This is a genomic window from Microbacterium sp. SORGH_AS_0969, assembly GCF_030818255.1.
Classification (GTDB): domain Bacteria; phylum Actinomycetota; class Actinomycetes; order Actinomycetales; family Microbacteriaceae; genus Microbacterium.
On sequence record NZ_JAUTAG010000001.1, the window covers coordinates 1,714,815 to 1,829,056 of the forward strand.

The window sequence follows — 114,242 nt, forward strand, 5'->3', positions numbered from 1 at the left end:
CGCGATCGCCCGCCTCATGCGCGGCAGCGTCATCGACACGCTCCAGTCCGACTTCGTGCGGACGCTGCGGGCCAAGGGGGTGCCGCGTCGGACGATCGTCGGCACGCATGTGATGCGCAACTCCGTGGCTCCCGTGCTCACCTTCGTCGCCATCGACCTCGGGTACCTCCTGGGCGGCGCGGTGGTGGTGGAGGGGGTGTTCAACCTGCCCGGTATCGGACAGCTGCTCTTCACCGCCATCCGTACGCACGAGGGTCCGACCGTGGTGGGGGTCGGCACGACGCTGATCCTCATCTTCCTGGCCCTCAGCCTGCTGGTCGACCTCGTCAACTCCGCCCTCGACCCGAGGATCCGCCATGTCTGAGATGATCGCCGCCACCGCGCCCGACGCGCCGACCCTCGTCGACCGCGGCCTGTGGTCTGTCCTGCGCCGTCGCGTGACCTTCTGGGCGCCGGTCATCGTGCTGGCCCTCCTGGGGCTGATCGCCCTGCTGCCCGGCCCGATCGCGATGCTCTTCGGCAGCGGTGACCCCCGCGCGTGCGATCTCGTCGACAGTGCTCTGCCACCGGGCCCGGGGCATCCCTTCGGCACCGACCTGCAGGGCTGCGACATCTACGCGAACGTCGTCTTCGGCACGCGCACCTCGCTGTCGATCGGACTGCTGACCACCGCGCTGTGCCTCGTCGTCGCGATCGTGCTCGGCACCATCGCCGGCTACGCCGGAGGCATCGTCGACACGGTCATCTCGCGACTGACCGACGTGTTCCTCGGGTTCCCGTTCATCCTGGGCGCGATCATCGTGCTCAACAGTCTCGGCAAGCCCGACCCCGTGCTCGTCTCTCTCGTGCTCGCCTTCTTCTCATGGCCCACGATGGCGCGTCTCGTTCGAGGCGCCGTGCGCAGCGTGCGCGGCACCGACTACGTGCGCGCCGCGTCGGTCATCGGGCTCTCGCACGTGCAGATCGTCGTCCGCCACGTGCTCCCCAACGCCATCGGGCCCGTGCTGGCGATCGCCGCGACGTTCGTGGGCAGCGTCATCGTCGCCGAGTCGACACTGACCTTCCTGGGTGTGGGGCTGCGCGCCCCCACAATCTCGTGGGGTCTGCAGTTGGCGAACGCGCAGTCGTACGTCGGCACGGCCCCGCATATGCTCCTGTTCCCCGCGCTCTTCCTCAGCATCACCGTGCTCGCGCTCATCACCCTGGGCGACACCGTGCGCGACGCCCTCGACCCGAAAGGACGCTGACCGTGTCGACCCCTCCCGAAGCCCCCGCCGCCACGTTGACCGACGCCACCGCCCCGGACGCCCCCGCCACCGCCCTCGCCTCCGGTGCGACGACGGGTGACGTGGCGGCGGCCGGTGACGCCCGGCGCGACGCGCTCCTGCGTGCCGGTGCCGCCTACGTCGCCCAGTGGATCGGCTTCCAGCACGAGCTGCGGGGGGTTCCCGGCATCCAGGTCGCGATCCGCCACCGCGGCGAGCTGCTGCTCGACGAGGCCTGGGGCGTCGCGAACGCCGCGACGTCGGAGCCGCTGACGACGGGACACCTCTTCCGCATCGCGTCCCACTCCAAGACCTTCACCGCGACCGCCGTCCTGCAGCTCGTCGAGAGCGGCGCGCTCCGCCTCGACGACCCGCTGTCGCGGTGGCTCCCCGAACTCGCGGATGCCGAGGTGGGCGACGTCAGCGTGCGCGAGCTCCTCGGCCACCAGGGCGGCGTCATCCGCGACGGCGTCGTCGCCGACTTCTGGCAGCGCGGGCTGCCCTTCCCCGACCGCGCCGAGATCCTTCGCATGGCGGCGGAGGAGGGACGCGTGTTCGCCCCGAACGAGCACTTCAAGTACTCCAACGTCGGCTACTCGCTGCTGGGCCTCGTGATCGAGGCCGCGGCGGGCGTCTCGTACGCGCAGTACGTCGTCGACCACATCGTGCGCCCGCTCGGTCTCGACGACCTCGGTCCCGAATGGGATGCCGATCGGGCCGACGACTTCGCCGCCGGCCACAACGCGGCTCTGCGAGCCGGGGCTCCGCGGCGCGTGATCCCGCACGTCGACACGCGCGCCATGGCCGCGGCGACGGGATGGTTCGGCACCGCGCGCGACCTGTCGGCGTACTTCGCCGCTCACACTCCCGGCGACGACACCCTCGTGTCGGACGCGGCGAAGAGGCTGCTGCAGCGGCGGGAGTCCGACATCGAGTACGCCGGGGTCCTTCGCCACTACGGGCTCGGCTTCGACGTGCGCGATCTCGACGGGGTGCATCTGGTCGGACACAGTGGCGGATACCCCGGCCACATCACGCGCACGTGGCTCGACCTCGACGACGACATCGTGGTGAGCGTGCTGACCAACGCCATCGACGGTCCGGCCGACGTCCTTGCGACGGGGGCCATCGGCATCCTGCGTCTGGCCCTCGCCCAGGCCGACCGCGAGCCGGCCGAGGCTGCGGTCACCGGACGGTTCGCGAGCATGTGGAGTGTGGCTGACCTCGTGGATCTCGGCGGTGCCGTGGCGGTGCTGCACCCCGCCGATCCCGACCCCGCTCGTTCCGCCGAGGTGCTCGACGTCGACGACGACGGGACGCTGCGCCTCCCGTCGCGCGCGAGCTTCGGCGCGAGTGGAGAACCGGTGAGCGTGGAGAGGGATGCCGCGGGCGAGGTCGTGTCGATCCGCTTGAGCGGCATGTCCATGTGGCCGTTCGAGCGCTATCGCTACGCTCTGTCGACGGAGCAGCCGTCGGAGTTGCTGAAGGGGATGGCCCTGTGACGGACGAAGAACGCATCACGCCAGACGGCGCGCCCGCCGACGTGCTCGACGAGGCCGTGAGCGCCTTCGTCGAGGACTTCGCATACGCGTGGGGCGCGGCGGGCAACCCGCGGATGGAAGGGCGTGTTCTCGCGTTGCTCCTGATCGTCGACGAGCCCTACCTGTCGTCGGCCCGCATCGCCGATCTGCTTCAGGCGAGCGCGGGTGCCGTGTCGATGTCGACCCGGGCGCTGGTCAACCTCGGTTTCCTGAAGCGGCACGCGATCCCCGGGGACCGCAGCCACTACTTCCGCACCGAGGACGACGTGTGGGGAGGATTCCTCGCGGGTGAGCGCGACTACGTCCGCCGCATCAACTCGACCCTCGAGTTCGGCCTCGATGTGCTCCCCGAGGACGCATCGCGACCTCGGACGCGCCTGACCAACGCCCTGCGCTACATGACCTGGCTCGTCGGGCACCACCGCAAGATGCTGGCCGAGTGGCAGGAGTACCGCGACAGCACCCTCGCCGCCGACGCGGCCGCGGCGGTCCCCGAGGCGGCCGCGACGCCCGCCGACGCCGCCGACACGCCCGAGCGGGAGCCGGGCTCGTGACCGCGCCCGTGCTCGAGGTCACCGGTCTCGAGGTCGTCTTCGACCTCGGCGAAGAAGAGGTGGTGGCCGTCGCGGGCCTCGACCTGACCGTCGGACGCGGCGAGATCGTGGCCCTCGTGGGGGAGTCGGGCTCGGGCAAGAGCGTGAGCGCCCTCGCCCTCGTCGGTCTGCTCCCCGAGCGGGCGCGCGTGCGCGGCACCGCGGTATTCGACGGCGTCGACCTGCTCGCGCTCGACGAGAACCGCCTGAACGCCATCCGCGGCTCGCGGATCGCCTTCGTCTTCCAGGACCCGATGAACGCCCTCGACCCCGTCTTCCCGATCGGTCATCAGATCGACGAGGTGCTGCGCGTGCACCGTCCCGACATGGACCGCGCCGCCCGCCGCGCCCGCGTGGTGGAGCTGCTGACGATGGTGGAGATTCCGGATGCCGCCGCGCGCGTGCGCTCGTATCCGCACCAGATGTCGGGTGGTCAGGCCCAGCGCGTCATGATCGCGATGGCCCTCGCGTGCGATCCCGAGCTGATCATCGCCGACGAGCCGACGACCGCCTTGGACGTGACGGTGCAGCGCGAGGTGCTCGACGTGATGCGTCGGCTGCGCGAGCGCACCGGCACGGCGATGCTGCTCATCACGCACGACATGGGCGTGGTCGCCGACATGGCCGACAGCGTCGTGGTGCTGCGACGCGGCGAGGTGCAGGAGCGCGCCGAGGTGCAGCGCATCTTCGACGCGCCGTCGGCGCCCTACACGCGCGAGCTGCTGTCCGCCGTTCCGCGCCTGGGCGCGTCGGAACGCGTCGCGGTCGACGCGGAGGGAGAGCCCGTGCTCGAGGTCGACGGCCTCACGGTCGTTTACGGCCGCGGGGCGCGCGCGCTCACCGCCGTTGACGACGTGAGCCTTCGCATCCCCCGCGGGCAGACCACGGCACTCGTGGGGGAGTCGGGGTCGGGCAAGAGCACCATCGGCATGTGCGCCCTGGGCCTCGCCCCGATCACCTCGGGGCGGGTGCTCATCGACGGCGTCGACCTCCGCACCGCCCGTCGGGCCGCGTCGCTCGCGGTCAAGCGGTCGGTCGGGGTCGTGTTCCAGAACTCCACCGCGGCACTCGACCCCCGCATGAGCATCGGGGCCTCGATCGCGGAGCCGCTGCGGGCGCACGCCGCCCTTTCTCCGCGCGAGCGCGAGGCACGGGTCGCGGCCCTGCTCTCGGACGTCGAGCTCCCGGCATCCTGGGCGGGCCGTTTCCCGCACGAGCTGTCGGGCGGTCAGCGTCAGCGCGTCGCGATCGCCCGCGCCATCGCGCTCGAGCCCCGACTTCTCGTGGCGGACGAGCCCACCTCGGCGCTGGACGTGTCGGTGCAGGCGACCGTGCTCGACCTGGTGCGACGGCTCCAGCAGGAGCTGCGGTTCGCGTGCCTGTTCATCAGCCACGACCTCGCGGTCGTCGACCAGCTGAGCGACCGGGTGGTCGTGCTGCAGCGCGGGCGCATCGTCGAGGAGGGGACTCGCCGCGAGGTGCTCGCCTCCCCGCGCGAGGAATACACGCGGGCGCTCATCGCCGCCGTCCCGGTTCCCGATCCGCGCGTGCAGGCGAGGCGTCGCTCCGCCGCCGCCTGAGCTCCGCGGCACCCGTTCAGTGGTGGAACCCCGGGCCCGTGCCCTCGGTCGGCATCGGCGACTGCAGCTTGTCGAGGTAGGCGACCTCGGTGCGGATGTCATCGAGCAGGTCGTCGGCGAGGTCGAGGCTGAGTCCCGCGCGCACGACGATCCGCTGCACGGTGCGGTCGGACATGTCGTCGGGCAGGGGATACGCGGGCACGAGCCAGCCGTGCATACGCAGCCGGTCGGACAGGTGATACAGGTTCCAGTTCTCCGTGTAGCCCGGGCGCATGCGCCACGCGAACACCGGCAGGTCGCTCCCGTCGCTCACCAGTTCGAACGGTTTCATCGCGCCGATCCCGTGCGACAGGTGCAGGGCGACCTTCTGCAGCCCCCGTTGCACGGTGGCGTATCCCTCGAAGCCGAGACGCAGGAACAGGTAGAACTGCAGCAGCACCTGGGCTCCGGGGCGTGAGAAGTTCAGCGCGAAGGTCGGCATGTCGCCGCCGAGGTAGCTCACGCGGAACACCAGGTCTTCGGGGAGCCACTTCTCCTCGCGCCAGACGATCCACCCCACGCCCGGGTACACGCCGCCGTACTTGTGTCCCGAGGTCGAGATCGAGTGCACGCGCTCGAGCCGGAAGTCCCACACGAGCTCGGGCCGGAGGAACGGCGCGACCATCGCCCCCGAGGCGCCGTCGACGTGAATGGCGATGTCGAGACCGGTCGCCTGCTCGATGGCATCCAGAGCTTCGGAGATGGATGCCACGGGCTCGTACGCCCCGGTGTACGTCACGCCCAGGATGGCCACGACGCCGATCGTGTTCTCATCGACGTAGTCGGCGAGGTCGTGGCCGTCGAAGACCGGGTGTTCATCGGTGACGGGGACGTAGCGGGCCTCGACGTCCCAGTAGTTGCAGAACTTCTCCCAGCACACCTGCACCGCGCTGCTCATGACGAGGTTGGGCTTCTCGGTCGACTTCCCGGCGGCGCGGCGGGCGTGCTGCCAGCGGCGCTTGAGCGCGAGCCCGCCCAGCATGCACGCCTCGGACGAGCCGATCGTCGAGGTCCCCGCGGCACCCTCGACCGAGGGGGCGTGCCAGAGGTCGGCGAGCATCCGCCAGCACGTGCGCTCGATCTCGGCGGTGCGCGGGTACTCGTCCTTGTCGATCATGTTCTTGTCGTACGCGTCGGCGTACAGGCGGTCGGCGTGCTCGTCCATCCACGTGCCGACGAAGGTCGCGAGATTCATGCGCGCGTTGCCGTCGAGCATCATCTCGTCGTGCACGATCTGATACGCCGTCTCGGGCAGCTCCGGCGTGCGCGGGAAGCGGTCGCGGCGACGGCGGGTGGCTTCGCCGGCGCGGTCGAAGACGGGCGTCAACGCATCGTCGGGTCGGTGGGTCATGGGGGTGTCCTCCGTCGTTGCGACGCCGACCGGCGCGCTCGCCCCGAGCCTGGCAGAACCCGCTTCCGGATGCCACGACCCCGATGTCTGAGGGGAGGACTAGCGTTGAACAATGGTCGGTTATCGCTACCTCGGAAACAGTGGATTCAAGATCTCGGAGATCACCCTCGGCAACTGGGTGACCCACGGCTCGCAGGTCGGTGACGACGCCGCGATCAAGACGGTGCACGCCGCGCTCGACGCGGGCATCACGACGTTCGACACCGCCGACACGTACGCCAACACGGCGGCCGAGACGGTGCTCGGCAAGGCCCTCGAGGGGCAGCGTCGCGAGTCGCTCGAGATCTTCACGAAGGTGTACTTCCCCACCGGTCCCATGGGGCCGAACGACACCGGGCTGAGCCGCAAGCACATCCTGGACTCGATCAACGGGTCGCTGAAGCGCCTCGGCACCGACTACGTCGACCTCTACCAGGCGCACCGTTTCGACTACGAGACCCCGCTCGAAGAGACCTTCCAGGCCTTCGCCGACATCGTCCGTCAGGGCAAGGCGCTCTACATCGGTGTGTCCGAGTGGACCGCCGAGCAGCTGCGCGAAGGTCACGCGCTCGCGAAGCAGCTCGGCATCCAGCTCATCTCCAACCAGCCGCAGTACTCGATGCTGTGGCGCGTGATCGAGGGCAAGGTCGTTCCCACGAGCGAGGAACTCGGGATCTCGCAGATCGTCTGGTCGCCGATGGCGCAGGGCGTGCTGAGCGGCAAGTACCTGCCGGGCCAGCCTGTTCCCGAGGGATCGCGCGCGACCGACGAGAAGAGCGGCGCGAACTTCATCAAGCGGTTCCTGAACGACGACACGCTCGAGGCCGTCCAGCGCCTCAAGCCCATCGCCGAAGGGGCGGGTCTCACCATGCCGCAGCTCGCGATCGCGTGGGTGCTGCAGAACCCCAACATCGCCGCGGCGCTCGTGGGCGCCTCGCGTCCCGAGCAGCTCGCCGACACCGTGAAGGCCTCGGGCGTGACTCTGGATGCCGACACCCTCGCCGCGATCGACGAGGCCCTCGGCGACGCGGTGTTCTCCGACCCCGAGAACACCTACGACGTGTCGCCGAAGAAGCGCCTGGTCTGAGACACAGGGCGAAGCGGGCCGGGCGTCGTGCGTCCGGCCCGCTTTCGCGTGTGCGTCTCCGCAGGGCGTAGGTGGCTGAGCCTGTCGAAGCCCCGGGACGCGGCGCGCGGGGCGTCGTGCGTCCGGCCCGCTTTCGCGTCGCCGTCTCCGCAGGGCGTAGGTGGCTGAGCCTGTCGAAGCCCCGGGACGCGGCGCGCGGGGAGTCGCACCCCGGGATCGTGCCCTTGAGCGTCCAAAACACCCGGACATCTCGAAAATCCGTCCGGGTGTTCTGGACACTCACGCCCGTGAGGCGCGCTGGGCTGCGCCTCAGGCGCCGCTCAGGAGAGCGCAGGAATCGCGTCGTAGCCTGTGCGAATGCCTTTTTCCGCTGACCGGCCCGGTCGTCCCGAAGCACCCGGCCGCCTCGACCGCATGACGGACGAGGAGCGCGCGCAGTACGTCGACGACATCCTCGCCGCGCAGAACCCGGCGCCCCGTGACAGCGCCCTTCACGACAACGTCACCGCCGACCTCGCGGAGTGGGGCGCCCCGTCCGGCCATCCCGACGGCGCGCAACCTCCGACGGGCGCCACCGCTCTTCTCGCCCACTTCGACGACCCCGCCACCGACCCCGCCGAGCACCCCTCCTCCGGCGACGACTCCGCGAACCGGACGGAAGTGCTCGACGGCGATCGTCGGGTGTCGCTCGTCGAGACGGAGCTCGGCCGGTCCGATGCCGCGGGTTCTGGCGGCACCACCGAGCCCGTGGCATCCGGCCCCCGTCCGCCCCGCCTCCGGCGCGACGATCCGCGGCGCCCGCGACTCTCGCTCATCCGGCGCATGGCCGTGCTCGGCGGTGCCGACAACGATGTGCTCAACGAGGTTCCCGAAGAGGTCCCGCGCTTCGTTCAGATGTTCTTCGTCCTCGCGGGGACCGCTCTGGTCTCGTCGCTCTCGATGATGTTCGCGTTGCTCACGGGCGTGCGCGTCAGCCTCTTCCTGGCGATCCCCCTGGCCCTGGTCTGGGGCCTCATCATCTTCAACCTCGACCGCTTCCTCACGTCGACGATGCGCTCGACCCGGAACGTGTTCCGCCTGCTGGGTCTGGCTTTCCCCCGCATCGTCCTGGCCGCGCTGATCGGCGTCGTCGTCGCGGAGCCGCTCGTGCTGCAGGTGTTCCAGAACGACATCGCCCGCGAGGTGAATTCCACCAACGTGACCCAGGCTCTGAGCGACCAGGATGCCGTCACCAACGGCCCCGAGAAGCAGGCGCTCGACGCCGCGTCCGCCCAGGTCGCCGCCCTCGAGAACCAGGCGGCGACGGGCATCGTCGCGGGAACCTCCTCGACCTCGGCCGAATCGGCTGCCGCCCAGCAGACGGTGGACCAGCTCACGCAGCAGCTCGCCGCCCAGCAGACGGTGATCGATCAGGCGCGCGCGGTGTACCAGTGCGAGCTGACCGGTCAGGGTGCGGGCACCGTGCCGGGCTGTACGGGAGTCGCGGGCAACGGCGCGAGTTCCGACGCCGCGCAGGCCCAGCTGGCCCAGGCGCAGTCGGCGTACGACGCCCTCTCGACCCAGCTGCAGCAGGCGCAGACCGCACTGGCTGCCGCCAACGCCGCGGGCACCGAGGCAGCGGCATCCTCTGCCGAGCAGAACAAGCAGCAGGCCGAGGACCAGCTCCCCGCCGCCCGCACGCAATACGAGGCGGCGCTGGCCGCGTACAACCAGCGCGCGGCGTCCGTCGCCGACGGCAACGCCGGCGCGGTCGGCCTGCTCAGCCAGATCACGGCCCTCGAACGCCTCTCGGATCGCGAACCGGTCCTCAGATGGGCGCACTACCTCATCGCCGCGCTCTTCTTCATGATCGAGCTGCTGCCGGTGCTGGTGAAGGTGCTCACCGGATTCGGTGGACCCTCGCTCTACGAGAAAGCCGAGAAGATGCGCGGCCAGATCGCCCTCGACCGCGTGACGGCCCGCACCTACCGCAAGCGCGCCGACGTGATCGTCGACGAAGCCGCGCGCGTCCCCGTGGCGACCGCCTGATGGTCGCCTGGAGCGCGGGGCTTCTGCTCTACCGCCTCACGCCCGCGCCCGAGGTGCTCATCGCGCACATGGGAGGGCCGTTCTGGGCCAAGAAAGACGCCGGCGCCTGGTCGATTCCGAAGGGCGAGTACGACCCCGAGACGGAGGGGGCTCTGGATGCCGCCCGCCGCGAGTTCCGCGAAGAGCTCGGCGTCGAGCCGCCCGAGGTCGACTGGGCCGAGCTCGGGACGTTCGCGTACTCCAGCGGGAAGAAAGTGGTTGTGTTCGCCGGCGACGGCGCCGGGTTCTCGGCATCCGGCTTCACCTTCGGGGAGTTCGAGATGGAGTGGCCGCCCCGCTCCGGCAAGCGGGCGTCGTTCCCCGAGGTCGACCGCGCCGAGTGGATGGGTCTGGATGCCGCCCGCGAGGCCCTCGTGAAGGGGCAGCGCCCCGCGCTCGACGCTCTCGCGTCTGCGCTCGAGGCCCTGCCCGGCGCCTGACGCGGCGCCGTCGCCCTCGAAGCTCTTTCCGGGCGCCGACGCCACGCCCTCCGCGCCCGCGCGTGCCCTGCCGCGGCTCGACCCGGGGCGCGGGCGAAACTCCTGAGAAACGGCGAGCGCCCACCCCGCCTCCCGCGTGATCACGCGGGGAGGAGGGTGGGCGCGGACGATTCCTCAGGAGTTTCGCACGGAGGGGTGCCGCAGCGGCGGCGCGGCCGACCTCACGGGCGCAGCAGCACCTTGCCGACGCGGGGCGAATCGCTCGCCGTCACGGCCTCCACGATGTCGTCGAGGCCGAAGGTCGCCGCGACCGGGAGGGTCAGGGTGCCGTCGGCGAGGTAGCGCGACAGCTCGCCGAACAGGGCGCCGCGGGTCTCGGCATCCATCGTCTTGCTCACGACGCTGCCCCAGAAGCCCTTCACGGTGGCCTGGCGGAAGATGAGGTCGCCGGCGCCGATCTCGAGTTTGCCTGCCCCCATCGACCCGAAGATCACGAGGGTGCCGTTCTCGCTCAGCAGCGAGAGGACCTGGCCGGCGGCGGGGCCACCGACCGAGTCGACACCCGCGACGACGGTGCCGTCGCCGATGATCGCGAGAGCCTGGTCGCGCCAGTCGTCGGCGTCCGTCGACACGACGTTGTCGATGCCCTGCGCGGCGAGTTCCTCGACGGCGCTCTGTCGGCGGACGAGACCGAGGACATGGATGCCACGGGCCTTGGCGATCTGCGCGACCATGCGACCGACCGCGCCGTTGGCGGTGTTCTGCACGATCCAGTCGCCGGGCTTCAGATCGAGCGAGTGCAGCAGGCTGATCGCGCTGAACGGCATGGACACGAGCTGTGCGGCCATCTCGTCGGGGAGTCCGTCGACCACGGGGATGAGGCCGGCCGCCTTCGTGACGACCTGCTCGGCCCAGACGCCGAAGGTGCCGCCCGTGGCGACGCGCTGGCCGACGCTCAGGCCCTCGACGCCCTCGCCGAGTTCTTCGATGACCCCGACGGCCTCGGTGCCGGCGCGCGCGGGGAGCTCGGGCTTGAAGCCGTAGGTGCCGCGGATCGTCCACAGGTCGTGGTTGTGGATGGGCGACAGGATCACGCGCAGGCGCACCTCGCCGGGGCCGGGGGTCGGGGTCTCGACCTCTTCGACGCCGAGGACGTCGGCCGGTTCGCCGAACTCGTGGTGGATGACTGCGCGCATGGATTCCTCCTGTGGTTATTTTGTAACGACTGGTCTAATATAGACCTCGGGCGCGCAAAAGCAACCGTGAGGACTCTGAGCCGGTCGAGGGGTCCGGTGGCTTCGACAAGCTCAGCCACCTGCGCCGGAGGACCCTGAGCCTGTCGAAGGGTCCGGCACCAGCAAGGGGTACGGGGAGAGAACATGGGCAGGATGCCGAGCTTCGAACGCTCCGCCGTCATCGACGCCGCGCGCGACGTGTTCTGGCGGCGCGGCTACGCCGAGACCGGTATCGCCGAGCTCGAAGAGGCCACCGGCCTCACACGCTCCAGCATCTACAACGCCTTCGGAAGCAAGCGCGGACTCTTCGACGCGGTGCTCGCCGCCTACCTCGACGACGTCGTCCGCACGCGTCTGCGCCCCCTGGGCGGGGGAGACCCGGGCGCGCTCGAAGCGTACGTCGCCGAGATGGCCGCCGGGATCGCCGCCGACACCCCGCGGGCCCGCCTCGGCTGCCTGCTCTTGAACGCAGGATCCTCGCCGCTCGCGTCCGACGACGCCGACGTCCGCACCCTCGTGTCGGATTACGCGGCCGAGATGCGCGCCGCGATCCGCGCCGCCGTCGCCGACCGTCGCCCCGATCTGACTCCGGATGCCGTCGACGCCCTCGCCGCGGTCTGCGCCTCGCTCGTGGTGGCCGGTCTCACCCTCGCGCGCGCCGACCGTGACGGGGCGATCGCGACCCTGGCATCCATCCCCACGACCCTGGAGTCGTGGGGTCGGAGACTTGAGGCGCGGCCGGCGGTCTGACGCGCTCTAGTGGCTCGTCAATGAGTTGAAGAGCAGGCTCGTGCGCGTGTCGGTGACGCCCGGAACGGCGCGGATGCGTTCGAGGGCGGTATCGAAATCGGACAGGGTCGACGAGCGGAGATGAACGACGAGATCCCACTCGCCGATCGTTGAATGAAGCTCATCGACGTCGGGGAAACCGCGGATCGATCGGATGACCGCCTTGCCCTGATTGGGGGAGATGGACACCATCGACACCCCTCGGATGGCGTTGCGGTCCACGTCATTGCCCAACCGCACGGTGAACGCTTCGATTACGCCGTCCGAGACCATTCTGTCGATCCGTGAGGTGACCGTCGAGCGGTTCACTCCGACCTGTCTTGCCAACTCCGCGACGGGGGTTCGCGCATCTGCGCGTAGCAGTGAGATCAACTTGTGGTCGATTGCATCCGGCATGACGATCAGCTTAATACGACTCCGCATTCCGTTCAGAGACTATGCACAATGTCGTACATCTGTCCGTTGAGTAACCACAGTGCTTACTTCTACCGTTAGACCTGCCTCGCGATCGGTACCCGATCGGTCAGCGTCGCGGCCGAGCCCATCCGGCCTCAAGCCCCTCCCGGAGAGTTGAATGATGAACCCTGTCCTGTGGGCGCTCGTATCGAGCGGTGCATTCGGTCTGAGCGATTTCGTGGGCGGCGCGGCCTCGCGTCGCGCTCCCGCACTGCGGCGCGCCTCTGCGTACGGGAGGTCAGGCCAGCTTCACCGCGGTGCCGTAGGCGACGACCTCCTGGAAGTTCTGCGCCACCTCGCTCGTGTCGAAGCGCATCGCGATCACCGCGTCGGCGCCGAGCGCCTGCGCTTCTTCGATGAGGCGCTGCTTGGCCTCGTCGCGGCTTTCCTGGAGCTGCTTGGTGAGGCCCTGCAGCTCACCTCCGAAGATCGACTTGAGGCCGGCGCCGAACTGCACGCCGAGGTTGCGGGCGCGCACGGTGAGGCCGGTCACCTCCCCGAAGACCTCGGTGATTTGACGGCCAGGGACATCGTTCATCGTCGTGACGAGCATGGGGTCAGTGTGGCAGCGAGGGTGCGGGATGCACCAGACCCGATCAGGCGACCCCTGGATCGGCGCGCGGCACTCCCGTACTGTGCACACGTGTCAGAATCGCGCATCGTCATCGTCTCGGGCGCACGAACGCCCATCGGCTCGTTCGCCGGATCGCTCTCCGGTATCGACGCATACGAGCTCGGGGCCATCGCGGTGACCGAGGCTCTCCGCCGCGCGGGCGTCGAGAAGGACGCGGTCGACGAGGTCGTGATGGGCTGCATCGCGCAGAACGGTCCCGACGCTTACAACGCCCGTCGCGTCGCGCTCGCCGCGGGGTTTCCCACCCGGGTCCCCGCTTTCACGGTCAACCGTCTCTGCGGCTCGGGTCTTCAGGCGATCTGGTCCGCGGCCCAGGAGCTCCGTTGGGGTGGCATCGACGTCGCCGTCGCCGGCGGTGACGAGAGCATGTCGCGCACGCCGTTCCTCGAGTACGGCGCCCGCGGCAACGCGCGTCTCGGCGACCGCGTGCTCCTCGACGGAACCCTCGCGATCCTCACCGACCCTTTCAGTGGCCGGCACATGGGCACGACGGCCGAGGTCGTGGCATCCCGGTACTCCGTTTCGCGTGAGGAGCAGGACGCCTTCGCGGTCGAGAGCCAGCGACGGGCGTCGACGGATGCCGCGCGCGCGGCGTTCGCGGAGGAGATCGTGCCCGTGACGACCGGCGGAAAGCGCCCGGTCGAGGTCTCGGTCGACGAGCACCCGCGGCCCGGAACGACCATGGAGGCACTGGCCGGCCTGCGCCCCGCATTCGAGAAGGACGGCTCGGTCACCGCGGGCAACTCCTCCGGCATCAACGACGGTGCCGCCGCGACCGTGCTCATGCGCGAGGACGACGTGCGCGACCGCGGGCTGAAGGGACTCGCGACCCTCGAGGCCGTGACCACCGCGGGCGTCGACCCCGAGATCATGGGGTACGCGCCCGTTCTGGCGCTTCAGCGCCTCTGGGACCAGACCGGACTCAGCCCCGCCGATGTCGACGTGATCGAATTGAATGAGGCGTTCGCCGCACAAGCGGTCGCGGTGATCCGCGATGCGGGCCTCGACCCGTCGAAGGTCAACCCGTACGGCGGCGCAATCGCCCTCGGTCACCCGGTCGGAGCGACGGGCGCGATCCTGACGGTCCGCGCCGCCCTCGACCTGCAGCGCCGCGACCTCGAGTACGCGGTCGTGACGATGTGCATCGGCGGCGGTCAGGCGCTCGCGGCGCTGCTGCGGCGGTACTGACGCGGGCGATCTCTCGCGGAGGTGTGAGGCATACTTCGCAGTTCGAGGGCGAGGCGCGGGTTCGCGGCTGCCCGTGCCGGAGTTTGTGGGTCGACTCCGGCAGGACGATCCGGCTCGCGGAACGGGCCCTCATCAGGGGACGAAGACGTCTGCGGCGCCTGCGCCCATGAGGAAGAGTCGACCGCCGAAGAGCACCTGCGCGGCGACCATGCCGATGAGCGAGGCGACGGCGACACTCACCATCGCGTACCGCCAGCCGCGGCCGGTGCGCGGTTGCCGCGGGAACACCGTGAGCCCGAGCGTGAGGACGCCGATGGCGTGCGCCACGAGCAGGGGGACGGTGCCGAACTGAAACCCGAAGCCTGCCATCGTCGTGCCCGCGGAGAGAGCCTTCGGCTGGTCGCTCATTTCCTCCTCGAACGCCATGCCGAACCACAGCCATGACGCGACGGCCATGACCACCCCGAGTGCGCTGAGCACCCAGAACGTCGCCCCCGGCGAGCTGCGTCGCGAGGTGGCCGGGCGTTGTGTGGTCCGTGTCGAGCTCATGGGGTTCAGGGTAGGGCGCGTGACCGCGATACTGAGCGGATGAGTGTTCATCTTCTCGGTGGCGGGCGCGACGTCGCGCGCTGCGGTGCCCTGCTGGAGCCCTTCGTTGCGGAAGCGCGGGAGCGGGCGGGCGATCGCGACCCGGTCATCGCCATGCTGCTCGTACTCGAGGCCGATGACGACAGCTCGGTCGCGCGTTTCCGCAGCGCCCTCGAGGCCGGAGGCGCGGGAAGCATCCGAGTGGAGGCCATCGTCGAGGGAGAGAGCTTCACGGATGCCGCGATCGAGGCCGACGGCGTCTTCGTCGGCGGCGGCCTGACCCCGGCATACCACGATGCGTTCCGCGTCATCCGGGAAGAGCTGCGCGAACGGGTGGCCGGGGGAATGCCGTACGCCGGCTTCTCGGCGGGAGCGGCGATCGCGGCCGAGCGTGCGCTCGTCGGCGGATGGCTGCGCGGCGGCGTCGAGGTCTGCGTGGAGGACGCGGCCGAGGAGCTCGGCGAGCTCGAGGTGCGCCCGGGCCTCGGACTCCTCGGCTTCGCCGTCGACGTCCACGCCGCCCAGTGGGGCACCCTTTCGCGTCTCGTCGCCGCGGTCGACGCGGGCCTCGTCACCGACGGCGTGGCGATCGACGAGAACACGGCCCTGGTGGTCTCGGCGCAGGCGGCCCCGGCCGTGCGTGGCAGCGGGCAGGTCTGGCGCGTCGAGTCCGCGGCATCCGGGGTTCTGGTTCAGCTGCTCCGCGCCTGACGGCGGCCCCCGGGACAGAAACGGCCCCCACCCGCGAGGGTGAGGGCCGCTCCGGTTCGGCGTGTCAGACCGTGCGTCGCCGCCGCAGCGCGAAGGCGAGGCCGCCCGCGACCACGAGGAACCCGCCCGCGAGGGCCACGCCCCACGGAGCCTCCGCGCCCGTGTTCGCGAGCTTGCCGCCGGGGTTCGTGGGCTGCCCCGGAGCGGCGGGAGCGGGCGTCGGCTGGGCGCCGGGGTCCTCGCCCGGGGTCTCACCCGAGGCGAGCACGGCCCGCCCGAGTGGCGCCGGGTCGACCACGGGGGTCGCCTCGAAGTACGCGAGCGTCGCGTCGAGGTCGATCTGTCCGGTGTCGGTGCGGCCGGTTCCCGCCGCGAAGGTCGGGAAGCCGTCGCCGCCGTTCGCGAGGAACGAGTTCGTCACGACCGTGAACGTGTCGGTGTCGGCGATCGGCTTGCCCTGGTACGCCATCGACACGACCGAGCCGACGCGCGGGTTCGTCGCGTCCTGCTCGTATTCGTACGTGAAGCCGTCGGAGACCCCGAGGTGCAGCTTCGGTCGGTCGCCCTCGGCCTTCCACTGCTCGTTCAGGATGCCGCGCAGCTGCTCGCCCGTGAGCGTCACCGTCACGAGGGTGTTGGCGAAGGGCTGAACGAGAGCGGCCTCCTTGTAGGTGACCACCCCGTCGTCGCCCTTCAGCAGGTCGGCGCGCAGACCACCGGGGTTCATGAGCGCGATTCGCGCCTTCGTCCCGGCGTAGGCGGCGTTCTTCGAGGTCGCCCACAGGTAGACGTCGGCGACCCAGTTGCCCATCGACGACTCGACGCCGCGGTCGGCTCCCGAGGGGGTTCCGCCGCGCAGGATGTCGCCGCTGATCTCGCCGACCGGCTTCGCGCCGATGACGTCGGCCTGCGCGACGTAGCCGGCGACCTTCGCCTCGATCTCGGCATCCGGAGCGAAAGCGCCCGCGAGCGGGAACGTCGTTCCGGTGAGGGATGCCAGCGAGTCAGTGCGCGTGTCCCACGTGAGCGACAGCTGGCCCATGGCCTTGCCGTACTCGTACGCCTGGATCACCGGGCGGGTGCGGTCGGTGCCCGCCACCGGCAGGTCGCACGCGTACGTCTGGTGCGTGTGCGCCGAGACGATCGCGTCGATCTCGGGCGAGGCGTTGACGGCGAGGTTGCCGAAGCCCGACTGGTCGGCGGCGATCGCGGCGCAGTCGTCGGAGACGGCGGCGCCCGAGTGCGTCAGCAGCACGATCACGTCGGCGAGGTCGCCCCGCGTGATCTCGTCGGCGACGCGGTTCGCCGCTTCGAGCTGGTCGCCGAACTCCAGGTCGGCGATACCGGCCGGGTCGACCATGGTCGCGGTGTCGGGGGTGACGGTGCCGATGAAGGCCACGCGCACGCCGTCGACGTCCTTGATCGCGTACTCGTCGAGCGCGGGCTCTTTCGTGCCCTTCTTGTACACGTTCGCGCCGAGACCGTACTCCCCGCCGCCGTACTCGGGCAGCACCCGGTCGGTGAGGTCGGCGAAGCCGCGGTCGAACTCGTGGTTGCCCACGGCCGATACGTCGAGACCGGACGCCCTCAGCGTGTCGATCGTCGGCGAATCGTTCTGGATGAGCGAGGTGAAGGTCGACGCGCCGATGTTGTCACCCGCCGAGACGAAGAGCGTGTTCGGGTTGGCGGCTTCCTTGGCCTTCACGGCGCCCGCGATGACGGCCGCGCCGGCCTCGCCCTGCGAGCCCGCTTCGAGGCGGCCGTGGAAGTCGTTGACCGTCAGGATGTCGATGTTCTTCACCGTCGGGTTCGAGACCTCGAACAGCGTCGTGGTGCCCGACACCTCGTTGCCGACGGCGACCAGCGGTCGCCCCGTGGGAGACGCGTCGGCGGGGATGAAGTCGACTCCCTCGGGGCCGAGGTCGCCGGCCTTCGCCAGCAGCTCGCGGTCGGCGGTCTCGTCGCCGGTGAGCTGGTCTTCCATCGACACCGAGAAGTCGCGGTTGTTCACATATCCCGCGTAGGCGGCCTTCGTCGGGTCGGTGATGTCGTACGTCATCACGCCGCCGACGCGCTCGAGACCGATGAACGCGTACGTGCGCCCGTCGACCTCGCCGATCGCGAGGTTCTCGGGCTCGGGACCCTTGTCGTCGCTGCGTCCCTCGAGGTTCGAGGCCGAGTGGTTCGAGTTGAAGAAGCCCGGGTTCGCGTCGTGCGTGATGCGCTCGAAGTCCGCGCCGGAATCGAACATCTGCGCGCCGTCGGCGTTCCACACCGAGAAACCGCGGCCGCCGAACGTGTAGAGCTCGGCGTAGCAGCTGCCGTCGGCGTTCAGTCCCATGTCGGTCGCGACGTTGAGGCGGCCGAGGTCGGCGTCGTCGAGCGAGCCGGCCAGCGGGCTGTCGGCGCAGACGGGCGCGAGACCATCCTCACCGAGATCCTTCACGCGGGCCGTGTCGTTGAAGTCGCCCCACTCGCGGCCGTCGCCCTCGTTGGCGGTGACGAGGTAGGTCTCGCCGTTCGTCTCGTACGCCTGGATGCCGTCGGGCATGTACATGCCGTACAGGCCCGGGTAGCTCTTCTCGTTGGAGGTCGGAGCGTCCTCGGGGTCGCGGTCGCTCGCGTCGAGCGTCTCGACGCCGTAGTCCTTGTACCCGAGGGGACGGATGCCACTGACCTCCGCCGACGCCAGGTCGACGATCGCGATCGCGTTGGCTTCCTGCAGCGCGACGTACGCGGTCCCCCCGGCGATCGCGACGTACTCGGGCTCGAGGTTGCGGCTGACGCGGTTCGCGGCGAGCGGGGTGTCGCCCTGGTCGGGGGCGGCGACGTCGGGACCGAAGACGCGGACGGCGGGGTCGAGGGTCTTCGATCCGCCCTTCTCGAACGCTCCGAACCCGGCCGTGCGCACGGCATCCTGGCTCGGGGCCGCTTTCTCGGCGGGGAGGGTGACGATCCCGACCGAGCCCTCGGGGTCGACCGAGAAGTCGTCGGCGGGCTCGCCCTCGTTCGCGACGACGGCGACCGTGCCGTCGGCCGAGATCGTGACCATGTCGGGGAGGGCTCCGACGGTGACCTCTCCGAGAACGGTCGGCTCGGCGGCATCCGCGTCGAAGAACACGAGGCGGCCGGGCGCGGTCTTGTCGGTGTCCTCGAGGGCGATGACGCCCAGGCCGTCTTCGCGCACCGCGAGCGAGTTCGCCACGCCCGTCCCCGTGATCGAGTACAGCTTCGTGGGGGCCGCGGGGCTGCTCATATCGAGCACGTCGACGGCGCCGGCCTGCGCGTTCACGACGAACAGGCGGTTCTTGTAGGCGTGGACGATCTCGGCGGCCGACTGGTCGAACACGCCCGTCTCGTAGGTGCCGATCGGGCGGAGGCTCACCGCACTGTCGGCGGGAGCGTCGCGAATCGGGTCGGGAACGATCGCGGCGGACGCCGCGGTGGCGCTCGAGAGCGCGAGCGCGCAGACGGCCGCGGTCGTCGCGGTCAGCGCGACGGTACGGCGAAGGAAGGGCGAAGGCATGGCTGTGTCCTCGGGGCAGGGGATCGACGCACCGCGGGGGCGGCACACCGGACGCCGCGGGGGGCGGCGGACGCGCCGAGTCTGGCCGCGGTCCGTGACGCTCGGATGAACGAGAGGCGAACGCTCGCACGCGCGCCCGCTCCCGTGCGAGGCGGTCTAGCCTGGGCGCATGACGGAGCCTTCCGGTGCCCACGCCGACGAACCGCATCGCCAGGGCCTCGCCCAACGACTGAACGGCCTTCGTGCCGGAGTGCTCGGTGCGAACGACGGCATCGTGTCGACCGCCGCGGTCGTCGTCGGCGTCGCGGGAGCGACGAGCGAGGTGGGGCCCGTGCTCGTCGCCGGGCTCGCCGCCCTCGTGGGCGGTGCCGTGTCGATGGCGCTCGGCGAGTACGTCTCGGTCTCGAGCCAGCGCGACAGCGAGCGGGCGCTCATCCAGAAGGAACGCCGCGAGCTCGCGGAGGATCCGGATGCCGAGTTCGCCGAGCTCGTCGGGTTGTACGAGGCCCAGGGGCTCACGCGCGACACGGCGACCCGCGTGGCGACCGAGCTGACGGCATCCGATGCCCTGAAAGCGCATCTGTCGATCGAGCTGAACATCGATGCCGACGACGTCGTGAGCCCGTGGACCGCCGCGCTGGCGTCCGCGGTGGCTTTCACGATCGGCGCGCTGCTGCCTCTCGCGACGATCCTGCTCGCGCCGGTGGAGGTGCGGGTTCCCCTGACGTTCGCGGCGGTGCTTGTCGCGCTGGCCGTCACGGGGTACGTGGCCGCGTGGATCGGCGGCGCTCGACGTGGTCGCTCGATCCTGCGCACGGTGATCGGCGGCGCGCTCGCGCTCGGGGCGACGTATCTCGTGGGGTCGTTGTTCGGCGTGGCGGCGGGGTAGCGCTCAGGATCTCAGCCGGCGATCGAGGCGTTGGCCAGGCGGTTGTCGCTCTGCACGTCGATGAGGATCACGTGGCCGAAGAACAGGTCGCCGTCGTCGAAGTACGCAGTGGCCGAGCCGTCGGCGGCGATGCTCAGCTCGCTCAGGCGGATCCGCTCCGCGAACGTCTCCCGGGTGATCGGTTCCGGAGCCGGCGCGTCGTCGTCCTCGTCCTCCTCCTGCCAGTCGTTCGCGAGGTCGGTGAGCTCCTCCGCGGCGAAGGCGCGCCAGCGGGCGTCGACGTCCGGCATCTCGGCGAGCAGCGCCCGCAAGCGGGCGAGGGACCCCTCGCAGGTCTCGGCGCCCTCGGCAGCGTCATCGTCGATGCTCAGGGTGACCGATATCTGTTCCCCCGCCCACTCGATCCCGCCCGAGAACCACCCGTAGGAACGATCGAGGGTGAATTCGCCGAGCTCGGTGGAAAGGACGATCGGGCGGAGCCACCGGTCGCGCCGGCCGTCGAGCGCGGGGATGCGCAGGTCGCGCTCGATCACCTCGTCGAGCGCGAAATGGTGCGAGAGGTCGGGCACGGGGAGGTTGTACTTCGCGTATTCCGCAGAGTCCGGAGTGGCGCGACGGACCCGCACGCGGTATTGCGTCAGGGCCTCGAGGTCGTGGATCCACCCGTCGCGTTCCGCGTCGGTGGCGAGCCACGACAACCGCCCCTCTTCGGTGACCACGGCGCCGGATCCGTCGACGTACGCGAGGACGTCCGCGGACGGTGTCCACAGCTCCGCGCCGCCCGCTTTCCCCGCCCCTCCGACGCTCTGGCCGGTCAAGACGACGATCTCGATGGGCTCCGGGGCGTGACGGCGGTCGAATTCGGCTCGCTCTTGCTGTGCAGGCATGCCGTCGAGGGTACCGACTCGGGAATCATCGCAAGCCCTCCCATTTAGTAGGACGTCCATGTAATCTGTGAGGGCGACGACGCCGTCGCCCCACGAAGGAGAGCCGCATGGACACCACCCCTGCCCCCGCGCTCGATGCCCCGCCCGCCGGTACCCTCTCGGCGGACGAGCGCGAAGCCATCCTCGAAGCCGTCCGTGACTTCGCCGCGACCGAGCTCGCCCCCCACAGCCTGGAATGGGATGCCGAGAAGCACTTCCCCCGCGACGTCCTCCGCCGCGCGGGCGAGCTGGGCCTCGGCGGTGTGTACGTGAGGGACGACGTCGGGGGCGCGGGCCTCTCGCGCGCCGACGCGGTGGCCATCTTCGAGGAGCTCGCCTACGGCGACCCCACCGTGACGGCCTACATCACGATCCACAACATGGTCGCGTGGATGATCGACGCCTACGGCACCGACGCCCAGCGTCAGCGCTGGCTGCCCGGACTCGTCGCGATGGACGACCTCGGTGCCTACTGCCTCACCGAGCCCGGCGCGGGATCCGACGCGGCGGCGATCACCACCTCGGCGATCCGCCACGGTGACACCTACGTGCTCACGGGCGTGAAGCAGTTCATCTCGGGTGCGGGCGAGGCATCCGTCTATGTCGTCATGGCCCGCACGGGCGAGCCGGGCGCGCGGGGGATCAGCGCATTCCTCGTTCCTGCCGACGCCGAGGGGCTGTCGTTCGGCCCCCTCGAGAAGAAGATGGGCTGGAACGCCCAACCGACCCGCCAGGTCGTCCTCGACGAGGTGCGGATACCCGCCGAGAACCTCCTCGGCGGCGAGGGCCGCGGCTTCTCGATCGCGATGACGGCGCTCAACGGCGGCCGATTGAACATCGCCACCTGCTCGATCGGCGGGGCGCGCTGGGCCCTCGACCGCGCGATCGCCTACGTCCACGAGCGTTTCACCTTCGGCGAGGCGCTCGCCGAGAAGCAGTCCGTCGTCTTCGCGGTGGCCGACATGGCCACCGAGCTCGAGGCGGCGCGCCTGCTCGTGCGCGATGCGGCGACGGCGCTGGACGCGAAGAACCCCGACACCGCGACCCGCTGCGCCATGGCGAAGCGTTTCGCGACCGACGTCGGCTTCCGCGTCGCGAACGAGGCCCTGCAGTTGCACGGCGGCTACGGCTACCTGCAGGACTACGGCATCGAGAAGGTCGTGCGCGATCTGCGCGTGCACCAGATTCTCGAGGGCACGAACGAGATCATGCGTCTCATCGTCGGTCGGAGCGTTCTGGCCGCGTGACGTCGAGTCCCTCGGCGATGTCGGGGGAGCGTGGGAGCATGCCAGAGCGGGCCGTCCGCGCCGACAGAACGGGAGTGACATGACGGATCAGGATGCCGGTTACGAGACGATCCGCGTCGAGCAGCGGGGTCGCGTCGGGTGGATCACCCTCGACCGCCCCGAGGCGCTGAACGCGTTGAACACACGCACCATGCACGAGGTGGTCGCCGCGGCCGAGGCGTTCGACGCCGACGAGGGCGTCGGTGCGATCGTCGTGACCGGGAGCGAGAAGGCGTTCGCCGCGGGAGCCGACATCAAAGAGATGGAGGGCAAGTCCAGCGTCGAGATGATCCTGACCGACCACTTCGGCGGCTGGTCGCGGTTCGCGGCCGTTCGCACACCCGTGATCGCCGCCGTCTCGGGCTACGCCCTCGGCGGCGGCTGCGAGCTCGCGCTGATGTGCGACGTCATCCTGGCCTCCGACCGCGCGAGGTTCGGCCAGCCCGAGGTGCAGTTGGGCGTGATCCCGGGCATGGGCGGGACGCAGCGGCTCGTGCGTGCCCTGGGGTACTACAAGGCGGCCGAACTCGTCTTGACCGGCCGGATGATCGACGCGGCCGAGGCCGAGCGGGTGGGGCTGGTCTCGCGCGTCGTGCCCGGGGCCGACCTGCTCGAGGAGGCGCAGGCGGTCGCCGAGACGATCGCCGCGAAACCGCTGCCCGCCCTCTACGCGGCGAAGGCCGCGCTCGACGCGGCGCTCGAGACCTCTCTCGCCGAGGGCCTGCGTTTCGAGCGGCAGGCGTTCGCCGGCCTCTTCGACACGGCCGACCAGAAGGAGGGGATGGCGGCGTTCCGCGAGAAGCGGGCACCGTCGTTCACCCACCGATGATCGAGACGACGCGACGGAACCCCGCTCGATCGGCCGCGCCGCGCGCGGCTACGGGCCCACGTCAGAGCGGGTCGGGCACCGGAGCGGGATCGGCGAAGTCGCCGGCACCCTTGCGGAAGCGCGCGATGATCCGCACGAGCGCCGTCGCGTCGTCGTCGTCGAGTCCGAGGTCCGCGAACACGGTGTTGAGCGCCGCGGTCGCTTCGTCCACCCGTCGTCGCCCCTCGTCGGTCAGGGCGAGCAGCGCCGCGCGTCCGTCGGTGGGGTGCGGTTCACGAGAGACGAGCCCGTCGCGGGTCAGCCGCTCGACCGTGTTCGTGACGCTCGTCGGATGCACCTGCAGCCGGGCGATCGCGCTGGCCATCGGCATCCGTCCCTCCCGTGTGAAGGCGAGCAGCCGCAGCATCTCGAAGCGCGAGAACGACAGGTCGAAGGGCTTCAGCGCCCGGTCGATGGATGCCATGAGCAACTGGTGCGCCCGGATCACCGAGGTCACGACCGTCATGCCGTCGGCGGCGTCGTCCCACCCGTGCGCGAGCCACTGGCGTTTGGCCTCGGCGATGGGGTCGACCGGCAGTCGTCGCGTCATGGGTCCTCCTCGTGCTTCACGGTACCGCGCGGGCGGTATCCGCGGCGCGGGGTGGGTACCGCGCGGTGAACGGTGGCCGGGAGCCAGGGTGTGGCTGGGCGTGCAGCGGTGGCCGGGCGGCGAGCGGTGGTCGGGCGGCGAGCGGTGGCTGAGCCGGTCGAAGCTTCCGCGGGCGTCGAACGGGTGTCCGGTCCCTTCGACGGGCTCAGGGACCTGCGTTGTGCGGTGGTGGCTGAGCGTGTCGAAGCCTCCGCGGGCGTCGCGCGGGGGCCCGGTCCCTTCGACGGGCTCAGGGACCTGTGTTGTGCGGTGGTGGCTGAGCGTGTCGAAGCCTCCGCGGGCGTCGCGCGGGCGGCGGGGCGTGCAGCGGTGGCTGAGCCTGTCGAAGCCTCCGCGCCCCGAACGTGGCCGTGGCCATGAGGCCGTGGCATCCATCCCCCGAACGAAGGAGCCGCGTCGATGAAGATCGTGGTGCTGATCAAAGAAGTGCCCGACACGTGGGGCGAGCGCCGGCTCGACCTCGAGACCGGGCTGACCGACCGGGCGGCCGCGACGCCCGTGCTCGACGAGATCGACGAGCGAGCGGTCGAGGCCGCGCTCGCCTTCGCCGACGCGCACCCCGGTACCGAGGTGGTCGCGCTGACGATGGCGCCGGCGTCGGCCGCAGCCACCGTGCGCAAGGCGCTGGCCATGGGAGCGACGTCCGCCGTGCACGTCGTCGACGATGCGCTGCACGGGGCCGACCTCCTGCTGACCGCCGAGGTGCTCGCCGCGGCGATCCGGCGCACGGGATTCGACCTCGTGATCGCGGGTAACCTCTCGACCGACGGGGGTGGCGGCGTGCTGCCCGCGATGATCGCCGAGATGCTCGGTGTGCCTCACCTGACCGCGCTGTCGAGCCTCGAGCTGACGGACGACTCCGCTACCGGCGACCGCGTGAGCGACGCGGGCACCATGCGGGTGTCGGCCGCTCTCCCGGCGGTCGTCTCGATCACCGAGGCGATGCCCGAGGGGCGGTTCACGACCTTCAAGGGCATCATGGCGGCGAAGAAGAAGCCGTACGAGACCGTCGATGCCACGGCCCTCGGGGTCGAGCCCGACGATCCGGCAGTGCCCCGGTACATCATGCTGTCGGTCGCCGAGCGTCCTCCCCGCGAGGCGGGGATCAAGATCACCGACGAGGGGGATGCCGCCGAGAAGCTCGCCGCGTTCCTCGCCGACGAGGGGGTGCTGCGATGACCGTCGCGCTCGTGCTGCTCGAGGTACTCCCCAATGGGGCGCTCGCCGCGTCGTCCGCGGGGCTGCTGGCCGCGGCCGGCCGGGTGGGGGAGCCGGTCGCCGTCATCGTGGGACCGTCGCGCGCCGCGGAGGAGGCCGCCGGCCTCGGCGCGGTGCGCGTGCTCACCGCCGACGCCGATTCCGACGCCCTGACCCTTCCCGTGGTCGACGCGCTCGCCGCGGCGGTCGCGCGCGAGCGCCCCGACCTCGTGCTCGCGTCGAACTCCATCGAATCGCGCGACGCCGTGGCCCGCTTGGCCGCACGTCTGCGGTTGCCGCTCGCTGCCGACGTGGTGGGTCTCGACCGCGACGAGCTCGGGATCGTGGCGCGGCATTCCGCCTTCGGCGGGGCATTCACGGTGGAGGGTGCCCCGACCTTCGGGCCGCTTGTCGCCACCCTGCGGCCGGGCGCGGTCACCGAGCGCCTCGACACGCAGCCTCTTGTCGTCGAGCGGCTGGAGGTCGTGGCATCCGGAGTCCCGGCGGGTCGAGTCGAGAGTTTCTCCGAGACCGCCGCGCCGTCGTCGCGCCCCGAGCTGCGCGGCGCGGACATCGTGGTGGCCGGAGGGCGCGGCGTGGGCTCGCGCGAGAACTTCGCGCTCGTCGAGCAGCTCGCCGACGTGCTCGGCGCCGCGGTCGGCGCATCGCGCGCGGCGGTCGACGCCGGATACGTGCCGGCCGCCGCGCAGGTCGGACAGACGGGCGTTACCGTGTCGCCGCGGCTTTACATCGCGCTCGGGATCTCGGGGGCGATCCAACACCGCGCCGGCATGCAGACCGCTACCACCATCGTCGCGGTCGACAAAGACGCCGAGGCGCCGATCTTCGCGATCGCCGACTTCGGTATCGTCGGAGATCTGTTCACCGTCGTCCCGCACCTGATCAGCGCGCTCGAGGCTCCGAAGAAATAGATGGCGTCCACACCACGCAACCCGCGTCGCGGGCTGCCGCGCGTCCCCGGCGGGGAGCCCTGGCCGCCCGCGGTCTCCGGCGCGCCCGAGGCGGGGGACGACATCTCCGTGGTGGGCGCCGCGCCGGTGCAGGGTGCGCGGGGCGACGGCGAGCCGTGGCCGCCAGGTTCCGTTGTTGCGGATTCGGAGAACGGCGGCGGATCCGGACGTAGCGGCGAGATCGATCCGAATCCGGTGACGCTTTCCGAATCCGCGGCCGTGTCGGTCGCGCAGGATGCGGCCGGTCTCGCGGATTCCGCGAGTTCCGGGCGTGAGCCTCTTTCGGATCCGGATGCCGCGGACTCCGCGCCCACGTCGGAGGTGCGGCGGGGGCTGCCTCGCGTTTCGGGTGGCGAGCCGTGGCCGCCGGCTTCCGCGCGCGCAGATTCGGAGAACGGCGGCAGATCCGGACGCATCGGCGAGATCGATCCGAATCCGGTGACGCTTTCCGAATCCGCGACCCCGTCGGCCGCCCCTCGCCCGCCCCTCGCGGTGCGGAGGACGGTGTGGCCGGGCGTCGCGGCATCCGCACCTCGCCCCGCGAAGGCCGAACCGCACCGCATCGGCCCCTACACGCCGCTGCAGTGGCTCGGCTCGATGATCGTGCTCGGAGTCTTCGCGTTCGCGCTGGCCGGGATCGCGGTGCTGCTCGCGCGGTTCGTCCTGGCTCTCGAGCCGGGGCGCGACTTCCTGGCCGCCTTCCCGGGCGAGTACCCGCTCCCCGAGGGGGCGCCGGTGGGGCTCCCCGTCTGGCTGAACTGGTCGCACTTCCTCAACAGCTTCTTCCTACTCTTCATCATCCGCACGGGATGGCAGGTGCGGCGTGAGAAGCGGCCGAGCGCCTTCTGGTCCCCGCGGAAGAACAAGAAGCGCCGCATCAGCCTGACGCTGTGGTTCCACCAGGCTGTCGACATCCTATGGATCGCGAACGGTGTCGTCTTCGTCGTGCTGCTGTTCGCGACCGGGCAGTGGATGCGCATCGTCCCGACGTCGTGGGAGGTCTTCCCGAACGCACTGTCGGCCGCGCTGGAGTACGTCTCGCTCGACTGGCCCACCGAGAACGGCTGGGTGAATTACAACAGCCTCCAGCAGCTGTCGTACTTCGCGATCACGTTCGTCGCCGCGCCGCTCGCGATCCTCAGCGGCGTGCGGCTGTCGGGGGTGTGGCCGAAGAACGCCGAGAAGCTCAACAGGATGTACCCCCTCGAGTGGGCGCGCAGAATCCACTTCCCCGTGATGCTGTTCTTCGTGGCGTTCATCGTCGTGCACGTCGGGCTGGTGCTGGCGACGGGCGCCCTGCGCAACCTGAATCACATGTACGCCGCGCGCGGCGCGGTCGACCCCGACTCCTTCACGAGCGACCCGACCGGGTTGCTGATCTTCGCGGCATCCCTGCTCGTGATGGCCGCGGGATGGGTGGCCGCGCGACCGCGCGTCCTGGCGCCGATCGCTCGGCTCTTCGGCGACGTGAAGATGCGCTGAGCGGGCGGGGCCTTGCGGCTACTGCTCGGGCGAAACGATGTGCGGCACGCTGCGCGCTCATCGCGTGCGCGCGGGCGTCCGCGCGGCTCCGCGCCAGCCGCGCATAAACGCTGTTTGCACGCATAAACGCGTGCAGAGCGTGTTTCTGTGAGCGGATGGCGTTTATGGATGCCGAATGCCGGCCGCGGCCTCGCGCCCACCCAACCGCGGCTCCGTGCCACGCCTCCCGCGGCTCCGCGCCGCGCCTCCCGCGGCTCCGCGCCGCGCCTCCCGCGGCTCCGCGCCGCGCCATGCCCTCGCCCCCGCTCTGGTCCCGCGCTCCGGCCCCGCGCTCCGCGCTCCGCGCCAGCGCGCATAAACGCTGTTTGCGCGCATAAACGCGTGCAGAGCGTGTTTCTGTGAGCGGATGGCGTTTATGGATGCCGAATGCCGACCGCGGCCCGGCGTCTGCCCGACCGCTACCTCGCGCGGTCCCCGCGCGCCCCGCGGCTCTGCCCTCTGGTGGCCTCGCGCCAGTACGCATAAACGCTGTTTGCGCGCATAAACGCGTGCAGAGCGTGTTTCTGTGAGCGGATGGCGTTTATGGATGCCGAATGCGGCGCCGCAGCGCTCCCGCCCTCAGCCGCGGCGCCGCCCCGCCCGCAGCCCCGCCGCGCCGCCCGCAGCCCCGCCCGCAACCCACCCCCTACGCGAGCGGCCCCGCGCCCGCACGCGCCCGCAGCCCGCCGGCGATGAGGTCGAGTCCGAAGGCGAAGTCGTCGCTCTCGAGGCCCGAGGTGCCCTCGCGCGCGCCGAGGCTGTCGTACTGCAGGCGCTGCTGCTCGTGCCAGACGAAGCCCAGCACGTAGTGCAGCACCGTGGTGGCGCCGCGGCGCGCGGTGTCGGCGTCGAACCCGGCGGCGGCGACCGCGGCGGTCAGCCGATCGTGCGCCAGCGTCGACCCGAGGCCGAGCGCGAGGGTGCTCGAGACGACCTCGGCGCCGTCGCGGTACGCGAGCAGAGCGTCCCGCAGGGCGAGAGCTTCGGTGCGGAGGTCGACGGGGATTCCGGATGCCATCCGGCCGACGATCCTGTCCGAGAGCTCCGCGAGCAGGGTCTGCTTGTTCGGGAAGTGCCAGTACAGAGCGCTGGGCTGCACCTCCAGGGCTGCTGCGAGTCGGCGCATGGTGAGGTCGGGGAGTCCGTGATCATCGAGGATCCGCAGGGCGGTCTGGGCGACGTCGTCGGCGGAGTGTCCTCGGGGTGCCATGCGTCTGAGTATAGTGAACGCTGTTCAGGTGAACACCGTTCAGGAAAGGCGTGCTCATGACCCGCACTCTCGATGCCACCGACCTCGCCCGCGTCGCCGTCTTCGCCGCGCTCATCGCGGTCCTGGGGCTGCCTGGCAGCTTCCCCCTCTTCGGCGGCGTGCCGATCACGGCGCAGACGCTCGGAGTGATGCTGGCCGGCGCGGTTCTCGGACCGTGGCTCGGTGCGCTCTCGGTGTCGATCCTCCTCGCGCTCGCCGCAGTGGGACTCCCCGTCCTCGCGGGCGGGCGGGGAGGATTCGGCGTCTTCCTGGGACCGACTGCGGGGTACGCCCTCGGGTGGATCCTCGGGGCGATCGTTATCGGACTGATCGTGCACGCGGGCGGACGTCGTCCCGTGGCGTGGCGCACCGCCGCGGCGATGATCGTCGGGGGGATCGGCGCCATCTACGCCCTCGGCATCCCGGTGCAGAGCCTGGTGACGCGTCTGCCGCTCGCCGAGACGGCGCTGACGAGCCTGGTGTTCGTGCCGGGGGATCTCCTCAAAGCGGCGATTGCGACGATCGTGGTGTCGGTGCTGGTGCGTGCCTATCCGCGAGGTTTCCGGCGCGCGTGGCGCGGGGCTGCCGGTGAAAGGACGCCGGCCGACGTGCACGCGTGATCCGCTGCCGGCGCCTGACCGCCCGCCTCGGCGACACGGAGGTGCTCCACGACGTGACCCTGGACCTCGAAGCCCGGACCATCGCGATCATCGGCGACAACGGCTCGGGCAAGTCCACCTTCGCCCGACTCGCGGCCGGGCTCTTGCGGCGGGCGGCGGGAGAGCTGGAGGTCCTCGATCTCGATCCGGACAGGGATGCCACCGACCTGCGCCGTCGCGTCGCCCTCGTGCTCAGCAACCCCGACGCGCAGATCATCATGCCCACCGTCGCCGAGGATGTCGCGCTCTCGCTCCGTCCGCTCCGCCTCGCGCGCGAGGAACGGAACCGCCGCGTCGCCGCGGCACTCCAACGCTTCGGCCTGGACGCTCTCGCCGACCGCCCCGCCCACGACCTTTCCGGGGGTCAGAAGCAGCTCCTCGCGCTGTGCGGTGCGTTCGTGCGCGAGCCCGACCTGGTCGTCGCCGATGAGCCCACGGCGTTCCTCGACGCGCGCAACGCCCGCGCCGTCGCCGACCACCTCTTCGCCGACACCGGGCACGCGCTCATTGTCGTCACGCACGACCTCGCCCTGGCACGCCGGTGCGAGCAGGCCGTGCTGTTCGCGGACGGCGGGGTCGTGGCATCCGGTGCATCCGACATGGTCGTCGATGCCTACGAGAGCGCCCTGGCGTGCTGACGATGTACCGCCCCGGCGCGGGATGGATGCACCGGATGCCGGCCGGCCCGAAGCTCGCGGTTTTCGCGGTCGTGGCGGTCATTGTCGCGGCGCTGCCGCCGGTGTGGATCACGGTCCCGATCGCGGTCGCCGTTCCGATCGCGGTGTATGCCGCGGCGGGAATGGGCGTCGGACGGGGGCTTCGCGCGCTCGGCGGCCAGGCCTGGGCACTCCGCTGGATGATCGCCATCACGGCGGCGGGGCAGCTGATCTTCCTCGGGCTCGAGCCGGCCGCGGCGAACACCGCCCGGGTGGCGGCGGCCGTCCTCATCGCGGGGGTGGTGCCGCTCACGACCCCCGTCTCCGCGATGCTCGACGCGCTCGAGAGAGGGCTGCGGCCGCTGCGTCTCGTCGGCATCGACCCAGCGCGCGTCGCCCTGCTGTGGATGGTGACGCTCACGACGATCCCCGTCCTCGCCCGCCACGCCGCGGAGGTGCGCGATGCCCAGCGCGCGCGGGGGCTCCGTCCGTCGCTCGTGCGCGGAACCTTGCCGTTCCTGGTGGTCGCCCTGCGCCACGCGGATGACCTGGGCGACGCGCTCGCCGCTCGCGGCATCCGCTGACTGAGCCCCCTCGTCCCACTTCTGGTCGGTGCGGGCCTCTCCAGGTGACCACAAGTGGGACGTGCACCCCCATAAGTGGGACGAGGGGGGACAGGGGGTCAGTCGCGCGCCGCGCGACCCGCCGCGAAGCCCTCGGCGTATGCCTCGTCGGCTCCCTGGCGGAACATGTCGCGCTCGGGATCCCGCACGATCGAGCGCGCCCCGGGCAGGTCGAGATCGCCCACGAGGTCTCCGCGCCCGCGCACGATCGCGACGGGGCGGCGCGACGCCTTGCCCTTCACGAGGTCGGTCGCCGCGGCGATCTCGTCGGCCACGCACGGCAGGGTGACGACGAGGGGGCGGCCCTCGGCATCCGACGTCCCGCGGAGGTCTTCGAACACATGGATGCCGCCGGCCCCGATCGCGTGATCCGTCTGGCCCTCGCGCCAGGCGCGGCCCAGGGTGTCGGTGATGATCACGCCCACTCGGGCGACGGAGCGCAGGCCCTCGGCGATGCGCCGGGCCGAGGCGTCGGGGTCGACCGGCAGCAAGAGCACCGTGCCCTCGGGGGTGTTGCTGGCGTCGACCCCGGCGGCGGCCGAGACGATGCCCAGGGGGTTCTCGACGATGCGGGTCACGTGTCCGGTGGGGGATGTGCGGGATGCCACGAGCCGCACGGTCTCCCGGGTGATGGCGTCTTCGCGGTCGGCGGCCTGGATGATCCGGCCCTCCGCCTTCGACACGATCTTGCTGGTGACGACGACGATGTCACCGTCTCGCAGCGCCGTATCGGCTCCCGGCGCCGCGTCGACGGCATCCAGGATCACCCGGACGAGGTCGTCTCCCGGGGTGATCTCTCGGATGCCGTCGAAGGCCCAGACCTGCAGCACGTCAGCGGACGAAGCGCACCTCGGTGAGCTCCTCACCGAGGAAGGGCTCGACGTGCGACGCGCCGTCGAGGGCGAAGCCGTTGCGCGTGTAGAAGCGGTGCGCGCGGGGGTTGTCCTCCGCGACCCAGAGGTAGGCGCCTTCGCCGTCGTGGATCGCGGCGTCGAAGAGCTGCTGGCCGATGCCGGTGCCGTGGAAGGCGTCGAGCAGGTAGATGAAGTACAGCTCGCGCTCGCGCGGAGCGTCGTCGTCGCGCGCGGGGCCGGAGCCGACGAAGCCGACGATCTCGCCGTCGACGAGAGCGGCGTGCATGCGGTAGCCGTCGCCCTGGGCGGCCCAGTGGGTCCAGAGCTCGGCCATGCGGCGGGGGGAGACGGCCTTGAGGGCCGCCTCGCTGATGAGGTGATCGTAGGTCTCGTGCCAGCAGGTGGCGTGCACGCGGCCGAGGGCCTCGGCATCCACGTCGCGCACCGGACGGACGACGGTGTCGGTTCGGGTTTCGGCGGTCATGGCGTGACTCTACGCGGGGGTTTCGCCTGGGGGAAATCGGCGGCGGGACGGCGCCGGATGCGGTAAACGGGCGCTTTGTCAGACGCGCGTGCCAGCATGACGCCGTGTCGGAACGCCCACGGTTGACGTCGGTCGAGGCGCGTCTCGACGCCCTCGCGAACCGCCTCCTCGCCTCCGCCCCGGCGTCGGGGGCGAGGGCGCGCGCCGTCGAGTTCGCCGTCTTCGTCCTCAAGCAGGCGTGGGCGTGCGTCTTCGGGGCCGCGTTCCTCGCCGTCGTGCTCGCCGCGAAGCTCTGGTACCCCGACGACGCCCCGCTCGCGCGAAACGACGCGCTCACGATCGCGGCCGTCGCGATCCAGGTCGTGATGGTGGTCGGACGCCTCGAGACCCTGCGCGAACTGCGCGTGATCGTCACCTTCCACATCGTCGGCACCGTGATGGAGCTGTTCAAGACCGACGTCGGCTCCTGGATGTACGCCGCCGACGGGGTGCTGCGCCTGGGCGGTGTACCGCTCTACAGCGGCTTCATGTATGCCGCGGTCGGCAGCTACATGGTGCGCGTGTATCGCCTGTTCGACCTGCGCTTCACCCGGTACCCGCGCCAGTGGCTCACCGCGGTCGTCGCGGCGCTGATCTACCTCAACTTCTTCACGCACCACTGGATCATCGACCTGCGATGGGTGCTGATCGTGGCGGTGCTGGTGCTCTGGGGCCGTACCGTGATGCACTTCCGCTTCTTCCGCGGACGATTCCGGATGCCGATCCTCCTGGCGTTCGTGGGGGTGGCGGTGTTCATCTGGCTCGCCGAGAACATCGCGACGTACGCCGGGGCATGGCTGTATCCGTCGCAGGTCGGGGGATGGCATCCGGTCGACGCGTCGAAGCTCACGTCGTGGTTCCTGCTGATGATCGTGTCGGTCGTCCTCGTGACGTGGGTGTACCCGCCGCGGGAACCGGACGCCCGCGCACAAGACGAAGACCGTGCGCTTGTGGGCTGACCACAAGGGAATCGCCGATCCGTCGTGGGATCGATACGCTCGCCCCTCGTGAACGTCCTCTGGCGGACCCTGCTGGTCCTCTTCCGCGCACGCCGTCGCCTCCGCCGCGAGGGGGCCATCGACCCGAACACGGTGACCCGCATCCGGATCCGGGTGCTGCCCACCGACATCGACCTGCTGCGGCACCTCAACAACGGTCGATACCTGTCGCTGTTCGACCTGGGCCGGTGGGATCTGCTCACTCGCGCCGGCCTCATGGCGGCCATGACGAAGCAGGGGTGGTACGCCGTCGTGGCGGCCGAGACCATCACGTTCCGTCGCTCGCTCGAGCTGTGGCAGCGCTTCGACCTCGAGACGCGCATGATCGGGCACGACGACCGGGCGGTCTACCTCGAGCACCGCGCGCTGGTCGGAGGCGAGATCTACGCCCGCGCGATCATCCGCGCGCGGATCCTCCGCCGCACCGGCGGAACGGTGCCGCACGACGAACTCTTCGCCGCTGTCGGGCGCCCCGAGGGGCTGCCCGACATCGAGCAGTGGGTCCACGACTGGGCCGACGGCTCGGCACTGCCCTCGACGAAGCGGCCCGCGCCCAGCGTCTGGGGCTGAGGGTGCGGGGCTGATCGGGGCGGCGTCCCGCGGTGGGGCGCGGGTGCCGTCGTGTGGCGAGCGGCGGTGCAGGGACGAGCGGAGGAGCGATCCGCCGCGGTCGTCCTCCGCCCGTCCCTCGTCCTCCGCTCGTCACGCCCAGGCGGGCCTGATCAGCGCCCGAACCGGGCGTCGAGCCAGGCGACCTGCCGCATCCAGTGCCGGTAGCCGCCGCCCTCGTGGCCGTTGTACGTGTACTCCTCGAGCGCGGCGTCCTCGGATGCCAGCGCGTGGAACGCCGCGAACACCCCCGACGGCAGCACGACGTCGTCCATGAGCGCCACCGAGAAGAGCGCGGGCGCCTGGATCCGCCGGGCGAGGATCGCCCCGTCGACGTACGACAGGGTCCGCAGCACGCTCGCGGCCGCATCGCGGTGGATCGCGAGGAAGCGGGTGATCTCGGTGAACGGGGCCGACGGCGTGCGCACGATCGCGTTCGGGAAGTCGCACAGGAACGGCACATCGGGCATGACGGCGGCGACCTTGTCTCCGGAGAGGGCGGCCGCGGCGATCGCGAGCCCACCGCCCTGGCTGCCGCCGGTGACGGCGATGCGCGTCGGGTCGACTCCGGGCAGCGCGCGGACCTCATCGACGAGCCGCGCGGCATCCGTGTACAGGCGGCGGTAGTAGTACTCGCGGGGATCCAGGATGCCGCGGGTCATGACGCCCGGGAAGGCGGCGGCGGAGCCGTGCGGGTCGGGCGTCTCGCCGACGCTCCACGTCGATCCCTGGCCGCGCGTGTCCATGATGACGTGCACGTACCCCGCGGCCGCCCACTGGTTCTTCTCTCCGGCGAGACCCCGGCCGCCGCCGTAGCCGATGAACTCGACGACCGCGGGGAGCACCTCGTCCCCGTGGGGGCGGACGACCCAGCCGCGGATGGCGTCTCCGCCGAAGCCCGTGAACGTGAGGTCCTGCACGGACAGCGCTCGCAGCGGACCGTCGACCGGGGTCAGGACGGCCGGGCGGGCGGCATCCCGGGCCTCGGCGAGGGTCTCGTCCCAGAAGGCGTCGAGGTCGTCGGGGGCGGTGAGCGCCGGACGGTACTCGCGCAGCAGCTCGAGGGGCATGTCGGTGAGAGTCTGGGCCATGCGGGAACTCCAACGGTGAGGGGGCTGCACCGACAGTAGCGAAAGCGGTGCCCAGGTGGGGCGGACATGACGCCCGGCACGCGGGGTACCGCGCATCGGTGGCGTGCGCTGAACCATTCACGGAAAGGGCGCCGATCCGCGGCTTGCGCGGCGGGCCGCCGGGATGCCACGCGCGCGATGCCTAGGCTGACCGACATGAGCATCGAAGACCCGCGCGCGACCGGATTCACGCTCTCCTCGGCCGTTCCCCTGCGGGCCGCCGCCCGGGTGGCCGCATTCTCGACCGTCCCGCGCGAGTCGCTCGACCCCGCCGTCGCCGTCTTCGTCGCGGCCGCGGCCGACGGCGTGCTCCGCCCGGAGGGAGCGACCGCGGCCGCGGCCGCCCTGCACCGGCTCGCGGGCGAGGTTCCGGCGAGTCTGCCCTGGTTCGCGCGCGGCGCTCTGCAGTTCGGCGGTGCCGTCGCGCCGGTGATGCCGGCCCCGGTCGTCCCGCTCGCGCGACGCGCGCTGCGCGATCTGATCGCCGGTCTGACCGTCGACGCGCGGCCCGAGCGGCTGGGTGCGGCCCTCGCGGCGCTCGGTGCGCACGGGGGCGTGACCGACGTGCGGCTGGTCGGCCCTGTGGTCCTCGGCGATTCCGCCGCGCGACGGCGGGTCGACGGCATCCGTTCATTGCTGAGCCGCGACGACATCGACCGGGTGACGCTCTCGGTGGCCGATGCGACGGGCAAGACGTCGCGGTGGGCGTTCGACGCCGACGTCGAGGCCGCCGCGGAGCGCCTGTTGCCGCTGTTCCTCGCCGCCGCCGAGCACGCCACGCACCTCACGCTCGCGGTCGAGGGGCGCGACGATCTCGACCGGACGGTCGCCGTCCTCACCCGCGTGCTCGAGGAGCCCCGCTTGCGCGAGGCCCCCGCCGGGATCGCTCTGCCGATCGCCTTGGTCGAGAGCGTCGACGCCGTGCGCGAGCTCGCCGCGTGGGCACGTCAGCGCGCCGACGACGGGGGTGCCCGGCTGACGGTCCGCCTGGACGATGCGCCGCTGCACACCGCGGATGCTCTGACCTCGGCGCGCCGCGGATGGGTCGCCCCCGCACTCACCCGGCGCGACGACATCGACGCCCAGGCCGTGCGCGCCCTCCGCGAGGCGTTCAGCGCTCGCGGGAGGGAAGGACTCGCGGTCGAGTTCGCGACCGGTGACCCCGAACGAGCCGCCCTCGCCCTGGCCGTCGCCGACGACACCGACGCCGCGCTGACCCTGGCCGTGCCGGCGGGTGCGTCGTGGATTCCGGACGACTCGTTCGTCGTGACGGTCGCCGCCGTGCACCCCGACGATCTCGACGTCGTCGCGGCGCGGCTCACGGCCGCGTACGCCGATGCCGTCGCCGCGTCGCCGGACCTCCCCGTCGCGGTGCCGGGTGCGGCTGAAGCCGCGGATGCCGGCGCCGAGACCGCCCAGGACACCGTGCCGCTCGACGACCTCGAGGGCGGCCTCTTCGCGCCCGAGACCGCGGCCGTCGCGGCGCGCGCGCACCGCGCGGTCTCCGCCGCGGAGGGTCCCGCGCCGACCGGCCGCGTCCCACGGCGGAGCGTGACGGCCGACCCCGCTATCCTGCGCGACCCCGCCGACGCCGACGCGGTCGATGCGGGGCTGACGCAGGCGGTGCTCGGGATCGCGCGGGAGGCCGCGGCATCCGGAGACACGTCCGCCCTCGGCCCCGACGTGCAGCAGATGCTCTTCGGAGGGCAGGCGTTCGTCGATACCGCGGTGTTCTCGGTACGCGAGAGTCCCGAGGTGGCGGGCGGTGCACCCGGCTTCCGCAACGTCGCCGACACCGACCCCGGAGTGGCGGAGGACCGCGCCTGGGCGCTCGCCGCGATCGGCCGGGCGAGCGGGTCGACCGCCGGAGACGCGACCGCCGCCGCGGGACGCATCGACGACGAAGCCGGTCTCGATGCGGCGCTGGCGCGTGTGCGAGAGGCCGCGGAGCCGTGGGGCGCGCTGGCCGCAGCCGACCGAGCGACGGTGCTGCAGTCCGCGGCGCGCGCGCTCGAGGACCGCCGCGCCGAGCTCATCGAAGTGCTCGCGTCCGAGGCCGGGGTGCTCGTCGACGAGGCCGACGCCGAGGTGAGTCAGGCTGTCGACGCGGCCGCGTACTACGCCGTCACCGCCAAAGAGCTCGACCGCGTCGCGGGCGCCGTGTTCGTCCCCGACCGGGTCACCGTCGTCGCGCCGCGCTGGAACGCGCCCGTCGGGCTGTGCGCCGCCGAGACGCTCGCGGCGCTCGCGGCGGGCTCGGGCGTCCTGCTCACGCCGTCGCCGCGCGCGCGACGCGCGGGCGCGGTCGTCGCCGAGGCCCTCTGGGCCGCCGGGGTTCCGCGTGACCTCCTGACCTACGCCGACCTCAACGAGGAGGCCTCGGGGCGCGCGCTGATCGTGCACCCCGGCGTCGACCGCGTGCTGCTCGCGGGAGCGCGCACCACCGCGGAGCGCTTCGCCGAATGGCGGCCGTCGCTGCCGCTCCAGGGGTTCACCGCCGGCCGCAACGCCGTGATCGTCGCTCCCTCGGCCGACATCGACGAGGCCGTCGCCGACATCGTCGAGGGTGCGTTCGCGCGCGCCGGGCAGTCGGCCACGGCGGCGTCCCTCGTGATCCTCGTGGGAGCCGTCGCGCGCTCGTCGCGCTTCCTCGATCAGCTGAAGGATGCCGTGACTTCGCTCCGGGTCGGACCCGCCGACGACCCGCTGTCCGACGTGGGCCCCCTCGTCGAGGAGCCCGCGGGCGAGGTGAGGCGCGCTCTCACCGTGCTCGCGGAGGGGGAGCGCTGGCTCGTCCAGCCGCGCGAGCTCGACCTCGGACCCGACATGGCCGGTCGCTTCTGGACTCCGGGAGTGCGCACGGGTGTCAGCGCCGGGTCGCACCTGACCCGGGCGGCGGTCGCGGCGCCGGTGCTCGGCATCCTGCACGCGCCGACGCTGACCCGCGCGATCGACCTGCAGAACGCGATCGGTTCGGGTTACGTCGCCGGGCTCCACGCCCGCGACGCGGCCGACCTCGACCTCTGGCTCGACCGCGTGGACGCCGCCGTGCTGCGCGTGAACCGGCCGACGACCGGAGCGGTGGTGCAGCGCGAGCCCGTGGGCGGGTGGGGCGAGGCTGCCGTGGGCGGCGGGGCGATGTCGGGGGGACCGAACCGCCTGGTCACCCTCGGCTCGTGGCGGCCGTCGTCGGGTGGAGCGTCGTCGTCGACGCTGCACCTGCGCGGGCTCGACAGCCGCATCACCGCGTTGATCGAGGCCGCGCAGCCGACCCTGTCGTACGAGGCGTTCGACTGGCTGCGGCGCGGGGCGCTCTCGGACGCCGTCGCCTGGGACCGCGAGTTCGGCCGGGTGAAGGACGTCTCGCGTCTCGGTGTCGAGCGCAACCTCTGGCGCTACCGGCCCGCCGACGTCGCGGTGCGCGCGACCGCCGACGCCGCCTGGCAGTCGGTGCTGCGCGTGCTGGTCGCGGCGGTCCGCTCGGGCTCGACGTTCAGCCTGAGTTCTCCGGTGGGCCTTCCGGCAGCGGTCCGGCACTTGCTCGGAGACGCCGGTGTCGCGGTGTCGGTCGAGAGCGACGCGGAGTGGTTGCAGCGTCTGGCCGGCGGCATCCCGAATGCCGAGATCGCCGACGGGGGCGAGGACTCCGCGACCCCGGACGCCGCCGCCGAGTCCGCCTTCGTGGTGCCGCGCCCGACGCGCGTGCGTCTGGTGGGACCCGCCGCGACGACCTCGGCGCTGCGGGACGCCGTGGCCGAGACGGTCGAGGGCGACGTGTCGTTGACGGTGTACGCCGATGAGGTGACCACCGCGGGACGTCTGGAGCTGCTGCCGTTCCTGCGCGAGCAAGCGGTGTCGATCGCCGCCCTGCGTTTCGGCCGCCGCGACGCGTGGAGCGCCGAGGTCATCTGACGCGCTCGGTGCGGTTCGGGTGCCGAGAGCACACGTTCCGCGCGAGGTCACACGGGCACGCGGGCGTGCGCGCTCGCATGCTCCCGAATCTCCCTCGAGCGTCCAAGACACCCGGACGATTTTTCGCGACGTCCGGGTGTTTTGAACAGTCAACGACGACGCCCGCCCAGCCTGCGGTGTGCAACGTTGTAGAGTCTCGACCAGAACGAGGGGGATGCCATGACGGCGACACTGCACGACGTGGCCCGTGCGGCCGGGGTGTCGATCAAGACGGTCTCGAACGTGATCAACAACTACCCGCACGTGCGCGACGCCACGCGCGAGCGGGTCGAAGCGGCGATCGACGAGCTCCAGTACCGCCCGAACCAAGCGGCGCGAAGTCTGCGTTCTGGTCGCACCGACATGATCGGGCTCATCGTCCCCGATCTTCGCAATCCCTACTTCGCCGAGCTCGCCGACGACGTCATGCGGGCAGCCCGCGCGCACGGGTTCTCGGTGCTCATCGAGCAGTTCGACGCGGATCGCGACAGCGAGCTGGCGGCGCTCCGGGGGGCGCGCCGACGGGGGCTCGACGGAGTGCTCTACTCGGTGCTCTCGCTCGGCGAAGACGACGCCCCCCTGCTCGACGAGGTCGGCATGCCCATGGTGCTGCTGGGGGAGCGGATCTTCCATTCCGCCCATGACCACGTGACCATGCGCAACACCGAAGCGGCCCGCGAGGCCACCGCCCACCTGCTCGCCTCCGGTCGTCGCCGGGTGATCGCGCTCGGGTCTCACCCGGGCGAGATCGTGGGTTCCGCGGGGCTTCGCCTTCGCGGCTACGAAGCCGCTCTCGGCGAGGCGGGGGTCGCCGTCGACCCCGCTCTCGTGGTGTCGGTCGACCGCTGGCATCGCGTCGATGGGGCGGATGCCATGCGCGCCGTGCTCGACTCGGGCCTCGAGTTCGATGGCGTCGTCGCCTTCAACGACTCGATCGCGCTCGGTGCCATGCGCGTGATGCTCGAGCGCGGCATCCGCATCCCGGACGAGGTGTCTCTCGTCGGGTTCGACGATCTCGACGAGACGCGGTACTCGCTGCCGGCCCTGACGACGATCGATCCCGGACGCTCCGAGATCGCGCGCGTCGCCGTGGAGCAGCTCGTCCGTCGCATCACCGGCGACGCCGCCGACGAGGAGCCGCGTGAGGTCCTCGTCGATTTCCGCCTGGTCGAGCGCGAATCCACAACCCACTGACGATCGGCGCTTGACAACCCGTCACGGGCGGGCGATCATCCATTTACAACGTTTACCTCCATCGTTGTAAATTGCTCTTGCACCACGGTCGGCACCCGAGCCGATATGACGACGCAGTCACACGAAAGGCATCGAAGATGATGAAGCGCACCACCTCCGTCCTCGCGACGGTCGGCGCCGCGGCCCTGCTCCTGGCAGGTTGCTCCGGTTCGTCCGCCCCCGCGTCCGACGGCCCCACCGAGATCACGTTCTGGCACGGCTACACCGAGGCCGACGGCAAGGTCCTCGACCAGATCGTCGCCGACTTCAATGCGTCTCAGCAGCAGTACAAGATCACGACCGAGACCAAGACGTGGGCCGTCATCGACGACACCCTGCTGCCGGCGCTCAGCTCGAAGGAGGGCCCGCAGATCGTCGCGATGCCGGCCGAGCGCATGCCCGTCTACGCCGACCGCGGCGCGTTCGCCGACCTGACCGACTTCTACGGCTCCGCCGACAGCAACACGGCCGACCTCGTCGCCCAGGCCGTCGACATGGTGACCGTGGGTGGCACCCCCTACGGCGTGCCGACGGGGTTCGTCCCCCTCGCGATGTTCTACAACAAGGCGCTCTTCACCGCCGCAGGCATCACCGAGCCGCCCGCCACGTGGGACGCCTGGGTCGCGGATGCCAAGAAGCTCACCGTCGACGAGAACGGAGACGGCACGCCGGAGCAGTACGGCGTCGCGATCCCCGACCACGCCACCGTCGCGAACGGTCTGTGGCCGAGCCTGCTCCTCAGCGGAGGCGGCCAGATCGTCGACGGCGGCGACAAGGCAGTCATCGACTCGCCCGAGAACGCCAAGACCATCCAGTACTGGACCGACGCGATCACGAACGACAAGATCTCGCCCACGGGTCTCGACGGCATCGCCGCCGACCAGCTGTTCAGCTCGGGCAAGGCCGCCATGCACGTCGGCGGTCCGTGGATGGCATCCATCGCGAAAGAGAACAACATCGACTACGGCATCGCCGCGCTTCCCGCCGGCCCCGCCGAGCAGGCCGCCTCGGCCATCGGCGTGGCGATGGGCATCACGGAGTCGGCCGACGACCAGCAGCGCGCCGGTGCCGAGGCCTTCTTCACCTACTTCTTCCAGAAAGACGTCGCGACCCAGTGGTCGCTCGGCTCGGGATGGCCTCCCCTGCGTACCGACATCCCCCTCAGCGCGGTGGAGTCGAACCCCGTCGTGGCCGCCCTCAGCGAGATCGCCCCGACCGGTCGGGCGCTTCTGCCCGGTGTCGTGAACAGCGTCGACGTCATCACCGACATCGACGAGCTCACGCAGAAAGCGGTCGCGGGCGGCGACGTCGACGAACTCCTCTCGACGGCCCAGAGCAAGATCCAGCAGGCCATTAAGTGACGACCGCACGGGAGGGGTGCCCGCGTCACCCCTCCCGTGCCCTTTCGCCCGCTTCTCGAACAGGACGACCATGACCACTCACGCCCCGAGCGCGCCGCCCCGTCGGCGCGGGGCCTACCGGCCGCCGGCACCGATCGGCGGACGCGGGCCCCTGCGGCACAGCCCCCGACACCGCCTCACCGTGGTCGCCTTCCTGACCCCGGCCATCGTGATCCTCACGGTCTTCGTCGCGTGGCCGATGGTCTCGGCCCTGCGCCTGTCGTTCACGGATGCCAGCGGCTTCGGCCGAGAGAAGTTCGTCGGCCTCGAGAACTACGCGCGGGTGTTCACCGACCCCGACATCGTGAGCGCGATGGGCAACACGGCCCTGTACGCGGTGTTGTTCACCCCGATCGCGATCGCCCTGGCGCTGGCCTTCGCGCTCCTGCTGAACAACCCGCTGCTGCCGCTTCGGGGCCTGTTCCGTACCGCGCTGTTCACCCCGTTCATCGTGTCGCTCGCCGTCGCCGCCTTCGCGTGGTCGTACCTGCTCGACCCGCAGATCGGTCTGCTGAACTACTGGCTCCGGGGTCTCGGCATCCAACTCGGGAACGTCCTGCAGGACCCCACGCTCGCGATGCCGGCCGTCGTGCTCGTCGCGGTCTGGAAGAGCTTCGGCTTCTACATGGTCATCTTCCTCGCCGGGCTCCAGGACATCCCGACGAGCCTGTACGAGGCAGCCCGCGTCGACGGAGCGAGCGCGTGGCAGCGTTTCCGCAGCATCACCTTCCCGATGCTCGGCAACACCATGGGCTTCGTCGTGATCGTCGCCCTCATCGCCGCACTGCAGGCCTTCGACCAGATCTACGTCATGACGGGCGGCGGCCCCTACGGCACCACCCAGACGATCGTCATGGAGATCTACCAGTCCGGCTTCCGCAAGCTCGAGCTCGGATTCGCCTCGGCGCTCTCCTACGTCCTGCTGCTCATCACCCTCGTGCTCAGCCTGACCCAGTTCCTCTTCTTCTCACGTCGAGAGAAGGATGCCGCATGACCGCCCTCGCCCCCGTCGCCTCGGCATCCGGGGTCTCCGCCCCGCGGCGCTCGCAGCAGGCGCGTCGTCGACGCCTCGTCTCGGTGGCGCTGCTGATGGTGGTCGCCGCGGCGACACTCGTGCTGATGCTGCCGATCCTCATCATCGTGTTCACGGCCTTCAAACCCGTGGCCGAGGTGAACGCGTACCCGCCGACGCTCCTGCCCGGCCAATGGACGCTCGACAACTTCGCGCGGATCTTCACCGAGCTGCCCTTCGCGCGCCTGATCGCGAACAGCTTCGTCTTCGCGGGCGGAGTGACGCTCTTCGCGCTCGTGTTCGACTCGCTCGCCGCGTACGCGCTCGCCCGTCTCGACTTCCGCGGCAGTCGGCTGCTGCTGATCGCCATCATCGCGAGCCTGATGATCCCCTTCCAGGCCACGCTGATCCCGATCTACCAGCTGGTGTCCGACCTCGGGTGGGTCAATTCCTACGCGGGACTCATCGCCCCGCGCGCGGCCGACGCGTTCGGCATCTTCTTCCTGCGGCAGTTCTTCCTGTCGCTTCCGCGCGATCTCGACAACGCGGCGCGCATCGACGGGGCGAGCGAGTTGCGCATCTTCCGAAGCATCGTGCTGCCCAACGCGGTGCCTGCGCTGCTCACGCTCGGCATCTTCACCTTCGTCAACAACTGGAACGACCTGCTGTGGCCGCTCGTGTTCACGACCGACTCCGAGATGGGCACCGTGACCTCGGGACTGACGCTGCTGACCGGTCCGGGCGGCATCATCCCGCAGGGGGTCATGATGGCGGGCTCGCTCATCGCGGTGCTGCCGCTGGCGATCCTGTTCCTGCTGATCCAGCGGCGGTTCGTCGAGAGCGTCGGAACGTCAGGACTGAAATGAGAGAGAATCCCATGTCGACGACACCCTGGTACCGCGACGGCCGGTTGCACTTCGGTGCCGGCATCGAGAACACCTTCGTGCCGCAGGAGCGCCCGGGCGAGCGCGCGATCGACGAGTACGCCCTCACCGAGCACTACGAGCGATGGAGCGACGACCTCGATCTCGCCTCGTCGGTGGATGCCGAGTTCTTGCGCTGGGGGATCCCCTGGCACGTCGTGTCTCCCGAGCGCGGCCGATGGGACTGGTCGTGGACCGACCGGGTGCTCGACGGCTTCGCCGCTCGCGGCATCCGTCCGATCGTCGATCTGCTGCACTACGGCACCCCGACGTGGATCGAGGGGGAGTTCGCGCACCCCGACTACGCGTCCTTCGTGGCCGAGTACGCCGCGCGCGCCGCCGAGCGGTATCGCGACCTCGCCACCGACTACACGCCCGTCAACGAGCCGATGCTGCACTCCCTGTTCAGCGGCGAATACGCGTACTGGCCCCCGTACCGTCGGGGCGAGGCGGGACTCGTCGAGATCTCGACCGCGATCGCCCGCGGTTTCGTCGAAACCCAGCGGGCGGTGGCCGAGGTGCTGGGGGAGCGCGCCACCTTCGTGCACGTCGACGCGTCGATGCGGTACGCCGGCGACATCGACGCCCCCGAGCACCGCGAGACAGCGGAGCGTTACCGCCACCAGGCCTTCCTCGTCGAGGACCTCGTGACCGGCGCGGTGGGGGCGGAGCACCCGCTCCTTCCTCTGCTGCTTGCACACGGCACTTCGGACGAGACGCTCGCGTGGTTCGCCGAAAACGCGGTGCAACCCGATGTGATGGGCGTCAACTACTACCCGCGGCACTCGACGGAGCTGTTCGAGAGCGGCATCCATCACTCCGGGGGCTTCGCCGACCCGCGCCCCACGCGTGACGACGGCGTCGAGGGGCTGGCCGAGATGCTGCGCACCTACGCCGCCCGGTACGGTGCCCCGGTCATGCTCGCCGAGACCTGCGTGACCGACGACGTCGCGACCCGCCTGCGTTGGCTGGATGACTCCGTGTCCGCTGTCGGGGGGCTTCGCGCCGACGGCCTCGACGTCGTGGGCTACACCTGGTGGCCGTTGTTCGACATGTACGAGTGGACCTACCGACACAGCGACGAGCCGCGGTCCGCCCACCTTCTGACCATGGGACTCCACGACCTCGTGGAGACCGAGACCGGGCTCGCGCGCCGCCGCAACCCCGTCGCCGACCGATTCGCCGAGTACGCATCCCGAGGAGCACGATGACCACCGCCCGCCTGACCCTCGACGCCCGATTCCCGATCGGGACCGTCCGTCGCCGACTGTTCGGCGGCTTCGTCGAACACCTCGGCCGCCACGTCTACGACGGCATCTACGAGCCCGGTCACCCCGAGGCCGACGAGCAGGGCTTCCGCCGCGACGTGCTCGACCTCGTGCGCGAGCTCGGGGTCTCGACGATCCGCTACCCGGGCGGCAACTTCGTCTCGGGCTTCCGGTGGGAAGACAGCGTCGGGCCGCGAGAGCAACGCCCGCGCCGACTCGACCTCGCGTGGCACTCGACCGAGACGAACGAGATCGGCCTCCACGAGTTCGCGGACTGGCTCGACAAGGCCGGCAGCGACCTGATGCTCGCCGTCAACCTCGGCACCCGGGGCGTCCTCGAGGCCCTCGACCTGCTCGAGTACAGCAACGTCCCCGCAGGCACGACCCTGTCTCAGCAACGTATCGACAACGGCCGCGCGGAGCCGTTCGGCGTGCAGGTGTGGTGCCTCGGCAACGAGATGGACGGCCCGTGGCAGCTCGGTCACCGCTCCGCCGACGACTACGGAAAGATCGCCTCGCAGACCGCCAAGGGCATGCGTCAGCTCGACCCGTCGATCGAGCTCGTCGTGTGCGGCTCCTCGGGGGCGTCGATGCCGACGTTCGGTGAGTGGGAGCGCGTCGTGCTCGAGCACACGTACGACGACGTCGACATGATCTCGTGCCACGCGTACTACCAGGAGCACGACGGCGACATCGACTCGTTCCTCGCCTCGTCGGTCGACACCGACCGCTTCATCGAGGCCGTCGTCGCCACCGCCGACCACGTCGGGGCCGTCCGCGGCAGCGCGAAGAGAATCGACATCTCGTTCGACGAGTGGAACATCTGGTACCAGACCCGCTTCCACGACGTCGACCAGATCACCGGCGTCGAGAACTGGCCCGTCGCCCCGCGCCTGCTCGAGGACGTGTACTCGGCCCTGGATGCCGTGGTCTTCGGCAGCCTCATGATCTCGCTGCTCAAGCACGCCGACCGCGTGGCATCCGCTTCTCTCGCCCAGCTCGTCAACGTGATCGCGCCGATCATGACCGAGCCGGGCGGACCGTCGTGGCGTCAGACGACGTTCTTCCCCTTCGCGATCACCTCGCGTCTCGCGCAGGGCGACGCGCTGCGCCTCCGGGTCGAGGGGCCGACCATCGAGACCTCGACCTTCGGCGCGGTCCCCGCGGTGGACGCCGTCGCCACCCACGACGCCGAGACCGGCGCGACGGCGATCTTCCTCGTGCACCGCGGTCGCGACGAGAGCGTCGACATCGCGATCGACGTCAGCGGCCTCGGTGACGTCCGGATCGCCGAGACGCACCTGGTCCACGACGACGACCCGTACGCGCGGAACACGCTCGAGGAGCCGGAGCGCGTGACGCCCGGAACCGTCGACGCCCGGGTGGACGGCGGCATCCTGCACGTGACACTGCCGCCGATCGCGTGGGCCGCGCTCTCGCTCGCGGGCGCCTGACGCCGACTACCGCGCGGGGGTCGTCGCCACGAGCTCGACCTCCTCGTCGGTCCACAGGTACTCCTCCCGCAGAAGACGCAGAACATTCCGTGCCGCTGCGGGGGTGGAAACGCTCGCGCCCCCGTGGACGGGTAATGCCAGCGACTCCACTGCTGACGCCGCTTCACGCAGTTCGTGGACCAGCTCCGGCCGTTGCGCGGTCACGTCTCTGTCCGCGATGACGAGCAGCGTCCGAGACCCGTCGCACGCACGGTGCACATCGCGGTACACGGCGACCCAGAAGACGACGGTCGCCGCGCCCACCGTCACCATGGCGACGACGCCGATGGGAATCGCCGCGATGTCGGTGAACAGCGTGGGCAGCGGCGTGGCATCGGAGCCGGCACGGACGAGGGCGATCGTGCGGACGCCGTTGTAGAGCGCGTAGACCGCGACGGCGATCGCGAGGAGGCGGATGGAGGACCGCCGCGCTTCCGGCGAGATCGCCGCGGTCACGGCGGCGCACGCGCACACCACGGCCAGGGCGCCGGTCCGGCACGTCGCGGCCACATCCTCGTCCAGGAGGAGGGAGGTCACGGCGACGACCGCGACGGAGCCGAACGACGCCAGGACGCACGTCACCGCCGCCCTCGACGGACGAAGGGCGTGGAAGGCGAGCGGGATCATGGCAGGCCCCAAGACGAGAAGGGCGTTCGCCGTCGCGAACGTCGCCGACCCGCCCACGTTGACCCACAGCAGGTACATCGCCGCCGCACCCACCTCGACGACGCCGGCGACGATTCCGTAGCGGATCGAGGTCCCGGTGGGGCCGTGACGCCCGGTGAGCCAGAGCCCTACGCCCAGGATCGCGCTCGTGACCACCAGGGCGGTCACGGAGAGGACGATCACAGAAAGGATCACGGGGCGGACTCCAATGCTCGGTGCAGGCGAGACGCTCAGGGCTTGAAGTCAACGACGCCGGAGTCGTCCAGGCAACCGGTCCGTCGGGGAGGCCCAGACCCACTACTGTTGCTGCCCGATTCGGCGGGCGCCGCGGGCACGCAGAAACGCCCGTTCCCCGCAGAATCCATCGGGACGACTGCGAAGAACGGGCGTCTCTGGGAGCTTCGACCCGGGTTTGGCCGGGCCGGGACCCGGCTAGGGGCCGGGGCGGCGGCGGCTCGGCGCGAGGCAGGCGCGGCCTGGCCGGGTCCGGGTGGGAGGTCAGGCCAGCTGAGCGCGGCGCTCGGCGAGCTGGTCGAAGGTCGCGAAAGACTCGGCGATGGGGCTGCCGGTGAAGTGGCCGACCCAGCCGTCGTCGTCGTGGAAGAAGCGCACGCTCACGTAGTGCGGCGCGGTGCCCATGTCGAACCAGTGCGTGGTGTTCGCCGGCACCGAGATCAGGTCGCCCGCCTCGCAGTACACCGCGTGCACCTTCTCGTTCGCGTGCAGGTAGAACACGCCCGCACCCTTCGCGAAGTAGCGGTCCTCGTCGTCGTCGTGCTTGTGCTCCGACAGGAACTTCTGGCGCGAGGGGGTCTTCACCTCGTCGTAGTTCTCCTGGGCGGGGTCGAGGGCGACGACGTCGACGAGCGTGTATCCCTCGCGCTCCTTCACCTCGCCGATCTCGTCGGCGTACAGCGCGAGCACCTCGTCCTGCGAGGCACCGGGGGCGACATCCTTGACCTCCCAGCGCGAGAAGCGGGCGCCGAGCTCGGCCAGCGCGTCACGGATCTCGGCTTCGTCGATGGTCTCGAGCACGGGAGTGCTCGGGTCGGTCTCTTTCCAGACGGTCAGGAGCGTCACGGCTCCTCCTCTCGGCGCGATGTGGGCGGAATGATCCGATTGTCTCGCCGATTCGACCCGAGTGCCCACTTCGCCGGTGCGATCGTCGGTGTCGGTGTAACAAAGTGCAACCTCGAATAACCCGTGCTCGGTCCGTGCTGCTTGACTGCTCGACGGCCCGACCGGCACAGCACCCGGACGGCCCCTCGCACCCGACTCCTCGACGAAGGGGACCCCGTGTCCGTTCGATCCCACCGCTGGGCGACGCTCCTCGCGACCGCCGGCATCGCCGCCCTCGCCCTCTCCGGCTGCGCACAGCAGAACACCGCGGCCCCCGCGGCCTCGGCGGCTCCCGTGCAGAAGGTCGAGAACCTGCCCGCACCGTTTGACGGCGCGCCCGTCAAGGTCGCGCTCGTGCAGCAGTCCGGCGCCGGCGACTTCTTCACCGCGTGGACGGCGGGCGCGAAAGCCCAGGCGGCCGCGATCAACATCGACCTCACCGTCTATGACGCCCGCAACGACAATGCCAAGCAGGCGTCCGACCTCGAGCAGGCGATCGCCTCGAAGCCCGCCGCGATCATCGTGGACCACGGCCAGACCGACACCATCGAGTCGCACGTGCACGATGCGGTGGCCGCCGGCATCCCGGTCATCGTCTACGACCTCGCCCTCAACGACCCCACCGGCGTCATCGTGACGTCGCAGTCCGACGCGTCGATGGCGCAGGGCGTGCTCGACCAGCTCGTCGCCGACGTGGGCGACGGCGCCAAGGTGGGCCTGGCCAGCACCGACGGCTTCGCACCGCTCGAGCGCCGCAAGAAGGTGTGGGACGAGGTCGTCGCCGAGCACGACCTCGACCAGGTGTTCTTCACCGGCAAGGTCACCGAGTCGACCGCGACCGACAACATCCCGCTCATCGACGCCGCGCTCAAGGCCAACCCCGGGATCCAGGCGATCTTCGCGCCCTACGACGAGATCACGAAGGGCGTCGTGCAGGCCGTCCAGCAGAACAACCTGCAGGACAAGGTCAAGGTCTACGGCATCGACATCTCGAACGCCGACATCGAGGTCATGACCGCCGACGGCAGCCCGTGGGTCGCCACGAGCGCGACCGATCCCTCCGCGGTCGGCGCGGGTGTCGTCCGCGCCCTGGCGCTCTCGCTCGCCGGCCAGCTCGACGAGACGACCGTGCAGTTCCCCGCGATCACGATCACCCGCGACTTCCTGCTCGAGAAGGGCATCACCAACGTCGCCCAGCTGCGGGAGGCCGAGCCGTCGCTCCTGCTGAGCGACACGGTGGTGGCCGACTGGCTCCCCGCAATCTCGGGATGACCTCACCCCTCCACGCCGACGCCGCTCCGGTCGACGACACCCCTGTCGTCCGCCTGAGCGGCGTCGGCGTACGCTTTGGCAGCAATCAGGTGCTGCGCGACGTGTCGCTCACGCTCCGTCCGGGCACGATCACGGCGCTCCTCGGCACCAACGGCGCCGGCAAGTCGACCCTCATCGGGGCCGTCTCGGGCGCCAACGCCGCCTACACCGGCGAGATCGCGGTCGGTGGATCGACCCAGCGCCTGACCTCGCCCGCCCGCGCCCGTCGCGCCGGAATCGAGACGGTGCATCAGCGCATCGCCGACGGGATCGTCTCGGGTCTCAGCGTCGCCGACAACCTCGGGCTCACCGACTTCTCGAGCGCCGGGCATCGTGTCGTGCGCCGGATCGAGTCCGAACGCGTGGCGCGCGCCGCTCTCGAGCGTCTCGGCCTGTCGTGGTCCGACGAGATCCTTCGAGCGGATGCCGCCCGCCTGGGCACCTCCGACGCCCAGCTCGTGGTGCTCGCCCGCGCCCTGCGCTCGACGCCGCGCCTGCTGATCCTCGACGAACCCACCTCCGCCCTGACCGCCGCCGAAGCCGATCGCCTGTTCGCGGTGCTCCGGGTGCTTCGCGACGAGGGGCTCGCGATCCTGTTCGTGAGCCACCGTTTCGGTGAGATCGAGCGTCTCGCCGACCGGATCGTGGTGCTCCGCGACGGACGCATCGAGCTCGAGGCCGAGCGTCCGTTCGACTGGCACGCGGCCCTCGAGGCGATGCTGGGCGTCCCCACCGAGCTCCAACAGCACGTGGACGAGCCGCTCCCCGCGGGTGCGGAAGTCCTCTCGGTCGAGGGGGCGCGGCTTCTGCCCGGAAGCCGGCCGCTCGCGCTCGCGGTGCACGGCGGCCAGGTGACCGGCATCCTGGGTCTGCTCGGAGCGGGCAAGACCGAGCTCGCGGAGCTCGTGACGGGCGTCCGTGCAGATACCGAAGCGCGGTTGCGGCTCGACGGCAGCGAGTACCGACCGGCGGATCCGGCGGCCGCGCAGGCCGCAGGCGTCGTGCTCGTGCCCGAGGACCGCCAGCGTCAGGGCATCCAACCCGGGTGGTCGATCGCCCACACGGTCGGCCTTCCCGTGCTGCGGGCGCTGTCGCGCTTCGGCGTCATGGCTCCGGGCCGCGAACGCGCGGCCGCCGACGCCGTGGTCGAGGACTACGACGTCGTCGCCCCCTCGATCGAGGCCCGCGTCGACGATCTCTCGGGCGGCAACCAGCAGAAGGTCGTCGTGGGCCGCTGGCTCCGCACCGAACCGCGCGTCGCGGTGCTCGACGAGCCGTTCCGCGGCGTCGACATCGGCGCTCGCCGGCGTATCGGCACCGCCGTCCGCGAGCGGGCCGCCACCGGCGCCGCCGTGCTCGTGCTCTCGAGCGACGTCGACGAGATCCTCGAGGTCGCCGACCGGATCGTCGTCCTCGTGTCGGGCCGCATCGCCCTCGATACCCCGGCCGGACGGCTCGACCGTGCGCGCATCGTCGCCGCGCTGCTCGACGACCCCGGCCACCGGAAGGAAACCGCATGACCACCGCCCTCGCTCCGTCCCGACCGAGCGTCGGCTCCCGGACCGTGGATGCCATCGCGAAATGGGGCTTCGTCGCCGTCACGGTGCTGCTGATCGTGTTCTTCGCGGTCACCCAGCCCGCGTTCGCGACCCCCGAGAACATCTTCGGGATGCTGAAGTTCATCGCCCCGATCGGCATCGCCGGTCTCGGCGTGACACTCGCGATGACGGTCGGCGGCCTCGACCTGTCGGTCGGTGCCAACGCGGGCTTCGCCGTCTCGATCGCCGCGTGGACGATGGTCATCGGCAACCAGGTGGGCGGAATCGCGGTCGGCGTCGTGCTGCTCTCGGGAGCGCTCATTGGCGCGATCAACGCGGTGCTCATCGTGTTCGCGCGCATCCCCGACCTGCTGGCGACGCTGGCGACGATGTTCACCGTCGTGGGGCTCAAGCTCATCATCGTCGACGGAAAGTCGATCTCGTCGCAGATGACCCTCGACGACGGCACGACCGCGCCCGGCCGCTTCACCCCCGACTTCCTGTGGTTCGATCGCGGCTCGATCGGCCCCGTCTCGGTTCCCGTGCTGCTGTTCCTCGGCCTCACCGTCGTGCTGTGGTTCGTGCTCGACCGCACGCGCTGGGGACGCGCCCTCGCGGCGGTGGGGTCGAACCCCGAGGCCGCGCGGCTCGCCGGCATCCGTGTGAAGGCCTACCGCGCCGCGGCGTACATCGGCTGCGGCATCCTGGCATCCATCGCGGGTCTCGTGCTCGCCGCCCGCATCGGGCAGGGCGACGTCTCGGCCGGCAACAGCCTGCTGCTGGATGCCGTCGCCGTCGCGCTCGTGGGCGTCTCGGTGCTCGGCATCGGACGCCCGAACGCGTGGGGCACGGCTCTCGGCGCCGTGCTCGTGGCGGTCATGGTCACCGGGTTCTCGATGATGGGGCTGCCGTACTACATCCAGGACTTCGGGAAGGGCCTCGTGCTGCTCGTGGCCCTGCTGTTCAGCTTCACGTTCCGCCGTCGCAAGACCACCATCGTCGCCGGGAGCACCACCGCATCATGACTCTTCTCACCGATCAGCTGACCGTCGAGTCCGTCCCCGCCTACCTCGTCGCCCGCCCGCACCTGGCGGGGCCGGTGGATCCGGCATCCATCGTCTCGGTCGTCGAGGTCGGCGACGGCAATCTGAACCTCGTCTTCATCGTGAAGGATGCCGCGGGCAACGGCGTCGTGGTCAAGCAGTCGCTCCCGCACGTCCGTGTCGATCCGTCGTGGCCGCTCACGCGCGAGCGGGCGGCGCGCGAGGCTGTCGTGCTCGGCGTGCACGAGAAGATCGACCCCGCGCACGTGCCCGCGTTCCACGGCTTCGACGCCGAGAACCTCGCGCTGTCGATCGAAGACCTCAGCGACCACGAGGTGTGGCGCGGAGAGCTGATCGCGGGGCGCCTGCACCCCTACGCCGCCGCTGAGCTCGGGCGATACGTCGGCGCCGTCGGATTCGCGACGAGCGTGTTCGGCACGCCCGGACCCGAGCGGCGGCGTCGCATCGCCGACGCGACGAACCCGGAGCTCAGCGAGATCACCGAAGATCTCGTGTTCACCGAGCCGTACATCGACCACGAGCACAACGGCTGGCTGCCCGCGAACGAGGAGGACGTGCGGGAGTTGCGCGCCGACCGGGCGTTTGTGCGCGAGATGGGGCTCGCGAAGCAGCGATTCCAGGAGAGCACGCAGAGCCTCATGCACGGCGACCTGCACACCGGGTCGGTGTTCGTGCGCGCCGAGGGTGCCTCGGTCCGGGCGTTCGACTCGGAGTTCGGCACGTACGGCCCTACCGGCTTCGACCTCGGCGCCGTGTGGGCGAACCTCGTCATCGCGGCGGCGCGCGCGCACGTGCTCGGCCGGTCGGCCGACGCCGAGACGCTGCTGCGGCTGCCCGTGGAACTGGTCGACGCGTTCGAGGCCGAGTTCCGGAGCCGCTGGCCCGAGCGTGTCGACCCGCGCGTCTATGGCGACGAGGTGCTCGAACACACGCTGGCGCAGGTGCGGTCGGATGCCGCCGCCTACGCCGCGGCCAAGGCGGTGCGCCGGATCGTCGGGTTCTCGAAGGTCGCGGACATCCAGACGCTGCCCGAGGCGGAGCGCGCTGTCGCGGCGCGTCTCGTGCTCCGCGCGGCGCGGACGCTCGGCACCGCCCGCCTCGAGGACGCCGACCCGCGCGTGCTCACCGAGCGCACGGTGGCGCTGCTCGGCTGACGCCCGGGCGCATGGCATCCGCCGTTCGGGGCGGTGGTGCCGGGTCGCGGTAACGCGTCGCCGTGTCGCGTCGTCGTGTGCCGCGTCGCTGTGCCGCGGTGTCGCCGTGCCGCGTCGCCGCTGCAACGCACCGCCGTGCCGCGTCGCCGGGCCGTCGTGCTGCGTCGTGCGCCACCGGCTCGCGCATAAACGCGATTTGCTCACATAAACGCGAGGAGCGCGTGTTTATGCGCATGGATTGCGTTTATGCGTGGGGCGTGGGGTGCGCCGGGCCTGCGTGCTGGTGCGGCGCCTGGGCAGGAGCGCCGGGCGAGTGGCGGATGCCGGGTGCCGGGGTTGTGCGTGTCCGGTCGGCCTCATGCCGCCGTTGGCAGCGCCCATAAACGCGATCCGCTCACATAAACGCGGGGAGCGCGTGTTTATGCGTGTGGATCGCGTTTATGCGTGGGGCGTGGGGTGCGCCGGGGCCGGGACGCCGGTGCCGGGGCGCTGTTGCCGCAGTGGACGTGTCGCCGGGGCGAACGGTGGATGCCAGATGTCAGGGGTTGTGCGTGTCCGGTCGGCCTCATACCGCCGTTGGCAGCGCCCATAAACGCGATCCGCGCACATAAACGCGGGGAGCTCGTGTTTATGTGAGCGGATCGCGTTTATGCGTGCCGCCGCGCCCGCCCGAGGGCCCCGGCCGCCCCGCAGCGCCGGCCGCCCCGCAGCGCGCACCGCACCGCGTCCGCCCGGCCGCCCCGCAGCGCCCGCCGCACCGCGCCAAGCCGCCGCCCACCCGCGCGACCCGACGGCGCCCGCCGCTCAGCGCGTCGCGACGGCGAAGCGCAGCAGCCACTCCGTGATCTCGAGGTGGCGGCGCGCGCCGGCGACGTCTTCGCCCCACGCGTAGATGCCGTGGCTCGCGACGATGAGCGCGGGCACCTCGGGCACCTCCGCCGTGGCCGGCGCGTAGACCTCGTCGAACCAGGCCGCTTCGACGGTCATGTCCTGGTGGTTGCGGATGACGGGAATCGTCACGGTCTCGTCGTGCGCGCGGTGGCCGATGCCCTTGAGCATCTCCATGTCGCGGATCTCGACCCCGCCCGGCCACCGGTGCCCGGCGACGACCGCGTCGAACGCGTGCACGTGGAACACCGCGTTCGCTCCGGTCCGCGCCGCGATGTGCGCGTGCAGTCCCGCCTCAGCCGACGGCGGCCGGTGGTCGTCGGGGTCGAGAGCCGCCCCGGCGTCGTCGATCAGCACGACGTCGCGGTCGGTCAGCTCCGATTTGTCCAGGCCCGAAGCCGTCACCGCGAGCACGAGGGGGTCGCGGTCGACGACGACCGAGAGGTTTCCCGACGTGCCGCGCATCCAGCCGTACCCCGAGAATCGCGAGGCCTCGGCGGCGAGGGCGGCCCCGGCCGCGCGCACCCGCTCGGGCGCGGGCAGCGTCATCGCGAGAGCTCGATCTCGTCGAAGGATGCCACCGACGGCGCCGTGAACGACGCCCCGTGCCACGGTTCCCCGGCGCGATCCAGCGCGACGACCTGCCAGCCGGCGGCGCGCGCCGCGGTGACCTCGTCGGGGTGGTCGGTGAGGAAGAGCGCGCGCTCGGGGACGACACCGAGGGCGGCGGCGATGCGCTCGTACGACGCGGCCTCCTTCTTCGGCCCGGCGCTGACCGTGTCGAAGAAGTCCTCGACGAGCGGCGTCAGGTCGCCCTGCGGCGCGTGTCGGAACCACGGCACCTGCGACGCGACTGAGCCGGACGAGTACACGGCGAGCCGGATGCCGGCCTCGTGCCACTCCCGCAGGCGCAGCGGCACGTCCTCGAAGAACTGCGAGTGGATCTCGCCCGCAGTGAAGCCCTCGGCCCAGATGATGCCCTGAAGGGTCTTCAGCGGCGTCGACTTCACATCGGATGCCATGAGCCCGCGGAGCGCGTCGGCGACCTCGGCGTCGGTGGCGTCGGCATCCAGGCCCGTCTCGGCGATCGCGGCGGCACGGGCGGTGCGGACCGTCTCGTCATCGCGTCCGAGCACCTCGTCGAGGCGCGGGCGGGCGTAGTCGTACAGGTCGCCCAGGATGAATCCGGCGGCGCTCGTGGTGCCCTCGATGTCGAGCACGACCACGTCGGCGGAGAGGGAGGTCATTCGGAATCCTCGTCGGATCGGGCGTTCACGGGACGGAACGCGATGGTCTCGGGTTGAGCGGTGGATGCCACGGGGGCGGGGTTCTCGAGCGAGCGACGCCGGCGCAGCGCCGGGGCGGGCGGCTCGGCGGCGCTCACACCGGGATCGGTCGAGAAGTGCTCGCCGACGCGGGAGGGCTCGAACGTGCCGCGACTGGTCGCGATGCGGGTCACGAGACGCGGCGGGGTCACGTCGAAGGCCGGATACCACGCCTCGGTGACGAGCGGGCTGGCCGTGCGGCGGCCCAGCACCTCGAGAACCTCGGTCGGGTCGCGGTCTTCGATGACGACGTCGTCACCGGTGGGCGCGCCCGGGTCAGGGGCCTCGATCATCGCGTAGTACGGGATGCCGAACGCCGCCGCCGCGGCCGCGTGCGCGAGCGTGCCCACCTTATTGACGACGGAACCGTCGAGCGCGACACGGTCGGCGGCCGTCACGACAGCGTCGATCGGTCCGGAGCCGACGCCCCGCGGCGAGGCGAGCGCGGCGGCTGCCATGCCGTCGGTGATGAGCGTGACTCTCTGGTTGAGCTCGCGCAGCGAATGCGCGGTCAGCCGCGCGCCCTGCAGGTAGGGCCGGGTCTCGGTCGCGATCCACTCGATCTCGCGGCCGGCTTCACGAGCCGCGGCGACGAGCCCGAAGAGGTAGGCGTCGGCCCAGCAGTGCGTGAGGATGCGCGGCGACTCGGGCAGCAGCGAGAGCGTCGCCCGGCCCAAGCGGAGGCTCGCCTCGCGGTAGTCACGGTCGACGGCTCGGGCCGTCTCGAGCGTCGCGGACACGAGGGCGTCGGTGTCGTCGGCATCCCTCCCCGCCTCGAGGATCCGGGCGACCGCGTCGCGCGGGTGGGCGTTCGTGGGTCGAGCCGTGGCCAGGGCGCGGCCTGCGCGACCGAGCGCCGTGCGCGCCTCGCCGAGCGGCAGCCCGCGTGCCTGCAGCGCCGCGAGCGCCATGCCCGCGGTGGCCGCGTACAACGGACCCGAGCTCTGGGTTACCATGTCGCGGATCGCCGAGGCGACCTCGTCGGGGGTGGTGGCATCCACCCATTCGACGCGAGAGGGGAAGACGCGGCGATCGAGGATGCGGACGGCACCGGCGGCTTCGTCGAGGACGACGGAGTTTTCGAGGGTGGCAGACATCGCCGTAATCCTCCCACGGCCCGCCGACACGCGCCGTGCGGATGACGCCGCGCGACGTTCGGCCGCGGCCGCGCTCGCCTTGGGCCGTGGGGAGGTCCCTGAGCCCGTCGACGGGACCGGCCGCGCCGTCGGGCCGGGCCGTGGCGGTGAGCCCCCACGCGCCTTCGCCGGATCGCCGCCGTGCCCGCACGCGCGCCGCCCGCGCCTCCCCGCTCGCGCGCCGCCCGCGCCTCCCCGCTCGCGCGCCGCTCGCGCCTCCCCGCGCGCCCGTGCGAGAATGAGCGCGGCGTGCTCGGACCGACCTTTCCCCGCACGGTGCCGCCACAAGCTGATCGGCACCGTACGGGTTCGAAGGGCCACCGAGCCCCAGGACAGCGTCCGCCGCACCTTTTCTCCGAGGAGCAGAGATGTCCGCTACCCCCACCGCCGCCGCTGTCGAGACCTCTCCGGTCGATCGTGTTCAGCAGCACCGCCGGTACCTCATGTGCCGTCCCGAGCACTTCACGGTCAGCTACAGCATCAACCCGTGGATGGAGCCGTCGCGCCCCACCGACACCGCGCTGGCTTTGCGCCAGTGGCAGTCGCTGTACGACACCTACACCCAGCTCGGCCACGAGATCGAGCTCATCGACCCCGTCGAGGGTCTGCCCGACATGGTCTACACCGCCAACGGCGGCTTCGTCATCGACGGCGTCGCGTACGGTCCGAAGTTCCGGTTCCGCGAGCGTGCCGCCGAGGCGCCGGCGTTCATCGACTGGTTCGCCGCCAACGGCTTCGAGGTCGCCGAGCCCGTCGAGGTCAACGAGGGTGAGGGCGACTTCCTGCTGGTCGGGAACACGATCCTCGCCGGCACCGGCTTCCGCTCCACGGGCGACAGCCACCGCGAGGTCGGCGAGGTCTTCGCGCGCGAGGTCGTCTCGCTGACGCTGACCGACCCGCGCTTCTACCACCTCGACACCGCGATCGCCGTTCTCGACCCCGTCGAGGGTCCTTCGACAGGCTCAGGAACCGGCGGCGTCGAGAAGGCCAACATCGCGTACCTCCCGAACGCGTTCGACGAGCGCAGCCAGGCAATCCTGCGCGAGCGCTACCCCGACGCGATCCGGGTCTCGGATGCCGACGGCGCGGTGTTCGGCCTGAACTCGGCCAGCGACGGCAAGAACGTCATCATCTCGCCGCGCGCCGTGGGCTTCGAGGCGCAGCTGCGCGAGCGCGGCTACACCCCCGTGAAGGTCGACCTGTCCGAGCTGCTGCTCGGCGGCGGCGGCATCAAGTGCTGCACGCTCGAACTGCGGGGTGCGTGATGGGCGCCACCCTCGAGAACCTCGGTCTCGCCCTCATCCAGGCCGAGAGCGCGCACGTCGCGCACAACTACCACCCGCTGCCCGTCCTCGCCCACAGCGCCGAGGGCGTCTGGGTCACCGACATCGAGGGCAAGCGGTACCTCGACCTTCTGTCGGCGTACTCGGCCCTCAACTTCGGTCACGGACACCCCGCGATCCTGGCCGCGGCCCGTGAGCAGCTCGGGAAGCTCACGCTCACCAGCCGCGCCTTCCACAACGACCGGCTGGGGCCCTTCGCCACGGCCCTGTCGCAGCTGTGCGGCAAAGACCTCGTGCTGCCGATGAACACCGGCGCCGAGGCGGTCGAGACCGGCATCAAGGTCGCCCGCGCGTGGGGATACCGCACGAAGGGCATCGCCCCGGATGCCGCGACGATCATCGTCGCGAACGGCAACTTCCACGGCCGCACCACGACGATCGTGGGCTTCAGCGACGACCCCGTCGCGCACGACGACTTCGGTCCGTACGCGCCGGGCTTCGTGCACGTCCCGTACGGGAACGCGGATGCCATCGCCGCAGCGATCGACGAGAACACCGCCGCGGTGCTCCTCGAGCCGATCCAGGGCGAGGCGGGCGTCATCGTGCCGCCGGAGGGGTTCCTCCGCCGGGTCCGCGAGATCTGCACCGAGAACAACGTGCTCTTCATCGCGGATGAGATCCAGTCGGGTCTCGGCCGCGTGGGCGAGACGTTCGCGTGCGACCGCGAGGGCGTCGTCCCCGACGTGTACCTCCTCGGCAAGGCCCTCGGCGGCGGCATCGTTCCGCTGTCGGCGGTCGTGGCGGACGAGGACGTGCTCGGCGTCATCCGTCCCGGTGAGCACGGCTCGACGTTCGGCGGCAACCCGCTCGCGGCCGCTGTGGGTCTGCGGGTCGTCGAGATGTTGGCATCCGGAGAATTCCAGACCCGCGCGAAGGCCCTCGGCGAGCATCTCGAGGCGGCGCTGCAGGCGCTCGTCGGCCACGGCGTCACCGAGGTGCGCATCGCGGGGCTGTGGGCCGGCGTCGACATCGACCCGGCGTACGGAACGGGCCGCCAGATCGCCGAGAAGCTGCTCGCCCGCGGCGTGCTCGTGAAGGACACGCACGGCCAGACGATCCGCATCGCCCCGCCGCTGACGATCCGCGCGACCGAGCTGGACTGGGCCGTCGAGCAGCTGCGGCACGTCCTGTCGGCCTGACTCGCTGAGGCGCCTTTCCGGTCCTCCGATCGGCCGTGTCCCACTTTGTGCGGTTCTCAGGTGTGATTCCTGCACAAAGTGGGACATGTACGAGGCGTGGGATCGGCTGCGCGGCATCCGGACGTATGCGTGTCCCACTTTGTGCAGATCTCCGTTGTGATTGCTGCACGAAGTGGGACATGAGCGATGCGTGGGATCGGCTGCACGGCATCCGGACGTATGCGTGTCCCACTTTGTGCGGTTCTCAGGTGAGATTCCTGCACGAAGTGGGACACGGGATGCCACGGGCCGACGCACCGCGGCCCAGACGCGGGGCGTGGTCAGGCGACCGAGATCGTGATCTCGTCCCAGCCCGTCGCGCCGTCGGGAGCGGGCGCCGCGCGATTCGGCGTCTGGGTCTCGCCGGTGGCTGAGATCGCGCGGCAGCGCAGCGTGTGGGAGCCGCTGGTCGCGGTCCACGGCAGGCTCCACTGCACCCAGGTGTCGGCCGAGATCGCGTTCGCGAGCTTCGCGGGCTGCCAGGCGCCGTCGTCGACCTGCACCTCGACGCCCTGGACGCCGACGTGGGTCTGCCACGCGACACCGGCGATGACCGCATCCCCCGCGGCCAACCGGGCGCCCGCGCGGGGAACGTCGATGCGCGACTGCAGCTTGACCGGTCCGCGCTCCGACCATCCGCGCGAGGTCCAGTACCCCTCGGCGCGGTCGTAGCGCGTGACCTCGAGCTCGCTCACCCACTTGGTCGCGGAGACGTACCCGTACAGGCCCGGTACCACCATGCGCACCGGGAACCCGTGCGCGAGGGGCAGCGGTTCGCCGTTCATCCCGATCGCGAGCAGGGCGTCGCGGTCATCGGTCAGCGCTTCCAGGGGACTGGATGCCGTGAACCCGTCGACGGAGTGGGAGAGCACCATGTCGGCCTCCGCCGTCGGCTTCGCCCGCGCGAGGACGTCGCGGATCGGCACCCCGAGCCACCGGGCGTTCCCGATGAGGTCGCCACCGACCTCGTTCGACACGCACACGAGGGTCGCGACCGTCTCCTTCTGGGGGAGGGCGACGAGGTCGTCCTACCTCAGCACGACCTCCTGCTCCACGAGTCCGTGCACGCGCAGACTCCAGGTGGCCGGGTCGATCTGCGGCACCACGAGAGCGGTGTCGATGCGGTAGAAGTCGGACGACGGCGTGATGACCGGGGAGAGGCCGTCGATCTTCAGGTCGGCGGTGGCGGGCACCGCGGTCGTGGTGGTCGGGCTCGGAAGGCGGAGGGCGGCACGCACCGCGCTGACCGCTCGGGCGCCGCTGCTCAGCGCGACGGACCCGGCCGCGGCGAGAGCGCCGGCCAGGACCGCCACGCCCGAGAGCGCCAGGACCCTGCGGCGGGTGGGACCGGTGGAGGTCTCGGGAGCGACCGCTGCGGGTCGAAGCCGGCCGATGAGCAGTCCCGCCACGACGGCGGCTGCGGCGCCCGCGATCAACGACGGCACGGGTGACAGCAGCGCCGCGTCATGGCGCGCCAGCGACACGAGAGCGCCGATCACACCGATCGCCGCCAGGATCACTCGGCCCCACGGGGGTCGACGCCGTTCGACGACTCCTGCGGTCCCGGCGACGGCGAGCAGCAGCACCGCGATGCCGACGAGCAGGGCGGTCTTGTCCGCCGTCCCGAAGAGGCTGATCGCGAGGTCTTTCGCCCACGCCGGAGCGATGTCGATCATGCCCCCGCCGATCACCGCGAAGGGGCTCGCCGAGGGCGAGATGACCGCCGCGGCCAGCTCGCCGAGACCCGCCCCGAAGACGGTCGCCGCGATCGACGCGACGACCGCCGGGACGATCGCCGGAAGGTCGCGCGGGCGGGAGGATGCGGGGGCCACGAGGGGAGCCTACGGAGCGCTGAGGCTCGTGGCGCCGGAGGCGCCGAATTCATAGCGAACCGGCATGCACCCCCGCGAGCCGCAGCGAGGTGTCCCAGACGCGCGTCGCCTCGTCGAGGTCGCGCAGCGGACGGTACAGGGGATGCGTCCCGGGCGTCCCACCGAGGTGGCCGAGGCCGGTCGGGCCGTAGAGCACGTCGCTGCGCGGGTCGTCGGTGGTGGCCGCGAGCAGCGCCGGCAGAGCGGCGGTGGCCGCCGTGCCCACGAGCAGCCCGCGCGCCGACATCCAGCGGATCACCCGCACGCCTATCGTGTCGGTCGCGCGGCCGATCTCGGGGCGGGCGGCGAGAAGGTTCGTCGGCGCGACGCCGGGATGCGAGACGACACTGCGCACGCCCCACCCCTCGCGCCGCGATCGTTCGTCGAGCTCTCGCGCGAACAGACCGAGGGCGATCTTCGACGCCGCGTACGCCCGCTGCCCGTCGTAACGACGCTCGCTCTCGAGGTCGTCCCACTCGATGCGCCCGCGAGCGGCGGCGATGCTCACCTGGCTGACGACGCGCGCCCCTCCGGCCTTCAGGAGCGGCAGCAGGTGACCGACGAGGGCGACGTGGCCAAGGTGATTCGTCCCGAACTGCAGCTCGTGCCCGTCGACGGTGGTCTGCCTCTTCGGGGGAGTCATGACACCGGCGTTGTTGATCAGGATGTGCACCGGCATCCCCTCCTTCTCCAGAGCGGCGCCGAACGACGCGACCGACCCGAGCGACGCGAGGTCGAGGTCGTGTACCGCGATCCGGGCTTCCGGGTGACGGTTCCGGATGCCACGCGCCGCCCGCTCGCCCTTCTCCCGGTTGCGGACGGGCAGCACGAGGTCGGCCCCGGCCGCCGCGAGGCGCTCAGCGATGACGAGTCCCATGCCGTCGCTGCCGCCGGTCAGGACGGCGCGCTTCCCGGCGAGGGAGGGGAGGGGGATGTCGCGGGTCATGAGGTCTCCTTCGGGGTTCGTCGTCTCAGTCTCACGCGATCGACCGGGCGGAGGCAGGGCCTGTCGATCCGCGGCTCGCGAGGACGCGGCACGGCAGAGGGGGATCGGCGCGCCCTGGTTCGCAGCGATCCGGGACGGTAGACAGGACGACGTGATCGATCGAGCCGCGCTGGCGGACTTCCTGCGCACCCGCCGCGAGGCGCTGCAGCCCGAGGACGTGGGGCTCCCGCGCGGCGCGCGGCGGCGCACCCGAGGGCTGCGGCGCGAAGAAGCAGCCGCGTTGAGCCACATGTCGACCGATTACTACGCGCGGCTGGAGCGGGAGCGCGGACCCCAGCCGTCCGAGCAGATGTTGGCATCCATTGCTCAGGGGCTGCACCTGTCGCGCGCCGAACGCGATCACCTGTTCCGCCTGGCGGGTCATGTGCCCTCCGAGCACGGGCTGGGCGGGGAGCACATCAGCCCGGGCCTGCTGCGCGTCCTCGACCGCCTGGACGACACTCCGGCAGACGTCGTCACCGAGCTCGGTGAGACGCTGCGGCAGTCGCGGCTCGGGGTCGCGTTGACGGGAGACGCGAGCCTCCGCCGCGGCCCGATGCGGAGCCTCGGCTACCGCTGGTTCGCCGACCCCGCGTCGCGGTCGCTCTACCTCCCCGACGATCACGCGTTCCTCAGCCGTCTCTTCGCCTCGGGGCTTCGCGAGATCGTCGGTCGGCGCGGACCCGGCTCCCGCGCCGCCGGCCTCGCCGACGACCTGCTGCGCCGCAGCGAGGAGTTCCGCGAGTTGTGGGCACGCCACGAGGTGGGCCTGAGACCGGCCGACACCAAGCACTTCGTTCATCCGACGGTGGGCGAGATCGAGGTGCACTGCCAGACGTTGATCGATCCGGGAACGAGCCACTCGCTGCTCGTCTACACCGCGGCACCCGGCAGTGAGAGCGCGGAGAAGCTGCGCCTGCTGGCCGTGGTCGGGCCCACCGTCCCCGCGTGAGGTCGGCGCCCGCGCCCGCGTCACCGCGCGGACGGGTAGCGTGCTGAGCATGCGCGAGAACGTCCGCCGGGTTCGGCGCCCCGCCGCCGACGGGGCGTCGGCGTTCGACCTCGCTTACGTGCGTTCGGGACCGCGCGGAGCGACCCCCGTTCTCGTGATCCCGGGCGGCCCCGGGCTCGCATCGGTCCTGCCCTATCGGGGTCTGCGTCGCTGGGCGGCCCGCGGCGGCCTCGACCTGATCATGGTCGAGCACCGGGGCGTCGGTCGCTCGCGCAAAGACCTCGCCGGCCGTGCCCTCCCGCCCGCGGCGATGCGCATCACGGCGGTCCTCGACGATCTCGCGGCCGTCCTCGACGCCGAGGGCGTCGACCGCGCGGTGATCGTCGGCTCGTCGTACGGCAGCTACCTGGCCATGGCGTTCGGGGCGCGGCATCCGGAGCGCGTCTCGGCGATGCTGCTCGACTCCGCCCTGCAGTCGGCGCACGACATCGACCTCGAACGTGAGTGCCTGAGGGAGTTGTTCTGGGATGCCGACGACGACATGGCGCGCGGGGTGAGGCGTCTCGTGTCCGCCGGGGTGTCGGAGCGGATCGTGCTCGACATCGTGCGAGCCGCGTACGAGCTCGGCGGCCCCGACCTCGTGCATCCGCTCGTGCGGCACGAGCCCGGTTTCGCGTGGCGTGCGCTGGGCGCCTACGCCACACGCGGCGCCGAGATCGCACGCTTCCCGGGCATCTACGAGTTCGACCTCGTCGGCACGATCGCCTTCCGCGAACTGGGATACGGCGGCACCCCCGACGGGCACCCGCTCGACCCGGCCCGCACGTATCTCCCACTCGCGTCGCGGTATCCGGTCTTCGCCGGGGAGCCGTACGACCTCATCGAGGCGGTGCGTTCGTTCGACTGGCCGCTCGTGGTGCTCTCGGGCGACCGCGATCTGCGCACCCCGTCGGCGATCGCCGAGCGCGTGGTCGCGGCGGCTCCGGATGCCACCCTCGTGCGCATCCACAACGGGCACAGCGCCCTCGACACCCACCCCATGGCGCTGCTGAACGCGGTGCGGCGGTTGGTCCGGGGCCAGCAGGATCGGCTGCCCGCCGACGAGCCCGCGCTCGATCGTCTGCCCCGCAAGGGCCTGTCTGCGTCGTTCCCCGCCCTGCTGCTGCACGTCGCCCACCTCGACGCCCTGCTGCGCAAGCGCGTGCTGCATCGCTGATCCGCGGCATCCGTTGTCCGTGCCGATGAGGGATCGGTGGTGCCGTGGGTGTGCCGTCGTGCGGAGTTCGGGGGTGACACGCCGTGCGCGGTGGCCGCGGGGCGGCGTGTTGCCGGTGTTCTCCGCCGGACGGTACAGCCGAGGGCGGCCGGAGCGGCGGCGGGGTCGGCAGTCGTCGGCGGGCCGGCCGGAGTGGGGCCGGCCGGAGTGGGGCCGGCCGGTGGGGTGTCTCCGCGGCCGTGGTCGGTGTGCCGTCGTGCGGAGTTCGGGGCCGACACGCGGTTCGGGGTGGCCGGTCAGCGGCGTGTTGCGGGTGGTCTCCGCGTGACGGTACAGGGCGGGAGTCGGGCAGTCACGGCGTGCCTGCCCGGGATGAGTGACCGTGTCAAGGATCTGGCCCTATCCGACCTCGCCGCGGAACCTGGCGCGCGTGACCGACGGCGACCATCCCCGCTTCCCCCTCCTGCTCCCGCCCGACACCCCCGGACTCGACGACGTGCGTGCGACGCTGACCGGGGCGGATGCCGTCGGCGACCTCGGCACCGACCTCGCCGCCACGCTCGCCTGGGTCACGGGCGTCGGCCGGCCGCGCTCGCTCGCCGCGACGTGGGAGCTGCTCGCCTCGGTCGCCGCGCGCGACGTCGCCGCGGCGCGGATGCTGGAGCCGCACCTCGACGCCCTCACGATCCTCGACGAGGCCGCCGCGGCCGGCTTCGCACCCGACGTCGACACGAGCGGGTCCTGGGGCGTCTTCGCCGCGGAGGGCCCCGGTGTGCGGCTGACGGCGACACAGGATGCCGGCACCTGGACGCTGCATGGCACGAAACCCTGGTGTTCCCTCGCCGCCGACCTCGACCACGCGCTGGTGACCGCCTGGATCGACGACGAGCGTCGGCAGCTCTTCGCGCTCGACCTCCGGCATCCCGCCGTCACGGCCCGCTCCGGACCGTGGCACGCCCGCGGGCTCGACCGCGTCGTGAGCGCGCCCATCGACGTCGACCGAGCTCCGGCCGTCCCGGTGGGGGATGCCGGGTGGTATCTGAGCCGTCCGGGATTCGCGCACGGCGGCGTCGGCGTGGCGGCGTGCTGGTGGGGCGGCGCCGTTCCCCTGCTCGACGCGCTCGCTGCGGCCGCGGCGGGGGAGCGCGCCGACCAGCTCGCGCGCGTGCACCTCGGCCGCGCCGACGTCGTCCTGTGGGCGGCGCGGGCCGTCCTCGTCGAAACGGCGACGGTGTTCGACGCCGGGAGCTCGGCATCCGAGGGTCTGCGGGCGAACCGTGCGCGCCAGGTGGTCGCCGACGCGGTCGAGACGACGCTCGCCGAGGCGGCTCACGCGCTCGGACCCGGTCCGCTCGTCGCTGACGCGGCGCACGCCCGGCGCGTGGCCGACCTGCAGGTGTACGTCCGGCAGCACCACGCCGACCGCGCCCTCGCGAGAATCGGCGGCGATGTCGCGGCGGGGAGGGGCGCGTGGTGAGCTTCGACCACCGTGATCCCGGCACGGACGAGGACGTCTGGACGTCGGCCCTCGTCCGCGACCTTCCCGCGCTCGACCTCGACGTCGATCGGGTGATCGTGGTCGCTGCGCACCCCGACGACGAAAGTCTCGGCGCGGCGGGTCTGCTGGCCACGGCGGCGAGCCGCGGCATGCCGATCGACCTCCTCGTCGTGACCGACGGGGAGGGGTCCCACCCCGACTCGCCCACGCACAGCCCCGCGACGCTGGCGTTGCGCCGCCGTCGGGAGGTGCTCGACGCGGCCGACATTCTCGGTCTGGTCGAGCCGCCGATCTTCCTCGGGCTGCCTGACGGGGGTACGGACCAGCATCGCGACACGATCGCCGAGGCGCTTCGCGACGCCCTCGACCGCGCGGGCCCGCACCGGGTGCTCGTGCTGTCTCCGTGGCGAGGCGACGGGCACCGCGATCACCGCATCGTGGGAGAGATCGTCGAGGAGGTCTGCGCCGCGCGGCAGGTGCGCTCGCGGGCGTTCCCGATCTGGCTGTGGCACTGGGGCGGCCCCGACGATGTGCCGTGGGATCGGGTCGAGCGCCTGCCCCTCGACCCGGAGGCTCAGGATGCCAAGACCCGAGCGCTCGCCGCGCACACGAGCCAGATCCTCCCGCTCTCACCGGCTCCCGGCGACGAGGAGATGATCCACGCCCGCATGCGTGCGCACTTCGTCCGAGACAGCGAGGTGTTCTTCGCCCCGGTCCCGGCTCCCGCCGCGGGTTCGGACCCCGGCGAAGAGGAGGCCCTCGACGTCGGGACGGCTCCGACCGTCGGCACGGCACCGGCGGAGCGACCCTCCGTCGGGCAGGACTACTTCGACGACATGTACGCGCGACACGACGACCCGTGGGGCTTCGACTCGCGCTGGTACGAGGAGCGCAAGCGCGCCGCGCTGCTGGCCGCCCTCCCACGCCGCCGCTACCGCTCGGCGTTCGAAGCCGGATGCTCGACCGGTGCGCTGACGGCCGAGCTCGCCGAGCGGTGCGGTCGCGTCCTCGCGGTCGACCTCGCCCCCGCGGCCCTCGACCGCGCTCGCCGGCGGCTCCAAGGCCGCGCGAACGTGGACCTGCACCGCACCACGCTCCCCGCTGACTGGCCCGAGGGCGTCTTCGATCTCGTCGTGCTGTCGGAGGTGGCGTACTACTGGGCCGGTGCCGACCTCGGCCGCGGTCTCGCTGCGAGCGTCGGCTCACTGAGCGACGACGGTCATCTCGTGGCCTGTCACTGGCGGCATCCTGTCGCCGAATACCCGTGGACCGGTGACGACGTGCACGACGCGCTCGCCGCACGGCCTGATCTCGTGCGCCTGGCGCGACACGAAGAGGAGGACTTCGTGCTCGAGGTGTTCGCCCGCCCCGGGGCGCGGTCGGTGGCGGCCGAGGCGGGACTCGTGCCGTGACGGCCGTGGCCGTGGTGATCCCCGCGCACGACGAGGAGGCGCTGATCGGGCGCTGCCTCGCCTCGGTGACCCGCGCGGTGGGGCACGCGCGCGAACGCGAGCCGGATCTCTCGGCGACGATCGTCGTCGTGCTCGACGCATGCAGCGATACGACGGGCCTTCAGACGCGGCGGTGGCCGGTGCAGGCGCTCGAGATCTCGGCGCGCAACGTCGGCACCGCCCGTCGCACGGGTATCGCGCACGCGCTCGCGTCCCTTGACTCTGCCCCGGGCGACACGTGGATCGCGATGACGGATGCCGACACCGTCGTGCCGCGCGACTGGATCACGCACCAGCTCGAGCTGATGGATGCCGGGATCGACCTCGTCCTCGGCACGGTCCGCCCCGACTTCGCCGACCTCAGCGCCCGCCACGCGGCGTACTGGCGAGCCACGCACGAGCGCGGTCGGCCGCCGGGCAACGTGCACGGGGCCAATCTCGGCGTGCGCGCGAGCACGTACGTCGAGGCCGGTGGCATCCGGGATCTCGTCGAGCACGAGGACGTCGCACTCGTGCGCGCGGTGCGGGCTCTCGGCGCGCGCGAACGCGCGAGCGACGTGCACGAGGTCGAGACGTCGGGGCGGTTCACGGGACGCACCCCCGGCGGCTACGCGGCGTTCCTGCGGAGGGTGCACGCGTGGGTCGACGCCGCGCCGCTCGCGGCGCCGGGTGCCTGACCCATCCAGCGGGGGTTCGTCAACCACCTCGGCCGCTCTCGGGGTGCCGCGCAGACTGGCCGTCCCCCGGATAGAGAGGCACCACCATGAAGGCACTGACCTGGCAGGGCACGCGCAACGTGAGCGTCGAGGAGGTCCCCGACCCCGAGATCCTCGAACCGACCGACGCGATCGTGAAGATCACCTCGACCGCCATCTGCGGCTCCGACCTGCACCTGTACGAGCTCTTCGGCCCCTTCATCGACAGAGGTGACGTGCTCGGCCACGAGCCGATGGGCGTCGTCGTCGAGGTCGGCTCGGCCGTGACGAACCTCGCGGTCGGCGACCGGATCGTCGTACCGTTCAACATCTCGTGCGGACACTGCTTCATGTGCCGTCGCGGTCTGCAGTCGCAGTGCGAGACGACCCAGGTGCGCGAGTACGGCAGCGGCGCGGCCCTCTTCGGCTACACCAAGCTCTACGGTCAGGTGCCGGGTGGCCAGGCGGAGTACCTGCGCGTGCCGCTGGCCGACCACAACCACATCCGCGTCGGCGACGACCTGCCCGACGACCGGTACCTCTTCCTCAGCGACATCGTCCCGACCGCCTGGCAGGGCGTGCAGTACGCGAACGTGCCCGAGGGCGGCACGCTCGCGGTGATGGGCCTCGGCCCGGTCGGGCAATTCGCCGCCCGCATCGGCGTCCACCTCGGCTATCGGGTGCTCGCCATCGAGCCCGAGCCCGAGCGGCGTGCGATGGCCGAGCGGCACGGCATCCTGACCTACGACCTGACCGACACGGTCGTCGACGAACTGATCGACCTGACCGAGGGGCGCGGTGCGGACGGGGTCGTGGATGCCGTCGGCATGGAGGCCCACGGCAACGGCGGCGCGAAGCTGGCGCAGAACGCCGTCGGCCTGCTGCCCGACGCCTTCGCGCGGAAACTCATGGACAAGGCCGGGATCGACCGGCTCGCGGCGGTCTACGCCTCGATCGACCTCGTGCGGCGCGGCGGCACGGTGTCGCTCAGCGGCGTGTACGCGGGCGAGGCCGACATCCTGCCGATGAAGACGATGTTCGACAAGCAGCTGAACCTGCGCATGGGTCAGTGCAACGTCAAGCGCTGGATCGACGACCTGCTGCCGCTGGTCGAGGACCCCGCCGACCCTCTCGGAGTGATGGATCTGGTGACCCACCACGCCCCGCTAGAGGATGCCCCCGACCTGTACGAGACGTTCCAGAAGAAGGAGGACGGCTGCATCAAGGTGGTGCTGCGACCCGGTTCCTGAGGCCCCGCTCGGGTACCGTCACGCGGAGTCCGGCCGTGACACTCCGGACCGGGGTCGTCCCTGGCGGCGTGTCGGCCACGGACTCCGCGGGACGGCCCGGGGCGCTCAGCCAGGGACTCCGGATGCCGGGGAAGTTACGCGCTACCCGCGTGCACGGCCTCGAGGGCCTCGGCATCCGCGTCGCTCATGCCCTCGATCGGCTCGCCGTTCCACACGATGTCGTCGCCGAGCGCCGCGAGGATCTCTTTGCGGTCGCCGTGCGAGATCTTCGCGCCGTGGACGATGGTCGCCGGGCTCCAGAGCATCGCCGCGCCGTCCCACCAGCCCGCGCCGACGTCGCGCACGTGCAGCAGATCGTGCAGGGTCTTGGGCAGGTGCGACAGCGGCTCGGTGAACGCGTCGGCGAGCACCGCGAGGGTGATCTGGCGCTCCGTGCCGGGGATCGCGACCACCGGTTCGGTGAGCTCGCCCTGGATGGCCTTCGACACGTCCTCGGCGTCCAGCAGGATGACGCCGTTCGTGGGGCGCGGGTTGCACTCGATGATCTTGTAGTCGGGGGCCGCCTCGGTGCCGTGGTCGACGAAGTCGAAAGAGATCTGGCCCGTGAACCCGGGGTCGAGGGTGTCGACGAGCTGCTGCGTGTAGCGCAGGGTGTCGGTGCTGTCGACGGCGATGAACGCGATCGCGGTCGAGTGCGCCCACTGCTCGGCGGCCTTGTAGGTCGTGTGCACCTGGACCTTGCCGTCGACGACGACGCTGTAGGTGCACACCATCGGCCCGTCGACGAACGGCTGGACGAGCCAGGGCTGCTCGGGCGTGGGCACGCACTCTTCGACGGGGATCTTGCCGGCGAGCGGGCCGGTGTTCGTCAGCAGGCCGACTCCGCCGCGCGAGAAGGCCGCGCGGGCGAAGTACCGGGGGAAACTGTCGATCGCGGTCCGCAGTTCCTCGGGGGAGGTGACGACGACCGTCTCGGGGATGGGGACCCCGGCATCCTGAGCCAGGCGCTGGAAGCTCGCCTTGTCGTGCAGGCGTGCCAGGTCGGCGAAGGTGCCGGAGAAGAGGCGGACGCCGGAGGGGAGGTCGGCCACGCGCGCGGCGAGGTAGAAGACCTCCTCGAACGTCGGGATGATCAGGTCGATGTCGTGCTTCTCGACGTAGTCGCTCACCGCGGCGATGAACGCATCGGTCTCGAAGCGCGGCGACGGGGTCGCCAGGTGTCCGGCGAGGAAGCGCGAGTGGTTGCCCACCGCGCCGTCGTAGGTGTCGCTCGCGAAGACCGTGTGGCCCACGCTCCCGAGCTTGCGGATGAGGTCGAGGGCGAAGGTGTTACGGGAACTGGTGACGAGCACGCGCATGGAGGCACCCTTTGTCGTGGCGGCGGACGTAGGCGTCACTCTATCCACCAGCCGGGGTCCCCGCCGGGAAACGTGTCGGCAACACGGCCGTGAGTAGAGTCGTCGCATGGGTGACCTGTTCGACGGTTACGGCTCCACGCTGGCGCCGCGCAAGACCGCTTCCGGCGTCCCGGCGTTCGATGAGATGTTCGGCCTTCCGGCGAGTCCCGGAGAAGCCGCCCCCTCTCGTGAGGCGTACCGGGAGCTGTACCAGACGCTCGCGAAGATGACGCAGGAAGAGCTGCGCGGCCGCACCGAGTCGCTCGCCAGTTCGTACCTCGCGCAGGGCGTGACGTTCGACTTCGCGGGTGAGGAGCGACCCTTCCCGCTCGACGCGGTCCCCCGCGTCATCGCGTACGACGAGTGGTCGCGCATCGAGGCCGGCGTCAAGCAGCGCGTCAAGGCGCTCGAGGCGTTCCTCGACGACGCCTACGGCAACCAGCACTGCGTGCGCGACGGCATCCTGCCCGCTGGCCTCATCTCGTCGTCGCAGTACTTCTATCGCCAGGCGGCCGGCATCCGCAGTGCCAACGGCGTGCGCATCCAGGTGTCGGGCATCGATCTGATCCGCGATGAGCACGGCGAGATGCGCGTGCTCGAAGACAACGTGCGCGTGCCCTCGGGCGTCTCGTACGTCATCTCGAACCGCCGCGTCATGGCCCAGACGCTGCCCGAGCTGTTCGTCTCGATGCGCGTGCGCCCCGTCGGCGACTACCCCAACAAGCTTCTCGCGGCCCTCCGCGCGTCGGCCCCACCCGGAATCGACGACCCGAACATCGTCGTGCTCACGCCGGGTGTCTACAACTCGGCGTACTTCGAGCACACGTTGCTCGCACGCCTGATGGGCGTCGAGCTGGTCGAGGGCCGCGACCTGCTGTGCATCGGCGGCAAGGTGTTCATGCGCACCACGCGCGGCCCGCAGCGCGTCGACGTGATCTACCGCCGCGTCGACGACGACTTCCTCGACCCGCTGCAGTTCCGCGCCGACTCGATGCTCGGAGCCCCCGGCCTCATGCTGGCGGCGCGCCTGGGAAACGTCACGATCGCGAACGCCGTGGGCAACGGCGTCGCGGACGACAAGCTGCTCTACACCTACGTGCCCGACCTCATCCGGTACTACCTCGCCGAGGAACCGATCCTCAAGAACGTCGACACCTGGCGGCTCGAGGATCCGGGCGCCCTCGAAGAGGTGCTCGACCGTCTTCCTGAGCTCGTCGTGAAGCCCGTCGACGGGTCAGGTGGCAAGGGGCTCGTCGTGGGTCCGGACGCCTCGCCGGCCGAGCTCGACGCGCTTCGCAAGCGCCTCCTCGCCGACCCCCGCGGGTGGATCGCACAGCCGGTCGTCATGCTCTCGACCATTCCGACGCTCGTCGAGGACGGCATGCGTCCGCGGCACGCCGACCTGCGCCCCTTCGCCGTGAACGACGGCGACGACATCTGGGTGCTGCCCGGCGGGCTCACGCGCGTCGCCCTCCCCGAGGGGCAGCTCGTCGTGAACTCGAGCCAGGGCGGCGGGTCGAAGGACACGTGGGTGATCGGCGGCGCCGCCCCCTCGCACGTCGAGTACGGCCAGGGCAACGGTGTTTCGGGCCTCGTCGCCGATCAGGCGGCGGTCACCGAGTCGATCCCGATCATCTACGACGGTCAGCCGGCTCCCGCCACCGCTCCCCGCGACCCGCGCGCGGGCGGGCGAGAGCAGCAGGAACAGCAGCAGCAGGACGCGGTCGTCGAGCACGGTCCGCAGGCCGAGCAGCAGCAGCAACAGGCCGAGCGACGGGTTCCGGACCCTTCGACGGGCTCAGGGTCCTCGGCGGGCTCAGGGTCCTCGGCGGGCTCGGAGACGGGGGAGGCCGACTCATGCTGAGCCGCATCGCAGAAAGCCTGTTCTGGATCGGGCGGTACATCGAGCGCAGCGACGGGACCGCGCGCATCCTCGACGTCCACCTGCAGCTCCTCCTCGAGGACCCCTGGATCGACGAGGACACCGCGTGCCGGTCGCTCCTCAGCGTCATGGGGTCGGCCTGGCCCGAGAACGTCGACACCGTGCGCCGCGACGACGTTCTGGCCCGCCTCGCCGTGGACCGCATGAATCCGTCGAGCATCGCGTACTCGATCACCGCGGCGCGCGAGAACGCCCGCCGCGCGCGGGAGATCGTCTCGACCGAGCTGTGGGAGATCCTCAACACCACGAACTCCCGGATGCCACGGCGTCTGCAGACCGAGAAGGTGCACGAGTTCTTCCAGTGGGTGCGAGAGCGCGCCGCCCTGGCGATCGGCATCGTCGACTCGTCGACGAACCGCGACGAGGCCTGGCAGTTCTTCACGCTCGGGCGCAGCATCGAGCGCACCGACATGACCGCGCGGCTGCTTGCGACGCGGTCGCTCACCGAGGTGTCCGGTCCGTCGTGGACGACGATCCTCCGCTCGTGCGGCGCGTACGAGGCCTACCTGCGTACGTATCGAGGGATGCCGAGCGCCCGCAACGCGGCCGAGTTCCTGCTGCTCGACCGCCTGTTCCCGCGCTCGATCATCTACTCGATCCAGCGCGCCGAAGACTGTATGAGCGCGATCGACCCCCGCGCCGACCGCGTCGGCCACTCGAACACGGTGCTGCGCGCGCTCGGCCAGATCCGCAACGACCTCGAGTACCGCCCGGTCAGTGACGTTCTCACCGACCTGCCCGAGCACATGCAGCGCGTGCAGACGGTGACGCGGGAGGCGTCGGAGGCGATCCGGTCGCGTTTCTTCCCGACGCAGGCCGAGCCCAGCTGGATCGGAGAGATCTCATGACCCTTCGACAGGCTCAGGGACCCCATCGACAGGCTCAGGGACCCCTTCGACAGGCTCAGGGACCCTTGGCGCGACGCCAGGGTGAAGGGAACGTGCGATGAAGCGTCTGCGGATCGAGCACCAGACCGGCTTCGCCTACCCCGGCGACGTGTCGGCGTCGTACAACGAAGCGCGCATGCTGCCGCACTCGACCGACAGTCAGTTCGTGCTGAGCTCGTCGCTCGACATCGAACCCTCGACGTCGGTCAACCAGTACGTCGACTACTTCGGCACGCGTGTCGCGGCCTTCGACGTCCTTTCCCCGCACGCCGCCCTCACGATCACGGCACGGTCGCTCGTCGAGGTGCGGCCTCGCCCGATCGAGCACGCCGACATCACGTGGGAGCAGCTCGCCGTCGAGGCGGCGGGATCGGTGGCCACGGTCGAGCAGCTGACGCAGACGCGCCGCACGGCGCCGCATCCCGAGGTCGTGGAGCTCGCGCGTTCCATCGCCGCCCAGCACGATCGTCCGGGCCCGGCGGCCCACGCCATCGCCGAGGCCATCGGCGACGCGATCGAGTACATGCAGGGTGTGACGGGCGTGCACTCGACCGCCGTGGACGCGTGGGAAGCGCGCAAGGGCGTCTGCCAGGACATCGCCCACATCGCGATCGGGGCCTTGCGCGAAGTCGGCATCCCGGCCCGCTACATCTCGGGCTACCTGCACCCGAAGCCCTCGGCCGAGGTCGGCGAGGCCGTCACAGGCGAGTCGCACGCGTGGGTCGAATGGTTCGCGGGCGACTGGCAGGGCTTCGACCCGACGAACAACATCGAGATCGGTGATCGTCACGTGCTCGTCGGCCGCGGGCGCGACTACAACGACGTCCCGCCGCTGCGCGGTGTCTACGCCGGTCCCGGCAAGAGCCAGCTCAAGGTGAGGGTGACGATCACGCGCGAGACGTGACGGCGCGGCTCAGGCGCGCCTGCACCTCGCGGTGCAGATCCTCGAGGGTGGCGGTCTCGCCGACGTCGTGGCGGCGGGCCCACTCGTCGAGGGTCGTCCTCATCTCGAGGCCGGCGATGCCCAGGGCCGTGCGGACGTCGAGTTCGGCGAGGCCGATCCGCTCGGCGATCTCGGGCACGAAGCGGTCGGCCGAGGTGACCTCTCGGCGGACGGCAGCGCCGAGCAGCGCGGGCTCGTGGGCGATGAGCCGACGCACGCGCAAGAAGCGCTCGCGCGCTCGGGCGTCGGCATCCAGGAGCTCCAGCTCGCGCGCGAACACCTGACGGAGCGCGGTCAGCAGGGCTGCGATGTCGTCGCCGACCTCGGCGACCCCGGCGAGGGCGTCGGCGAAGCGACCGTCGTCGACGAAGACGGCGTCTTCCTTCGTGCCGGCCAGGCGGAAGAACGTGCGCGGGGAGACGCCCGCGCGCGCGGCGATCTCGTCGACCGTGGTGCCGGAAACGCCCTTCTCCTCGAACAGATCGAGGGCGGCAGCGCAGATCTCCACCGCGGTCTCGCGACGGCGGCGGTCGCGCAGGCCCTCGACGGGGGCTGCCGGGGTGCTCATGTCCGATACAGTAGTCGATGTCTTATTGGCAGTAACTGCCAACTTGCCCGTCACTGCTCAGATTGGTCGCTCATGGTCGCCACCGGAACCGTTCCCGCCGCTGCCCCACCCGGAAAGCCTGCCGTCCGCCCGGGCGCCGTCATCGCGCTGCTGGTCGTCGCCGCGTTCGTCGTCATCCTCAATGAGACGGTCATGGGTGTCGCCCTGCCCGAGCTCATGCGCGAGCTCGACATCTCGGCCGCCACGGCGCAGTGGCTGACCACCGCGTTCCTCCTGACGATGGCGGTCGTGATCCCCACGACGGGCTTCCTCATCCAGCGCCTGCCGCTTCGGACCCTGTTCTTCACGGCGATGGGCCTGTTCACCCTGGGCACCGTGATCGCGTCGTTCGCGCCCGGTTTCGGCGTGCTGTTGGTGGGGCGCATCGTGCAGGCGTGCGGCACCGCGATCATGCTGCCGCTGCTGTTCACGACCGTGCTGAACGTCGTGCCGGCCCACCGGCGCGGACGAATGATGGGGCTCATCTCGATCGTCATCTCGGTCGCCCCGGCCATCGGGCCCACCGTGTCGGGCCTGATCCTCTCGGTCTTCCCGTGGCGCGGCATGTTCATGGTGATGGTCCCGATCGCCCTCGTCGCGATCGCGCTCGGCGCCCGGTGGGTGCGCAATCTCACGGAGACGCGACGCGTGACGCTCGACGTGATCTCGGTGGTGCTCTCGGCGCTCGCCTTCGGCGGTCTCATCTTCGGTCTGTCGAGCATCGGCGAAGCGGCCAGCGGGCACGCGATCGTGCCGGTCTGGATCCCGCTGGTCGTGGGCGTGGTCGCCCTCGCGGTCTTCGTCGTCCGTCAGCTGCGGCTCGGCTCGACCGATCGCGTCCTGCTCAACCTCGGAGTCTTCCGGCACTCGTCGTTCACCCTCGCGGTGATCCTCGTCGTCGTGGCGATGACGATGCTCTTCGGCGTCCTGATCCTCCTGCCGATCTATCTGCAGAACGTCCTGGGCCTCGGAACCCTGCAGACCGGGCTGCTCCTGCTCCCCGGTGGTCTGCTCATGGGGCTCATGGCGCCGCTCGTCGGCAACCTCTTCGACCGCTTCGGCGCGCGCCCGCTCGTGCTGCCCGGCGCGATCATCGCGAGCCTCGGGCTGTGGGGCTTCGCGACCCTCTCCACCGAGACGGCCGCCGGATTCGTCATCGCCGTGCACTGCGTGCTGAGCCTGGGCCTGGCCTTCATGTTCACTCCGCTCATGACCTCGGCGCTCGGCTCACTGCCGCGCGAGCTCTACCCGCACGGCTCGGCGATCGTCTCGACCGTTCAGCAGCTCGCGGGAGCGGCGGGCACGGCGGTGTTCGTGACGCTGATGACGGTCGGTGCCGCGTCGGCGGTGAGCGGGGGAGCGAGTGTCGTGGATGCCACGGCCACCGGCATCCATTCCGCGTTCTTCCTCGCGGCGTGCCTGTCGATCGCCGTGATCGTGCTCGCGGTGTTCGTGCGGACGCCGAAGCCGGCCGAGGGTGTGGAGGGGGTGCCGGCGCACTGAGGGGTGCGCGCTGCCTGCGCCGTCCCGCGGCGTGAGCGTCCTGCCATCCGTGACTTGCGGCATATGCTCGCTCGGCGGCTCCCGTCGCGTGCGTATGGCGCAAGTCACCGGAGGGGGCGGGGATCATGCGGGGCCACGCGTCGGGTGCCGGTGTGAACGGCGCGCGTCGCCAGGATCGGAGCGCCGAGCGAGAGCAGAGCTCTACCCGCTCGACGCCCGCACGACCAGCTCCGGCTGGAACCGCACCTGCTGTCCTTCCGGATCGACGCCGCCGTCGAGCTGGCGCAGCAGCAGGTCGACGGCGGTCGAGCCCAGGGTCTCGGCGGGCTGGCGGACCGAGGTGAGGGGCACCACGGTCGCGGCGGCGAAGTCGATGTCGTCGTAGCCGACGAGCGCGATGTCGTCGGGCACGCGGATGTCGCCGAGCATCGTCAACGCCTGCAGGACACCCACGGCCAGCAGGTCGTTGGCGGCGAACACCGCGTCCGGTCGGTCGTCGCGTTCGCGCAGTCGCTCGCCGGCGGCGCGCCCGGCGAGGACGGTCATGGCATCCGTCTCGATGACCTCGAGGGACGCGCCGTCGACCTCGACGACCGCGCGACGGGCCCCCGCGAGACGGTCGGCGACCTGCCGGGTGCTGAGCGGGCCGGCCACGAAGGCGATGCGTCGACGCCCCTGCGCGAGAAGGTGCGCGACCGCGAGGTGGCCGCCTTCGACGTCGTCGACCGACACGGTGCAGACGTCGTCTCGGGTGGTCTGCTCGTCGACGAGGACGACCGGGATGCCGGCAGCTGCGAGGTGCTCCACCGCGTCTCCGGGGGCGTCGGCCGGGGTGAGGAGAACCCCCGCGACCCGCTGCTCGCGGAACTGGTCGAGGTAGAGGCGTTCCTGGTCGGTGTCGGCCCCGCTGGATCCGAGGAGGACGACGTACCCGTCGGCGGCGGCGCGAGCTTCGGCACCGCGGGCGACGGCGGCGAAGAACGGGTTGCCGACATCGAGCACGATCAGCGCGATCGCGCGGCTCCGGCCGGCGCGCAGCTGGCGCGCGGCGTCGTTGCGCACGTAGCCGAGGGCGTCGATCGAGGCGCGGACACGCTCGACGACTCCAGGGGACACCGTGTCGCGGGCGTTGAGCACATTCGAGACGGTTCCCACGGAGACGCCGGCGTGCGCGGCGACGTCTTTGATTTTGACCGCCATGATCCGACGACGATATCGCACGCGTCGGAGCATCGTGCTACCGTGTCGTGAAACGATTCATTTCTCGAGGAAGAGAACTCCGTCATGTCCGCACAGACCACGCGCGTCTGCTTCGAACTCCGTATCTGGCCCGACCTGGTCGACGAGTACGTCGCGCGTCACACGCCGGTGCGCGCGGAGATGCTCGAAGAGATCGCCGCCGCCGGGCGCCGCAACTACTCCCTGTTCCTCGGCGAGGGCGGCCGGCTCATCGGCTACTACGAGACCGACGACGATGCCGCAGCGCAGGCGTATCTCGCTGCTTCGCCCATCGCCGCGAAGTGGGAAGACGAGATGTCCGCCTTCTTCATCGGACTCGAGAGTCGGCCCGACCAGGCCGCGACCCCCCTCACCGAGGTGTTCCACCTCGCCGACCAGCTCGCGGAGGCCACGCCCGCGGCATCCGTCCCTTCCGCCGACGCCGAGTCCCCGGCATCCGCCCCGACCGAAAGCACCCGCTCATGACGACGTTGTCTCCCGAGATCCTCTCGGCCCTCGAAGCCCAGGCCATCGAGCTCCCCTCGTGGGCGTTCGGCAACTCCGGAACCCGCTTCCGTGTGTTCCCCACCGCCGGGACCCCGCGCGACCCGTTCGAAAAGATCGCGGATGCCGCCGAGGTCAACCGCCTGACCGCTCTCGCCCCCACGGTTGCCCTGCACATCCCGTGGGACCTCGTCGACGACTACACGGCGCTCCGCCGCCACGCGGAAGACCTCGGTGTGAAGCTCGGCACAGTCAACTCGAACACCTTCCAGGACGAGGACTACAAGTTCGGCGCCCTCACGCACCACGACGAGCGCATCCGCCGCAAGGCCATCGACCACCACCTCGAGTGCATCGACGTGATGGATGCCACGGGCTCGCGCGACCTGAAGATCTGGCTCGCCGAGGGCTCGAACTACCCCGGCCAGAACGACATGCGCGGGCGTCAGGACCGCCTGCAGGACTCGCTGCAGCAGATCTACGAGCGCCTCGGCGACGACCAGCGTCTCGTGCTCGAGTACAAGTTCTTCGAGCCGTCGTTTTACCACACCGACGTTCCCGACTGGGGTACCTCGTACGCGCAGGTCGCCTCTCTCGGCGACAAGGCGATGGTGTGCCTCGACACGGGCCACCACGCGCCCGGCACCAACATCGAGTTCATCGTCATGCAGCTCCTGCGTCTCGGAAAGCTCGGCTCGTTCGACTTCAACTCGCGCTTCTACGCCGACGACGACCTCATTGTGGGCGCGGCTGACCCGTTCCAGCTGTTCCGCATCCTCGTCGAGGTCGTGCGCGGCGGGGGCCTCAACAACCCCGACGTGGCCTTCATGCTCGACCAGTGCCACAACATCGAGGACAAGATCCCCGGGCAGATCCGCTCGGTGCTCAACGTCCAGGAGATGACGGCGCGGGCGCTCCTCCTCGACCGCGACGCTCTGGATGCCGCGCAGCAGGCGAACGACGTGCTCGGCGCCAACGCGGTGCTGATGGACGCCTTCTACACCGACGTACGTCCCGCGCTCGCCGAGTGGCGCGAGTCGCGGGGCCTCCCTGCCGACCCGATGGCTGCGTTCGCGGCATCCGGCTACCTGCCCCGCATCGCCGCCGAGCGCGTCGGCGGCACGCAGGCGGGCTGGGGCGCGTGATGACGACGACGAACACGAAGCGTCCGCTGTCGGCGTGGAAGGCCACCATCGCGGTCGCCATGTCGAACTACATCGAGGCGGGCGCCATCATCGCGCTCGCCACGAGCCTGACCCTCTGGCAGGAGTCGTTCGGCTTCGACGACGGCGTTGTCGGCGTCATCGCTGCCCTGTCGGCCAACGCGTTCGGCTCGGCCATCGGCGCCGCGATCGGCGGTCCGCTGTGCGACCGCCTGGGTCGGAAGTTCATCTACACGTACGACCTCATCGTGTTCATGCTCGGCGCCCTGCTGGTGACGTTCTCGGCGAATGTCGGGATGCTGCTCGCGGGTGTGATCCTCATGGGCATCGCCGTCGGCGCCGGGGTGCCGGCATCCTGGACCTACATCGCCGAAGAAGCTCCCAGTGAGCACCGCGCGGCGCACGTCGGCACGGCCCAGTTGGCCTGGTCGATCGGGCCGGCCGTCGGCTTCCTCCTCGCTGTGGTGGTCGCACCCCTCGGCCTGTGGGGATCGCGACTGATCTTCCTCCACCTCTTCGTCATCGCCGCCGTCACGTGGTGGGTGCGCCGCGGCTTGCCGGAGTCTCGCCGATGGAAGGAGCAGCGCGCGGCCGCGACGAGCGCGGGGGAGCGGATCTCGTTCTTCAGCGGCCTCGCGGGGCTCCTGCGGGAGCGGAAGAACTGGACCGCCCTGCTGTTCCTGCTCGGGGTCTACGGCCTGTGGAACACGGTCGCCGGGCAGGCCGGCATCTTCCAGCCGCGCGTCTACGACGCGTCGGGGCTGCACGATCCCGTGCAGCAGAACCTCCTGCAGGTCCTCGTCTGGACGCTGACGGCCGCCGCCACATACTTCGGCTTCATGCGGTACGGCGACCGGGTGAAGCGTCGCTGGCTCTACTTCGGGGGAGCGGCGCTCGGCGTCGTCGCCTGGGCGGTGCTCATCTACGCTCCGCCGGGAATCGGCTCGTTGCTGTTCTTCGCGGTGGCGTGGGGTGTCTCTGCGGGCCTCGGCGCGCAGGCGTTCTACGGACTGTGGACAGCCGAGCTGTTCGCCACCCGCTACCGGGCCAGTGCGCAGGGCGTGCTGTTCATGCTCGCCCGCGTGATGGTGGGCCTGCTGAGCCTCGTCTTCCCCATCCTGCTCGCCCAGACCGGACTGGCCGTGCTCGGGCTCATCATCCTCGCTCTGCTCGTGGCGGCGATGCTCATCGGCACCGTCTGGGCGCCGAAGACCGAGGGCAAGTCGCTCGATGAGATCGAGCGGGAGCGCTACGGCGCGAACGTGCCCCTGTCCACGCCGGTACCCCCGAACCTCTGATCGCTCTCTCCCAGGAGGACACCTCTCATGGCCAGCTCCACCGCCGCCGACCTCGTCGCGCGCAGCAACCGCCTCGGCTCCGACCCCAAGGTCACCAACTACGCCGGCGGCAATACGTCCGCCAAGGGCACCGACATCGACCCCGTCACCGGCGAGCCGGTGGAGCTGCTGTGGGTGAAGGGATCCGGCGGCGACCTCGGCACCCTGACCGAGAAGGGGCTCGCGGTGCTGCGGCTCGACCGCATGCGCGCGCTCGTCGACGTCTACCCCGGCATCGAGCGCGAAGACGAGATGGTCGCCGCCTTCGACTACTGCCTCCACGGCAAGGGCGGTGCGGCGCCTTCGATCGACACCGCGATGCACGGACTCGTGGATGCCGCGCACGTCGACCACCTGCACCCCGACGCGGGCATCGCGATCGCGACCGCGGCCGACGGCGAGGAGCTGACGGAGAAGATCTTCGGCGACAAGGTCGTGTGGGTGCCGTGGCGTCGTCCCGGGTTCCAGCTGGGGCTTGACATCGCGGCGATCAAGGAGAAGAACCCGCAGGCGATCGGCACGATCCTGGGCGGCCACGGCATCACGGCGTGGGGCGACACCTCCGAGGAAGCCGAGCGCAACAGCCTCTGGATCATCGACACCGCGCAGGCCTACATCGACGAGCACGGCGCGGCCGAGCCGTTCGGCGGGGTGCGCGATGGCTTCGCCGCCCTGCCGGAGGATGCGCGTCGGGCCAAGGCGGCGGCGCTCGCCCCGACGATCCGCGGCCTCGCCTCCACCGACAAGCCCATGGTCGGGCACTTCACCGATTCCGACGTGGTGCTCGACTTCCTGGCATCCGAGAAGGCACCCGCCCTCGCCGCGCTCGGCACGAGCTGCCCCGATCACTTCCTGCGCACCAAGGTCAAGCCGCTGATCCTCGACCTCCCCGCCGACGCCTCGGTGGAGGACGCGATCGCGCGCCTCAAGGAACTGCACGCGGAGTACCGCGCCGACTACCAGGCGTACTACGACGCGCACGCGGATGCCGATAGCCCCGCGATCCGCGGCGCCGACCCGCTCATCGTGCTCGTGCCGGGCGTCGGCATGTTCTCGTACGGCGCGAACAAGCAGACCGCGCGCGTGGCGGGCGAGTTCTACGTCAACGCGATCAACGTCATGCGCGGCGCCGAGGCCCTCTCGACCTACGCGCCGATCTCGGATGCCGAGAAGTTCCGCATCGAATACTGGGCGCTCGAGGAGGCGAAGCTCCAGCGCATGCCGAAGCCCAAGACGCACCAGGGACGCATCGCGTTCGTCACGGGGGCGGCATCCGGAATCGGCAAGGCCATCGCGACCCGCCTCGCCGCGGAGGGGGCGTGCGTCGTCGTCGCCGACCTCGACCTCGCAAAGGCGCAGGCCGCGGCCGCCGAGCTGGGCGGCACCGACGTCGCAATCGGCGTCGCGGCGAACGTCGCGGATGCCGAGGGCGTGCAGGCCGCGATCGACGCGACGCTCCTGGCGTTCGGCGGCATCGACCTCGTCGTCAACAACGCCGGACTCTCGCTGTCGAAGCCGCTGCTCGAGACCACGGAGAAGGACTGGGACCTGCAGCACGACGTCATGGCGAAGGGCTCGTTCCTCGTGTCGAAGGCCGCGGCCAAGGCGCTCATCGAGCAGGGGATGGGCGGAGATGTCATCTACATCTCGTCGAAGAACTCCGTGTTCGCGGGCCCGAACAACATCGCGTACTCGGCGACGAAGGCCGACCAAGCGCACCAGGTGCGTCTGCTCGCGGTCGAGCTCGGCGAGCACGGCGTGCGCGTGAACGGCATCAACCCAGACGGCGTCGTGCGCGGCTCGGGCATCTTCGCCGCCGGGTGGGGCGCCAACCGCGCCGCGACGTACGGCGTCGACGAGAAGGATCTCGGCCAGTTCTACGCCAACCGCACGATCCTCAAGCGCGAGGTCGTGCCCGAGAACGTCGCCGACGCGGTGTACGTGCTCACCGGCCCCGAGCTCTCGCGCACGACCGGCCTGCACATCCCGGTGGACTCGGGCGTCGCCGCGGCGTTCCTGCGATGAGCGGGGCGTCGTCGGGCGCCGCGGCGGCCGACCCCGGCGCCGCCGAACCGGGTGCCGCAGCCGTGCCCGGCGCCGTCCGCGCCGTCGCGGCCGTCGACCTCGGCGCCACGAGCGGTCGCGTGATGATCGGACGCGTCGGCGACGACGTGCTCGAACTCGAGCAGGTCGCCCGTTTCCCGAACGGACCGGTCGAGCGGGCCGACGGCTGGCACTGGGACGTCGAGGCGCTCTGGAATCACGTCCGCGAGGGCCTCGCCGAGGCGCTCCGTCGCGAACCCGGCATCGAGAGCGTCGGCATCGACTCGTGGGCCGTGGACTACGGGCTCCTCTCGCGCGACGGAGGGCTCGTCGCCGAGCCGTTCCACTACCGCGACGAACGCACGGCGCGCGGGGTCGACGCGGTGCACGGCATCGTCCCGTTCGAGGAGTTGTACCGTCGCAACGGTCTGCAGTTCCTGCCGTTCAACACGGTGTACCAGTACGCGGCCGACGCCTTCGTGGCCGAGGCGGAGACGAGCCTGCTCATCCCCGACCTCCTCGCGGAGCGGCTCACCGGGCGGCGCGTCGCCGAACGCACGAACGCCTCGACCACGGGACTCCTCGACGCGCGCACGCGGCAGTGGGATCTCGCGCTCGCCGAGGCGCTCGGCATCCCTCCGCGTGTCCTGCCGCCGCTGGTCGATCCCGGGGAGACCATCGGGCGCGCGCGGGGGCTGAGCGATGTCCCGGTGATCGCGGTCGGCTCGCACGACACGGCGTCGGCGATCGTGGCGGTTCCGCTCTCATCGCCCGACGCGGCTTACATCTCGTGCGGCACCTGGGGTCTCGTGGGGCTCGAGGTCGCGGAGCCGATCGTGACGGATGCCGCCCGCACGGCGAACTTCACGAACGAGGGCGGCGTCGACGGGCGCGTGCGATTCCTCCACAACGTCACCGGGCTCTGGCTGCTGAGCGAGACGGTGCGCGCGTGGTCGGAGCGCGATGGCGCGCCGGTCGACTTGCCCGCGCTGCTGGCCGCCGCCTCGGCGGAGCCGGTGCCCGAACGGCTGTTCGACGCCGACGACGCTTCGCTCGCCGCTCCGGGCGACATGCCGGCGCGCATCGCGGCCCTGCTCGGGATGCCGGAACCCGGCCCCGACGAGCGGGCAGCCTTCGCGCGGGTCATCGTCGAGAGCATCGCCAATGCCTTCGCGCGGACGCTGCGCACGGCGGGCGAGCTCGCGGGGCGCGAGATCGACGTGGTGCACCTCGTCGGTGGTGGCGCGCTCAACGCGCTGCTGTGCCAGGCGACGGCGGATCGCAGCGGACTGCCGGTCCTCGCGGGGCCGGTCGAGGCGACGGCTCTCGGCAACGTCCTCGTCCAGGCGCGTGCCCTCGGCTGCTTCGGGACCGACGCGTCCCTCGAGGATCTGCGCGTCCGCGTGGCATCCGCCTTCCCCGCGGTGAGATTCGATCCCCGCTCCTGAAAACCCGGCCCGCGGGCACCCCGTCAGGCCCTATGCTGTGGTCAGACCACACGAAAGCGAGACACCCATGGTGCAGCGACAGCTCCCCAAAGTCGGCGAGCTCCTCGAGCTCATGCAGTTCAAGAAGCCCGAGCTCGACGCGCGTAAGCGTCGCCTGGACGCGGCGCTGACGATCAACGACCTCCGCACGATCGCGAAGCGGCGCACTCCCAAGGCGGCCTTCGACTACACCGACGGCGCCGCCGAGGGCGAGCTGTCGCTCGATCGCGCACGCCGCGCGTTCGAGGACGTCGAGTTCCACCCCGACATCCTGCGTCCCGCGAACGAGGTCGACACGTCGTGCGAGATCCTCGGCGGCCCCTCGGCCCTGCCTTTCGGCATCGCGCCCACCGGCTTCACGCGGCTGATGCAGACCGAGGGCGAGACGGCGGGCGCCTCCGCGGCGGCGGCTGCCGGCATTCCGTTCACCCTGTCGACGCTCGGGACGACCTCGATCGAGGGCGTGAAGGCCGCGAACCCGGTCGGTCGCAACTGGTTCCAGCTGTACGTGATGAAGCAGCGCGAGATCTCCTACGGCCTCGTCGAGCGTGCGGCCAAGGCCGGTTTCGACACGCTGCAGTTCACGGTCGACACCCCGATCGCCGGCGCCCGTCTGCGCGACAAGCGCAACGGTTTCTCGATCCCGCCGCAGCTGACCGTCGGCACGATCGTCAACGCGATCCCGCGCCCCTGGTGGTGGATCGACTTCCTCACCACGCCCAAGCTCGAGTTCGCCTCGCTCAGTACGACCGGCGGGACCGTCGGTGAACTGCTGAACGCGGCGATGGACCCGACGATCAGCTACGAGGACCTCGATGTCATCCGCGGCATGTGGCCGGGGAAGCTCGTGGTGAAGGGCGTGCAGAACGTCCAGGATGCCGCGCGCCTGGTCGACCTCGGCGTCGACGGCATCGTGCTCTCGAACCACGGCGGGCGTCAGCTCGACCGCGCCCCGATCCCGTTCCGCCTATTGCCGCACGTCGTGCGCGAGGTGGGCAAGGACGCCACCGTCATGGTCGACACCGGCATCATGAACGGCGCCGACATCGTGGCATCCATCGCCCTGGGGGCGAAGTTCACGCTCATCGGCCGCGCGTACCTCTACGGCCTCATGGCCGGCGGGCGTCAGGGCGTCGACCGCACCATCGCGATCCTGCGCAGCGAGATCGAGCGCACGATGACGCTGCTCGGCGTCTCGTCGCTCGCCGAGCTCGAGCCTCGCCACGTCACGCAGCTCACGCGGCTGGTTCCGGTCGCGGGTCAGGGGGTCGAGGCGCACGTCTGACGCTGTCGCACAGAACCCCCGGCGCCCTCTCGGGTGCCGGGGGTTCGTCGTCGGCGTCGTCGGCGCTCAGCGGTTGCGCCGTGCGAGACGCAGGCGCGCGAGGAGGTCGCCGTACACGAGCCGCGGGTCGAGGCCCGTGCACGAGGAGTGCAGGGGCCGAGCAGAATCGACCTGGTACGTCGCGGCCGCGTGCGGCAGGGCGGTGTACGCGAGGGGAGCGCTGTCGCCGAGCGGCCACACGGGGTCGACCGCGACGTGGTCGGGCACTGGCAGGTTCTCGAACGTGGGCGAGAGGCGTCAGCCCGCATCGCCCCGAGCACGTCGTCGCGCCCACGCTCCCTGCGCACGCAGCAGTTGCGGGACCACCACGTAGACGGCGAGCGGCACGACGACGAGGGTGAGCACGAACGTCCGCAGGACCGGATGCCAGCCTCCGGCGATCGGCTCGAGGGCGAGCGACCCCAGGGTCACGAGCGGGAAGATCGCGCACCAGGTCAACGCGGCGCGGACGTGGACGCTGGGCGGGGACGCACCGGTCATCGTCTCGGGCGGCCCAACACGCGGTGTAGGAACGCCACGGCCGGGTCCATCACCGTCGCGCTGTCGTCGAGTCCCGACCAGATGTGCCCGGCGCCGGGAACGAGCTGGAGCTCGACCTCGACGCCCGCGTCGCGCAGGGCGGCGGCGAGGCGCTCGCTGTGCCGGTGCGGGATCGCCCGGTCGTCGAGACCGTGGGCCAGCAGGAACGGCGGTGCCCCCGCGTGCGCGTGATGCAGAGGAGAGGCCGCGCGGGTGGCATCCGGATCGTCCGTCGGCTCGACGCCCAGGAGGCGCGCCTCGCGGCTCGGAGGACCGGCCGGGGTCGGGGCGGGAGGAACGTCGGCGAGGTCGCTCGGCCCGTACCAGTCGACGGCCGCGCGGACGGCGGTGCCGGGGTCGAGCGCGAGCAGGGCGGCGAGCTGCCCGCCGGCCGATTCTCCCCACACCGCGACGGCGTCGGGGTCGAGGTCGTAGGTCGACGCCTCGGCGATCACCCACTGCAACGCCGCGCGCACGTCGTCGAGCGGCGCGGGGAACACCGCCTCGCCCGAGAGGCGGTAGTCGACCGAGGCGACCGCCCAGCCCTCGGCGACGAGGCGTCCGAACGTCTCGTCGGCGGGGAAGAAGCAGAACGTGCGCCGACTGCCGACCATCCACCCGCCGCCGTGGACGAACACCACGACGGGAAAGGGGCCCGGGCCCTCGGGGCGATGCAGGTCGAGGGTCAGTGGGCGGAAGCCGGGGACGGTCGCGAAGACGAGATCGCGGTCGACGCGCGGAGTTTCGGATGCCACGGGCTCAGTCGAACAACTCGTATCCGGCGACGAAGTTGACGTCGTGCCGCGCTCCTTCGGCCGCCATGACGGCGAAGTCGGGGATGTGGAAGTCGGCGGGCTCGGGGATGCCGGCGGTGTCGGTGGGGCGGCCCACGGCGCGGAAGAAGTCACTGAACCCGCCGGACGTCACGCCGAAGACCTTGCCGGTGCGTTCGATGCGGTATGAGTGGATCGTGTTCTTGGGCACGTAGCCGAAGTCGCCGGCCTCGAGGATGCGGGTCTCGCGGTGACCGTTCTGGTCGTCGACCCAGAGTCGGATCGCACCTTCGAGCACGAAGAAGGTCTCGTGGGTGAGGGCGTGGAAGTGCGCGGGCACGGGCTGACCGGGGCGTCCCTCGGTCAGGAACGAATCGAACTCACGCTCGGTCTGAGCCGCCGTCGCCAGCAGGGTGAACAGCTGGTCGAACATCACGAGCTTGTCGCCCTCGGCGGCCCCGAGGAAGTACGGAGCGGGCTGGGTGGGCAGGGCGCTGAGCGACATGGGAAACCTCCGGGGTACGTCGTCGGACCCTCCCACTGTGCGGGCGCGCGCGCCCGTTCACCAGTACGACCTGACGAACGCGCATGAGGCTGTGCCTAACGTCGGTCGGGCGTTAGCGTGAAGACATGGACATCTCGGCGGCCGCGCTCACGTACTTCGTCGCGCTCGCGGACGAGTTGCACTTCGCCCGAACCGCCGAGAAGCTGCACATCAGCCCTCCCTCGCTCAGCCAGCAGATCGCCCGTCTCGAGGCGCAGGTGGGGCAGCGTCTGTTCGTCCGCAGCCCGCGCGCCGTGCACCTGACCCCGGCGGGGCTCGAACTCATTCCGCTCGCGCGCAACGTCGTCGCCGCTCATGCGGGCGTCGAGACGTGGGTGCGTGCCCAAGCGGAACCTTCGGCTCCGCTGAAGGTCGGCATCGTCGCGACGGGCGCCGGCCCGCTGACCAGCGACATCATCGCGGAGACGCTGCAGCGGCATCCGGAGCTGCGTCTGGAACTCCGCAGCCTGGGGTTCGCCGAGGTGGAACGAGCCGTGATCGATGGGAGCGTCGACCTCGCCCTCACACTCGGCCCGGCGCCTGAGAACCCCCGCCTGGTGAGCACGACGTTGGCCACCGAGCCCCGGGTCCTGGTCCTTCGCGACGACCACCCGCTCGCCGCGCGCTCGCACGTGTCGATCGACGAGACGAACGATCTCGGGTTCGTCGTGCCGGTCACCGCCCGCAACGCGGCACGGGCGTGGTGGCTCGTCGACCCCCGGCCCGACGGGTCGACGCCGCGCGTCACCGCCGTCGCCGACGGGGTCGAGGGGCTCATGGAGTTCTGCGTCGCGGGCGTCGGGGTCAACATCGCGACCGCGTCGGCGGCGACCCACTACGGGCGCGCCGGCCTGGCCTACATCGAGATCGACGACATCGCCCCGGCGGAAGTCCTCGCCATCCGCGCCGAGAGCCCGGCCCGGCCCGAGACGGTGCTCCTCGAGCGAGTCGCCGAAGACGTGGCGCGGCGAGGAGCCGCCGGGGGCGTCAGGCCGGATCGTGCGCGAACGCCGCTGCCGCCTGAGCGACCGCTCCCTGCTCCCACCGACACCTGAAACGGTGCACGCCGGTGGCGACCTCGAACGGCTCCGACCCGTCGGGGAGGTGGATCTCGGCGGTCGACGACGCCGGGACCGCGAGCTCGAGCGAGAACGTCCCGTCCTCGAGCGTCCACGAGATCGCCGCACGCCCGTAGGGCGTGTCGTGCGAGGCCCGTACCCACTCCAGCTCGGGGGTCGGGACGGGGGCGACGAGAAGGCGCCGATACCCCGCAGCAGCCGGCGCGAGTCCCGCGACGCGGCGGTGCAGGAAGTCAGCGACGGCCCCGAACGCATAGTGGTTGAACGAGGTCATGTCGCCCGGGTTGATCGATCCGTCGGGGAGCATCGAGTTCCAACGCTCCCAGATCGTGGTCGCGCCCATCGTCACCGCGTACAGCCATGACGGGCACTCCCGCTGCAGCAGAAGCTTCCACGCGGTGGCATCCTGTGCCGTGTCGACGAGGGCGTCGCACACGAGCGGCGTGCCGAGAAAGCCCGACCCGATGCGGAACCCGTCGGCGGCCACCTGCGCGGCGAGCAGCTCGCCGGCGTGGCTGAGCTGGGTGGGGGAGAGCAGATCGAACCGGATGCCGAGGGCGTACGCCGTCTGCGAGGGGAAGGCGGCCCGTCCCGACGGGGTGACGAATTCCGTGCGATACCGCTCGGCAGCGTGATCCGCCAGGGCGCCGTAGCGGAGCTCGGCCTCGGCGTCGCCGCGCAGTCGCGCCGCATCGCGCACGATTCGCGCGGACCGTGCGAGGTATGCGGTCGCCACCGCCTGCCAGGGCAGGCGCGCCGCCCACGGAGCATCGTCGGGGGCAGCGGCATCCAGCCAGTCGCCGAACGAGAAGCCACCGCTCGCGAAGTCGAGTTCCGTGCCCGCGCGCCGCGCGAAAGCATCGACCCAGGCTGTCATCGAGGCCCACTGCGCGTCGACGATGCCCTCGTCGCCGTACCTCTCGTACAGCACCCACGGCACGACGGTCGCCGCGTCGCCCCACCCTGCCTCGGCGCCGAGCGGGGGCAGGTGCGGGTCGACGTCGGCCCACGGGACGTACACGGGCACATTGCCGTCGGGGTGCTGATCGGCCGCGAGGTCGGCGAGCCAGCCGGTGAGCATGCCGGCGGTGTCGTACAGGTACGACGCGGCGGGGGCGAAGACCTGCAGGTCGCCCGTCCACCCCAGGCGCTCGTCGCGCTGCGGACAGTCCGTGGGCACATCGACGAAGTTGCCTCGCATGCCCCACACGACGTTCTCGTGCAGTCGGTCGAGGAGGGGATCGGATGCCGCGAACTCCCCGACCCGACGCAGGTCGGTGTGGATCACGACGGCTTCGAGATCGTCGACCGTGAGCTCGCCCGGCCATCCCTCGACCTCGGCGTAACGGAACCCGTGGAGCGTGAACGACGGCTCCCACTCGCGAGCCGCGCCCGCGCTGATGAACTCGTCGGTGGCTCTCGCTCGGCGCAGCGGTCGCACCCCGAGCTCGCCGTTCTCGAGCACCTCCGCGTGCCGCACCCGTACGGTCGTGCCGGCGGGCGCCGCAGGTACGCGGAGGCGCAGGCGACCGACGAGGTTCTGACCGAAGTCGACGAGCGTCCTGCCGCTCGGAGAGGTCGAGATCTCGACCGGCCGGATCGCGTCCGCGCGCACGACGGGCGGACCGGTCGGGGCGACGAGCGCGGCGGTGTCGAGGTCGACGAGCTCGACGGGCGCCCAGGTCTCCGCCGAGACCGCGGGCGTATCCCACCCGGCGATGTCTCGGCGGGCGTCGAAGGTCTCGCCCATGTAGAGGTCGGCGCGGGTGACCGCTCCCGCGGTCCACCGCCAGGTCTCGTCGGAGCCGGTGACGCGGAGCGTTCCATCGGCGTGCTCGGTCTCGAGCTGAACGAAGGCGGCCGTGCGCGAGCCGTAGACGTCGCGGAGGCCGGCGAACCCGAGGAATCCGCGCCACCAGCCGTCGGCGAGGTGCACGCCGACGACGTTATCGCCGGTGTTCACGAGGTCGGTGACGTCCCACGTGCGGTAGCGCAGGCGCCGGTGGTAGCTCGTCCACCCGGGGTGCAGCACATCGTCTCCGACCGGGCGTCCGTTGATGCTCAGCGTCATGACGCCGTGCGCGGTGGCTCGCAGCCGCGCCCGCACGACGGGGGAGTCGAGGTGGACGTGGCCGCGCAGCAGGAAAGCGGGCTCGCCGTCGTCGCCGGGTTCGTCGACGAGTGGCGCGACGGCGCGGGCAATCCACAGCTCCGAGTCGAGCAGGCCCGTCTCGAGGGCGGTCGGTTCGCTCCACGCGGAGGGGCCCTCGTCGGAACCCCACACGCGCACGCGCACTCGGGCGCGGGCACGGCTCTCGAGCGGTTCCCACGGCCACGCGACGAGCACCGACTCGATCGACTCGACGCGGCCTGACGACACGGCATCCGGATCGTCGTCGCTGAAGAGCTCGAGCTCGTAGGCCTGTTGGGTCCACCCCGCCTCGACGGTGTCGGTCACCCACGAGAGGCGGGGTCGGCTCTCGCCGATACCGAGGGGGTGGCGGTGATGCTCGATCGTCACCGGGCGCACGCGAACGCTCATGTCGCTCCTTCGCGAAGTGTGAGGGGAGAGGGATCAGATCGGGTCGACGAGGAAGCCGTTGATCGTGCGGCGGCTCTCTTCGACGAAGTCGATGTCGAGGCCGCTGAGCCACAAGAGCTGCGCGCCTTCGACGGAGGCCATCGTCGACAGCGCGGCACGGCGCGGGTCGACACCCGGGCGCAGGCCGCCCTCGTCGCCGACCGCGCGGAAAGCTGCCTCGACGGCGTCGGCGATGCGCAGGAACCGCTGCGCGAAGTAGTCGTGGGCGGGATGCGCCGGATCGACGGCCTCGGCCGCGAGCATCGTGTACAGCTGTACGACGCCGCGCTGACCCACCTGCTGACGTGAGATCTCGAGCAGCTCGGTCAGGAATCGTCGACCGTCGAGTCCCTCGAGTTCGAGCTCGGCACTGCGGTCGCGCTGTTCGAGGACGGCGCGCAAGAGGGCGATCTTGCCGCCCGAGAAATGGTGCAGGACGGCGGTCTGCGTGACGCCCACGGCGGCGGCGATCTCGTTCACCGAGCTGGCGCTGTACCCGGATCGGGAGAACACCTGGAAGGCGGCGTCGAGGATCTGCGATTGCCGTTCCGCGCTCTTGCGGTAGGGGCCCCGTGGTCCGGACATGGAGTCACCGTAACAGTTTTCGCCGAAAATATTGCACCTTTCATATTTTCGGTGTTACCGTCCTCGCATCCCGACTCACCCGGGTGATCGACGACGACACCGGACACCCGTCCACGGCAAAGGAGCCACGAAATGACCCTCTCCGCAGAACCGCCCGCCATGTCGGCCGGCGCCCCCAAACCCGTCCGCGGCGACGAGCCCACCCCCACCGAAGCGTTCCGCCGTGAGGCGTCACCGCGCCGCGGTTTCGTGTTCTTCCTCGTGCTCGCCGCCGTCGGCGCGGGCGCCGCCCAGATGTCGGCTGCCCTGCTCACACTGACGCTCAAGGCGACCGCCCTCGATGCCGCCGCCGCGACGACGATCATCTCCGTCTCGAGCGCCATCGCCGGCATCCTGACGCTCGTCGCCCTCCCCGTGCTCGGCGCGCTCAGCGACCGTTCGCGCTCGCGCTTCGGGCGCCGTCGCCCCTTCCTCCTCGTCGCCCTCGCGGCGTTCCTCGCGGGCGGGGCTCTGCTCATCGCGGCCCCCAACGTGCCGTTGTTCGTCGCAGCTCACCTCCTGATCACCCTGGGCTTCGTCGCCACGGGTGTGGTCACCACGGCGCTCATCGCCGACCAGCTTCCGCGTGACCGTCGCGGACCCGCTTCGGCCTTCGTGAGCCTGAGCACCGCGATGGGCGCTCTCGTCGGCATCGGCATCTCGCAGCCGTTCGGCGCCGAGCTCGTCCCCCTCGTCGGTCTGCCCACGGTGTTCGCCGTCATCGCGGTCGGCCTGCTGTTCGTCGTGCTGCGCGACCCGCAGTTCGACCAGCCCCGCGAGCGCTTCGACCTCAAGGGCCTCGTCGGCGTCTTCTGGGTGAACCCCGTGCGCCACCCCCGTTTCGCCGCCGTGTTCGCCAGCCGCATGCTCGTGTTCTCGGGCGTCGCCGCTCTCAACGGCTACCAGGCGATCTACCTGCTTCAGCGCGTGCACCTGCAACCCGCCGACCTCGGGGGAGCGATCCTGCTCACGGTGATCGTCAACGTCGGCATCTCGCTGCTGGTCGCTCCCGCGATCGGCAAGCTCAGCGACCGCCTCGACCGCCGCAAGCCCTTCATCATCGCGGCCGCGATCATCCTCGGAGTCGGACTGGTCGTGGCATCCACCGCCACCGACTTCGGCTTCTACCTCGTGGCCTGCGGCATCGTCGCGCTCGGCCAGGGCGTCTACTTCGCTGTGGAGCTCGCACTCGCCACCCGCCTCGTGCCCGACATCGACAACCCGGCGAAAGATCTCGCGATCATCAAGATCGCCGACAACCTGCCCGTCACGATCGTCGCGGCCGTCGCCCCGGTTCTCCTGGCGATCGGTGCGGGTCCTGCGGGCCCGAACTTCGCGGCACTGTTCATCGCCGGTGCCGTTTCCGCCGTGCTCGGTGGACTGGTCATCCTCTTCATCAAGGGAGCACGTTGACATGACGACCGATTTCCTCTGGGGTGTCGCCATCGCCGGCCACCAGAACGAGGGCGACAACGTCCACAGCGACATCTGGACGCTCGAGAACACGACGCCCACGATCTTCCGCGAGCGAAGCGGCATCGCCAACGCCCACCTCACCCGCTGGGAGGAGGATCTCGATCTCGTCGCCTCGCTCGGGATGAACGCGTTCCGCTTCTCGATCGAGTGGGCGCGCATCGAACCCGCGCGCGGAGAGATCGTCGTCGACGCCCTCGACCACTACGAACGCGTGATCGACGGCGCCCTCGAGCGCGGTCTCGCTCCGGTCGTCACCTTCAATCATTTCTCTGCGCCCCAGTGGTTCTCCGCGGCCGGTTCCTGGTTGGCTCCGGATGCCGATCGGCTCTTCGCTGCGCAGTGCTCGCGGGTCATGCGCCGCTTCGGTGACCGTATCCATACCGCGGTGACGATCAACGAGCCCAATCTCGAGCAGCTGCTGCAGGCGGGGAACAAGCTCGCGCCGCAGGTCGAGGTGCTCAAGCGCGAGATGCTCGCCGCGGCAGCGCGCGACACGGGAACGGCGCAGTTCTTCGCCTCGAACGTGATCCCCGCGGATCGCCAGGACGACTTCGAGGTCGCGCTCACCCGCGCGCACCGCGCCGCGGTCGCGGCGATCAAGGCCGAGCGCGCCGACCTGCCGACCGGGGTGTCGATCGCGATCTGCGACGAGGTCGCCCTGCCCGGCGGCGAAGCGCACCGAGACGCCAAGCGTGCGGCTGTCTACGACCACTGGCTGCGCGTCGCCCGCGACGACGACTTCATCGGGGTGCAGAACTACGAACGGATCGTGCACGGTCCCGACGGCGAGGTCGAGCTCGACGGGCCGCGCAACGGAATGGGCACGGTCATCGAGCCCGCGGCGCTGGCCGGCGCGGTGCGCTACGCCCACGAGGTGTCGGGCGTTCCGGTGATGGTGACCGAGCACGGCATCCAGACGGACGACGACGCGCAGCGGGCGGCATTCCTCCCCGCGGCACTGGAGGCTCTGGATGCCGAGATCGCGGCGGGGACTCCGGTGCGGGGGTACTGCCACTGGACGCTGATGGACAACTTCGAGTGGATCTTCGGCTACGGCCCCAAGCTCGGGCTCGTCGCCGTCGATCGCGACACCCTCGAGCGCACGAAGAAGCCGAGCGCCGACGTCTACGCGCGCGAGGTGGCTCAGCGACAGGTCAGCCTGGTCGGCTGAGCCCGGCGGCGGCGTCCGGTCGCGCGATCGATGCGTCGGGCTCGACGCTCACCGCGGCGGCGCCAACAGCCCGCCGAGAGCGCCGAGCACGTCGGCGAGGGGGATCGACGGTTCGAGCAGCCACTGCACCTGCAGACCGTCGGAGGCCGCGATCAACAGCGCGGCTACCTGGTCGGGGTCGCAGTCGGCGCGGACGCGGCCGTCGGCCTGCTCGGCGCGGAGGCGATCGGCGAGTTCTTCGCGCAGGCGGGCGAAGCGGTCGGTGAAGTACTCGCGAGCGGTGGCGCTGTCTTCTTTCAGCGAGGCGGCGACGAGCGTCGTGTACAGCTCGACGAGGCCTGGCACCGAGGTGTTGTTCTCGGCGGAGTCGGTGAGCGACGACAGCGCGGTCGCATCGGGGGCGGCGGGCGTCGACTTGGACGCGTGGTCGTAGACCGCGACGAGTAACTGCTCGCGCGAGTCGAAGTAGTGCAGGAGGGCCGCGTGCGAGACGCCGAGCGCTCGCGCGATGCTCCGGAGCGACGCCCCCTCGGCCCCGCGCTCGGCGAAGACGTGGATCGCGCGGTCGAGGATCTCCTGTCGTCGCGCGACGCCTTTCGTATACGCGCCCGAGCGCCCGAGGCGGTCGTCGCCCTCACTCGCGGGAGCCTCGGCCTCGTCGTCGCTGGTCACCCCGTCAGTGTAGGGGAGATAAAAGCAACCAGTGGTCGGTTTTGTGGTAGCGTTCCCGCAATGCCCTCGGCGCCCCCCATGGCGCCCTCGACGACGAGCAAGGAAAGGTCCGATGTCGCTCCCTCTCCCTTCCGTCCAGCTCTACACGCTGGCCGCAGAATTCACCGCCGACCCGGGCGGGTCGCTCGACCGCCTCGCCGCGATCGGCCTCCGCAACGTCGAGGCGTTCGACTTCGTGCGCCGCCCCGCCGAGATCCGCGCGGCTCTGGATGCCAGTGGCCTGGCCGCCCCGACCGGACACGCCCCGCTGCTCTCGGACGAGCTGTGGACGCCCGACGGCTCCATTCCCACCCCCGCTCCCGAGGTGGTCTTCGAGGCCGCTGCCGAGATCGGCATCTCGACCGTGATCGACCCCTTCGTCGACCCCGCGCGCTGGGTGACCGCCGACGGGATCGCCGACATCGCCGAGCGCCTCAACAAGGCGGCCGACGTCGCCGCCACCTTCGGCCTGAACGTCGGGTACCACAACCACGCGCAGGAGTTCCTCATCGACGTCGACGGCAAGAGCGGCTTCGAGCACTTCGTGTCGCTGACCGACGAGCGCGTCGCGATCGAGCTCGACCTGTTCTGGGCGCTGACCGGCGGCCAGGACGTGCCGGCCCTCGTGCAGCGTCTCGGTTCGCGCCTGGTGGCGGTGCACGTCAAGGACGGCATCGTCCCGGTGCCCAACCCCTTCGCTCCGGATGCCGACCGCAGTGCCACGCGACAGCTCGACCAGCGTCGTCCCGGCGAGGGCCAGGTACCCCTCGTCGAGGCGATGCAGGTCGCCTCCGACGTGAAGTACGCGGTCATCGAGTACGACCAGGCTCCCGGTGACGTGTTCGACGACATCGCCGCCAGCTACGCGTTCCTCCTCGAGAAGGGTCTCGCCGCGTGAGCGCCCCCGTGGGAGTCGGCATCATCGGTGCCGGCGTCATCAGCGACACCTACCTCGAGAACCTCACGTCGTTCCCCGACGTGACGGTGCTCGCGGTCGGCGACATCGACACGGAGCGCGCCCGCGCCAAGGCCGAGAAGTACGGCGTGGCCTCGTGGGGCACCGCCGACGAGGTGCTCGGCAATCCCGACATCCAGGTCGTCGTCAACCTCACGATCCCCGCTGTCCACGTCGAGGTCTCGTCCGCCGCGATCGCCGCGGGCAAGCACGTCTGGACGGAGAAGCCGCTCGGCCTGGATCGCGTCGGCGCCGCGCAGCTCCTGCGCGACGCCGAGGCGGCGGGCCTGCGCATCGGCTCCGCGCCCGACACCGTGCTCGGCCCGGGATTCCAGTCCGCCAAGCGCGCGATCCTCGACGGCGTGATCGGCCAGCCCGTGTTCGCGCAGGCGTCGTTCCAGACGCAGGGTCCCGACCTCTGGCATCCGGGACCGCAGTTCCTCTTCGCGCGCGGCGCCGGCCCCCTGCTCGATATGGGCCCGTACTACCTGACCGCACTGGTGAGCCTGCTCGGTCCGGTGGACCGGGTCGCCGCCCTCGGCGCGAAGCCCCAGGCGCGGCGCGAGATCCACGCCGGTCCCGACGAGGGCACGTTCTTCGACGTCGAGGTGCCCACCACGGTGCAGCTACTCGCGGCGTTCGAGAGTGGTCAGCAGGCCCAGGGCCAGTTCAGCTTCGACTCGGCGCTCGAGCGCCACGGCGTGCTCGAGATCCACGGCACCGAGGGCACGATCGTGCTGCCCGACCCCAACCGCTTCGAGGGGCCGACGCGCTATGTCAAGCCGCTCGGCGTGCTGCGCGACGGCGCCCGGTTCGACCAGCCCTGGATCGATGTCGAGCAGGAGGGCGTGGTCGTCGGCCGCGGCCTGGGGCTGCTCGACATGGTCCGCGCAATCGCCGAGGACCGTCCGCACGTCGCGACCGGCGAGCTCGGCTACCACGTGCTCGACATCATGCTGTCGGCCGAGGAGTCGATCGAGAACGCGGCCTTCACGACCGTCGAGAGCACGCTCGCGGCTCCCGTCCCCGTCGTGCCCCGCGACTTCGATCCCTTCGCGCGCACGATCTGATCGACCCCGCCCCGCCGGTGCGTGCGGCGCGCGGGCGGGGTCCCGCCCGTGGGGGCGCCGAGACCGCATTCGTTTGACGAAGCCGCACCCAATGGGCGGCAAAAGCGTGCGGTCTCGGCAAACACGTGCGGTTTCGGCGGTGGTCACTCCGCGCGAAGTGACCAGCCGGCGGGGAGGTCGTTTCGTGGGTGCCGCCCCGGCCTCGCGTCAGCGGCAGCCCTGCGCGCCGATCCATGCGCGCGCGGCCTCGACGGCATCGCCCGGGGCGGCCTCGTCGGGGCTGATCGGGACCTCGGGGAACTCCGTTCCGGTGCGGTCGACGTAGATGCTCTGGGTGAGGATGATCCTCGCTCCGTCCGCCAGCGGAATCGGCAGGTTGGCGGAGGTGTAGCCGGCGGTAGGCGACCCGAAGCTACGGACCCCGTCGACGCCCCGGAACGCGGCCACGACGGCCTCGGCGCTCGATCCGGTCCCGGCATCCTGGAGCATCGCCACGGGAACGCCGGTGATCTTCCCGCGCGAGCTCACCGCGACCACGGTCTGGCCCTCGAGCCCCACGCCGTCGTCTTGCACGGTAACGGTGGTCGCGTCGCCGCTCCGCGTGCGGAACGAGAGGGCCGGGCCGTCGGGCAGCAGCGCGGAGACGCCCGAGAGCATCGGGTACATGTTGCCGCCGCCGTTTCCGCGCACGTCGACGATCCATCCGCACACCTCGTCGGCGTGAGCGGCGATCCCGGTCGCGACGACGTCGGAGTAGTCCTGCTGCGCCCGCTCGTCGGGGTCGACCAGCTCGGGAAGGGTCACGACGCCCACGCCGTCGGCCGCCGACACCGCCGGGAGGGCCGAGGTGACCTCCTCGACGCCGGGCATCTCAGCCGGAGGCTGGAAGCTCGAGTGCTTCCCGCCCGCCGCGCGGGTGGCCGCGTCGATCAGGGGGTAGAGCTCCTCGGCGCTCCGGGCCGAGGGCGCCGCATGCAGCAGCTCGGCCCGCGCCGCGGTCCACTCGGGTCCGGTCGCGTAGTAGCCGGTGTCGAGGCGGTCGACGACGATCTCGGCGTACCGCTCGGGGGTGGGCGGCACCAGGTAGAAGCCGAAACGCGGGCCGTACTCGTATGCGCCCCACGCGGCCCCGCCGCCGAGGACCAGCACGACGGCGGCCACCGCGCCCATCACGTACCGCCGGCGTCGGCGTTTCCCGGGTCGGACGGCATTGCTCTTCGGGGTGTCGCTCACCCTTCGATGCTCGCAATCTCACCCGCCGGGCACATCCGTCCAGGGGAGTATTCCGCTGCGCCGAGAGGCGGACGAGCGCTGCCACCGACCTCGACCGGGACACCCGCGAGGCCCGCGAGCACGCCGAGCGCTTCCGCCACGGGGTACGGCGCGCCGTCGGATGACCGGATGCCACGGGCCCCCACTCCTCGAAGAACGCCACCGACGCGATGCCCGGTGTCGTCAGCGCGGCGAGGCTCGCCACCGTCCACGCCGCGAGCTCGGGCGCGCGAGTGGAACAGCGGGGTCACGGCGAAGCCGACGCCGTCGAGGTCGTCGGGGAGCAGGTCGTGTCCGCGGTTCAGCTCGGTGAAGTGCGTGCGCGCCCCGCCGACGACGGGGAGGTCGAGCCCTTCCTCGCGCAGCGCCTCGCGCAGCGCGGCGACGGTCGTGGCATCCGACAGGTGTTTCTCGGGTCCGTCGCCGGCGAAGGCGCCGACCGTGCGTACGTGAAGACCACGCAGGGCGCGAACCGCTTCGAACAGCCCGGGGGCAGAGGTACGCACGAAACTCACGTCGAGACGGAGCCCCGACGCGGTGGCGCGATCGAGCGCCGCCCGCCATGCGGGTGAGGCGAGGTCGAGTTCGACACGGACGAAGGAGCCGATCGGCGTGGGTTCGGGTGCGGGACCCGGGGCTGTCGCCGCGCCGACGCCGATCGCGGGCACGACGCCGGCCGTATGCAGCACGATCTCGTCCTCGGCGTCGGCGAGTTCAGCTCGACCCGCGGTAGAGGCGAGGGTGCGCGCGGGCTGCGGGCGGTAGCGTTCAGGGATGCAGATCCTGCTTGAGAATCCCTCTATGACGGTGAGCTACGGGTCGGCATCCGTGGTCACCGACGAGTCCGTCGATCGCAGCGATCTCGGCGCGCCGTGGGCGGATGAGAGCAACGGCCTGTGTGGAGCCGGTATCCCTGGTCTCCTGGAACTGCAGGTCGGAACGCACACCGGATGGGTGCCGTTCCGCATCGAGCTGCACGAGTCCGAACCCTCTCTCGCATCCCACTGGGAGGAGGCTGTGGAGGTCTCCTTCACGACCACGCACGATGAGGCGTACCTTCTGGGCCTCATGGACGACAAGGAGTATCGCTTTCCTCTTCCGGCGGGCGACTACCGTGTTCGCTACTGTGCTCGGGGCTTCGACGAAGCGCATCGCGGAGAAGAGGGGGAGGACTCCTACCTGCTGCAGTTCTGGCCGCAGCCACCGTGCGCCGCCAGAATTCTGCGGCAAACGAGCAGCGAGGCCGCGTACTGGCATCGCGCCCGTCGCACCCTGACCCCGCAGGAGCAAGAGGAGGACGATCTCCGCGAGGCCGCGGAGCGTGAGAATCGGGCACGCGAGCGATGGGGAGATCGCGTTCCGAACGAACGCCTTCGCGCAACCCTCGACCAAGGCCTGTGGTCGGGCACCCTCATGAAACTCGACCCTGACCTCGAATTCGCCCTGGCCGAAGCCGATGACACCGTCCACCGTCGCATCGCGGCGTGGGCCGCCCTTCGATGCGCGGACGTATCGGGGCTGAACAGACTGTCGGAGTTCGCCCCGGCCTTCGCTGCGCTCCGCCGTGACGAACCCGTGCCGACGCCGTTCGACGATCCCGGAGAGTGCTGGGCCCTGTATCGGCGAACGAACGCGCCCCGCACCATCGTGCCGATGCCGCTCGAGGGTGCAGGTCCCGTGTTCGCTCAGGACTGGGCGATCCCCGCCCTGTTCTTCACGGCTCACGCGGATTCGCTCGTGGCGGTGTTGGAGGTCGTCGTGTGCCTGGCCCACGTGCACGGCCGCGATGGATACCGCCAGGCCTTCGCGGACCTGCGGGCGCGGTTCCCCGAACTCCCATCGGGTGGCGCTTGACCCGGCTCAGGAGGACTACCTCGCCGACGATGCGCACGCTCGCATCCGGCCGTCGTCGCGACGAAGGCGGTGGCTGTCCGGTCGGACAGCGCGTGCCCTACCGCTCCTCCCTCCGCCTTCCCAACGTCACCGTCGACACGAGCCCCAGCGTCAGGAAGCCCGCGGCCGTGAACGCCGCGGCCCGCGTTCCGTCGCTGAACGCCGCGCGCGCGTCCGCGGCGACGTCCTGGGTCGCGGGTGACTGCCCGAGCCCCGCGATCGCCGCCCCCGCGCTGTCGACGACCTGCGAGACGACCTGGTCGCGCTGCGCGGCGGGAAGCCCGCGATCGTCGAGCGAGCCCGCGAGCACCCCCGCGGTGGTCGAGAACAGGACCGTGCCGAGGATCGCGACGCCGAGGGCCGCTCCCAGCTGGCGCGAGGTCGACTGCGTGCCGGACGCCTGGCCGCTCGCCGCGGGTGGGACGTCGGCGAGGACCACGCCGGTGAGCTGTGCCGTGGCGAGACCCACCCCGAGACCGTAGACGAAGAGGAAGGGGATGAGCGGTCCCCAGGTGGCACCCGGTCCGATCGTCAGGGCGACACCCGCGACGCCCACGATCTCGGCGAGCAGGCCGCCGCGCACGACCCACACGGGGGCGACCTTGCCGCTGAGGGCTCCCGCGACCCCGCTCGCGACGAACGAGCCGATCGCGAGCGAGAGGAGGAGGAGCCCCGTCTGCAGGGCGTCGAAGCCGACGACGAACTGCAGCCACAGCGGCAGCGCGAGGATGATGCCGAACTCGCCGAGCGACACCACCGCCGCCGCGATGTTGCCGTTGCGGAACGACCCGATGCGGAACAGGTCGAACGCCAGCAGGGTCGACAGGCCCCGCCGCTGGCGCCCGACGCCCCACGCGATGAAGGCCACCAAGGCGATCGCCGCGACCGCAAAAGCGATCGGGACGGGCGAGAGCTCGAGGGGCCACATCCACGCACCGATCGTCGGGACGGCGTCGACCGTCCACCAGCCGTACGTGCGCCCCTCGATGAGAGCGAACACGAGCGGGGCCATCGTGAGCACCGAGAGCAGGGCGCCGACGCCGTCGATCGCCGCGCGCTGCTCGCTGCGCGACTCGGCGACCGTCAGCAGGACGCCGATCACGATCACGACGCCGAGCGGGATGTTGATGCCGAACGCCCACCGCCACGAGAAGGCGGTCGTCAGCCACCCGCCGAGCAGGGGCCCGACGGCCGCCATTCCGCCGATCGTCGATCCCCACACGGCGAAGGCGATGCCGCGTTCCTTCCCGCGGAAGGTCGCGTTGATCAGCGACAGGGTGGTCGGCAGGATCATCGACCCGCCGACGCCCTGTACGAGCCGCGCCGCGATGAGGGCTCCGCCGGTGGGGGCGAGGGATGCCGCGATCGAGGCGAGGGCGAAGACGACGACGCCGATGAGCATGAGGCGTCGTCGGCCGAACCGGTCGGCGAGGCTGCCGAAGACGAGAAGGAAGGAGGCGAACACGAGGGTGTAGGCCTCTTGGACCCACTGCACCTCGGTCGACGAGATCCCGAGATCCTCGACGATCGAGGGGACGGCCACGTTGACGATCGTCGAGTCGACGATGATCAGCGAGACGGCGATGCTGATGAAGACGAGCCCCGCCCAGCGGCGCCCGACCATGCGTTCGTTCATGTAGCTAGCTTATCTAGCTACATTGGGTGGCGGCTATCCCTTGACCGGGAGGTTCAGGGGTGATGCGAGGCGGGGCGATGCGCCCCGGGTCGGGGCGCGCGCTCGCCGGTGGCGAGGGGGATCGGCGTCGTTCCCGCCACCTCGTCGCTGAAGTCCTCGGGCTCCGGGGACACGACCGCCAGGGGCCGCGTCTCGTCGAGCGTGAGGCGGAAGCGCTTGCTCTCGTGCCGGTGCACGCGTCCCGACGACAGCGTCCACGCGACGCCGATGCCGCACGCGACGATCGCGGCGACGGCGGCGAGGCCGATGGCCACGCGCGGGCCGAACTCGCTCGCGACCCAGCCCACGATCGGCGCGCCCACGGGCGTGCCGCCGAGCAGGATCGCCATGTACAGAGCGAGCACCCGTCCGCGCAGCGCGGGATCGGTCGTGGTCTGGACGTAGCCGTTCGCGGTGGTCAGCGTCGTCACCACGCAGAAGCCCGTGAGCACGAGCGTCGCGGCATAGGCGCCGTAGCTCGGCGCGAGAACGGACAGAGTGGATGCCACCGCGAACCCGCCCGCGCCGAGGATCACGACGCGCATCCGAGCGCGCTCGCGCCGCGCGGCGAGCAGGGCGCCGGCGAGCGAACCGATCGCGACGAACGAGCTCAGCAGGCCGAAGCCGTCGGCGCCGCGGCCGAACTCCAGCGCCATGGTCGACGCGAAGATCGGGAAGTTCATGCCGAACGCCCCGAGCAGGAACACCATCGAGAACGTCACGACGAGGTCGGGGCGCTTCGTCACGTAGCGGAACCCGTCCGCAAGGCGCGTCGGACCGCCCCGGCGGTGGTGCACGATCAGCTCGTGCGGCCGCATGATCAGCAGGGCGGCGAGCATCGCGAGGAAGGTCACGGCGTTGACGAGGAACACCCACCCGGTGCCGACGACCACGATCATGACGCCGGCCGCCGCGGGTCCGATGAGTCGGGCGGTGTTGAACGACGCCGCGTTCAGCGCCACGGCGTTCGAGGCGTTCTCCTTCTCGACGAGGTCGGAGACGAAGGTCTGCCGCGCCGGGTTGTCGAAGGCGGTGACCACGCCGAGCGCGAGAGCGAAGCCGTACATCAGGGGGAGCGTCATCATGCCGGTGAGGATCAGGATGCCGAGGCTCAGGGCCAGCGCGAGCAGCGCCGATTGCGTGCACATGATGAGCTTGCGCCGGTCGAAGCGGTCGGCGACCCATCCCGTGACACTCACGAGCAGCAGGGGAGGGGCGAACTGCAGGGCCATGGTGACGCCCATCGCCGCCGCGTCGTTGTCCGTGAGCTGCGTGAGCACGACCCAGTTCTGCGCCGTCGCCTGCATCCACGCGCCGATGTTCGACACCAGGGCGCCGATGAACCAGACGCGGTAGTTGAAGACCGAGAAGGATCGGAACATCGCGCTCATCTCTCCGCCACCTTCCTCATGATCTCGGCCGCCGCGGCCAGGGTCTGGCGTTCCGCCGGGGTGAGCCCGTCGAGGGCCTCTTCGAGCCAGGCGTCGCGCCGCCGGACCGTCTCGTCGACGACGGTGCGACCGGCATCCGTCAGTGCGATCGTGACTTTGCGTCGATCGTCTTCGTGCGGGGTGCGCGTGACGTATCCCGCGTCCTCGAGGAGGGACACCGTGCGGTTCATCGACGGCGCCGTGACGCGCTCGCGCTCGGCGAGCTGACCGAGCGTGTGCTCGCCGTGGATGGTGAGGGCCGCGAGCACCGCGAACTGTCCATCGCTCATGGAGTCGACCGCGCGCTGCGCGCGGAGCCGTCGCGCCAGACGGAACGTCGCCATGCGGAGTTCGGATGCCGCCGAGGTGAGGGTCGTGTCCGGACCTGAATCGTTCGCGCGCATACTCGTCTCCCTCATTCGTTAGCATAGCTCATTAGCTTTGCTAAATAAACCGAGGTCGCCGGGTTGACCCTAGGATCGGCGCATGCCTGAGTTCGTCGACGCATACGGCATCACGATCGTCTACGACGTGTACGAGGCAGAGGATCCCCGCGCCGTCGTGCAGCTGCTCCACGGTGTCGGCGAGCATGCCGGTCGCTACGCGGCGCTCATCGATGCCCTCGTCGCCGACGGTTACACGGTCTACGCCGACGACCACCGCGGGCACGGGCGCACGGGCCTTCGGCAGTGGGGCGGCGATCACACCAAACTCGGGCGCCTCGGTCCGGGCGGCCTCGGCGCCGCTCGCGACGCGGTCTGGACGCTCACGCAGATCATCCGCGAGCGTCACTCCGACCTCCCGCTCGTGCTCCTCGGGCACTCGTGGGGCTCGTTCCTCGCGCAGATGCTGCTGGATCGGCATCCGGATGCCTTCGACGCGGTCGTCCTGAGCGGCTCGGCCCTGCGGTGGCCCGGGGCTCTGAACCCCGGTGACCTGAACGCCCCGTGGAAGAAGCTCGGCGGTTCGGGCATGCAATGGCTCTCGAGCGACGAGCAGGTCGGTCGCGACTTCGTGGACGATCCGCTGACTACCTCGGTGCCGCTGGCGAAGCTGTTCGGCCCTGTCGAGGCCGCGAAGCTCTTCGGCCGCCCGCGCCGCAACCTCGAGCGCGATGTCCCCGTGCTGCTGATGGTCGGACGTGACGACACGGTCGGCGGCCCGCGCAGCGTCCACCTGCTGGCCGACGCGTATCGCTCGCGTTCCGGCCTGACCGACGTCACGACGCTCGTGTATCCCGGCGCCCGGCACGAGATCTTCGCCGAGGTGCAGCAGGCCGAGGTGCGCGCCGACCTCCTCGCCTGGCTCGACGCCCGCCTCCCCGCTCGCGCCTGACCCGCCGCGGGGCCCTCCGTGGTGGTGGGGTGCAGCCTCGCTCCGGCCGCCTGCTTCGCCTCGCCCCACCCGCCCCACCCGCGTGCCTCCCCGTGTCGACTTGTCCGGGTTCCGCGTGCGTGGGGTGTCTCATATGCGATGACTTGCGCCGAATGCTGGCGCGATCGCGCTTTCCGCGTGCATATGCCGTGAGTCATCCCCCTCCGCCCCCGTCAGGGGAGGGGGAGGAGGCGCAGGAAGAGGGGCCGGACGCCCCCGCATCCGGCCCCTCGCCCCCGCTTCCCTGTGCCTCCGGGTCAGTGGCGGCTGAACGCCGCGTCGAACGCCGCCCCCGACGGCTCGTAGGTCGACAGCTTCCGCACGAAGGCGAGTGCCTCCGGCGCTCCGACGAGACGGTCCATGCCCGCGTCCTCCCACTCGACCGACAGGGGGCCGTCGTAGCCGATCGCGTTCAGCATCCGGAAAGCGTCCTCCCACGGCACATCGCCGTGACCGGTCGAGATGAAGTCCCACCCGCGCCGCGGATCGGCCCACGGGAGGTGCGAGGCCAGGCGACCGTTACGGCCGTTCGTGAGACGCTTCTTCGTGTCCTTGCAGTGCACGTGGATGATGCGATCGCGGAAGTCCCACAGGAACCCGACCGGATCGATGTCCTGCCACACCATGTGCGAGGGGTCCCAGTTCAGCCCGAAGGCCTCGCGGTGTCCGATCGCCTCCAGCGCGCGCGTCGCCGTCCAATAGTCGTAGGCGATCTCCGAGGGGTGCACCTCGTGAGCGAAGCGCACGCCGACCTCGTCGAAGACGTCGAGGATGGGGTTCCAGCGGTCGGCGAAGTCTTGGTAGCCGGCATCCACCATCTCCTCGGTGGCGGGCGGGAACATCGCGACGTACTTCCAGATGCTCGATCCCGTGAACCCCGTCACGATCTTCACACCGAGCTTCGCCGCCAGGCGCGCGGTGTTCTTCATCTCCTCGGCGGCTCGCTGCCGGACGCCCTCGGGGTCGCCGTCTCCCCAGACCCGGTCCGACACGATGTCGCGGTGGCGCTGGTCGATGGGGTCGTCGCAGACGGCCTGACCCTTCAGGTGGTTGGCGATGGCCCGCACCGTGAGGCCGTTGCGCTCGAGGATGTCGAGCCTGCCCCGCACGTAGGCGTCGTCGTCCCAGCGCCACGGGTCGAGGTGGTCGCCCCAGCAGGCGATCTCGAGGCCGTCGTAGCCCCACTCCCCGGCGAGACGGGCGACCTCCTCGAACGGGAGGTCGGCCCACTGGCCGGTGAACAGCGTGATCGGTCGCGTCATTGCGAGGTCCTTTCGTCGCGGGATGTCCCGGTCTGGGTGTCGACGTCGACCCACACGCTGTCGGCGTCGGAGCTGCGGGCGACGGCGTCGAGCACGCGCTGCACGTGCAGGCCGTCCGCGAACGACGGCCGCGGATCGGAGCCTTCGGCGATCGCCTCCACGAAGTCCTTCGCCTGGTGCGAGAAGCCGTGCTCGTAGCCGAGCATGTGTCCGGTCGGCCACCAGGCGCCGGCGTAGGGGTGGCCGGGCTCGGTGACGAGGATGCGACGGAACCCCCGCTCGGTCTCGGGTGCGGTGGCGTCGTAGACCTCGAGCTCGTTGAGGCGTTCGAGGTCGAACGAGAGGGCCCCGAGCGAACCCGAGACCTCGATACGGAGAGCGTTCTTGCGGCCTGTGCGGAAACGGGTGGCTTCGAACGAGGCGAGCGCGCCCGAGGTGAGCCGCCCGGTGAAGAGGGCGACGTCGTCGACCGTGACAGGTCCGCGCTCGGTGCCGGCCGACCCCGACAGGCCGGACGAGGAGGCCAGCACGGGCCGCTCGGCGACGATCGTCTCGAGCACGCCCGCCACCCGTGAGAGGCGCTGCCCGGTGATGAACTCGGTGAGATCGACCGCGTGGGCGCCGATGTCGCCGAGCGAGCCGGAGCCGGCGCGGTCCTTGTCCAGACGCCAGGTGAGCGGGGCTTCGGCATCGCTCAGCCAGTCCTGCAGGTACTCGGCCCGTACCTGACGGATCTCGCCGAGGCGGCCGGACCGGACCAGGTCGCGGGCGAAGGTTGCCGCCGGAACACGGCGGTACGTGAATCCGACCATCGACCGGATGCCACGGCCTCGGGCCTCCTTCGCCGCCGCGGTCATGCGCTCGGCTTCGTCGACGGTATTGGCGAGGGGCTTCTCGCAGAGGACGTGCTTGCCGGCCGCGATCGCGGCGAGGGCGATCTCAGCGTGCGAGTCGCCGGGGGTGACGATGTCGACGACGTCGATGTCGTCGCGGGCGATGGCTTCGCGCCAGTCGGTGGAGGGCTCGACCCAGCCCCAGGTCTCGGCCGCGGTGCGGGTGCGGTCGGCGTCGCGACCGACGAGCACACTCATCTCGGGGGCGAGGGGGAGATCGAAGAAGCGGGGCGCGACGCGCCAGCCCTGGGAGTGGGCGGCGCCCATGAAGCCGGCACCGATCATGGCGATGCGAAGAGGGGCGGTCACGGGATCGCCTTTCTGTCGGGGGAGGGAGAGGGCGCCCACCGCGGTGGACGCCCCCGGGAGCTCAGGACTCGAACGCCAGGTCGATGTACGAGTCGACGTTGTCCTTCGTCACGACCGGTGCATCGAGAACGATACGGTTCGGAACGCTCGGGGTGATGAGGTCGCCCGCGGTCTTCTTCTGGGCGATCAGGCGCGCCAGGGCGATGCCGTCCGCGGCCTGGGTCGAGGGGTAGATCACGGTCGCCTGCAGCGGGGTGTCTCCCGCCTGGATCGCTTCCATGGCGTTCTTGCTTCCCGCGCCGCCGACCATGAAGAACTCGTCGCGTCCCGCGGCCGTGATCGCGGCGAGTACGCCGATGCCCTGGTCGTCGTCGTGGTTCCAGATGGCGTCGATCTTCGGGTTGGCCGACAGCAGCTGGGAGGTGGATGCCTCGCCGCCCTGGACCGTGAAGTCGGCGGCGACGCGCGGGCCGACCTCGAGACCGCAGTCCGACAGCGCGTCCTTGAACCCCGCCGAGCGGTCCTGCGTGAGCGGGAGCGAGTCGATGCCGGCGATCTCGGCGACGATCGCGTCGCTCTGTCCGCTCAGCTGCTCGCAGATGTAGGTGCCGGCGCTCACGCCCATGCCGTAATTGTCGCCGAGCACGGTCGTGCGGGCGGCGAAGGGGCTCGAGAACTCGCGGTCGACGTTGATGACCGGGATGCCGGCCTCCATGGCGCGCGTGGCGACCTCGGTGAGCGCCGCCCCGTCGCTGGGCAGGAGCACGATGGCATCCACCTTGTTGTTGATGAAGGTCTCGACTGCGGCGATCTGCGCGTTGACGTCGTTCGTTCCCTCCGCGACCTGGAGGTCGACGTCGGGGAAGCTCTCGGCGGCCGCGAGCGCGCCGGAGTTGATGGCGCCGAGCCAGCCGTGGTCGGCGGCGGGACCGGAGAAGCCGATGGTGACGGTGTCGCCGGTTGCGGCGTTCTCCTCGGTCGTGGTGCCCTGATCGACGACGTTCTCGCTCTCGCTGCTCGAGCCGGTGCAACCGGTCAGCAGGCCGAGGGCGGTCAGGGCGGCCACGCCCGTCAGGACGAGGCGCGAGCGAGAGGCTGTGCGTGCGTGCATGTTCTTCCTCCTTGAATGTGATGCAGCGGGTGTCGGCGCGGCCCGGGGCATTCCTGCGAGGAGGGTCGGCGTTGACGCGGCTCACGCTAACAGAAGGGTCATCATCCACATCAGCTTTTGCGTGATTATCGACAGAAGTGCACTACTGGCTTCCCTACTGGGATTTTCTGCGGATGCCCGTGGTTCCGGGGGTGGGCAGACCGGAGGGCTGGCCGGGAGTCCGCGAACCCTCGCGGTCGAAAATTGCGCATGTTAGGTTCGCCCCGTGATCAAAGATGACCATGAACCGTCATTACTCGACGTACGGGGAGTGACGAAGGCCTTCTCCGGCGTCCAGGCCCTGCGCGGCGTCGATCTCGAGGTCCGCGCGGGCGAGGTGCACTGCGTGCTCGGGCAGAACGGCGCCGGCAAGTCGACGTTGATCAAGACGCTGGCGGGTGTGCACCGTCCTGACGCCGGAGAGATCGTCTGGCGCGGGGAGCCCGTCGAGATCTCCGACCCCGACGCGGCCATCGAGCTCGGGATCGCGACGATGTACCAGGAGCTGGACGTCGTCGACGGACTGACGATCGCGGAGAACATCTTCCTCGGGCACGAGCTCGCGCGCGGAGGCTTCACGCAGCGCGGCGAAGCCGCCCGGCGGACGACCGAGCTGCTGCGTCGCCTCGGGCACGCGAACCTGCCCCCGCACACCGAAGTCGGCACGCTGAGCGCGGCGAACAAGCAGATCGTCAGCATGGCGCGCGCCCTGTCGCACGACATCAAGCTCATCATCATGGACGAGCCCTCGGCGGTGCTCGACACCGAAGAGGTGAAGAACCTGTTCGCGGTGGTTCGCGAGCTCACGGCGGCGGGCATCGCGGTGGTCTACATCACGCACCGTCTCGAGGAGATCCGCGAGATCGGCGACCGCATCACGGTCCTGAAGGACGGCCGCACGACCGCGGTCGGCCTCCCGGTGGCCGACACGCCGACCGCGGAGCTCATCCGCCTCATGACGGGCCGCGATATCGCGAACGTGTTCCCGGACCGGATGCCGGTCGAGCCCGACGCCCCGGTCGTCCTCGACGTGCAGGGGCTCGGGCTCGCGGGTGTCTTCGCCGACGTGTCGTTCACCGTTCGCGCCGGGGAGGTCGTCGGGCTCGCGGGTCTCGTCGGCTCAGGACGCTCGGAGATCCTCGAGACGGTGTACGGCGCGCGCAGGGCGAGCGAGGGGACGGTGCGCGTTCGCGACCGGGCGCTGCCGCGCGGGTCGGTGCACGCGGCCGTGCGCGCCGGCATCGGCCTCTCCCCCGAGGAGCGCAAGAGCCAGGGGCTCGTGCTCGACGAGCCGATCTTCGTCAACATCGCACTCGCCTCGATGGCGCGCTTCGCCAAGGGCGGCTTCCTCGACGACCGGGCCGCGCGCCGCGTGGCCCGCGAGCAGATCGACGCCTTCGAGCTGCGGCCCGCCGACCCGGATCGTCCCGCGCGCACCCTGTCGGGCGGCAATCAGCAGAAGATCCTCCTCGCGCGCTGGCTCGTGCACGGCACGACCGTGCTGCTGCTCGACGAGCCCACGCGCGGCGTCGACGTCGGCGCTCGCGCCGAGATCTATGCCCTCATCCGCGACCTCGCCGCCGCGGGCAACGCGGTGGTCGTCGTCTCGAGCGAGATCGAGGAAGTTCTGGGCCTCGCCGATACCGTCCTCGTCGTCGCCGACGGCCGCATCCTGCGTACCCTTCCCGCGCACCAGATCGACGAGCACGGCGTGCTCGACCTCGTCATGAAAGGAACAGCCGCGTGAGCGAGCCGACCACCCCGACCCGTGCCCGCACGGCTCCCGCCGAGGCCGGCATCCCGCCGGCCTCCCCCTCCGCGACGTCCCCGCTGCGGGCGTTCTTCGCCGGCTCCGCCGGACGCAACATCGGCCTCGTCATCGCGTTGCTGGTGATGTTCATCGTGGGGGCGATCACCGCACCCGGGACCTTCCTCACCCTCGACAACGTGTTCGTCATCCTTCGTCAGGCCTCGATCGTGGGTGTCATCGCGGTCGCGATGACCCTCGTGATCATCGCGGGTGGCATCGACCTGTCGGTCGGCTCGGTCACCGGTCTCGCCTCCGTCGTGGGCACGCTCGCGGTGGTGCAGGACCTCGCGGACTCGATGCACTGGATCGTCTTCGTGCTCCTCGCCCTCGCGGTCGGTGCCGTCGCCGGTCTCATCAACGGCGTGGTGATCGCCTACGGCAATGTGGTGGCGTTCATGGCCACGCTCGCGATGCTCGTCGGTGCACGGGGCCTCGCCGAGATTCTCGCGGAGCGGCGCACCCTCGTCGTCCAGGACCGCGGCTTCATCACCTTCATGAACGCGAACATCCTCGGCGTGAACATGCTCATCTGGATCTTCCTGATCGTCGCCGTGCTCGGCTGGGTACTGCTGAATCGCACCACCTTCGGTCGTCGGACCGTCGCGATCGGCGGCAACCGCGAGGCCGCGCGTCTCGCGGGTATCGACGTCCGGCGGCACGTCATGTGGCTGTACGTGCTGGTGGGGCTGGCATCCGGAATCGCGGGCGTCATGTTCCTCGGCCGCACGACGGCCGGCAGCTCCACGAACGGTCAGCTGCTCGAGCTCGACGTGATCGCCGCGGTGGTCGTCGGCGGAACGCTGCTCGTGGGAGGACGCGGAACGATCACCGGCACGGTGTTCGGCGTTCTGATCTTCGCGACGCTGACCAACGTCTTCGTCCAGAACAACCTGTCGTCCTCCGTCCAGGCCGTGGCCAAGGGCGTGATCATCGTCGTCGCGGTGCTGCTCCAGCAGCGTTTCTCCCGCCAACCCGGGCGACGATGACGCCGGGGCTCGCGGGTGCGCGCCGCGATCGTCGCCGGCGTTCCGGGGCGTGTGCGCGTGGCGTGCGAGATGCTTCGCTCCCGGCGTGACCGCCGGACCCATCCACCGGTGATGTACTGAGGGCGTGAAGAGGATGACCACCGAGTCCCCGCAGGTCGCGAGCGGCGTCAGCCAGCTGTTCCAGCTGCTGCGCGACGGCGTGCCGCGCACGCGGGCGGAGCTGGCGAAGTCCACCGGGCTCGCGCGCTCGACCGTGGCCGTCCGTGTCGACGAGCTCATGCGGATGGGCCTCATCACCCCGGTCGCCGACGCGGTGTCGACCGGGGGACGCCCACCGTCGCAGTTCGCGATCAACCCCGCGGCGAAGGTGGTCGTCGCGGTCGACATCGGAGCCTCGCACGCGACCGTCGCGATCTCCGACCTCTCCGGCACCATCCTGCTCGAGAAGAGCGGGGCGCTCGACATCGCACTCGGCCCGGAACCGGTGCTGAGCTGGGTCGTGGACGGAGCGCACGAGCTGCTCGCCGGCGCGGGGCGCTCGCCGCGGGACGTCGCGGCGATGGGCATCGGCGTGCCCGGCCCCGTCGAGCACTCCACCGGTCTCCCGGTCAACCCGCCGATCATGCCGGGCTGGGATCGGTTCGACATCCCCGGATGGATCGCGGCGCACCTCCCCGTGCCGGTCCTGGTCGACAACGACGTCAACGTCATGGCGCTCGGCGAGCGCAGTGTCGCGTGGCCGGGGGTCGGTCACTTCCTCTTCGTCAAGGTCGCGACCGGCATCGGCGCCGGCCTCATCGCCGGCGGCCAGCTCCAGCGCGGAGCGCAGGGCACCGCCGGCGACATCGGTCATGTGCAGTTGGCCCGGGCGTCGACGGTGGCCTGCCGCTGCGGAAACCGGGGATGCCTCGAAGCCCTGGCATCCGGTCCCGCGATCGCCCGTGTGCTCCGCGAGGAGGGGATCGATGCCCAGAGCGGCGACGACGTCGTCGACCTCGTCAAGCGCGGGAACGTCGATGCGATCCAGGCCGTGCGCCAGGCGGGCCGCGACATCGGCGACGTGCTGACGACGTGCGTGAGCTTCATCAACCCCTCCGTCATCGCGATCGGCGGGTCGATGGCCCGCGTCGGCGAGCACCTCATCGCCGGCGTCCGAGAGGTCGTCTACACCCGCTCCACGCCGCTCGCGACAGAGCACCTGTCGATCGTCCCCTCCGTCGCCGCGGAGAAGGCGGGCGTGATCGGTGCGAGCATGCTCGCGGTCGAGCACGTGCTGTCCCCGGAGTCGCTGACGACGGGCTTCCTCCCCGCCTGAACGCGAGGTGCCGACGGGCTCAGCCACCTGCCGCGTCAGGTCCCTGAGTCTGTCGAAGGGCCCGGTGGCTTCGACAAGCTCAGCCACCTCGCGCGCGGTGGAGGTCCCTGAGCCTGTCGAAGGGACCGGTCGCCGTGCCGCATCCCGTGACTCGCGCCGAATGTTCGCGCGAGCACGCGCCCCGCGTGCATATGCCGCAAGTCACCGTGAGGGGGCCCGGGCTCGGGCCGCCTCGTGCAGGCCGAGCCCCAGTGCGCGTCGGCCCGAGCCAGCGTGGGCCCGCACTCGCGTCAGCCGGCGGCCTCCGTCGCGCGTCCGGCCACCGCGCGCAGGGCGCGCAGCACCCGACGCACGGCCGCGTACGCCAGGGCATCGGGCCGCGCGAGCGCGTCGACGTGCCGCACCAGCGCCACATCCGCGAGCGGACGCAGCACGAGTCCGTCCACGGCCAGCGGCAGACCCGTCGTGCGCGGCAGCACCGCGATCGCCGCGCCCGCCCGAACGACCTCGGCGGTGACCGAGAACTCGTTGATGCGGTGCGCGATGTCGAGCGGCCGCCCGAGGTGCGCCGCGAGGTGGTCGAGCACCCCGGCGAGGGGAAACCCAGGGTGTACCGACACCCAGCGCTCGTCGGCGAGGTCGTCGGCGATGAGGAACTCGGTCGCCGCGAGCGGGTGCGCCGCGGGCAGGGCGATGTCGAGCGGCTCGGTCAACAGCGGCGTCGCGATCACGCGATCGGCGGGCCAGGGCGCGTCGTGCGCCAGCCTGTGCGCGATGACGAGGTCGTGGTCGGCGGTGAGACCGGGGAAGTCGCTGTGGGCGACATCGGCGTCGGACAGGTGCAGGGGAGGGATGCCGTCGAGCTCGCGCAACAGCGCACCGAACAGCGCCAGTCCCGCACTGTGGAAGGCCGATACCCGCACGGGCCGGTCGTTGCTGTCGAGGAACGCCCCGACGGCTTCCCGCGCCGCGGTCAACGCCTCGTCGACGCGCGTACCCGCCGCCGCAAGCGCCTCGCCCGCCGCGGTCAGCGTCAGCACGCGCCCGCGCCGGACGGTCAGCGGGACGGGAACGCGCGCCTGCAGGTGCGCGAGCTGCTGCGACACCGCCGAAGCCGAGATGTGCAGGGCCGCGGCGACGGCCGCCACGCTGCCGCGGTCGCCGAGCTCGCGGAGCAGGCGGAGGTGGGCGGCATCCATAAGTTGAAACTTACGGGACGATGAAGCAACCGGCCATTGTTCTTCCGGCTTCCGGCCACGACGGTGGATGTGTGACCCGCCGCCCTCCCGAGATCGTCGTCGACGTCCTGCTCATCGCCGTCGCGGCGGTATGGGGCGCGAGCTTCCTCGCCGCCAAAGAACTCACCGACGAGGTGGGCGTCGCCCCCGCCGTCGCGCTGCGCTTCCTCGTCGCCGCGACCGCGCTCGGGGTCATCTGCCTCGTACGGAGGGAACGGATGCCACGCGGCCGCGGCCTCGCGATCGCGGCGCTCCTCGGGTGCTCGCAAGCCGCGGTGATCGGCCTCGAAACCTGGGGCGTGCACCTCACCTCGGCGACCAATGCCGGGCTGCTGATCAGCCTCGCGCTGATCTTCACCCCGCTCCTGGACAGCGTGGCCGCACTTTCGTGGCTGCCGCGGTCGTACTTCGTCGCCGCGGTCGCCGCCGTCGTGGGCGTCGCGCTGCTGGTGTCGGGTGCGGGGTTCCGCCTCCCCACGGCGGGTGACGCCCTGGTGATCGCGGCCGCGGTGGTGCGCGCGTTCCACGTCACCGCGAGCGCGCGGCTGACGCGCGGTCGCGACGACAGCACCCTGGCGGTGGTGTGCGTGCAACTCGTCGTGTGCGCGCTGGCGTCGTCGGCGGTGGCCGGCGTCGACCTTCCCCTCGCGGTCGGTCGGCTCACGGCATCCGGATGGTTCGACGTGCTGTTCCTCGGCCTCATGTGCTCGGTCTTCGCGTTCGTCGTGCAGTTGTGGGCCGTGCGGCGGACGTCGGCGACCCGCGCCAGCATCCTCATGGGCACCGAGCCCGTGTGGGCGCTCGCCGTGGGGGTGGTGATCGGCGGCGAGGCCCTCGGTCTGCCCGGTTTCGCCGGCGGAGCGCTCATCATCGCGGCGTCGTACGCGGGTCAGACGATGGAGCGGCGGCACCGCGCCGCGACCGCTCCCGCTCCGGTCGAGATGGTCGCCGAGACTGCACGCAGCTGACATCTCCACTGCACGCTGCAGGGGAGATGTCAGCTCGACGCAGTCTCGGCGGCGCACGGCGGCAACCCGGGCGCCTCCAGACCCGCCGCGGCCGCCGCGCCCCCGCCGTAGGCTGGACGTATGCACGGCGAGTACAAGGTCCCCGGGGGAAAGCTGGTCGTCGTCGACCT

Annotated in this window: 101 protein-coding genes and 1 pseudogene (2 of these 102 cut by a window edge); 63 read left to right on the top strand and 39 right to left on the bottom strand. The window is 71.0% G+C overall.

Going from position 1 to position 114,242, the window contains the following annotated elements; genetic code table 11:
* The 5 genes in view from QE388_RS07975 to QE388_RS07995 are tightly spaced (at most 2 nt apart) and all read left to right on the top strand, a layout consistent with a single transcriptional unit that may run on beyond the window.
* Positions 1–364, top strand: the final stretch of a protein-coding gene (locus QE388_RS07975; RefSeq protein ID WP_058595434.1) for an ABC transporter permease. 569 nt of this gene lie to the left of the window's left edge; the window shows 364 of its 933 coding nt (coding positions 570–933); its start codon lies off the left edge, out of view; it ends in the stop codon at positions 362–364.
* The gene (locus QE388_RS07980) at positions 357–1,247 is read left to right on the top strand and encodes an ABC transporter permease (protein WP_307384598.1); all 891 of its coding nucleotides are present in this window, start codon (positions 357–359) and stop codon (positions 1,245–1,247) included. Before QE388_RS07975 ends, QE388_RS07980 begins: the two co-directional genes overlap by 8 nt.
* 2 nt (positions 1,248–1,249) lie before the next feature.
* Positions 1,250–2,767 carry a serine hydrolase gene (locus QE388_RS07985; protein ID WP_307384600.1) on the top strand — a complete coding sequence of 506 codons (1,518 nt, stop codon included), beginning with the start codon at positions 1,250–1,252 and terminating at the stop codon, positions 2,765–2,767.
* Complete coding sequence (locus tag QE388_RS07990; RefSeq protein ID WP_307384602.1) at positions 2,764–3,360, top strand: GbsR/MarR family transcriptional regulator; 597 nt, start codon at positions 2,764–2,766, stop codon at positions 3,358–3,360. Before QE388_RS07985 ends, QE388_RS07990 begins: the two co-directional genes overlap by 4 nt.
* The gene (locus tag QE388_RS07995; RefSeq protein WP_307384604.1) at positions 3,357–4,979 is read left to right on the top strand and encodes an ABC transporter ATP-binding protein; all 1,623 of its coding nucleotides are present in this window, start codon (positions 3,357–3,359) and stop codon (positions 4,977–4,979) included. The genes QE388_RS07990 and QE388_RS07995 overlap by 4 nt, the downstream gene beginning before the upstream one ends.
* Before the next feature lie 16 nt (positions 4,980–4,995).
* On the opposite strand, the gene QE388_RS08000 is transcribed toward QE388_RS07995, so the two are convergent.
* Entirely contained in the window at positions 4,996–6,369 is a 1,374-nt protein-coding gene (locus tag QE388_RS08000; protein ID WP_307384605.1) for a glutamate decarboxylase, read from the bottom strand.
* A 112-nt stretch (positions 6,370–6,481) separates the two neighbouring features.
* Here QE388_RS08000 and QE388_RS08005 point away from each other — a divergent pair, with 112 nt between their 5' ends.
* From QE388_RS08005 to QE388_RS08015, 3 genes are all read left to right on the top strand, one after another.
* Positions 6,482–7,495: an aldo/keto reductase family protein gene (locus QE388_RS08005; RefSeq protein WP_307384607.1), complete on the top strand. Its 1,014-nt coding sequence runs from the start codon at positions 6,482–6,484 to the stop codon at positions 7,493–7,495.
* Between the two features lie 357 nt (positions 7,496–7,852).
* Positions 7,853–9,523, top strand: coding sequence for a DUF4407 domain-containing protein (locus tag QE388_RS08010; RefSeq protein ID WP_307384609.1), 1,671 nt, complete (start codon positions 7,853–7,855; stop codon positions 9,521–9,523).
* Complete coding sequence (locus QE388_RS08015; RefSeq protein ID WP_307384610.1) at positions 9,523–10,002, top strand: NUDIX domain-containing protein; 480 nt, start codon at positions 9,523–9,525, stop codon at positions 10,000–10,002. The genes QE388_RS08010 and QE388_RS08015 overlap by 1 nt, the downstream gene beginning before the upstream one ends.
* A gap of 221 nt (positions 10,003–10,223) precedes the next feature.
* Here the strand turns inward: QE388_RS08015 and QE388_RS08020 are convergent, their stop codons facing one another.
* Complete coding sequence (locus QE388_RS08020; protein ID WP_307384611.1) at positions 10,224–11,198, bottom strand: zinc-binding dehydrogenase; 975 nt, start codon at positions 11,196–11,198, stop codon at positions 10,224–10,226.
* A gap of 192 nt (positions 11,199–11,390) precedes the next feature.
* Here QE388_RS08020 and QE388_RS08025 point away from each other — a divergent pair, with 192 nt between their 5' ends.
* The gene (locus QE388_RS08025) at positions 11,391–11,987 is read left to right on the top strand and encodes a TetR/AcrR family transcriptional regulator (protein ID WP_307384613.1); all 597 of its coding nucleotides are present in this window, start codon (positions 11,391–11,393) and stop codon (positions 11,985–11,987) included.
* A gap of 6 nt (positions 11,988–11,993) precedes the next feature.
* On the opposite strand, the gene QE388_RS08030 is transcribed toward QE388_RS08025, so the two are convergent.
* Together QE388_RS08030 and QE388_RS08035 are read right to left on the bottom strand one after the other, a co-directional pair.
* A complete protein-coding gene (locus QE388_RS08030) occupies positions 11,994–12,449 on the bottom strand; it encodes an Lrp/AsnC family transcriptional regulator (RefSeq protein WP_307384615.1) in 456 nt (151 codons plus the stop codon).
* Positions 12,450–12,720: 271 nt separating this feature from the next.
* Positions 12,721–13,035, bottom strand: a complete 315-nt coding sequence (locus QE388_RS08035; protein ID WP_307384617.1) for a YbjQ family protein — start codon at positions 13,033–13,035, stop codon at positions 12,721–12,723.
* 90 nt (positions 13,036–13,125) lie between these two features.
* On the opposite strand from QE388_RS08035, the gene QE388_RS08040 reads away from it, so the two are divergent.
* Positions 13,126–14,304: a thiolase family protein gene (locus QE388_RS08040; protein WP_307384619.1), complete on the top strand. Its 1,179-nt coding sequence runs from the start codon at positions 13,126–13,128 to the stop codon at positions 14,302–14,304.
* Positions 14,305–14,436: 132 nt separating this feature from the next.
* Here the strand turns inward: QE388_RS08040 and QE388_RS08045 are convergent, their stop codons facing one another.
* Positions 14,437–14,853 (bottom strand): hypothetical protein, encoded by a 417-nt coding sequence (locus QE388_RS08045; RefSeq protein WP_307384621.1) that lies wholly within the window; start codon positions 14,851–14,853, stop codon positions 14,437–14,439.
* Positions 14,854–14,892: 39 nt separating this feature from the next.
* On the opposite strand from QE388_RS08045, the gene QE388_RS08050 reads away from it, so the two are divergent.
* Positions 14,893–15,603, top strand: a complete 711-nt coding sequence (locus QE388_RS08050; RefSeq protein ID WP_275799958.1) for a Type 1 glutamine amidotransferase-like domain-containing protein — start codon at positions 14,893–14,895, stop codon at positions 15,601–15,603.
* A gap of 64 nt (positions 15,604–15,667) precedes the next feature.
* Here the strand turns inward: QE388_RS08050 and QE388_RS08055 are convergent, their stop codons facing one another.
* Positions 15,668–19,129, bottom strand: a complete 3,462-nt coding sequence (locus tag QE388_RS08055) for a choice-of-anchor I family protein (protein ID WP_307384623.1) — start codon at positions 19,127–19,129, stop codon at positions 15,668–15,670.
* A gap of 169 nt (positions 19,130–19,298) precedes the next feature.
* Between QE388_RS08055 and QE388_RS08060 the strand changes: the two genes are divergently transcribed.
* Entirely contained in the window at positions 19,299–20,018 is a 720-nt protein-coding gene (locus tag QE388_RS08060) for a VIT family protein (RefSeq protein ID WP_307384625.1), read from the top strand.
* A gap of 11 nt (positions 20,019–20,029) precedes the next feature.
* Here the strand turns inward: QE388_RS08060 and QE388_RS08065 are convergent, their stop codons facing one another.
* The gene (locus QE388_RS08065; protein WP_307384626.1) at positions 20,030–20,905 is read right to left on the bottom strand and encodes a DUF2262 domain-containing protein; all 876 of its coding nucleotides are present in this window, start codon (positions 20,903–20,905) and stop codon (positions 20,030–20,032) included.
* A gap of 107 nt (positions 20,906–21,012) precedes the next feature.
* On the opposite strand from QE388_RS08065, the gene QE388_RS08070 reads away from it, so the two are divergent.
* On the top strand, positions 21,013–22,191 hold the full coding sequence (locus QE388_RS08070) for an acyl-CoA dehydrogenase family protein (protein ID WP_307384628.1): 1,179 nt from the start codon (positions 21,013–21,015) through the stop codon (positions 22,189–22,191).
* A 79-nt stretch (positions 22,192–22,270) separates the two neighbouring features.
* Entirely contained in the window at positions 22,271–23,059 is a 789-nt protein-coding gene (locus QE388_RS08075) for an enoyl-CoA hydratase-related protein (RefSeq protein ID WP_307384630.1), read from the top strand.
* A gap of 61 nt (positions 23,060–23,120) precedes the next feature.
* On the opposite strand, the gene QE388_RS08080 is transcribed toward QE388_RS08075, so the two are convergent.
* Positions 23,121–23,648 carry a MarR family winged helix-turn-helix transcriptional regulator gene (locus tag QE388_RS08080; RefSeq protein WP_058630221.1) on the bottom strand — a complete coding sequence of 176 codons (528 nt, stop codon included), beginning with the start codon at positions 23,646–23,648 and terminating at the stop codon, positions 23,121–23,123.
* Positions 23,649–24,107: 459 nt separating this feature from the next.
* Between QE388_RS08080 and QE388_RS08085 the strand changes: the two genes are divergently transcribed.
* The 3 genes from QE388_RS08085 to QE388_RS08095 are packed head-to-tail and all read left to right on the top strand — an operon-like array spanning position 24,108 to position 27,358.
* Positions 24,108–24,887 (top strand): electron transfer flavoprotein subunit beta/FixA family protein, encoded by a 780-nt coding sequence (locus tag QE388_RS08085; RefSeq protein WP_307384633.1) that lies wholly within the window; start codon positions 24,108–24,110, stop codon positions 24,885–24,887.
* Positions 24,884–25,837: an electron transfer flavoprotein subunit alpha/FixB family protein gene (locus tag QE388_RS08090; RefSeq protein WP_307384635.1), complete on the top strand. Its 954-nt coding sequence runs from the start codon at positions 24,884–24,886 to the stop codon at positions 25,835–25,837. The genes QE388_RS08085 and QE388_RS08090 overlap by 4 nt, the downstream gene beginning before the upstream one ends.
* On the top strand, positions 25,838–27,358 hold the full coding sequence (locus QE388_RS08095; RefSeq protein WP_307384637.1) for a cytochrome b/b6 domain-containing protein: 1,521 nt from the start codon (positions 25,838–25,840) through the stop codon (positions 27,356–27,358).
* A gap of 685 nt (positions 27,359–28,043) precedes the next feature.
* Here QE388_RS08095 and QE388_RS08100 read toward each other — a convergent pair.
* Positions 28,044–28,607, bottom strand: coding sequence for a TetR/AcrR family transcriptional regulator C-terminal domain-containing protein (locus QE388_RS08100; protein WP_307384639.1), 564 nt, complete (start codon positions 28,605–28,607; stop codon positions 28,044–28,046).
* Positions 28,608–28,663: 56 nt separating this feature from the next.
* On the opposite strand from QE388_RS08100, the gene QE388_RS08105 reads away from it, so the two are divergent.
* From QE388_RS08105 to QE388_RS08115, 3 genes are read left to right on the top strand one after another with little or no spacing between them, the layout of a single operon-like run.
* A complete protein-coding gene (locus QE388_RS08105) occupies positions 28,664–29,266 on the top strand; it encodes a biotin transporter BioY (protein WP_275799485.1) in 603 nt (200 codons plus the stop codon).
* A complete protein-coding gene (locus QE388_RS08110) occupies positions 29,263–29,943 on the top strand; it encodes an energy-coupling factor ABC transporter ATP-binding protein (protein WP_307384643.1) in 681 nt (226 codons plus the stop codon). Before QE388_RS08105 ends, QE388_RS08110 begins: the two co-directional genes overlap by 4 nt.
* Positions 29,937–30,545, top strand: coding sequence for an energy-coupling factor transporter transmembrane protein EcfT (locus QE388_RS08115; RefSeq protein WP_307384645.1), 609 nt, complete (start codon positions 29,937–29,939; stop codon positions 30,543–30,545). The genes QE388_RS08110 and QE388_RS08115 overlap by 7 nt, the downstream gene beginning before the upstream one ends.
* A gap of 98 nt (positions 30,546–30,643) precedes the next feature.
* Here the strand turns inward: QE388_RS08115 and cofE are convergent, their stop codons facing one another.
* A complete protein-coding gene (gene cofE, locus QE388_RS08120; RefSeq protein ID WP_307384647.1) occupies positions 30,644–31,414 on the bottom strand; it encodes a coenzyme F420-0:L-glutamate ligase in 771 nt (256 codons plus the stop codon).
* A 1-nt stretch (position 31,415) separates the two neighbouring features.
* Positions 31,416–31,922, bottom strand: coding sequence for a GNAT family N-acetyltransferase (locus QE388_RS08125; RefSeq protein ID WP_275799481.1), 507 nt, complete (start codon positions 31,920–31,922; stop codon positions 31,416–31,418).
* A 104-nt stretch (positions 31,923–32,026) separates the two neighbouring features.
* On the opposite strand from QE388_RS08125, the gene QE388_RS08130 reads away from it, so the two are divergent.
* Positions 32,027–32,920, top strand: a complete 894-nt coding sequence (locus QE388_RS08130; RefSeq protein ID WP_307384649.1) for a DUF817 domain-containing protein — start codon at positions 32,027–32,029, stop codon at positions 32,918–32,920.
* Positions 32,921–32,968: 48 nt separating this feature from the next.
* Positions 32,969–33,529, top strand: a complete 561-nt coding sequence (locus tag QE388_RS08135) for an acyl-CoA thioesterase (protein ID WP_275798044.1) — start codon at positions 32,969–32,971, stop codon at positions 33,527–33,529.
* A 152-nt stretch (positions 33,530–33,681) separates the two neighbouring features.
* Here QE388_RS08135 and QE388_RS08140 read toward each other — a convergent pair whose 3' ends face one another.
* Positions 33,682–34,659 (bottom strand): acetylxylan esterase, encoded by a 978-nt coding sequence (locus tag QE388_RS08140; protein ID WP_307384651.1) that lies wholly within the window; start codon positions 34,657–34,659, stop codon positions 33,682–33,684.
* Positions 34,660–34,854: 195 nt separating this feature from the next.
* Between QE388_RS08140 and QE388_RS08145 the strand changes: the two genes are divergently transcribed.
* The 7 genes from QE388_RS08145 (at position 34,855) to QE388_RS08175 (ending at position 45,939) form a co-directional block, all read left to right on the top strand.
* Complete coding sequence (locus QE388_RS08145) at positions 34,855–38,610, top strand: proline dehydrogenase family protein (RefSeq protein ID WP_307384654.1); 3,756 nt, start codon at positions 34,855–34,857, stop codon at positions 38,608–38,610.
* 219 nt (positions 38,611–38,829) lie between these two features.
* The gene (locus tag QE388_RS08150) at positions 38,830–39,843 is read left to right on the top strand and encodes a LacI family DNA-binding transcriptional regulator (protein ID WP_307384656.1); all 1,014 of its coding nucleotides are present in this window, start codon (positions 38,830–38,832) and stop codon (positions 39,841–39,843) included.
* A gap of 137 nt (positions 39,844–39,980) precedes the next feature.
* Positions 39,981–41,243, top strand: coding sequence for an ABC transporter substrate-binding protein (locus tag QE388_RS08155; protein WP_307384658.1), 1,263 nt, complete (start codon positions 39,981–39,983; stop codon positions 41,241–41,243).
* Between the two features lie 70 nt (positions 41,244–41,313).
* Positions 41,314–42,276 carry a carbohydrate ABC transporter permease gene (locus tag QE388_RS08160; RefSeq protein ID WP_058595739.1) on the top strand — a complete coding sequence of 321 codons (963 nt, stop codon included), beginning with the start codon at positions 41,314–41,316 and terminating at the stop codon, positions 42,274–42,276.
* Positions 42,273–43,160 (top strand): carbohydrate ABC transporter permease, encoded by an 888-nt coding sequence (locus QE388_RS08165; RefSeq protein WP_307384660.1) that lies wholly within the window; start codon positions 42,273–42,275, stop codon positions 43,158–43,160. Before QE388_RS08160 ends, QE388_RS08165 begins: the two co-directional genes overlap by 4 nt.
* Before the next feature lie 11 nt (positions 43,161–43,171).
* Positions 43,172–44,428 (top strand): family 1 glycosylhydrolase, encoded by a 1,257-nt coding sequence (locus QE388_RS08170; RefSeq protein WP_307384662.1) that lies wholly within the window; start codon positions 43,172–43,174, stop codon positions 44,426–44,428.
* Positions 44,425–45,939 carry an alpha-N-arabinofuranosidase gene (locus QE388_RS08175; RefSeq protein ID WP_307384664.1) on the top strand — a complete coding sequence of 505 codons (1,515 nt, stop codon included), beginning with the start codon at positions 44,425–44,427 and terminating at the stop codon, positions 45,937–45,939. Before QE388_RS08170 ends, QE388_RS08175 begins: the two co-directional genes overlap by 4 nt.
* 6 nt (positions 45,940–45,945) lie before the next feature.
* On the opposite strand, the gene QE388_RS08180 is transcribed toward QE388_RS08175, so the two are convergent.
* Entirely contained in the window at positions 45,946–46,839 is an 894-nt protein-coding gene (locus QE388_RS08180) for a hypothetical protein (protein ID WP_307384666.1), read from the bottom strand.
* A 303-nt stretch (positions 46,840–47,142) separates the two neighbouring features.
* Positions 47,143–47,724 (bottom strand): acireductone dioxygenase, encoded by a 582-nt coding sequence (locus QE388_RS08185; protein ID WP_307384668.1) that lies wholly within the window; start codon positions 47,722–47,724, stop codon positions 47,143–47,145.
* 216 nt (positions 47,725–47,940) lie between these two features.
* Between QE388_RS08185 and QE388_RS08190 the strand changes: the two genes are divergently transcribed.
* Genes QE388_RS08190 through mtnK form a run of 4 tightly spaced genes read left to right on the top strand, consistent with a single transcriptional unit; the run spans position 47,941 to position 52,830 of the window.
* Positions 47,941–49,035: a substrate-binding domain-containing protein gene (locus tag QE388_RS08190; protein ID WP_275798026.1), complete on the top strand. Its 1,095-nt coding sequence runs from the start codon at positions 47,941–47,943 to the stop codon at positions 49,033–49,035.
* Positions 49,032–50,594, top strand: coding sequence for a sugar ABC transporter ATP-binding protein (locus QE388_RS08195; RefSeq protein WP_307384670.1), 1,563 nt, complete (start codon positions 49,032–49,034; stop codon positions 50,592–50,594). Before QE388_RS08190 ends, QE388_RS08195 begins: the two co-directional genes overlap by 4 nt.
* The gene (locus QE388_RS08200) at positions 50,591–51,637 is read left to right on the top strand and encodes an ABC transporter permease (protein ID WP_275801632.1); all 1,047 of its coding nucleotides are present in this window, start codon (positions 50,591–50,593) and stop codon (positions 51,635–51,637) included. Before QE388_RS08195 ends, QE388_RS08200 begins: the two co-directional genes overlap by 4 nt.
* Positions 51,634–52,830 carry an S-methyl-5-thioribose kinase gene (gene mtnK / locus QE388_RS08205; protein ID WP_307384673.1) on the top strand — a complete coding sequence of 399 codons (1,197 nt, stop codon included), beginning with the start codon at positions 51,634–51,636 and terminating at the stop codon, positions 52,828–52,830. The genes QE388_RS08200 and mtnK overlap by 4 nt, the downstream gene beginning before the upstream one ends.
* An 804-nt stretch (positions 52,831–53,634) precedes the next feature.
* On the opposite strand, the gene mtnB is transcribed toward mtnK, so the two are convergent.
* The 3 genes from mtnB to QE388_RS08220 are packed head-to-tail and all read right to left on the bottom strand — an operon-like array spanning position 53,635 to position 56,140.
* Positions 53,635–54,267, bottom strand: coding sequence for a methylthioribulose 1-phosphate dehydratase (gene mtnB / locus QE388_RS08210; RefSeq protein ID WP_307384675.1), 633 nt, complete (start codon positions 54,265–54,267; stop codon positions 53,635–53,637).
* A complete protein-coding gene (gene mtnC / locus QE388_RS08215) occupies positions 54,264–54,965 on the bottom strand; it encodes an acireductone synthase (RefSeq protein WP_307384677.1) in 702 nt (233 codons plus the stop codon). Before mtnC ends, mtnB begins: the two co-directional genes overlap by 4 nt.
* Positions 54,962–56,140, bottom strand: coding sequence for a hypothetical protein (locus QE388_RS08220; RefSeq protein ID WP_307384679.1), 1,179 nt, complete (start codon positions 56,138–56,140; stop codon positions 54,962–54,964). The genes mtnC and QE388_RS08220 overlap by 4 nt, the downstream gene beginning before the upstream one ends.
* Before the next feature lie 407 nt (positions 56,141–56,547).
* Between QE388_RS08220 and ddaH the strand changes: the two genes are divergently transcribed.
* Both ddaH and rocD read left to right on the top strand, forming a co-directional pair.
* Positions 56,548–57,444 (top strand): dimethylargininase, encoded by an 897-nt coding sequence (gene ddaH, locus QE388_RS08225; protein WP_307384681.1) that lies wholly within the window; start codon positions 56,548–56,550, stop codon positions 57,442–57,444.
* A complete protein-coding gene (rocD, locus tag QE388_RS08230) occupies positions 57,444–58,661 on the top strand; it encodes an ornithine--oxo-acid transaminase (RefSeq protein WP_307384683.1) in 1,218 nt (405 codons plus the stop codon). The genes ddaH and rocD overlap by 1 nt, the downstream gene beginning before the upstream one ends.
* A 320-nt stretch (positions 58,662–58,981) precedes the next feature.
* Here rocD and QE388_RS18515 read toward each other — a convergent pair.
* The 3 genes and pseudogenes from QE388_RS18515 to QE388_RS08250 form a co-directional block, all read right to left on the bottom strand.
* Positions 58,982–59,716: pseudogene (locus QE388_RS18515) on the bottom strand (molybdopterin-dependent oxidoreductase); the annotation flags it as partial.
* 12 nt (positions 59,717–59,728) lie between these two features.
* Positions 59,729–60,532: a hypothetical protein gene (locus QE388_RS08245; protein WP_307384685.1), complete on the bottom strand. Its 804-nt coding sequence runs from the start codon at positions 60,530–60,532 to the stop codon at positions 59,729–59,731.
* Positions 60,533–60,581: 49 nt separating this feature from the next.
* Complete coding sequence (locus tag QE388_RS08250) at positions 60,582–61,517, bottom strand: SDR family oxidoreductase (RefSeq protein ID WP_307384686.1); 936 nt, start codon at positions 61,515–61,517, stop codon at positions 60,582–60,584.
* A 151-nt stretch (positions 61,518–61,668) separates the two neighbouring features.
* Between QE388_RS08250 and QE388_RS08255 the strand changes: the two genes are divergently transcribed.
* The 6 genes from QE388_RS08255 to QE388_RS08280 all read left to right on the top strand — a co-directional run bounded on the left by QE388_RS08255 (position 61,669) and on the right by QE388_RS08280 (position 68,618).
* The gene (locus QE388_RS08255; protein WP_307384688.1) at positions 61,669–62,508 is read left to right on the top strand and encodes a helix-turn-helix transcriptional regulator; all 840 of its coding nucleotides are present in this window, start codon (positions 61,669–61,671) and stop codon (positions 62,506–62,508) included.
* 49 nt (positions 62,509–62,557) lie between these two features.
* Positions 62,558–63,724 (top strand): alpha/beta fold hydrolase, encoded by a 1,167-nt coding sequence (locus QE388_RS08260; protein ID WP_307384690.1) that lies wholly within the window; start codon positions 62,558–62,560, stop codon positions 63,722–63,724.
* A gap of 430 nt (positions 63,725–64,154) precedes the next feature.
* Entirely contained in the window at positions 64,155–65,201 is a 1,047-nt protein-coding gene (locus tag QE388_RS08265) for an acyl-CoA dehydrogenase (protein ID WP_307384691.1), read from the top strand.
* A complete protein-coding gene (locus QE388_RS08270; RefSeq protein ID WP_307384692.1) occupies positions 65,195–66,634 on the top strand; it encodes a bifunctional PIG-L family deacetylase/class I SAM-dependent methyltransferase in 1,440 nt (479 codons plus the stop codon). The genes QE388_RS08265 and QE388_RS08270 overlap by 7 nt, the downstream gene beginning before the upstream one ends.
* Entirely contained in the window at positions 66,631–67,350 is a 720-nt protein-coding gene (locus QE388_RS08275; RefSeq protein ID WP_307384694.1) for a glycosyltransferase family 2 protein, read from the top strand. Before QE388_RS08270 ends, QE388_RS08275 begins: the two co-directional genes overlap by 4 nt.
* 86 nt (positions 67,351–67,436) lie before the next feature.
* Positions 67,437–68,618: a zinc-dependent alcohol dehydrogenase gene (locus QE388_RS08280; protein ID WP_307384696.1), complete on the top strand. Its 1,182-nt coding sequence runs from the start codon at positions 67,437–67,439 to the stop codon at positions 68,616–68,618.
* Between the two features lie 134 nt (positions 68,619–68,752).
* On the opposite strand, the gene QE388_RS08285 is transcribed toward QE388_RS08280, so the two are convergent.
* The gene (locus tag QE388_RS08285; protein ID WP_307384698.1) at positions 68,753–69,976 is read right to left on the bottom strand and encodes a carbamoyl-phosphate synthase large subunit; all 1,224 of its coding nucleotides are present in this window, start codon (positions 69,974–69,976) and stop codon (positions 68,753–68,755) included.
* 106 nt (positions 69,977–70,082) lie between these two features.
* Between QE388_RS08285 and QE388_RS08290 the strand changes: the two genes are divergently transcribed.
* The 3 genes from QE388_RS08290 to QE388_RS08300 all read left to right on the top strand — a co-directional run bounded on the left by QE388_RS08290 (position 70,083) and on the right by QE388_RS08300 (position 73,748).
* Positions 70,083–71,879: a circularly permuted type 2 ATP-grasp protein gene (locus QE388_RS08290; protein ID WP_307384699.1), complete on the top strand. Its 1,797-nt coding sequence runs from the start codon at positions 70,083–70,085 to the stop codon at positions 71,877–71,879.
* Positions 71,873–72,805: an alpha-E domain-containing protein gene (locus tag QE388_RS08295; RefSeq protein WP_058596140.1), complete on the top strand. Its 933-nt coding sequence runs from the start codon at positions 71,873–71,875 to the stop codon at positions 72,803–72,805. The genes QE388_RS08290 and QE388_RS08295 overlap by 7 nt, the downstream gene beginning before the upstream one ends.
* 97 nt (positions 72,806–72,902) lie before the next feature.
* On the top strand, positions 72,903–73,748 hold the full coding sequence (locus QE388_RS08300) for a transglutaminase family protein (RefSeq protein ID WP_307384700.1): 846 nt from the start codon (positions 72,903–72,905) through the stop codon (positions 73,746–73,748).
* Here QE388_RS08300 and QE388_RS08305 read toward each other — a convergent pair.
* On the bottom strand, positions 73,732–74,355 hold the full coding sequence (locus QE388_RS08305) for a TetR/AcrR family transcriptional regulator (protein ID WP_307384702.1): 624 nt from the start codon (positions 74,353–74,355) through the stop codon (positions 73,732–73,734). The genes QE388_RS08300 and QE388_RS08305 overlap by 17 nt on opposite strands.
* Positions 74,356–74,427: 72 nt before the next feature.
* On the opposite strand from QE388_RS08305, the gene QE388_RS08310 reads away from it, so the two are divergent.
* On the top strand, positions 74,428–75,897 hold the full coding sequence (locus QE388_RS08310) for an MDR family MFS transporter (RefSeq protein ID WP_307384704.1): 1,470 nt from the start codon (positions 74,428–74,430) through the stop codon (positions 75,895–75,897).
* A 201-nt stretch (positions 75,898–76,098) separates the two neighbouring features.
* On the opposite strand, the gene QE388_RS08315 is transcribed toward QE388_RS08310, so the two are convergent.
* The gene (locus QE388_RS08315; RefSeq protein WP_275801602.1) at positions 76,099–77,097 is read right to left on the bottom strand and encodes a LacI family DNA-binding transcriptional regulator; all 999 of its coding nucleotides are present in this window, start codon (positions 77,095–77,097) and stop codon (positions 76,099–76,101) included.
* 84 nt (positions 77,098–77,181) lie between these two features.
* Between QE388_RS08315 and QE388_RS08320 the strand changes: the two genes are divergently transcribed.
* The 6 genes from QE388_RS08320 (at position 77,182) to QE388_RS08345 (ending at position 84,934) form a co-directional block, all read left to right on the top strand.
* Positions 77,182–77,601 carry an L-rhamnose mutarotase gene (locus tag QE388_RS08320; RefSeq protein ID WP_275801601.1) on the top strand — a complete coding sequence of 140 codons (420 nt, stop codon included), beginning with the start codon at positions 77,182–77,184 and terminating at the stop codon, positions 77,599–77,601.
* The gene (rhaI, locus tag QE388_RS08325) at positions 77,598–78,764 is read left to right on the top strand and encodes an L-rhamnose isomerase (RefSeq protein ID WP_307384708.1); all 1,167 of its coding nucleotides are present in this window, start codon (positions 77,598–77,600) and stop codon (positions 78,762–78,764) included. The genes QE388_RS08320 and rhaI overlap by 4 nt, the downstream gene beginning before the upstream one ends.
* Positions 78,764–80,080, top strand: a complete 1,317-nt coding sequence (locus QE388_RS08330) for an MFS transporter (protein ID WP_307387088.1) — start codon at positions 78,764–78,766, stop codon at positions 80,078–80,080. Before rhaI ends, QE388_RS08330 begins: the two co-directional genes overlap by 1 nt.
* A gap of 27 nt (positions 80,081–80,107) precedes the next feature.
* Entirely contained in the window at positions 80,108–82,144 is a 2,037-nt protein-coding gene (locus tag QE388_RS08335; protein WP_307384710.1) for a bifunctional aldolase/short-chain dehydrogenase, read from the top strand.
* On the top strand, positions 82,141–83,610 hold the full coding sequence (locus QE388_RS08340) for a rhamnulokinase family protein (protein WP_307384712.1): 1,470 nt from the start codon (positions 82,141–82,143) through the stop codon (positions 83,608–83,610). Before QE388_RS08335 ends, QE388_RS08340 begins: the two co-directional genes overlap by 4 nt.
* 67 nt (positions 83,611–83,677) lie before the next feature.
* The gene (locus QE388_RS08345; RefSeq protein WP_307384714.1) at positions 83,678–84,934 is read left to right on the top strand and encodes an alpha-hydroxy acid oxidase; all 1,257 of its coding nucleotides are present in this window, start codon (positions 83,678–83,680) and stop codon (positions 84,932–84,934) included.
* 66 nt (positions 84,935–85,000) lie between these two features.
* On the opposite strand, the gene QE388_RS08350 is transcribed toward QE388_RS08345, so the two are convergent.
* From QE388_RS08350 to QE388_RS08365, 4 genes are read right to left on the bottom strand one after another with little or no spacing between them, the layout of a single operon-like run.
* Complete coding sequence (locus QE388_RS08350) at positions 85,001–85,201, bottom strand: hypothetical protein (protein WP_307384716.1); 201 nt, start codon at positions 85,199–85,201, stop codon at positions 85,001–85,003.
* Between the two features lie 30 nt (positions 85,202–85,231).
* Positions 85,232–85,474 (bottom strand): hypothetical protein, encoded by a 243-nt coding sequence (locus QE388_RS08355; RefSeq protein ID WP_307384718.1) that lies wholly within the window; start codon positions 85,472–85,474, stop codon positions 85,232–85,234.
* A complete protein-coding gene (locus tag QE388_RS08360; RefSeq protein WP_307384720.1) occupies positions 85,471–86,268 on the bottom strand; it encodes an alpha/beta hydrolase in 798 nt (265 codons plus the stop codon). Before QE388_RS08360 ends, QE388_RS08355 begins: the two co-directional genes overlap by 4 nt.
* A 4-nt stretch (positions 86,269–86,272) precedes the next feature.
* Positions 86,273–86,791 (bottom strand): quercetin 2,3-dioxygenase, encoded by a 519-nt coding sequence (locus tag QE388_RS08365; RefSeq protein WP_307384722.1) that lies wholly within the window; start codon positions 86,789–86,791, stop codon positions 86,273–86,275.
* Between the two features lie 125 nt (positions 86,792–86,916).
* On the opposite strand from QE388_RS08365, the gene QE388_RS08370 reads away from it, so the two are divergent.
* The gene (locus QE388_RS08370; protein WP_307384724.1) at positions 86,917–87,885 is read left to right on the top strand and encodes a LysR family transcriptional regulator; all 969 of its coding nucleotides are present in this window, start codon (positions 86,917–86,919) and stop codon (positions 87,883–87,885) included.
* Here the strand turns inward: QE388_RS08370 and QE388_RS08375 are convergent.
* Together QE388_RS08375 and QE388_RS08380 are read right to left on the bottom strand one after the other, a co-directional pair.
* Entirely contained in the window at positions 87,818–90,451 is a 2,634-nt protein-coding gene (locus QE388_RS08375; protein ID WP_307384725.1) for a glycoside hydrolase family 78 protein, read from the bottom strand. The genes QE388_RS08370 and QE388_RS08375 overlap by 68 nt on opposite strands.
* A gap of 33 nt (positions 90,452–90,484) precedes the next feature.
* A complete protein-coding gene (locus tag QE388_RS08380; protein ID WP_307384727.1) occupies positions 90,485–91,075 on the bottom strand; it encodes a TetR/AcrR family transcriptional regulator in 591 nt (196 codons plus the stop codon).
* Positions 91,076–91,207: 132 nt separating this feature from the next.
* Between QE388_RS08380 and QE388_RS08385 the strand changes: the two genes are divergently transcribed.
* A complete protein-coding gene (locus QE388_RS08385) occupies positions 91,208–92,527 on the top strand; it encodes an MFS transporter (protein ID WP_307384728.1) in 1,320 nt (439 codons plus the stop codon).
* Between the two features lies 1 nt (position 92,528).
* Complete coding sequence (locus QE388_RS08390) at positions 92,529–93,761, top strand: family 1 glycosylhydrolase (RefSeq protein WP_307384729.1); 1,233 nt, start codon at positions 92,529–92,531, stop codon at positions 93,759–93,761.
* Positions 93,762–93,809: 48 nt separating this feature from the next.
* Here QE388_RS08390 and QE388_RS08395 read toward each other — a convergent pair whose 3' ends face one another.
* Positions 93,810–94,433, bottom strand: coding sequence for a TetR/AcrR family transcriptional regulator (locus QE388_RS08395; RefSeq protein WP_307384730.1), 624 nt, complete (start codon positions 94,431–94,433; stop codon positions 93,810–93,812).
* 112 nt (positions 94,434–94,545) lie between these two features.
* On the opposite strand from QE388_RS08395, the gene QE388_RS08400 reads away from it, so the two are divergent.
* Positions 94,546–95,370: a sugar phosphate isomerase/epimerase gene (locus QE388_RS08400; protein ID WP_307384731.1), complete on the top strand. Its 825-nt coding sequence runs from the start codon at positions 94,546–94,548 to the stop codon at positions 95,368–95,370.
* Positions 95,367–96,497, top strand: a complete 1,131-nt coding sequence (locus QE388_RS08405) for a Gfo/Idh/MocA family protein (RefSeq protein WP_307384734.1) — start codon at positions 95,367–95,369, stop codon at positions 96,495–96,497. The genes QE388_RS08400 and QE388_RS08405 overlap by 4 nt, the downstream gene beginning before the upstream one ends.
* 207 nt (positions 96,498–96,704) lie before the next feature.
* Here QE388_RS08405 and QE388_RS08410 read toward each other — a convergent pair whose 3' ends face one another.
* Positions 96,705–97,730 (bottom strand): S41 family peptidase, encoded by a 1,026-nt coding sequence (locus QE388_RS08410; RefSeq protein ID WP_307384735.1) that lies wholly within the window; start codon positions 97,728–97,730, stop codon positions 96,705–96,707.
* Positions 97,727–98,458, bottom strand: a complete 732-nt coding sequence (locus QE388_RS08415; protein WP_307384736.1) for a hypothetical protein — start codon at positions 98,456–98,458, stop codon at positions 97,727–97,729. Before QE388_RS08415 ends, QE388_RS08410 begins: the two co-directional genes overlap by 4 nt.
* 85 nt (positions 98,459–98,543) lie before the next feature.
* Between QE388_RS08415 and QE388_RS08420 the strand changes: the two genes are divergently transcribed.
* Positions 98,544–99,623: a hypothetical protein gene (locus QE388_RS08420; protein WP_307384737.1), complete on the top strand. Its 1,080-nt coding sequence runs from the start codon at positions 98,544–98,546 to the stop codon at positions 99,621–99,623.
* A gap of 97 nt (positions 99,624–99,720) precedes the next feature.
* Here the strand turns inward: QE388_RS08420 and QE388_RS08425 are convergent, their stop codons facing one another.
* The 3 genes from QE388_RS08425 to QE388_RS08435 are packed head-to-tail and all read right to left on the bottom strand — an operon-like array spanning position 99,721 to position 103,171.
* Positions 99,721–101,298, bottom strand: coding sequence for a DHA2 family efflux MFS transporter permease subunit (locus QE388_RS08425; RefSeq protein ID WP_307384739.1), 1,578 nt, complete (start codon positions 101,296–101,298; stop codon positions 99,721–99,723).
* 53 nt (positions 101,299–101,351) lie between these two features.
* Positions 101,352–102,728, bottom strand: a complete 1,377-nt coding sequence (locus QE388_RS08430; RefSeq protein WP_307384740.1) for an MFS transporter — start codon at positions 102,726–102,728, stop codon at positions 101,352–101,354.
* Complete coding sequence (locus tag QE388_RS08435; RefSeq protein ID WP_307384742.1) at positions 102,725–103,171, bottom strand: MarR family winged helix-turn-helix transcriptional regulator; 447 nt, start codon at positions 103,169–103,171, stop codon at positions 102,725–102,727. The genes QE388_RS08430 and QE388_RS08435 overlap by 4 nt, the downstream gene beginning before the upstream one ends.
* Before the next feature lie 82 nt (positions 103,172–103,253).
* Between QE388_RS08435 and QE388_RS08440 the strand changes: the two genes are divergently transcribed.
* Positions 103,254–104,102: an alpha/beta fold hydrolase gene (locus QE388_RS08440; protein WP_307384744.1), complete on the top strand. Its 849-nt coding sequence runs from the start codon at positions 103,254–103,256 to the stop codon at positions 104,100–104,102.
* A 296-nt stretch (positions 104,103–104,398) separates the two neighbouring features.
* Here the strand turns inward: QE388_RS08440 and QE388_RS08445 are convergent, their stop codons facing one another.
* The 3 genes from QE388_RS08445 to QE388_RS08455 all read right to left on the bottom strand — a co-directional run bounded on the left by QE388_RS08445 (position 104,399) and on the right by QE388_RS08455 (position 107,716).
* Entirely contained in the window at positions 104,399–105,403 is a 1,005-nt protein-coding gene (locus tag QE388_RS08445) for a sugar phosphate isomerase/epimerase (RefSeq protein ID WP_307384746.1), read from the bottom strand.
* Positions 105,400–106,581, bottom strand: a complete 1,182-nt coding sequence (locus QE388_RS08450) for a Gfo/Idh/MocA family protein (RefSeq protein ID WP_307387090.1) — start codon at positions 106,579–106,581, stop codon at positions 105,400–105,402. The genes QE388_RS08445 and QE388_RS08450 overlap by 4 nt, the downstream gene beginning before the upstream one ends.
* Before the next feature lie 85 nt (positions 106,582–106,666).
* The gene (locus QE388_RS08455; RefSeq protein ID WP_275800077.1) at positions 106,667–107,716 is read right to left on the bottom strand and encodes a substrate-binding domain-containing protein; all 1,050 of its coding nucleotides are present in this window, start codon (positions 107,714–107,716) and stop codon (positions 106,667–106,669) included.
* Between the two features lie 310 nt (positions 107,717–108,026).
* Between QE388_RS08455 and QE388_RS08460 the strand changes: the two genes are divergently transcribed.
* The 3 genes from QE388_RS08460 (at position 108,027) to QE388_RS08470 (ending at position 111,866) form a co-directional block, all read left to right on the top strand.
* Positions 108,027–109,502 carry a sugar ABC transporter ATP-binding protein gene (locus QE388_RS08460; protein ID WP_307387091.1) on the top strand — a complete coding sequence of 492 codons (1,476 nt, stop codon included), beginning with the start codon at positions 108,027–108,029 and terminating at the stop codon, positions 109,500–109,502.
* 50 nt (positions 109,503–109,552) lie between these two features.
* Positions 109,553–110,551: an ABC transporter permease gene (locus QE388_RS08465; protein WP_275800093.1), complete on the top strand. Its 999-nt coding sequence runs from the start codon at positions 109,553–109,555 to the stop codon at positions 110,549–110,551.
* Between the two features lie 133 nt (positions 110,552–110,684).
* Complete coding sequence (locus QE388_RS08470) at positions 110,685–111,866, top strand: ROK family transcriptional regulator (protein ID WP_307384747.1); 1,182 nt, start codon at positions 110,685–110,687, stop codon at positions 111,864–111,866.
* A gap of 290 nt (positions 111,867–112,156) precedes the next feature.
* On the opposite strand, the gene QE388_RS08475 is transcribed toward QE388_RS08470, so the two are convergent.
* A complete protein-coding gene (locus QE388_RS08475) occupies positions 112,157–113,065 on the bottom strand; it encodes a LysR family transcriptional regulator (RefSeq protein ID WP_307384748.1) in 909 nt (302 codons plus the stop codon).
* Positions 113,066–113,136: 71 nt separating this feature from the next.
* Between QE388_RS08475 and QE388_RS08480 the strand changes: the two genes are divergently transcribed.
* Together QE388_RS08480 and QE388_RS08485 are read left to right on the top strand one after the other, a co-directional pair.
* On the top strand, positions 113,137–114,072 hold the full coding sequence (locus tag QE388_RS08480; protein ID WP_307384750.1) for a DMT family transporter: 936 nt from the start codon (positions 113,137–113,139) through the stop codon (positions 114,070–114,072).
* A gap of 120 nt (positions 114,073–114,192) precedes the next feature.
* Positions 114,193–114,242: the 5' end (the start) of a biotin/lipoate A/B protein ligase family protein gene (locus QE388_RS08485; protein ID WP_307384752.1), read on the top strand. The gene runs 1,000 nt beyond the window's last position; 50 of the gene's 1,050 nt are visible here — the first part of the coding sequence; the start codon lies at positions 114,193–114,195; the stop codon falls past the right edge of the window.

Bases quoted from the DNA above. Each gene is read 5' to 3' on its own strand.
- QE388_RS07980 (WP_307384598.1), top strand. From the start codon at position 357: ATGTCTGAGATGATCGCCGCCACCGCGCCCGACGCGCCGACCCTCGTC.
- QE388_RS08000 (WP_307384605.1), bottom strand. From the start codon at position 6,369: ATGACCCACCGACCCGACGATGCGTTGACGCCCGTCTTCGACCGCGCC.
- QE388_RS08005 (WP_307384607.1), top strand. From the start codon at position 6,482: ATGGTCGGTTATCGCTACCTCGGAAACAGTGGATTCAAGATCTCGGAG.
- QE388_RS08010 (WP_307384609.1), top strand. From the start codon at position 7,853: ATGCCTTTTTCCGCTGACCGGCCCGGTCGTCCCGAAGCACCCGGCCGC.
- QE388_RS08015 (WP_307384610.1), top strand. From the start codon at position 9,523: ATGGTCGCCTGGAGCGCGGGGCTTCTGCTCTACCGCCTCACGCCCGCG.
- QE388_RS08020 (WP_307384611.1), bottom strand. From the start codon at position 11,198: ATGCGCGCAGTCATCCACCACGAGTTCGGCGAACCGGCCGACGTCCTC.
- QE388_RS08025 (WP_307384613.1), top strand. From the start codon at position 11,391: ATGCCGAGCTTCGAACGCTCCGCCGTCATCGACGCCGCGCGCGACGTG.
- QE388_RS08030 (WP_307384615.1), bottom strand. From the start codon at position 12,449: ATGCGGAGTCGTATTAAGCTGATCGTCATGCCGGATGCAATCGACCAC.
- QE388_RS08035 (WP_307384617.1), bottom strand. From the start codon at position 13,035: ATGCTCGTCACGACGATGAACGATGTCCCTGGCCGTCAAATCACCGAG.
- QE388_RS08045 (WP_307384621.1), bottom strand. From the start codon at position 14,853: ATGAGCTCGACACGGACCACACAACGCCCGGCCACCTCGCGACGCAGC.
- QE388_RS08050 (WP_275799958.1), top strand. From the start codon at position 14,893: ATGAGTGTTCATCTTCTCGGTGGCGGGCGCGACGTCGCGCGCTGCGGT.
- QE388_RS08055 (WP_307384623.1), bottom strand. From the start codon at position 19,129: ATGCCTTCGCCCTTCCTTCGCCGTACCGTCGCGCTGACCGCGACGACC.
- QE388_RS08060 (WP_307384625.1), top strand. From the start codon at position 19,299: ATGACGGAGCCTTCCGGTGCCCACGCCGACGAACCGCATCGCCAGGGC.
- QE388_RS08065 (WP_307384626.1), bottom strand. From the start codon at position 20,905: ATGCCTGCACAGCAAGAGCGAGCCGAATTCGACCGCCGTCACGCCCCG.
- QE388_RS08070 (WP_307384628.1), top strand. From the start codon at position 21,013: ATGGACACCACCCCTGCCCCCGCGCTCGATGCCCCGCCCGCCGGTACC.
- QE388_RS08075 (WP_307384630.1), top strand. From the start codon at position 22,271: ATGACGGATCAGGATGCCGGTTACGAGACGATCCGCGTCGAGCAGCGG.
- QE388_RS08080 (WP_058630221.1), bottom strand. From the start codon at position 23,648: ATGACGCGACGACTGCCGGTCGACCCCATCGCCGAGGCCAAACGCCAG.
- QE388_RS08085 (WP_307384633.1), top strand. From the start codon at position 24,108: ATGAAGATCGTGGTGCTGATCAAAGAAGTGCCCGACACGTGGGGCGAG.
- QE388_RS08090 (WP_307384635.1), top strand. From the start codon at position 24,884: ATGACCGTCGCGCTCGTGCTGCTCGAGGTACTCCCCAATGGGGCGCTC.
- QE388_RS08095 (WP_307384637.1), top strand. From the start codon at position 25,838: ATGGCGTCCACACCACGCAACCCGCGTCGCGGGCTGCCGCGCGTCCCC.
- QE388_RS08100 (WP_307384639.1), bottom strand. From the start codon at position 28,607: ATGGCACCCCGAGGACACTCCGCCGACGACGTCGCCCAGACCGCCCTG.
- QE388_RS08105 (WP_275799485.1), top strand. From the start codon at position 28,664: ATGACCCGCACTCTCGATGCCACCGACCTCGCCCGCGTCGCCGTCTTC.
- QE388_RS08125 (WP_275799481.1), bottom strand. From the start codon at position 31,922: ATGACCGCCGAAACCCGAACCGACACCGTCGTCCGTCCGGTGCGCGAC.
- QE388_RS08140 (WP_307384651.1), bottom strand. From the start codon at position 34,659: ATGGCCCAGACTCTCACCGACATGCCCCTCGAGCTGCTGCGCGAGTAC.
- QE388_RS08145 (WP_307384654.1), top strand. From the start codon at position 34,855: ATGAGCATCGAAGACCCGCGCGCGACCGGATTCACGCTCTCCTCGGCC.
- QE388_RS08150 (WP_307384656.1), top strand. From the start codon at position 38,830: ATGACGGCGACACTGCACGACGTGGCCCGTGCGGCCGGGGTGTCGATC.
- QE388_RS08155 (WP_307384658.1), top strand. From the start codon at position 39,981: ATGATGAAGCGCACCACCTCCGTCCTCGCGACGGTCGGCGCCGCGGCC.
- QE388_RS08160 (WP_058595739.1), top strand. From the start codon at position 41,314: ATGACCACTCACGCCCCGAGCGCGCCGCCCCGTCGGCGCGGGGCCTAC.
- QE388_RS08165 (WP_307384660.1), top strand. From the start codon at position 42,273: ATGACCGCCCTCGCCCCCGTCGCCTCGGCATCCGGGGTCTCCGCCCCG.
- QE388_RS08170 (WP_307384662.1), top strand. From the start codon at position 43,172: ATGTCGACGACACCCTGGTACCGCGACGGCCGGTTGCACTTCGGTGCC.
- QE388_RS08175 (WP_307384664.1), top strand. From the start codon at position 44,425: ATGACCACCGCCCGCCTGACCCTCGACGCCCGATTCCCGATCGGGACC.
- QE388_RS08195 (WP_307384670.1), top strand. From the start codon at position 49,032: ATGACCTCACCCCTCCACGCCGACGCCGCTCCGGTCGACGACACCCCT.
- QE388_RS08200 (WP_275801632.1), top strand. From the start codon at position 50,591: ATGACCACCGCCCTCGCTCCGTCCCGACCGAGCGTCGGCTCCCGGACC.
- mtnK (WP_307384673.1), top strand. From the start codon at position 51,634: ATGACTCTTCTCACCGATCAGCTGACCGTCGAGTCCGTCCCCGCCTAC.
- mtnB (WP_307384675.1), bottom strand. From the start codon at position 54,267: ATGACGCTGCCCGCGCCCGAGCGGGTGCGCGCGGCCGGGGCCGCCCTC.
- mtnC (WP_307384677.1), bottom strand. From the start codon at position 54,965: ATGACCTCCCTCTCCGCCGACGTGGTCGTGCTCGACATCGAGGGCACC.
- QE388_RS08220 (WP_307384679.1), bottom strand. From the start codon at position 56,140: ATGTCTGCCACCCTCGAAAACTCCGTCGTCCTCGACGAAGCCGCCGGT.
- ddaH (WP_307384681.1), top strand. From the start codon at position 56,548: ATGTCCGCTACCCCCACCGCCGCCGCTGTCGAGACCTCTCCGGTCGAT.
- rocD (WP_307384683.1), top strand. From the start codon at position 57,444: ATGGGCGCCACCCTCGAGAACCTCGGTCTCGCCCTCATCCAGGCCGAG.
- QE388_RS08250 (WP_307384686.1), bottom strand. From the start codon at position 61,517: ATGACCCGCGACATCCCCCTCCCCTCCCTCGCCGGGAAGCGCGCCGTC.
- QE388_RS08260 (WP_307384690.1), top strand. From the start codon at position 62,558: ATGCGCGAGAACGTCCGCCGGGTTCGGCGCCCCGCCGCCGACGGGGCG.
- QE388_RS08280 (WP_307384696.1), top strand. From the start codon at position 67,437: ATGAAGGCACTGACCTGGCAGGGCACGCGCAACGTGAGCGTCGAGGAG.
- QE388_RS08285 (WP_307384698.1), bottom strand. From the start codon at position 69,976: ATGCGCGTGCTCGTCACCAGTTCCCGTAACACCTTCGCCCTCGACCTC.
- QE388_RS08290 (WP_307384699.1), top strand. From the start codon at position 70,083: ATGGGTGACCTGTTCGACGGTTACGGCTCCACGCTGGCGCCGCGCAAG.
- QE388_RS08295 (WP_058596140.1), top strand. From the start codon at position 71,873: ATGCTGAGCCGCATCGCAGAAAGCCTGTTCTGGATCGGGCGGTACATC.
- QE388_RS08300 (WP_307384700.1), top strand. From the start codon at position 72,903: ATGAAGCGTCTGCGGATCGAGCACCAGACCGGCTTCGCCTACCCCGGC.
- QE388_RS08305 (WP_307384702.1), bottom strand. From the start codon at position 74,355: ATGAGCACCCCGGCAGCCCCCGTCGAGGGCCTGCGCGACCGCCGCCGT.
- QE388_RS08310 (WP_307384704.1), top strand. From the start codon at position 74,428: ATGGTCGCCACCGGAACCGTTCCCGCCGCTGCCCCACCCGGAAAGCCT.
- QE388_RS08315 (WP_275801602.1), bottom strand. From the start codon at position 77,097: ATGGCGGTCAAAATCAAAGACGTCGCCGCGCACGCCGGCGTCTCCGTG.
- QE388_RS08320 (WP_275801601.1), top strand. From the start codon at position 77,182: ATGTCCGCACAGACCACGCGCGTCTGCTTCGAACTCCGTATCTGGCCC.
- rhaI (WP_307384708.1), top strand. From the start codon at position 77,598: ATGACGACGTTGTCTCCCGAGATCCTCTCGGCCCTCGAAGCCCAGGCC.
- QE388_RS08330 (WP_307387088.1), top strand. From the start codon at position 78,764: ATGACGACGACGAACACGAAGCGTCCGCTGTCGGCGTGGAAGGCCACC.
- QE388_RS08335 (WP_307384710.1), top strand. From the start codon at position 80,108: ATGGCCAGCTCCACCGCCGCCGACCTCGTCGCGCGCAGCAACCGCCTC.
- QE388_RS08340 (WP_307384712.1), top strand. From the start codon at position 82,141: ATGAGCGGGGCGTCGTCGGGCGCCGCGGCGGCCGACCCCGGCGCCGCC.
- QE388_RS08345 (WP_307384714.1), top strand. From the start codon at position 83,678: ATGGTGCAGCGACAGCTCCCCAAAGTCGGCGAGCTCCTCGAGCTCATG.
- QE388_RS08355 (WP_307384718.1), bottom strand. From the start codon at position 85,474: ATGACCGGTGCGTCCCCGCCCAGCGTCCACGTCCGCGCCGCGTTGACC.
- QE388_RS08365 (WP_307384722.1), bottom strand. From the start codon at position 86,791: ATGTCGCTCAGCGCCCTGCCCACCCAGCCCGCTCCGTACTTCCTCGGG.
- QE388_RS08370 (WP_307384724.1), top strand. From the start codon at position 86,917: ATGGACATCTCGGCGGCCGCGCTCACGTACTTCGTCGCGCTCGCGGAC.
- QE388_RS08375 (WP_307384725.1), bottom strand. From the start codon at position 90,451: ATGAGCGTTCGCGTGCGCCCGGTGACGATCGAGCATCACCGCCACCCC.
- QE388_RS08380 (WP_307384727.1), bottom strand. From the start codon at position 91,075: ATGTCCGGACCACGGGGCCCCTACCGCAAGAGCGCGGAACGGCAATCG.
- QE388_RS08385 (WP_307384728.1), top strand. From the start codon at position 91,208: ATGACCCTCTCCGCAGAACCGCCCGCCATGTCGGCCGGCGCCCCCAAA.
- QE388_RS08390 (WP_307384729.1), top strand. From the start codon at position 92,529: ATGACGACCGATTTCCTCTGGGGTGTCGCCATCGCCGGCCACCAGAAC.
- QE388_RS08400 (WP_307384731.1), top strand. From the start codon at position 94,546: ATGTCGCTCCCTCTCCCTTCCGTCCAGCTCTACACGCTGGCCGCAGAA.
- QE388_RS08420 (WP_307384737.1), top strand. From the start codon at position 98,544: ATGCAGATCCTGCTTGAGAATCCCTCTATGACGGTGAGCTACGGGTCG.
- QE388_RS08425 (WP_307384739.1), bottom strand. From the start codon at position 101,298: ATGAACGAACGCATGGTCGGGCGCCGCTGGGCGGGGCTCGTCTTCATC.
- QE388_RS08430 (WP_307384740.1), bottom strand. From the start codon at position 102,728: ATGAGCGCGATGTTCCGATCCTTCTCGGTCTTCAACTACCGCGTCTGG.
- QE388_RS08435 (WP_307384742.1), bottom strand. From the start codon at position 103,171: ATGCGCGCGAACGATTCAGGTCCGGACACGACCCTCACCTCGGCGGCA.
- QE388_RS08440 (WP_307384744.1), top strand. From the start codon at position 103,254: ATGCCTGAGTTCGTCGACGCATACGGCATCACGATCGTCTACGACGTG.
- QE388_RS08445 (WP_307384746.1), bottom strand. From the start codon at position 105,403: ATGACGCGACCGATCACGCTGTTCACCGGCCAGTGGGCCGACCTCCCG.
- QE388_RS08450 (WP_307387090.1), bottom strand. From the start codon at position 106,581: ATGATCGGTGCCGGCTTCATGGGCGCCGCCCACTCCCAGGGCTGGCGC.
- QE388_RS08455 (WP_275800077.1), bottom strand. From the start codon at position 107,716: ATGCACGCACGCACAGCCTCTCGCTCGCGCCTCGTCCTGACGGGCGTG.
- QE388_RS08470 (WP_307384747.1), top strand. From the start codon at position 110,685: ATGACCACCGAGTCCCCGCAGGTCGCGAGCGGCGTCAGCCAGCTGTTC.
- QE388_RS08475 (WP_307384748.1), bottom strand. From the start codon at position 113,065: ATGGATGCCGCCCACCTCCGCCTGCTCCGCGAGCTCGGCGACCGCGGC.